The organism is Arthrobacter sp. SLBN-112, from assembly GCF_006715225.1.
Classification (GTDB): domain Bacteria; phylum Actinomycetota; class Actinomycetes; order Actinomycetales; family Micrococcaceae; genus Arthrobacter.
On the sequence record NZ_VFMU01000001.1, the window covers coordinates 3609059 to 3722480 of the forward strand.

General features: G+C 66.5%; 106 protein-coding genes, 5 tRNA genes, 1 other RNA gene, 1 pseudogene and 1 riboswitch (2 of these 114 cut by a window edge). Of the genes and pseudogenes, 37 read left to right on the forward strand and 76 right to left on the reverse strand.

Annotated features, from left to right (window positions below; genetic code table 11):
- Both FBY33_RS16580 and FBY33_RS16585 read right to left on the reverse strand, forming a co-directional pair.
- Positions 1-8, reverse strand: the 5' portion of a protein-coding gene (locus tag FBY33_RS16580; RefSeq protein WP_056336236.1) for a ribose-5-phosphate isomerase. The gene continues 487 nt to the left of window position 1, outside the view; only the first 8 of its 495 coding nucleotides appear in the window; it begins with the start codon at positions 6-8; its stop codon lies off the left edge, out of view.
- Between the two features lie 87 nt (positions 9-95).
- Positions 96-1115 (reverse strand): hypothetical protein, encoded by a 1020-nt coding sequence (locus tag FBY33_RS16585; protein WP_142031489.1) that lies wholly within the window; start codon positions 1113-1115, stop codon positions 96-98.
- A 172-nt stretch (positions 1116-1287) separates the two neighbouring features.
- On the opposite strand from FBY33_RS16585, the gene pepN reads away from it, so the two are divergent.
- Both pepN and FBY33_RS16595 read left to right on the forward strand, forming a co-directional pair.
- The gene (gene pepN, locus FBY33_RS16590; RefSeq protein ID WP_142031490.1) at positions 1288-3861 is read left to right on the forward strand and encodes an aminopeptidase N; all 2574 of its coding nucleotides are present in this window, start codon (positions 1288-1290) and stop codon (positions 3859-3861) included.
- A complete protein-coding gene (locus FBY33_RS16595; protein ID WP_142031491.1) occupies positions 3858-4331 on the forward strand; it encodes an OsmC family protein in 474 nt (157 codons plus the stop codon). The genes pepN and FBY33_RS16595 overlap by 4 nt, the downstream gene beginning before the upstream one ends.
- Here the strand turns inward: FBY33_RS16595 and FBY33_RS16600 are convergent.
- Positions 4328-5326, reverse strand: coding sequence for an NAD-dependent epimerase/dehydratase family protein (locus FBY33_RS16600; RefSeq protein ID WP_142031492.1), 999 nt, complete (start codon positions 5324-5326; stop codon positions 4328-4330). The genes FBY33_RS16595 and FBY33_RS16600 overlap by 4 nt on opposite strands.
- Before the next feature lie 67 nt (positions 5327-5393).
- Here FBY33_RS16600 and FBY33_RS16605 point away from each other — a divergent pair, with 67 nt between their 5' ends.
- Positions 5394-6077 carry a mechanosensitive ion channel family protein gene (locus FBY33_RS16605; protein WP_142031493.1) on the forward strand — a complete coding sequence of 228 codons (684 nt, stop codon included), beginning with the start codon at positions 5394-5396 and terminating at the stop codon, positions 6075-6077.
- Between the two features lies 1 nt (position 6078).
- Positions 6079-6537, forward strand: a complete 459-nt coding sequence (locus FBY33_RS16610; protein ID WP_142031494.1) for a globin — start codon at positions 6079-6081, stop codon at positions 6535-6537.
- A 43-nt stretch (positions 6538-6580) separates the two neighbouring features.
- On the opposite strand, the gene FBY33_RS16615 is transcribed toward FBY33_RS16610, so the two are convergent.
- On the reverse strand, positions 6581-7240 hold the full coding sequence (locus FBY33_RS16615; protein ID WP_142031495.1) for a hypothetical protein: 660 nt from the start codon (positions 7238-7240) through the stop codon (positions 6581-6583).
- Positions 7241-7303: 63 nt separating this feature from the next.
- Between FBY33_RS16615 and FBY33_RS16620 the strand changes: the two genes are divergently transcribed.
- On the forward strand, positions 7304-8224 hold the full coding sequence (locus FBY33_RS16620) for an acyl-CoA thioesterase (RefSeq protein WP_142031496.1): 921 nt from the start codon (positions 7304-7306) through the stop codon (positions 8222-8224).
- 136 nt (positions 8225-8360) lie between these two features.
- Here FBY33_RS16620 and ettA read toward each other — a convergent pair whose 3' ends face one another.
- From ettA to FBY33_RS16635, 3 genes are all read right to left on the reverse strand, one after another.
- A complete protein-coding gene (ettA, locus tag FBY33_RS16625; protein ID WP_056336225.1) occupies positions 8361-10043 on the reverse strand; it encodes an energy-dependent translational throttle protein EttA in 1683 nt (560 codons plus the stop codon).
- A 61-nt stretch (positions 10044-10104) separates the two neighbouring features.
- The gene (locus FBY33_RS16630) at positions 10105-10671 is read right to left on the reverse strand and encodes a DUF6993 domain-containing protein (protein ID WP_142031497.1); all 567 of its coding nucleotides are present in this window, start codon (positions 10669-10671) and stop codon (positions 10105-10107) included.
- Between the two features lie 190 nt (positions 10672-10861).
- Positions 10862-11413: a single-stranded DNA-binding protein gene (locus FBY33_RS16635; RefSeq protein WP_142031498.1), complete on the reverse strand. Its 552-nt coding sequence runs from the start codon at positions 11411-11413 to the stop codon at positions 10862-10864.
- A 206-nt stretch (positions 11414-11619) separates the two neighbouring features.
- Between FBY33_RS16635 and FBY33_RS16640 the strand changes: the two genes are divergently transcribed.
- Positions 11620-11692: transfer RNA gene (locus FBY33_RS16640), tRNA-Arg, on the forward strand.
- Between the two features lie 51 nt (positions 11693-11743).
- Here the strand turns inward: FBY33_RS16640 and FBY33_RS16645 are convergent.
- Positions 11744-12970, reverse strand: a complete 1227-nt coding sequence (locus FBY33_RS16645) for an ROK family protein (RefSeq protein WP_142032979.1) — start codon at positions 12968-12970, stop codon at positions 11744-11746.
- 147 nt (positions 12971-13117) lie between these two features.
- Here FBY33_RS16645 and xylA point away from each other — a divergent pair, with 147 nt between their 5' ends.
- Both xylA and xylB read left to right on the forward strand, forming a co-directional pair.
- Positions 13118-14305 carry a xylose isomerase gene (xylA, locus tag FBY33_RS16650; protein WP_142031499.1) on the forward strand — a complete coding sequence of 396 codons (1188 nt, stop codon included), beginning with the start codon at positions 13118-13120 and terminating at the stop codon, positions 14303-14305.
- A gap of 3 nt (positions 14306-14308) precedes the next feature.
- A complete protein-coding gene (xylB, locus tag FBY33_RS16655; protein ID WP_142031500.1) occupies positions 14309-15742 on the forward strand; it encodes a xylulokinase in 1434 nt (477 codons plus the stop codon).
- Positions 15743-15857: 115 nt separating this feature from the next.
- On the opposite strand, the gene FBY33_RS16660 is transcribed toward xylB, so the two are convergent.
- The 3 genes from FBY33_RS16660 to FBY33_RS16670 are packed head-to-tail and all read right to left on the reverse strand — an operon-like array spanning position 15858 to position 19077.
- Positions 15858-16697, reverse strand: coding sequence for a sugar phosphate isomerase/epimerase family protein (locus FBY33_RS16660; protein WP_142031501.1), 840 nt, complete (start codon positions 16695-16697; stop codon positions 15858-15860).
- A complete protein-coding gene (locus FBY33_RS16665; protein ID WP_142031502.1) occupies positions 16694-17908 on the reverse strand; it encodes a dihydrodipicolinate synthase family protein in 1215 nt (404 codons plus the stop codon). The genes FBY33_RS16660 and FBY33_RS16665 overlap by 4 nt, the downstream gene beginning before the upstream one ends.
- On the reverse strand, positions 17908-19077 hold the full coding sequence (locus FBY33_RS16670) for a Gfo/Idh/MocA family protein (RefSeq protein WP_142031503.1): 1170 nt from the start codon (positions 19075-19077) through the stop codon (positions 17908-17910). Before FBY33_RS16670 ends, FBY33_RS16665 begins: the two co-directional genes overlap by 1 nt.
- Positions 19078-19244: 167 nt before the next feature.
- Between FBY33_RS16670 and FBY33_RS16675 the strand changes: the two genes are divergently transcribed.
- Both FBY33_RS16675 and FBY33_RS16680 read left to right on the forward strand, forming a co-directional pair.
- The gene (locus FBY33_RS16675; RefSeq protein WP_142031504.1) at positions 19245-20324 is read left to right on the forward strand and encodes a LacI family DNA-binding transcriptional regulator; all 1080 of its coding nucleotides are present in this window, start codon (positions 19245-19247) and stop codon (positions 20322-20324) included.
- Positions 20324-21082 carry an alpha/beta hydrolase gene (locus tag FBY33_RS16680; protein WP_142031505.1) on the forward strand — a complete coding sequence of 253 codons (759 nt, stop codon included), beginning with the start codon at positions 20324-20326 and terminating at the stop codon, positions 21080-21082. The genes FBY33_RS16675 and FBY33_RS16680 overlap by 1 nt, the downstream gene beginning before the upstream one ends.
- Positions 21083-21102: 20 nt before the next feature.
- Here FBY33_RS16680 and FBY33_RS16685 read toward each other — a convergent pair whose 3' ends face one another.
- Complete coding sequence (locus tag FBY33_RS16685) at positions 21103-22017, reverse strand: aldose 1-epimerase family protein (protein ID WP_142031506.1); 915 nt, start codon at positions 22015-22017, stop codon at positions 21103-21105.
- Between the two features lie 80 nt (positions 22018-22097).
- Here FBY33_RS16685 and FBY33_RS16690 point away from each other — a divergent pair, with 80 nt between their 5' ends.
- Entirely contained in the window at positions 22098-22805 is a 708-nt protein-coding gene (locus FBY33_RS16690) for a DNA alkylation repair protein (protein WP_142031507.1), read from the forward strand.
- A 31-nt stretch (positions 22806-22836) separates the two neighbouring features.
- On the opposite strand, the gene mptB is transcribed toward FBY33_RS16690, so the two are convergent.
- Positions 22837-24393: a polyprenol phosphomannose-dependent alpha 1,6 mannosyltransferase MptB gene (gene mptB / locus FBY33_RS16695; RefSeq protein ID WP_200831408.1), complete on the reverse strand. Its 1557-nt coding sequence runs from the start codon at positions 24391-24393 to the stop codon at positions 22837-22839.
- Positions 24394-24549: 156 nt separating this feature from the next.
- Between mptB and orn the strand changes: the two genes are divergently transcribed.
- The 3 genes from orn to def all read left to right on the forward strand — a co-directional run bounded on the left by orn (position 24550) and on the right by def (position 26089).
- On the forward strand, positions 24550-25179 hold the full coding sequence (gene orn, locus FBY33_RS16700; RefSeq protein ID WP_142031508.1) for an oligoribonuclease: 630 nt from the start codon (positions 24550-24552) through the stop codon (positions 25177-25179).
- A gap of 130 nt (positions 25180-25309) precedes the next feature.
- Positions 25310-25382 (forward strand) — tRNA-His (locus FBY33_RS16705).
- 134 nt (positions 25383-25516) lie between these two features.
- Positions 25517-26089 (forward strand): peptide deformylase, encoded by a 573-nt coding sequence (gene def / locus FBY33_RS16710; RefSeq protein ID WP_142031509.1) that lies wholly within the window; start codon positions 25517-25519, stop codon positions 26087-26089.
- Positions 26090-26128: 39 nt separating this feature from the next.
- Here the strand turns inward: def and FBY33_RS16715 are convergent, their stop codons facing one another.
- The 5 genes from FBY33_RS16715 to rnpB form a co-directional block, all read right to left on the reverse strand.
- On the reverse strand, positions 26129-26926 hold the full coding sequence (locus tag FBY33_RS16715; RefSeq protein WP_142031510.1) for an HNH endonuclease family protein: 798 nt from the start codon (positions 26924-26926) through the stop codon (positions 26129-26131).
- A 127-nt stretch (positions 26927-27053) separates the two neighbouring features.
- Positions 27054-27263 (reverse strand): hypothetical protein, encoded by a 210-nt coding sequence (locus FBY33_RS16720; RefSeq protein ID WP_142031511.1) that lies wholly within the window; start codon positions 27261-27263, stop codon positions 27054-27056.
- Between the two features lie 75 nt (positions 27264-27338).
- Positions 27339-28817, reverse strand: coding sequence for a glyceraldehyde-3-phosphate dehydrogenase (locus FBY33_RS16725; protein ID WP_142031512.1), 1479 nt, complete (start codon positions 28815-28817; stop codon positions 27339-27341).
- A 270-nt stretch (positions 28818-29087) separates the two neighbouring features.
- Positions 29088-29558, reverse strand: coding sequence for a TspO/MBR family protein (locus FBY33_RS16730; protein WP_200831409.1), 471 nt, complete (start codon positions 29556-29558; stop codon positions 29088-29090).
- Positions 29559-29665: 107 nt separating this feature from the next.
- Positions 29666-30052: RNase P RNA component class A (gene rnpB / locus FBY33_RS16735), an RNA gene on the reverse strand.
- Between the two features lie 57 nt (positions 30053-30109).
- Between rnpB and FBY33_RS16740 the strand changes: the two genes are divergently transcribed.
- Complete coding sequence (locus FBY33_RS16740; protein WP_142031514.1) at positions 30110-30874, forward strand: YaaA family protein; 765 nt, start codon at positions 30110-30112, stop codon at positions 30872-30874.
- Positions 30875-30954: 80 nt separating this feature from the next.
- Here FBY33_RS16740 and FBY33_RS16745 read toward each other — a convergent pair whose 3' ends face one another.
- Positions 30955-31692 carry a zinc ribbon domain-containing protein gene (locus FBY33_RS16745; RefSeq protein WP_142031515.1) on the reverse strand — a complete coding sequence of 246 codons (738 nt, stop codon included), beginning with the start codon at positions 31690-31692 and terminating at the stop codon, positions 30955-30957.
- 108 nt (positions 31693-31800) lie between these two features.
- Positions 31801-32724: a Nif3-like dinuclear metal center hexameric protein gene (locus FBY33_RS16750; RefSeq protein ID WP_200831410.1), complete on the reverse strand. Its 924-nt coding sequence runs from the start codon at positions 32722-32724 to the stop codon at positions 31801-31803.
- Positions 32725-32823: 99 nt separating this feature from the next.
- On the opposite strand from FBY33_RS16750, the gene msrA reads away from it, so the two are divergent.
- The 3 genes from msrA to epsC all read left to right on the forward strand — a co-directional run bounded on the left by msrA (position 32824) and on the right by epsC (position 34973).
- Positions 32824-33348 (forward strand): peptide-methionine (S)-S-oxide reductase MsrA, encoded by a 525-nt coding sequence (msrA, locus tag FBY33_RS16755; RefSeq protein WP_142031516.1) that lies wholly within the window; start codon positions 32824-32826, stop codon positions 33346-33348.
- A 65-nt stretch (positions 33349-33413) separates the two neighbouring features.
- Positions 33414-34349: a cysteine synthase A gene (gene cysK, locus FBY33_RS16760; RefSeq protein WP_056336829.1), complete on the forward strand. Its 936-nt coding sequence runs from the start codon at positions 33414-33416 to the stop codon at positions 34347-34349.
- Between the two features lie 39 nt (positions 34350-34388).
- Entirely contained in the window at positions 34389-34973 is a 585-nt protein-coding gene (gene epsC, locus FBY33_RS16765; protein ID WP_142031517.1) for a serine O-acetyltransferase EpsC, read from the forward strand.
- 106 nt (positions 34974-35079) lie between these two features.
- Here epsC and gndA read toward each other — a convergent pair whose 3' ends face one another.
- Positions 35080-36516, reverse strand: a complete 1437-nt coding sequence (gene gndA, locus FBY33_RS16770; protein WP_142031518.1) for an NADP-dependent phosphogluconate dehydrogenase — start codon at positions 36514-36516, stop codon at positions 35080-35082.
- A 231-nt stretch (positions 36517-36747) separates the two neighbouring features.
- Between gndA and FBY33_RS16775 the strand changes: the two genes are divergently transcribed.
- Positions 36748-37473, forward strand: coding sequence for a FadR/GntR family transcriptional regulator (locus tag FBY33_RS16775; RefSeq protein WP_142031519.1), 726 nt, complete (start codon positions 36748-36750; stop codon positions 37471-37473).
- Here FBY33_RS16775 and FBY33_RS16780 read toward each other — a convergent pair.
- The 8 genes and pseudogenes from FBY33_RS16780 to FBY33_RS16815 form a co-directional block, all read right to left on the reverse strand.
- A pseudogene (locus FBY33_RS16780) lies at positions 37474-38548 on the reverse strand (L-idonate 5-dehydrogenase). It abuts the gene before it with no gap.
- Complete coding sequence (locus FBY33_RS16785; protein ID WP_142031520.1) at positions 38548-39318, reverse strand: SDR family oxidoreductase; 771 nt, start codon at positions 39316-39318, stop codon at positions 38548-38550. The pseudogene FBY33_RS16780 and the gene FBY33_RS16785 overlap by 1 nt, the downstream one beginning before the upstream one ends.
- Positions 39315-40244 (reverse strand): NAD(P)-dependent oxidoreductase, encoded by a 930-nt coding sequence (locus tag FBY33_RS16790; RefSeq protein WP_142031521.1) that lies wholly within the window; start codon positions 40242-40244, stop codon positions 39315-39317. The genes FBY33_RS16785 and FBY33_RS16790 overlap by 4 nt, the downstream gene beginning before the upstream one ends.
- Positions 40245-40581: 337 nt before the next feature.
- Complete coding sequence (locus FBY33_RS16795) at positions 40582-40872, reverse strand: hypothetical protein (RefSeq protein WP_200831411.1); 291 nt, start codon at positions 40870-40872, stop codon at positions 40582-40584.
- A 99-nt stretch (positions 40873-40971) separates the two neighbouring features.
- Positions 40972-41047, reverse strand: a tRNA-Val gene (locus FBY33_RS16800).
- 104 nt (positions 41048-41151) lie between these two features.
- A complete protein-coding gene (locus tag FBY33_RS16805; protein WP_142031522.1) occupies positions 41152-42072 on the reverse strand; it encodes an NAD-dependent protein deacetylase in 921 nt (306 codons plus the stop codon).
- A gap of 13 nt (positions 42073-42085) precedes the next feature.
- Positions 42086-42580, reverse strand: coding sequence for a peroxiredoxin (locus FBY33_RS16810; protein WP_142031523.1), 495 nt, complete (start codon positions 42578-42580; stop codon positions 42086-42088).
- Positions 42577-42996 carry a DUF3052 domain-containing protein gene (locus FBY33_RS16815; protein WP_142031524.1) on the reverse strand — a complete coding sequence of 140 codons (420 nt, stop codon included), beginning with the start codon at positions 42994-42996 and terminating at the stop codon, positions 42577-42579. Before FBY33_RS16815 ends, FBY33_RS16810 begins: the two co-directional genes overlap by 4 nt.
- Positions 42997-43423: 427 nt before the next feature.
- On the opposite strand from FBY33_RS16815, the gene aceE reads away from it, so the two are divergent.
- The 6 genes from aceE (at position 43424) to fabF (ending at position 51415) form a co-directional block, all read left to right on the forward strand.
- Complete coding sequence (gene aceE, locus FBY33_RS16820; RefSeq protein ID WP_142031525.1) at positions 43424-46165, forward strand: pyruvate dehydrogenase (acetyl-transferring), homodimeric type; 2742 nt, start codon at positions 43424-43426, stop codon at positions 46163-46165.
- 193 nt (positions 46166-46358) lie between these two features.
- Positions 46359-47603, forward strand: a complete 1245-nt coding sequence (locus FBY33_RS16825) for a PucR family transcriptional regulator (RefSeq protein WP_142031526.1) — start codon at positions 46359-46361, stop codon at positions 47601-47603.
- Between the two features lie 88 nt (positions 47604-47691).
- Entirely contained in the window at positions 47692-48621 is a 930-nt protein-coding gene (locus tag FBY33_RS16830) for an ACP S-malonyltransferase (protein ID WP_200831412.1), read from the forward strand.
- A complete protein-coding gene (locus FBY33_RS16835; protein ID WP_142031528.1) occupies positions 48618-49679 on the forward strand; it encodes a beta-ketoacyl-ACP synthase III in 1062 nt (353 codons plus the stop codon). The genes FBY33_RS16830 and FBY33_RS16835 overlap by 4 nt, the downstream gene beginning before the upstream one ends.
- Positions 49680-49756: 77 nt before the next feature.
- Positions 49757-50002 carry an acyl carrier protein gene (locus FBY33_RS16840; protein ID WP_056335424.1) on the forward strand — a complete coding sequence of 82 codons (246 nt, stop codon included), beginning with the start codon at positions 49757-49759 and terminating at the stop codon, positions 50000-50002.
- Positions 50003-50179: 177 nt separating this feature from the next.
- Positions 50180-51415: a beta-ketoacyl-ACP synthase II gene (gene fabF / locus FBY33_RS16845; protein WP_142031529.1), complete on the forward strand. Its 1236-nt coding sequence runs from the start codon at positions 50180-50182 to the stop codon at positions 51413-51415.
- Positions 51416-51530: 115 nt separating this feature from the next.
- On the opposite strand, the gene FBY33_RS16850 is transcribed toward fabF, so the two are convergent.
- From FBY33_RS16850 to FBY33_RS16930, 17 genes are all read right to left on the reverse strand, one after another.
- Complete coding sequence (locus FBY33_RS16850; RefSeq protein WP_056335420.1) at positions 51531-52034, reverse strand: DUF3145 domain-containing protein; 504 nt, start codon at positions 52032-52034, stop codon at positions 51531-51533.
- A 239-nt stretch (positions 52035-52273) separates the two neighbouring features.
- The gene (locus FBY33_RS16855; RefSeq protein ID WP_142031530.1) at positions 52274-53200 is read right to left on the reverse strand and encodes a tyrosine recombinase XerC; all 927 of its coding nucleotides are present in this window, start codon (positions 53198-53200) and stop codon (positions 52274-52276) included.
- A gap of 46 nt (positions 53201-53246) precedes the next feature.
- Positions 53247-54443 (reverse strand): DNA-processing protein DprA, encoded by a 1197-nt coding sequence (gene dprA, locus FBY33_RS16860; RefSeq protein WP_142032990.1) that lies wholly within the window; start codon positions 54441-54443, stop codon positions 53247-53249.
- Between the two features lie 92 nt (positions 54444-54535).
- Positions 54536-56080, reverse strand: coding sequence for a YifB family Mg chelatase-like AAA ATPase (locus FBY33_RS16865; RefSeq protein WP_142032988.1), 1545 nt, complete (start codon positions 56078-56080; stop codon positions 54536-54538).
- Entirely contained in the window at positions 56080-56436 is a 357-nt protein-coding gene (locus FBY33_RS16870; protein ID WP_056335408.1) for a YraN family protein, read from the reverse strand. The genes FBY33_RS16865 and FBY33_RS16870 overlap by 1 nt, the downstream gene beginning before the upstream one ends.
- 109 nt (positions 56437-56545) lie before the next feature.
- Complete coding sequence (locus FBY33_RS16875; RefSeq protein ID WP_056335405.1) at positions 56546-56872, reverse strand: DUF2469 domain-containing protein; 327 nt, start codon at positions 56870-56872, stop codon at positions 56546-56548.
- A gap of 49 nt (positions 56873-56921) precedes the next feature.
- Positions 56922-57677 carry a ribonuclease HII gene (locus FBY33_RS16880; protein ID WP_142032992.1) on the reverse strand — a complete coding sequence of 252 codons (756 nt, stop codon included), beginning with the start codon at positions 57675-57677 and terminating at the stop codon, positions 56922-56924.
- A 50-nt stretch (positions 57678-57727) separates the two neighbouring features.
- On the reverse strand, positions 57728-58552 hold the full coding sequence (gene lepB, locus FBY33_RS16885) for a signal peptidase I (protein WP_142031531.1): 825 nt from the start codon (positions 58550-58552) through the stop codon (positions 57728-57730).
- Positions 58553-59230 (reverse strand): signal peptidase I, encoded by a 678-nt coding sequence (gene lepB / locus FBY33_RS16890; RefSeq protein WP_142031532.1) that lies wholly within the window; start codon positions 59228-59230, stop codon positions 58553-58555.
- A gap of 84 nt (positions 59231-59314) precedes the next feature.
- Positions 59315-59674 carry a 50S ribosomal protein L19 gene (rplS, locus tag FBY33_RS16895; RefSeq protein ID WP_018768283.1) on the reverse strand — a complete coding sequence of 120 codons (360 nt, stop codon included), beginning with the start codon at positions 59672-59674 and terminating at the stop codon, positions 59315-59317.
- A gap of 236 nt (positions 59675-59910) precedes the next feature.
- On the reverse strand, positions 59911-60723 hold the full coding sequence (gene trmD / locus FBY33_RS16900; protein WP_142031533.1) for a tRNA (guanosine(37)-N1)-methyltransferase TrmD: 813 nt from the start codon (positions 60721-60723) through the stop codon (positions 59911-59913).
- Positions 60724-61269 carry a ribosome maturation factor RimM gene (gene rimM / locus FBY33_RS16905; RefSeq protein ID WP_142031534.1) on the reverse strand — a complete coding sequence of 182 codons (546 nt, stop codon included), beginning with the start codon at positions 61267-61269 and terminating at the stop codon, positions 60724-60726.
- A gap of 102 nt (positions 61270-61371) precedes the next feature.
- Entirely contained in the window at positions 61372-61614 is a 243-nt protein-coding gene (locus FBY33_RS16910) for an RNA-binding protein (protein WP_018759999.1), read from the reverse strand.
- A gap of 1 nt (position 61615) precedes the next feature.
- Positions 61616-62038: a 30S ribosomal protein S16 gene (rpsP, locus tag FBY33_RS16915; RefSeq protein ID WP_142031535.1), complete on the reverse strand. Its 423-nt coding sequence runs from the start codon at positions 62036-62038 to the stop codon at positions 61616-61618.
- A 235-nt stretch (positions 62039-62273) separates the two neighbouring features.
- The gene (locus tag FBY33_RS16920) at positions 62274-62729 is read right to left on the reverse strand and encodes a hypothetical protein (protein WP_142031536.1); all 456 of its coding nucleotides are present in this window, start codon (positions 62727-62729) and stop codon (positions 62274-62276) included.
- A gap of 115 nt (positions 62730-62844) precedes the next feature.
- Positions 62845-63720, reverse strand: coding sequence for a VOC family protein (locus FBY33_RS16925; protein WP_142031537.1), 876 nt, complete (start codon positions 63718-63720; stop codon positions 62845-62847).
- A 98-nt stretch (positions 63721-63818) separates the two neighbouring features.
- Positions 63819-64901, reverse strand: a complete 1083-nt coding sequence (locus FBY33_RS16930) for an amidohydrolase family protein (protein WP_142031538.1) — start codon at positions 64899-64901, stop codon at positions 63819-63821.
- A 79-nt stretch (positions 64902-64980) separates the two neighbouring features.
- Positions 64981-65088: riboswitch (TPP riboswitch) on the forward strand.
- Here FBY33_RS16930 and thiC point away from each other — a divergent pair.
- Complete coding sequence (gene thiC / locus FBY33_RS16935; protein WP_442858336.1) at positions 65084-66910, forward strand: phosphomethylpyrimidine synthase ThiC; 1827 nt, start codon at positions 65084-65086, stop codon at positions 66908-66910. It overlaps the preceding riboswitch by 5 nt.
- On the opposite strand, the gene FBY33_RS16940 is transcribed toward thiC, so the two are convergent.
- Positions 66907-67641 carry an alpha/beta fold hydrolase gene (locus FBY33_RS16940; protein WP_142031539.1) on the reverse strand — a complete coding sequence of 245 codons (735 nt, stop codon included), beginning with the start codon at positions 67639-67641 and terminating at the stop codon, positions 66907-66909. The genes thiC and FBY33_RS16940 overlap by 4 nt on opposite strands.
- Positions 67642-67743: 102 nt before the next feature.
- A complete protein-coding gene (gene ffh / locus FBY33_RS16945) occupies positions 67744-69327 on the reverse strand; it encodes a signal recognition particle protein (RefSeq protein WP_056335376.1) in 1584 nt (527 codons plus the stop codon).
- A gap of 84 nt (positions 69328-69411) precedes the next feature.
- Here ffh and FBY33_RS16950 point away from each other — a divergent pair, with 84 nt between their 5' ends.
- Entirely contained in the window at positions 69412-70815 is a 1404-nt protein-coding gene (locus tag FBY33_RS16950) for a glucose-6-phosphate dehydrogenase (protein ID WP_142031540.1), read from the forward strand.
- Between the two features lie 107 nt (positions 70816-70922).
- Here the strand turns inward: FBY33_RS16950 and FBY33_RS16955 are convergent, their stop codons facing one another.
- Complete coding sequence (locus tag FBY33_RS16955; RefSeq protein WP_056335370.1) at positions 70923-71261, reverse strand: P-II family nitrogen regulator; 339 nt, start codon at positions 71259-71261, stop codon at positions 70923-70925.
- Positions 71258-72619, reverse strand: coding sequence for an ammonium transporter (locus FBY33_RS16960; protein WP_142031541.1), 1362 nt, complete (start codon positions 72617-72619; stop codon positions 71258-71260). Before FBY33_RS16960 ends, FBY33_RS16955 begins: the two co-directional genes overlap by 4 nt.
- 226 nt (positions 72620-72845) lie before the next feature.
- On the opposite strand from FBY33_RS16960, the gene FBY33_RS16965 reads away from it, so the two are divergent.
- A complete protein-coding gene (locus FBY33_RS16965; protein WP_142031542.1) occupies positions 72846-74087 on the forward strand; it encodes an MFS transporter in 1242 nt (413 codons plus the stop codon).
- A 36-nt stretch (positions 74088-74123) separates the two neighbouring features.
- On the opposite strand, the gene ftsY is transcribed toward FBY33_RS16965, so the two are convergent.
- Both ftsY and smc read right to left on the reverse strand, forming a co-directional pair.
- Positions 74124-75329, reverse strand: a complete 1206-nt coding sequence (ftsY, locus tag FBY33_RS16970) for a signal recognition particle-docking protein FtsY (RefSeq protein ID WP_142031543.1) — start codon at positions 75327-75329, stop codon at positions 74124-74126.
- 99 nt (positions 75330-75428) lie between these two features.
- Positions 75429-79016, reverse strand: a complete 3588-nt coding sequence (gene smc / locus FBY33_RS16975; protein ID WP_142031544.1) for a chromosome segregation protein SMC — start codon at positions 79014-79016, stop codon at positions 75429-75431.
- 228 nt (positions 79017-79244) lie between these two features.
- Between smc and FBY33_RS16980 the strand changes: the two genes are divergently transcribed.
- From FBY33_RS16980 to FBY33_RS16990, 3 genes are read left to right on the forward strand one after another with little or no spacing between them, the layout of a single operon-like run.
- Positions 79245-80267: a 3-oxoacyl-ACP synthase III gene (locus tag FBY33_RS16980; protein WP_200831413.1), complete on the forward strand. Its 1023-nt coding sequence runs from the start codon at positions 79245-79247 to the stop codon at positions 80265-80267.
- Positions 80261-82945 carry an alpha/beta fold hydrolase gene (locus FBY33_RS16985; RefSeq protein WP_142031546.1) on the forward strand — a complete coding sequence of 895 codons (2685 nt, stop codon included), beginning with the start codon at positions 80261-80263 and terminating at the stop codon, positions 82943-82945. Before FBY33_RS16980 ends, FBY33_RS16985 begins: the two co-directional genes overlap by 7 nt.
- Positions 82942-83913 carry an NAD-dependent epimerase/dehydratase family protein gene (locus tag FBY33_RS16990; protein WP_142031547.1) on the forward strand — a complete coding sequence of 324 codons (972 nt, stop codon included), beginning with the start codon at positions 82942-82944 and terminating at the stop codon, positions 83911-83913. Before FBY33_RS16985 ends, FBY33_RS16990 begins: the two co-directional genes overlap by 4 nt.
- 17 nt (positions 83914-83930) lie before the next feature.
- Here the strand turns inward: FBY33_RS16990 and mutM are convergent, their stop codons facing one another.
- From mutM to coaD, 5 genes are all read right to left on the reverse strand, one after another.
- Complete coding sequence (gene mutM, locus FBY33_RS16995; RefSeq protein ID WP_142031548.1) at positions 83931-84899, reverse strand: bifunctional DNA-formamidopyrimidine glycosylase/DNA-(apurinic or apyrimidinic site) lyase; 969 nt, start codon at positions 84897-84899, stop codon at positions 83931-83933.
- Positions 84900-84905: 6 nt separating this feature from the next.
- Complete coding sequence (gene rnc, locus FBY33_RS17000; protein WP_142031549.1) at positions 84906-85634, reverse strand: ribonuclease III; 729 nt, start codon at positions 85632-85634, stop codon at positions 84906-84908.
- A gap of 20 nt (positions 85635-85654) precedes the next feature.
- On the reverse strand, positions 85655-85858 hold the full coding sequence (rpmF, locus tag FBY33_RS17005) for a 50S ribosomal protein L32 (RefSeq protein WP_009356569.1): 204 nt from the start codon (positions 85856-85858) through the stop codon (positions 85655-85657).
- Between the two features lie 36 nt (positions 85859-85894).
- On the reverse strand, positions 85895-86419 hold the full coding sequence (locus FBY33_RS17010; protein ID WP_082566791.1) for a YceD family protein: 525 nt from the start codon (positions 86417-86419) through the stop codon (positions 85895-85897).
- 122 nt (positions 86420-86541) lie between these two features.
- Positions 86542-87042: a pantetheine-phosphate adenylyltransferase gene (gene coaD, locus FBY33_RS17015; protein WP_142031550.1), complete on the reverse strand. Its 501-nt coding sequence runs from the start codon at positions 87040-87042 to the stop codon at positions 86542-86544.
- 43 nt (positions 87043-87085) lie between these two features.
- On the opposite strand from coaD, the gene FBY33_RS17020 reads away from it, so the two are divergent.
- A complete protein-coding gene (locus tag FBY33_RS17020; protein ID WP_200831414.1) occupies positions 87086-88315 on the forward strand; it encodes an aminotransferase class I/II-fold pyridoxal phosphate-dependent enzyme in 1230 nt (409 codons plus the stop codon).
- The gene (locus FBY33_RS17025) at positions 88315-89103 is read left to right on the forward strand and encodes a spermidine synthase (RefSeq protein ID WP_200831415.1); all 789 of its coding nucleotides are present in this window, start codon (positions 88315-88317) and stop codon (positions 89101-89103) included. The genes FBY33_RS17020 and FBY33_RS17025 overlap by 1 nt, the downstream gene beginning before the upstream one ends.
- On the opposite strand, the gene rsmD is transcribed toward FBY33_RS17025, so the two are convergent.
- From rsmD to FBY33_RS17050, 5 genes are all read right to left on the reverse strand, one after another.
- Positions 89100-89744, reverse strand: coding sequence for a 16S rRNA (guanine(966)-N(2))-methyltransferase RsmD (gene rsmD / locus FBY33_RS17030; protein ID WP_142031552.1), 645 nt, complete (start codon positions 89742-89744; stop codon positions 89100-89102). The two genes, FBY33_RS17025 and rsmD, sit on opposite strands and share 4 nt — an antisense overlap.
- Before the next feature lie 57 nt (positions 89745-89801).
- Positions 89802-92072, reverse strand: coding sequence for an ATP-dependent DNA helicase RecG (locus FBY33_RS17035; RefSeq protein ID WP_142031553.1), 2271 nt, complete (start codon positions 92070-92072; stop codon positions 89802-89804).
- Positions 92062-93048: a DAK2 domain-containing protein gene (locus tag FBY33_RS17040; RefSeq protein WP_142033000.1), complete on the reverse strand. Its 987-nt coding sequence runs from the start codon at positions 93046-93048 to the stop codon at positions 92062-92064. The genes FBY33_RS17035 and FBY33_RS17040 overlap by 11 nt, the downstream gene beginning before the upstream one ends.
- Before the next feature lie 22 nt (positions 93049-93070).
- Complete coding sequence (gene thiL, locus FBY33_RS17045; protein ID WP_142032998.1) at positions 93071-94021, reverse strand: thiamine-phosphate kinase; 951 nt, start codon at positions 94019-94021, stop codon at positions 93071-93073.
- A gap of 165 nt (positions 94022-94186) precedes the next feature.
- Entirely contained in the window at positions 94187-95539 is a 1353-nt protein-coding gene (locus FBY33_RS17050; RefSeq protein WP_142031554.1) for a hypothetical protein, read from the reverse strand.
- Positions 95540-95731: 192 nt separating this feature from the next.
- Between FBY33_RS17050 and FBY33_RS17055 the strand changes: the two genes are divergently transcribed.
- Entirely contained in the window at positions 95732-96202 is a 471-nt protein-coding gene (locus FBY33_RS17055) for a DUF3515 domain-containing protein (RefSeq protein WP_235010602.1), read from the forward strand.
- A gap of 242 nt (positions 96203-96444) precedes the next feature.
- Here the strand turns inward: FBY33_RS17055 and FBY33_RS17060 are convergent, their stop codons facing one another.
- The 6 genes from FBY33_RS17060 to leuC all read right to left on the reverse strand — a co-directional run bounded on the left by FBY33_RS17060 (position 96445) and on the right by leuC (position 102971).
- Entirely contained in the window at positions 96445-97593 is a 1149-nt protein-coding gene (locus tag FBY33_RS17060; protein WP_142031556.1) for a D-alanine--D-alanine ligase family protein, read from the reverse strand.
- A gap of 2 nt (positions 97594-97595) precedes the next feature.
- Positions 97596-98645 carry an NAD(P)H-dependent glycerol-3-phosphate dehydrogenase gene (locus FBY33_RS17065; RefSeq protein WP_142031557.1) on the reverse strand — a complete coding sequence of 350 codons (1050 nt, stop codon included), beginning with the start codon at positions 98643-98645 and terminating at the stop codon, positions 97596-97598.
- Positions 98642-99412, reverse strand: a complete 771-nt coding sequence (locus FBY33_RS17070; protein ID WP_142031558.1) for a lysophospholipid acyltransferase family protein — start codon at positions 99410-99412, stop codon at positions 98642-98644. The genes FBY33_RS17065 and FBY33_RS17070 overlap by 4 nt, the downstream gene beginning before the upstream one ends.
- 9 nt (positions 99413-99421) lie before the next feature.
- On the reverse strand, positions 99422-100747 hold the full coding sequence (gene murA / locus FBY33_RS17075; protein WP_142031559.1) for a UDP-N-acetylglucosamine 1-carboxyvinyltransferase: 1326 nt from the start codon (positions 100745-100747) through the stop codon (positions 99422-99424).
- Positions 100748-100904: 157 nt separating this feature from the next.
- Positions 100905-101507 carry a 3-isopropylmalate dehydratase small subunit gene (leuD, locus tag FBY33_RS17080; protein ID WP_142031560.1) on the reverse strand — a complete coding sequence of 201 codons (603 nt, stop codon included), beginning with the start codon at positions 101505-101507 and terminating at the stop codon, positions 100905-100907.
- Positions 101508-101516: 9 nt separating this feature from the next.
- Positions 101517-102971, reverse strand: coding sequence for a 3-isopropylmalate dehydratase large subunit (gene leuC, locus FBY33_RS17085; RefSeq protein ID WP_142031561.1), 1455 nt, complete (start codon positions 102969-102971; stop codon positions 101517-101519).
- A gap of 113 nt (positions 102972-103084) precedes the next feature.
- On the opposite strand from leuC, the gene FBY33_RS17090 reads away from it, so the two are divergent.
- Both FBY33_RS17090 and FBY33_RS17095 read left to right on the forward strand, forming a co-directional pair.
- Positions 103085-103804: an IclR family transcriptional regulator gene (locus tag FBY33_RS17090; protein WP_009356552.1), complete on the forward strand. Its 720-nt coding sequence runs from the start codon at positions 103085-103087 to the stop codon at positions 103802-103804.
- A gap of 61 nt (positions 103805-103865) precedes the next feature.
- Positions 103866-104411 (forward strand): DUF1697 domain-containing protein, encoded by a 546-nt coding sequence (locus FBY33_RS17095; protein ID WP_142031562.1) that lies wholly within the window; start codon positions 103866-103868, stop codon positions 104409-104411.
- A 25-nt stretch (positions 104412-104436) separates the two neighbouring features.
- Here FBY33_RS17095 and FBY33_RS17100 read toward each other — a convergent pair whose 3' ends face one another.
- The 4 genes from FBY33_RS17100 to FBY33_RS17115 all read right to left on the reverse strand — a co-directional run bounded on the left by FBY33_RS17100 (position 104437) and on the right by FBY33_RS17115 (position 108282).
- Positions 104437-106053, reverse strand: coding sequence for a GTPase (locus tag FBY33_RS17100; RefSeq protein ID WP_142031563.1), 1617 nt, complete (start codon positions 106051-106053; stop codon positions 104437-104439).
- On the reverse strand, positions 106050-107816 hold the full coding sequence (locus FBY33_RS17105; protein WP_442858337.1) for a dynamin family protein: 1767 nt from the start codon (positions 107814-107816) through the stop codon (positions 106050-106052). Before FBY33_RS17105 ends, FBY33_RS17100 begins: the two co-directional genes overlap by 4 nt.
- A 190-nt stretch (positions 107817-108006) precedes the next feature.
- Positions 108007-108082: transfer RNA gene (locus tag FBY33_RS17110), tRNA-Glu, on the reverse strand.
- A 128-nt stretch (positions 108083-108210) separates the two neighbouring features.
- A tRNA-Gln gene (locus FBY33_RS17115) sits at positions 108211-108282 on the reverse strand.
- Between the two features lie 300 nt (positions 108283-108582).
- Here FBY33_RS17115 and FBY33_RS17120 point away from each other — a divergent pair.
- On the forward strand, positions 108583-110199 hold the full coding sequence (locus FBY33_RS17120; RefSeq protein ID WP_235010603.1) for a hypothetical protein: 1617 nt from the start codon (positions 108583-108585) through the stop codon (positions 110197-110199).
- A gap of 80 nt (positions 110200-110279) precedes the next feature.
- Here FBY33_RS17120 and FBY33_RS17125 read toward each other — a convergent pair whose 3' ends face one another.
- The 4 genes in view from FBY33_RS17125 to FBY33_RS17140 are tightly spaced (at most 56 nt apart) and all read right to left on the reverse strand, a layout consistent with a single transcriptional unit that may run on beyond the window.
- Positions 110280-111020: an HAD family hydrolase gene (locus FBY33_RS17125; RefSeq protein ID WP_142031565.1), complete on the reverse strand. Its 741-nt coding sequence runs from the start codon at positions 111018-111020 to the stop codon at positions 110280-110282.
- The gene (gltX, locus tag FBY33_RS17130; protein WP_142031566.1) at positions 111020-112534 is read right to left on the reverse strand and encodes a glutamate--tRNA ligase; all 1515 of its coding nucleotides are present in this window, start codon (positions 112532-112534) and stop codon (positions 111020-111022) included. Before gltX ends, FBY33_RS17125 begins: the two co-directional genes overlap by 1 nt.
- 56 nt (positions 112535-112590) lie before the next feature.
- Entirely contained in the window at positions 112591-113367 is a 777-nt protein-coding gene (locus FBY33_RS17135; protein ID WP_142031567.1) for a fumarylacetoacetate hydrolase family protein, read from the reverse strand.
- Positions 113368-113372: 5 nt separating this feature from the next.
- Positions 113373-113422, reverse strand: partial view of an MBL fold metallo-hydrolase gene (locus FBY33_RS17140; protein ID WP_235010604.1) — the 3' portion only. Its footprint extends 778 nt past the window's final position; the window shows 50 of its 828 coding nt (coding positions 779-828); the start codon falls outside the window, past its right edge; it ends in the stop codon at positions 113373-113375.

The following is a 113422-nucleotide window of genomic DNA, read 5'->3' on the forward strand; positions in this document are numbered from 1 at the left end:
GAAGTCACGTGCAAAGTCCGTTCGGTTGTGGGAGCTGGCGGCCCGCCGTGTGGAGGCCGGAACGACACCGATAAGGATACTAGGAGCGGCCCCGGTCAGGACTCCGGACGCCCTGCGGCGGGTGGAGTGTTCCCGCCGCCGCGGGCCCTGGCGGCTACCCGGGTGAGGACTTCGGCCAGCCGTGCGGCGGAGTCCTGGCTGCCGCCGCTGACGGCCAGGCGCTGGCCGTCAGTCTTGCTCACGACGACGGCGGGGCCGCTGCTGACCAGCATGGCGGCGGTCCCGCGGTGGTGGCGGTAGCCCCACCCGCCATAGTCAGCGGCCCGCACTTCCGCGGCGCTGGCATCCGAAATGGCGCCGGCGGGCACATCCATGACGGGGACTACCCCCGCCAGCAGGACCTTCAGCCCGCGCCGGTCGGCCCGGATCCGGGCGAAGAGGAACGCGGCCCCGACGAGGGCCAGGACCACCAGCAGGATTCCCAGCCACGGCACCGCCAAAGCGATGAGGGCCGCCGGGAAGAGAGAGGCGATGGCGATCATGACAAAGACCGAACTCCTGGCGTGGACCCAGAGCCGGATACTGTCCCTGGCAAGGTCGGGGTCCAGTTCCCTGGTGATGGCGGCCTGCAGCGCCCGGTCGTCGTCCGGCGACCATTGCCGGTCGGCTTTGTAGACCATGGCCATGGCGACGCCCAGCGACACGGCCGCGCCGCTGCCGAGGGCGAGGACGGTCATGTCCACCCGCGACTGCCGGGCATCGGCCAGCCCGGTCTGCCCGATGAGGCCCGCCGCAAGGGCAGAGGTAATGAACAGGCTCAGGAACAGCCCGGCCCCCATCATGATCCTGCGCATCATCACCGGCCTGCCCAGCGGGACGGCCTGCAGCAGGACCAACCAGCCTGCGACGACAATCAGTGCGGCGCCGACCCCCACGTAGGCGCCGAAGGGCGCGAAGTTGGCACCGCCGTCGTCCGTCCACCGGATGGCGAGCGGCTCCGGAAGCTCCGGGCGCAGCAACGACGCGCAGTAGACGAAGGCGGCGGCCAGGACGAGGGGGAACCCGACGGCGAAGCGCAGGGCCTTCGTATCCACCGAATCCAGCAGCTTTCCCATGTATTTAACGCTACCCCTGCGGCCGCCCGGCCAACCGCCCTAAGGGCAACGGAGGCGGCTGTGAGCTGCGCAACTTGCCAAGGATCCCAAGGATGGAAGAATGCATCACAGTGCCGGAACCGGGACCACCGGCCGGCAGCCGAACTTTTCTGGAGGCCCTCCTTTGCCAGGTATGAACCTGACGCGCGCCGAAGCCCGTGAGCGCGCCGAACTGATCACCGTCGAGTCCTACGATGTCAGCCTGGACCTGACCCGCGGCGGAGAGGTCTTTGGCAGTACCACCACTGTGAGATTCACGGCATCGCCGGGTGCAGCCAGCTTCATCGATGCAGTGACCCGGGCCGTGCACAGCGTCACCCTGAACGGCCGCAGCCTTGACCCCGCCACAGTGTCCGATGGCGTCCGGATCCAGCTTTCCGGCCTGGCGGAGCACAACGAGCTGACCGTGGTGGCCGACATGCCCTACATGAACACCGGCGAAGGCCTGCACCGGTTCGTGGACCCGGTGGACAACGAGGTCTACCTGTACACCCAGTTCGAAGTTCCCGACTCGCGCCGGATGTTCGCCGTCTTCGAGCAGCCGGACCTGAAGGCAACGTTCGCCTTCACCGTCACGGCGCCCTCCCACTGGGACGTTGTCTCCAACTCCCGCACCCCCGAACCCGTGCAGGCCGCTCCCGCGGAGGACGGGACGGCCCGGTCCGTGTGGACGTTCGCGCCGACGCCCCGCCTGTCCTCCTACGTCACGGCCCTGGTCGCCGGTCCGTACCAGTCCGTCCGCAGCGAGGTCACCAGCTCGGACGGCCGCATCATCCCGCTCGGCGTCTTCGCGCGGAAGTCCCTGATGCAGTACCTGGATGCGGAGAACATCTTCGAACTCACGCGGCAGGGCTTCGGGTTCTTCGAGGAACAGTTCGGCTGCCCCTACCCCTTCGAAAAGTACGACCAGCTGTTCGTGCCGGAATTCAATGCCGGCGCGATGGAGAACGCCGGGGCGGTGACCATCCTGGAAGGCTACGTTTTCCGCAGCAAGGTCACCGGCGCCCAGATCGAGCGCCGCGCCATCACCGTGCTCCACGAACTGGCACACATGTGGTTCGGCGACCTGGTGACCATGCGGTGGTGGAACGACCTGTGGCTCAACGAGTCCTTCGCCGAGTACATGTCCCACCTGGCAGCGGTGGAAGCCACCTCCTTCACCAGCGCCTGGACCACCTTTGCCTCCGTGGAGAAGTCCTGGGCCTACCGCCAGGACCAGCTGCCCACCACGCACCCGATCTTCGCCGAGATCAACGACCTGCAGGACGTTGAGGTTAACTTCGACGGCATCACCTACGCCAAGGGCGCCTCGGTGCTCCGGCAGCTGGTGGCCTGGGTTGGCCCCGAACAGTTCATGGCCGGCGTCCGCGAATACTTCGCCAAACACTCCTGGCAGAACACAGAACTCCGCGACCTGCTGGTGGAGCTGGAGAAAGCCAGCGGCCGGGACCTGGAGGACTGGGGCCGGCAGTGGCTGGAAACGGCGGGCGTGAACACGCTGAGCCCGGAGCTGGACGTGGAGCCCGACGGCAAGCTGCGGTCCTTCGCGATCCTGCAGTCCGCGGTGCCCGAGTGGCCCACCATCCGCCCGCACCGCCTGGCCGTGGGCTTCTACAACCTGGACAGCGGCGGCAAGCTCACCCGGGTGCACCGCGAGGAGTTGGATGTCGACGGCGAACGCACCGAAGTGCCGGCGCTTGCCGGCCGAGTCCAGCCGGACCTCATCCTCATCAATGACGACGACCTGGCGTACGCCAAGGTGCGCCTTGATGCGAAGTCCCTGGCCACCGCCACCGCCCACCTGAAAGATTTCGGCGACAGCCTGCCCCGGACCCTGGTGTGGAACTCCGCATGGGACGCCGCCCGTGACGGCGAGACTGCTGCACGGAAGTACGTGGAGCTGATCCTGTCCAACGTCGCCGCGGAAACGGACTCCTCGGTGATCCTGGTCCAGCTGCGCCAGCTGGCCACCACCCTCAACTTCTATGTGGCCGAAGAACACCGCGAAGCCACTGCGGTTGCCGCCGTGGACCGGCTGTGGGACCTGGCTTCGGAGGTTCCCGGCGGGTCCGACGCCCAGCTGCAGTTCATCAAGTCCTTCGCGCTGCTGGCGCGCAGCGCGTCCCAGCTGGACCAGGTGGCCGGCCTCCTGGACGGGTCGGTAGTCCTGGACGGGCTGGCCGTGGACCAGGACCTGCGGTGGGAACTCGTGGCGTCCCTGGTGGCCGGCGGCCGGATGGGACAGGAAGGCATCGACGCCGAACTGGCACGGGACAACACCTCCAGCGGACAGAATGCGGCGGCGCTGGCCAAGGCGGCCATCCCCACCCCGGAGGCGAAGGCCGCGGCCTGGGAGTCCATCGTGGTCAAGGGAGAGCTGTCCAACGCGCTGCAGGGATCGGCGGTAACGGGCTTCATGCGCGTGCTGGACCGCACGCTGCTGGAACCGTACTCGGAAAAGTACTTCGCGGCCGTGCCGGCCATCGTGGCAACCCGGACCCACGCACTCGCCCAGCAGATCGTCGTCGGCCTCTATCCGGCGCTGCTGACCACGCAGGCCACCATCGACCGGACGGACGGATTCCTGGCGTCGCTGCCGGCGGAAAGCGCCGCGCTGCGGCGGATGATGCTGGAGAACCGCGACGGCGTTGCGCGCGCCCTGCGTGCCCGGGCCGCCGATGTTATCCAGGACGGCAGTCCCCAGTGAGCCTTGATGAGCACCGGTATGCGCTGACAGTCCAGTGGACAGGCAACCGGGGTGACGGCACCTCGTCCTATCGGGCCTATTCCCGGGACCACGACGTGCTCATTCCGGGCCTGCCGGTCCTTAAGGGCTCGGCGGACCCGACATTCCACGGGGACCGGGAACGCTACAACCCCGAGCAGCTCCTGCTGGCTGCGCTGGCGCAGTGCCACATGCTGTCCTATCTGCATGTGGCCGTGAAGCACGGCGTGGTAGTCACCGATTACCGGGACGAGGCAACCGGGCTGATGCGGCTGAACCGGGACGGCAGCGGCCAGTTCGAGCGGGTGGTGCTGCATCCGCACGTGACGGTGGCCGATCCCGGGCAGGCCGGCCTGGCGGCGTCCCTGCACCACGAGGCGAACCAAGTCTGCTTCATCGCGCGCAGCGTGAATTTCCCGGTGGAGCACCAACCGGTGACGGTGGCGGCTTAGGCTCCGCCTCCGTTGTGGAGCATCTCCACGAGGCGCCGTTCGGTGGCAGGTGACAGGCCGGCTTTCCGGGGCCGGTCCAGCCCGCGGATGCGTTCATCACCCAACGTGTCCGCCAGGGTTTCCTGCCAGGGCCGCAGCACCATTCCTGCGGCCCTGGCCGCCCGGTTGCTGCGGGCCATGAAGCCATCGTGGCCCGGCGGGAGCCAGAGCGGAAGGGACTCCGGACCGGACCAGTAGTTGACGCCGTGTTCCGCCAACCACTCTTCACCGGCGGTGATGATGGTGCTGTTGGCGCCGGACGCTGCCCGGCAGGCGCTGATGAGTTCGGCAAAGGACACCTGGTCCCCCATGGCGTTCAGTGGACCGGTTATCCCTTCCTCTGCCGCGAGCAGGATCCAGGCCGCCAGGTCACGGACGTCGATCACCTGCGTGGGGTGGTGGCCGATGTCCGGGACCAGTACCGCCTTGGAGTTGCGGGCAAAGCGGGCGGGCCAGTAGCCGTAGCGGTCGGTGGGGTCGCCGGGGCCGCTGATCAGGCCCGCCCTGCACAGGTGGGCCCTGCCGTTTGTTGCATCCAAGGTGGCTTCTTCGATGGCCACCTTGGACTCGCCGTAGTTTTCCGGAGTGGACCGCTGCGCTGGGGCCAGCGCAGGCAGCAGCTCCGCGCCTTCCGCGGCTCCGGGGACGGAATGGTCAGCGTACGCCGAGCAACTGGAGACGAAGGTCCAGTGCGCTGCTTTCTCCGCAAGGCCGGCCAGTGCCTGCCGGGCAGGCTCGGGATCCCGGGCAACCTCGATCACGGCGTCCCATTCGCCGGCAACTTCCGGGTAGGCCGCCGGGCCCCTTGAGCGGTCGGCGCTGACCCAGTGGGCGCCCTGCGGCGGTTCGCCCGATGTTCCCCGTGCCAGGCACGTCACGTCATGCCCTGCCGCAACCGCTTGGCTGGCGATTTCCCTGGAGAGGAAGACGGTTCCGCCGAGGATCAGAATGCGCATTGCCCCACGCTACGGGGGCTAGGGTTGAAAGAGAACAGAGCAATACCGCTAGGAGCTATTTCCACCCATGGTCAGCATGTTGTCCATCCTTCCCCCTGCCAACACCCAGCCGGACGGCATCAGCGTCCCGGGCATCGTGATCAGCCTCGGCATCGGCGTCGCCGTCTGGCTGGTAGCCACCTTCATCATCTCCCGCATCACCAGGCGCATCGCTGCCGGAAGCAATTTCTTCAAAAAGCCCATGTTTAAATGGGTGGCGCCGGCCATCCGCGCCCTGGACCATGAGCGGCGGGTGCAGCGCGCCGAAACCATCGGTTCGCTGCTGAACAGCGTGGTGGGCGTGCTGGTGGTGATCATCACCGGAATGTACGTGCTGCAGAACCTGGACATCGACATCACTCCGCTGCTGACCAGCGTGGGCATCCTGGGTGTTGCCATTGGCTTCGGCGCCCAGCAGCTGATCCGCGACTTCCTGGCCGGCATTTTCATTACCATAGAAGACCAGTACGGGATCGGCGACATCATCGAAACCAGCGAGGTGGTGGGCGTGGTGGAGTCCATGGGTTTGCGGATCACCCGCGTCCGCTCCGACGACGGCGCCATCTGGTACCTGCGCAACGGCGAGATCCTCCGGGTGGGCAACCGCTCGCAGGGACGGTACGTTCCGCTGCACGAGTCCGACGACGGGACCACCGACCAGGGCTCGGCCCATGTTGATACCAAGAAGACAGACCAGAAAGCCGGGGAATAGCATGTCGCTTCCCATCGAACCGCGCCCGGGGCAGCGGCCCCAGTTGATTCAGAACGACCCCTTCAGCAAGCCAGGCTACACCGACAGCTTCTATGACGCGGTGGGCGGCCACGAGACGTTCGTGAAGCTCATCGATGTCTTTTACGACGGCGTGGCCACGGATCCGCTGCTCCGGCGGATGTATCCGGAGGAGGACCTGGCCCCGGCAAAGCGCCGCTTCCTGATGTTCCTGGAGCAGTATTGGGGCGGGCCCACAACCTATGGCGAGGAGCGCGGACACCCGCGCCTGCGCATGCGGCATATGCCGTTCAAGGTGACGCCCGAGGCCAAGGACCGCTGGCTGTTCCACATGCGCACGGCCGTGGACGCCCTGGAGCTGCCACCGCTGTACGAGGGCACGTTGTGGGAGTACATGGAGCGGGCGGCGCTGTCCATGGTAAACAGCGCTTCAGAGGACTGATTGCCGGGCGGCCGGGACCTGGAATGGTTCCGGCCGCTTTCAGCTACAGCAGGCCGCTGCCGGTCCGTGCCAGGACGTGCCCGCGTGGACCGGTAAGCCGGAACCAGCGGCCGGCGCGGTACAGCTTCTGGTCGCCGTCGGCCAGGAAGCCCAGTGCGAAAGCTGCGAAGGCCGCTCCCGCGGGCAGGCCGGTGCCGTCCAGTTCCCGGCCCCAAACAGCCGCCCGGGCGTTGTTCACGATAAGGGCGCCCGGTTTATCCGGCACAATCCCTGCCACCTCCGCGATGCCCGCCTCCGCCGCCACCCTTAAGCCGGCATCACTGACAGCCCCCAGCAACTCCCATCCGCCCCGTGGGGCGCCCACTCCCGTCCATGATTCGGTGACGGTGGTTGGCGGAACCGGCAATTCGACGTCGTTCTCCCCCGCACGTGCCAGCCGGTCCAGGACGGCGGACAGGGCAACGGTGACATCCGTTGCGGATGGTTCCGCAAGCGCCATGGTGCGCAGGCCCAGGATGGTGGGGGTCGATTCGCCGAGGAGCCTGGGCCGGAGGACACACACGTAGGCGGCCAGCACGGAACCGGCTGCCTGCAGGCGGATGGCGCCGTCGTCGATGGCCTTGGCCCTGGTGGCGAACGTCCTCAGGTCGGCAAGATCCCGGGGATCGGCGAAACGGAAGGACGAGGTGAGAAGTTCAGACACACCTAAACACTACCGGCTGCGCTCCGGTTGAGTGGCTCCCCGGGCGCCGTCTAGAGTCGGACCATGACTGAAGCCGAAGCCGGACTCCTGGCCCCGCCAAGCGGAGACCCCACCTCATCGCTGATCGAACTGCTGGACCTTGGTGAGCTTGAGGGCGCCCGGACGGACGAGGACATTTTCCTGGGCCCCTCACAGCGGCAGCCGCACCACAGGGTGTTTGGCGGACAGGTGCTGGCGCAGTCACTCGTCGCATCCATCCGGACAGTGGATCGTGAACGATTCGTCCACTCCATGCACGGCTACTTCCTGCGGCCCGGCGACGCCAACAAGCCCATTACCTTCGGTGTGCAGCGGCTGCGCGACGGCCGGTCGTTTTCCGCCCGGCGCGTCCACGCTTACCAGGACGGGGTACCCATCCTGTCCATGATTGCCTCTTTCCAGGGCGAGGACGAAGGGATTGAGCATTCGCTGGCAATGCCGGAAGGAATCCCGGACCCGGAATCATTGCCCAGCACCGCGGACCTGCTGGGCAGGTTCGACCATCCCGTGGCGCGGCATTGGGCTTATGAACGGCCCTTCGACATCCGCCATGTCGATCCGCCGCTGTACGTTTCGGCCGAGGGGCCGCGGGAGGCCCGCAACGCCGTCTGGATGAAGACGTTCGGCCCGATGCCGGACAACACCAACCTGCACCGTGCCGCCCTGGCCTACGCCAGCGACTACACGCTGCTCGAATCCATCCTTCGGCGGCATGGGCTGAGCTGGATCACCCCCGGCATGAACGTTGCCAGCCTGGACCACGCGATGTGGTGGCACCGCCCGGCGCGCGTGGATGAATGGCTGCTCTACGTCCAGGAGTCCCCCAGCGCGCAAGGCGCACGCGGCCTGGCCACCGGCAGGATCTTCAGCCGGGACGGCCAGCATGTGGCCACCGTGGCGCAGGAGGGAATGGTGCGCGTTCCCGCCGATCCGGCGGACACGTAGCACCAGCGCCCGGCACTGGCCCAAGCCCTGGCGCCGGCGGGCATCCTTGCATGGGAAAGGCCGGCACCTGATCAGTTCACAGATCAGATGCCGGCCTTCCTTTTTTGCTTTACGGCCGCTGCCGGTCGCCCGGCGGCTAGTCGCGGGTCAGGCGGCGGTGGGTGACGCGGTGCGGCTTGGCAGCGTCGGGACCCAGGCGCTCCACTTTGTTCTCCTCGTAGGATTCGAAGTTGCCCTCGAACCAGTACCACTTGGAGGGGTTCTCCTCGTCACCTTCGTAGGCCAGGATGTGGGTGGCCACCCGGTCCAGGAACCACCTGTCGTGCGAGACCACCACGGCGCAGCCGGGGAACTCGAGCAGCGCGTTTTCCAGGCTGCTGAGGGTTTCGACATCGAGGTCGTTGGTGGGCTCATCGAGGAGCAGCAGGTTTCCGCCCTGCTTCAGCGTCAGGGCCAGGTTCAGGCGGTTCCGCTCACCACCGGACAGGACACCCGCCTTCTTCTGCTGGTCAGGGCCCTTGAAGCCGAAGGCGGCCACGTAGGCGCGGGACGGCATCTCGACGTTGCCCACCTGGATGAAGTCCAGTCCGTCGGAGACAACCTCCCACAGGGTCTTGTTGGGGTCGATGCCGCCGCGGCTCTGGTCGGCGTAGGAGATCTTGACGGAGTCGCCGATCTTGAGATCGCCGCCGTCCAGGGGTTCCAGGCCCACGATCGTCTTGAACAGCGTGGTCTTGCCCACGCCGTTGGGGCCAATGACGCCCACGATGCCGTTGCGGGGCAGGGTGAAGGACAGCCCGTCGATCAGGGTCCTGTCCTCGAAGCCCTTCTGGAGGTTCTTCGCCTCCAGCACCAGGCCACCCAGGCGGGGTCCCGGCGGGATCTGGATTTCCTCGAAGTCAAGCTTGCGGGTACGGTCCGCTTCGGCGGCCATTTCCTCGTAGCGGGCCAGACGGGCCTTGGACTTGGTCTGGCGGCCCTTGGCGTTGGACCGGACCCACTCAAGTTCCTCGGCGAGGCGCTTGGCCTGCTTGGCATCCTTTTTGCCCTGGATCTCCAGGCGGGCGCGCTTCTTCTCCAGGTAGGTGGAGTAGTTGCCTTCGTACGGGTAGAGGTGCCCGCGGTCCACTTCGGCGATCCATTCCGCCACGTGGTCCAGGAAGTACCGGTCGTGGGTGACGGCGAGGACGGCGCCGGGGTAGCTGGAAAGGTGCTGTTCCAGCCACAGCACGCTCTCGGCGTCCAGGTGGTTGGTGGGTTCGTCGAGGAGCAGCAGGTCGGGCTTCTGCAGGAGGAGCTTGCAGAGCGCCACGCGGCGGCGCTCACCGCCGGACAGGTTGGTGACATCGGCGTCGGCCGGCGGGCAACGGAGGGCGTCCATGGCCTGCTCCAGCTGGGAATCAAGATCCCAGGCGTCGGCGGCGTCGATGGCCTCCTGCAGCTTGCCCATCTCCTCGAGGAGGGTGTCATAGTCAGCATCGGGGCTGGCCATTTCCTCGGAGATCTCGTTGAAGCGCTGGATCTTGCCGTAAATCTCGCCCACGCCTTCCTGGACGTTGCCCAGGACGGTCTTTTCCTCGTTCAGGGGCGGTTCCTGGAGCAGGATGCCCACGCTGTAGCCGGGGCTGAGCCGGGCCTCACCGTTGGAGGGCTGGTCCAGCCCGGCCATGATCTTGAGGATGGTGGACTTACCGGCACCGTTCGGGCCCACAACACCAATCTTGGCGCCCGGGAAGAAGGACATGCTTACGTCATCAAGGATGAGTTTTTCGCCAACGGCCTTGCGGGCCTTGGTCATTGTGTAGATAAATTCCGCCATGGTCTCAAATCTAGTGGGTTGGCGGGCAGATCTCACATTTGCAGCAGACCGGTCGGCTGGATCAGGAACCCACGAAGCACTTGCCGCTGGCCAGTACCGGAAGGACTGTAACGGTCACGGTGCCTTCACGCACCTGCCCAATGACGCAGTCCTTGCCCTCCAGCACGGCCGCTTCGATGGCGTCCGCCTCCAGTCCGGTGGGAGTCCGGCTTTGCGAGACCTGGAGCGCCGCCGGTGCGATGCCCGCTCCGGTCAGGGCGTCGCTGACCTGAGCAGAGGCCGGTTTCGGCGTTCCCGTGGCCAGTTTAGTCAGGGTATCCGTCACGGTCCGTTCCACCGTGTCGGTTGCGGCAGCTGCGGCCGCTGACGCACCCCCGGATGTGTTGGCCAGCGCTTCACTGCTGGCGCCGGCGCCTTGCACCGCAGGGTTCGTGGCCTGCGCGGTCGGCCCCTTCGCATCCGTTCCGGCGGCCGTGGCCGGAGATGATGTCCCGCCGCTGCTGTCCTCGTTTGCCGGTCCGTTCGCGGAGGGACCGGCAACACAGCCTGACAGGAGACTGGCCAGGACGGCGCATGCGAGTGCTGCACCGGCGCGGTTGTTCTGCCGGCGGAAAGGGGTGGGACGCATGGTGTCATTGTGCCATGGTGCCGGCACGGACCGGCTGGGCGGCTGACACCTGCTGGAGCCGCCGAAACCGAAGGGCGCCGATGGCCATACGCACGCCAGGCATTGGGCGGGCGGGCGGAAGACGGCCGGGGGTGCCGCCGTTCCGCCCGCCCGGGACTGGATGGGAACGCTGATACCTGATGCTTCTTTCCTAGACCTCGGCGAGTTCCCCCGTTTCAAGGTCAAGGGAGGCCAGGCCGCCGTCGTTGTCCTCGATGACAACAGCCGCATGGCCTTGGTCTTCGGGGGTTTCGTCTTCGCGGTCTTCCGGTTCGTCCAGGTCCTGGTCGATTCCGGGAGCGTCGTCCGGGGCCGGTGGCTGCTCCACAAGGGAGAGCGCCGGCCTGGAAGCGGTCCGGATGAAGTTTGCCGATCCAAAGGTGAGGTCGTGCCCTACGGCATCGGCGTCGATGATGGTGGAGTGGTACACCCGCCCGTCCTTTTCCCACGTGCGGATCTTCAGCTTGCCCACCACGATGACCGGCTGGCCCTTCCTGATGCTGCAGCCCAGGGTTCCGGCAAGCTGACGGTAGCCCTGCACGGTGAACCAGTTGGTGTGCCCGTCACCCCAGGTCCTGGATTCCCGGTCAAAACGGCGTGTGGTGGAGCCGATGCGGAAGGAGGCTGTTGCCACTCCCCCCGGCGTGGTGGAACTGGTTATCTCCGTGGCCACGAAGCCCCGGATGGTGATCGATTCGCTCATGTCTACGTCCTGTCTGGATGGTGGCGCCTGTAGCAGGCAAGACCAGCATCGCGCCGGACAACAGCCGGCAGGAGGTGCGGGTTGTCCTATGTGGACAACGTCTATGTGGACAGCAAATGTGGAGGAGGAGTGGCCGCTTGATGACACGGCCGGCAGCCGGGCAATGTAAACTTTTTGAGGCGCCGGCCTGATGGCCGGAAGCCAACGCCTCAGTAGCTCAGGGGATAGAGCAGCGGCCTTCTAATCCGCCGGTCGGGGGTTCGATTCCCTCCTGGGGCACCGCAGTGCGCAGCGCCCCGGTCTTTGGACCGGGGCGCTGCGCATTGGCTGCTACGCGTGCAGCCGGTGGGGTGCTTCCACCAGGGACCGGATCACGCTGCCGGCTGCCCCAAGCAGGGCACCCGACTCGCCCACCAGGGACACCGCCACCTGGCTGGACACATATTTGCCCGGCGCATACTTCTCCAGGCCCGCCAGCAGCGGGCCGCGCAGCCACGGCTCGAGGACAGCGAAGTGGCCGCCAAGGACCACGGATTCTATGTTGACCACACGCGCGGCCGAGGCAAGTGCTATCCCCAGGCAGCGGCCAGCCCCTTCGACGGCGGATACCGCCCGGGGCTCCCCGGCCTGCAGCGCATGCATGAGGGCGGACATATGGACCGACCGTGAACCCCCATCCGGGGCCAGTCCCGCTGCGGCGAAGATGGCGTCCTGGCCGGCAACCGTTTCCAGGCAGCCGGTTCCCCCACACGAACAATGCCCTCCGTCAGGGTCCACCACAATATGCCCAACCTCTCCGGCGTGGCCGTGCGGCCCAGTAAACAGCTCGGATCCGATGACAATCCCGCCGCCGACGCCCACCTCGCCGGAGACGAAGAGGAAGTCAGACGCGCCGTCCGGCCGGTGCCGCAGTTCGGCTAGGGCTGCAGCATTGGCCTCGTTGAACAGTTCCACGCCCAGGGGAGCTTCGGGCAGCAGTGCATCAAGGTCGAGGTCCACGTTGACCCAACCCAGGTTGGGGGCGGTGAGCACCCGCGCCAGGGCAGGGTCAACCAGCCCGGGCACAGCCAGGCCGCCGCCCAGGACCTCGACGCCCTGCTCCCCCGCCGCACTCCGGACCCGGGCCGCCAGGGCTGCGAGCGCGCCCAGCACAGGCCCGTCCGGGCTGTTGCGGTTGTCGCGTTCCTGCTCCTCCCGGACCAGGACGGACCCGGCGAGGTTCACCACGGCTGCGGAGATGTAGTCCACGTTGATTTCCATCCCCATGACGGCCCGGCTGGGGCTGAGTTCCAGCCCCACACCCGGCCGGCCGCGCCCCTGCGGGTTGAGACCTATCTCCCGAATGATCCCTGTGTCCAGGAGGTCCAGCACCAGGCTGGACACCGATGCCTTGGTCAGGCCGGTGGCACCGGCCACCTGGGCACGGCTGGGGTGGGTGCCGGGCGGGAACTCAGCGATCGCGCCCAGGACCAGCGCCAGGTTGCTGCGCCGGACATCGCCCACGCTTCCGGGGGCTGAGCCTCCCGGCCCCGCCACTGCAGGCGCCGCCATCACCATCACAAACCTCCACAGGTAAGGCTTCTCGCACATTTTCCGGCTGATACCAGCCTGGACTCTTGACCCCAGCCTACGTCCGCTCATATAGTTCAGGCAATGAACTAAAGCTTCGCAACCCCGCGGAGCGCACGATCGCAAGGACGCATCATGACTCTCTCGCCCACCCCCGCCGACAAGTTCACTTTTGGTCTCTGGACCGTCGGCTGGACCGGTGCCGATCCCTTCGGCGTCGCCACCCGCTCTCCCCTTGATCCCGTGGAAGCCGTCCACCGCCTGGCGGAGCTCGGCGCCTACGGCATCACCTTCCACGACAACGACCTGGTCCCGTTCGAGGCCTCCGCTTCGGAGCGGGACCTCATCCTCAAGAACTTCCGCGCAGCCCTGGCAGAAACCGGGCTGAAAGTTCCCATGGTGACCACCAACCTCTTCAGCCACCCGGTCTTCAAGGACGGCGGCTTCACCTCCAATGACCGGTCGATCCGCCGCTTCGCCCTGTCCAAGGTCCTGCGCAACATTGACCTGGCCGCCGAACTCGGCGCCGAAACCTTTGTGATGTGGGGCGGCCGGGAAGGCAGCGAATACGACGGCTCCAAGGACCTCGCCGCCGCCCTGGACCGCATGAAGGAAGGCGTTGACACCGCCGCCGGCTACATCAAGGACAAGGGCTACAACCTGCGCATTGCGCTTGAGCCCAAGCCGAACGAACCCCGCGGCGACATCTTCCTGCCCACCGTGGGCCACGGCCTGGCCTTCATTGCCCAGCTGGAGCACGGCGACATTGTGGGCCTGAACCCCGAAACCGGGCACGAGCAGATGGCCGGGCTGAACTTCACCCACGGCATCGCCCAGGCCCTGTGGGCCGGCAAGCTCTTCCACATTGACCTCAACGGCCAGCGCGGCATCAAGTACGATCAGGACCTCGTCTTCGGCCACGGTGACCTGACCAGCGCCTTCTTCACCGTCGACCTCCTGGAAAACGGCTTCCCCGGCGGTGGCCCCAAGTATGACGGCCCCCGGCACTTCGACTACAAGCCCTCGCGCACCGACGGCTACGACGGCGTCTGGGAATCCGCGAAGTCCAATATGGCCATGTACCTGCTGCTGAAGGAACGGGCGCTGGCCTTCCGCGCCGACCCCCAGGTGCAGGAAGCCCTCAAGGTCTCCGGCGTCTTCGAGCTCGGCGAACCCACCCTCAGCGCCGGTGAAACCACCGCCGACCTGCTGGCGGACGCCGCAGCATTCGAAGATTTCGACGCCGACAAGGCCGCTGAACGCTCCTTCGCGTTCGTCCGCCTCAACCAGCTCGCCATCGAACACCTCCTGGGCGCCCGCTAGGCCATGGTGCTCGTCGCAGGCATCGACAGCTCCACCCAATCCTGCAAGGTGGTGGTCCGCGATGCGGACACCGGAGCACTGGTCCGCCAGGGCCGTGCCACGCACCCTGCCGGGAGCGAGGTTCATCCGGACCATTGGTGGACCGCCCTCCAAAAGGCGGTGGCCGACGCCGGCGGGCTGGATGACGTCAGCGCTGTCTCGGTGGGCGGCCAGCAGCATGGCATGGTCTGCCTGGACAGCGACGGTGCCGTGATCCGCCCGGCGCTGCTGTGGAACGACACCCGCAGCGCCGGGGCGGCCGTGGAGCTCATCAGGAGTGCCGGCGGCGGTGACCCCGCCGCCGGAGCGGAGTATTGGGCGCGTGCCACCGGGACTGTTCCCGTTGCCTCACTGACCGTGACCAAGCTGCGCTGGCTGGCAGCGAACGAACCTGAGAATGCGGCGAAGGTGGCCGCTGTCTGCCTTCCACATGACTGGCTGACCTGGCGGCTTGCGGGCTTCGGCCCGGGCAGTGGGGCCGAAGGACTGGCAGCCCTTGCCACGGACCGCTCTGACGCCTCAGGCACGGGGTACTACTCGACGGCGGAGGGCAGGTACCTTCCGGACGTCCTGTCCGCGGCGCTCGGCCATGTTCCGGCCGTCCCCAAGGTACTTGGCCCGCTGGCGGCGGCCGGACGCACTCCGGAGGGCAGCCTTCTGGCTGCCGGTGCCGGGGACAACGCGGCCGCCGCGCTCGGAGCCGGTGCGGGTTTGGGCGACGTCGTGATGTCCCTGGGCACATCCGGTACTGTTTTTGCAGTTTCGGAGACGCCGGCGGCAGATGCGTCCGGACTCGTGGCGGGGTTTGCCGACGCTGCCGGGCATTACCTGCCGCTGGTCTGCACCTTGAACGCCACCCGTGTTTTCGATGCCACGGCTGCCCTGCTGGGCGTGGACCTGCCGGAGTTCAACAGGCTGGCCCTGTCAGCAGGTCCCGGCGCCGGAGGGCTCACCCTGGTCCCCTACCTTGACGGGGAGAGGACGCCCAACCTGCCCGATGCGACCGGTTCCCTGCATGGCATTACCCGGGCCAACTACACCCCCGCCAACCTGGCGCGCGCCGCCGTCGAAGGCGTGGTCTGTTCCCTGGCCGACGGCCTGGCCGCGCTGCAGGCCCAGGGTGTGGCTGTCCGCAGGATCCTCCTGGTGGGCGGAGGCGCCCAGTCGGCCGCCGTACAGGAAGTCGCAGCGGGCCTGCTGGGAACACGCATCACCGTGCCACAACCTGGGGAGTACGTTGCCGACGGTGCGGCGCGCCAGGCAGCGGCGGCACTCACCGGACGCTTCCCCGCCTGGGCGGCTGACGCCGTCGACCTTCCGCAGGGGACGGACGACGGCGGCGTGCTGGCCAGGTACCGGAGGTTCGCCTCGCTGTACACCCGGGACAGCAATAAGTAGCAGAGAAGGAAAAGGACCCGGACCGGCGGTGGTGCATCCACCTCGGGTCCGGGTCCTTCCATGTGGGGCGCAGGCTCCTGCCGTGACGTAGCAGGAGCCCGCGGTCTGGATCAGGTCAGGCGTACGGGAGGACAAGCTCCGCGTAGCGCTCCTTCACTGTGGCCAGGACGGTGTTGCCGTCCGTGTCCCAGATCTCCTGATTGAAAATTTCCACTTCGATGTCGCCGGTGTAGCCGGCGTCGCGCACCCAGGTGCCGATCGTCGCGAAGTCCACCACGCCGTCGCCCATGTAGCCGCGGGACAGCAAGGGATCGGCCGCGATCGGCATGTTGAAGTCGCACACCTGGTAGGAGGCGATGCGGTTTTCCCTGCCGGCGCGTTCGATCTGCGCCTTCAGTGCGGGGTCCCACCAGACATGGAAGGTATCGACGGCGACCCCCACCGTTGAAGCGTCGAAGGGCGCTGCGAGGTCCAGGGCCTGGCCCAGGGTGGAAATGAGCGCCCGGTCCGCGGCGTACATCGGGTGCAGCGGTTCCAGCACCAGGCGGACGCCGTGGTCCCGCGCGAAGGGCACCAGATCGGCGAGCCGGTCCGCCACGCGCCGGCGTGCCGCCACCACGTCCTTCTCCCCCGGCGCCAGGCCGCCGACCACCAGGAACAGTTCCGTGGTGTCCAGTGCCACCGCCTCGAGGATGGCGGCGCGGTTGTCAGCGAGGGCCGCGGCCTGGCCTTCGGCGTCCGCCGCGGTGAGGAATCCGCCGCGGCACAGGGACGAAACCCGGAGCCCGGCGTCCTTGATCAGGCGGGCGGCCTTGTCCAGGCCGGCTTCCTCCACCCGGTCCCGCCAGGGGCCGATGGCAGGGATTCCGGCGTTGACGCAGCCCTCCACCACCTGGGCAAGCGTCCACTTCTTGGTGGTGGCGCTGTTGATGGAAAGGCGGGAGAAGTCGCTCATACTCCCACCCCGTTGATGCGCAGGTAGTCGGACATCCGGAATGCAGCCAGTGCGGGGTCCTTCAGCAGGCCGGCCTGATCGGCCAGTTCGAAGGTCCTGGCCAGGTGGCAGACCGAGCGGCCGGAGTGCAGGCCGCCCACCATCTGGAAGCCGGGCTGCTTGCCGTTGAGCCACGACATGAACGCAATGCCGGTCTTGTAGTAGAAGGTGGGGGCGCTGAAGATGTGCTTGCCCAGTTCCCGGGTGGAGTCCAGGATTTCCCGTGCCTTCGCGGGGTTGCCGGCGTCGTAGTTCTGCAGGGCCACCGAGGCGGCCGGGTAGATCGCCGCGAAGATGCCCAGCAGGGCGTCTGAGTGATGGCTGCCGTCACCGTCGATCAGCTCCGGGTAGTTGAAGTCGTCGCCGGTGTAGAGGCGGACGCCCTCGGGCAGTGCTGCGCGAAGGGCAACCTCGTGGCTTGCATCCAGCAGCGAGACCTTGACGCCGTCCACCTTGTCCGCGTTGTCCCTGATGAGGCCCAGGAAGGTTTCGGTGGCGGCCGGAACATCATCGGAGCCCCAGTAGCCGGCCAGCGCTGGATCGAACATGGTGCCCAGCCAGTGCAGGATGACCGGCTGGTCCACTTCCTGCAGCAGGGTGGAATAGACCCTCAGGTAGTCCTCGGGGCCGGCGGCAACCCTGGCCAGGGCGCGGGAGGCCATCAGGATGACTTTGGGGCCCGCCTCGCTGATCACGGCGATCTGCTCGCGGTAGGCCTCGAGCACCGCCTTGATGCCCGCTTCGCCGGAGGGCAGTGCGTCGATGTCCAGCTGGTCGGTGCCGGCGCCGCAGGAGACCAGGTCCCGGACGGATTTGCCGGCGGTGGCCGGGTTGTTGGCGGAAACCACCGACGCGGCCTCCACTCCCGTGCGCTTGATCAGCTGCTGCGTTGCGGCCCAGTCCAGGCCCATTCCGCGCTGGGCGGTGTCCATGGCGTCGGCTACGCCCAGCCCGTAGGACCACAGTTCGTGGCGGTACGCCATGGTGGCGTCCCAGTCCAGGCGGGCAGGGGCACCGGGCGTGTTGTCGGCCAGGACCTCGGGGATGACGTGGGCGGCTGCGTAGGCGCGCCGTGCGGTCAGGGGCGCCGTGGGCCGGGTCCAGGTGGTGCCGCCCCGCAGGCGGTATTCCCTGGTGCCGCCGTCTTCGGAGGGAAGGATAAGGGACGTCATTAGAGGGTGATCTCCGGGATATCGATGGTGCGGCGTTCGTCATTGGACTGCAGGCCCAGTTCGGCCAGCTGGACGCCCCGGGCTGCGGAGAGCAGGCCGAAGCGGTGCTCGCGGCCGGCCACAACATCGCGGAGGAACTCCTCCCACTGCAGCTTGAAGCCGTTGTCCAGCTCAGCGTTGGCCGGCACTTCCTGCCACTGGTCACGGAAGGACTCCGTGACGGGCAGGTCCGGGTTCCAGACGGGCTTGGGGGTGTGGGCGCGCTGCTGGGCCACGCACTTGTTCAGGCCGGCGACGGCGGAACCGAGCGTGCCGTCCACCTGGAACTCCACCAGTTCGTCGCGGTACACACGCACTGCCCAGGAGGAGTTGATCTGGCCGATGACTTCGTCCCCGGCCGGAGTCTCGAGTTCAAAGATGCCGTAGGAAGCGTCATCGGCGGTGGCCTTGTATTCCTTGCCCGCCTCGTCCCAGCGGGCGGGGATGTGGGTGGCAGTCTTGGCGTTGACGCTCTTGACCTTGCCGATGATGCCCTCGAGGACGTAGTTCCAGTGGCAGAACATGTCAGTGGTCATTCCGCCGCCGTCTTCCTTGCGGTAGTTCCAGGACGGACGCTGGGCCGCCTGGATGTCGCCTTCGAAGACCCAGTAGCCGAACTCGCCGCGGATGGAGAGGATGCGGCCGAAGAAGCCCTCGTCCACCAGGCGGCGGAGCTTGACCAGGCCGGGGAGGTACAGCTTGTCGTGGACTACGCCTGCCGTGACGCCGGCTTCCTTGCCGATCCGGGCCAGCTCAATGGCTTCCTCGAGGGTTTCGGCCGTGGGCTTTTCGGTGAAAATGTGCTTGCCGGCCAGCATGGCCTTCTTCAGGGTGGCGGCACGGAGGCTGGTCATGGAGGCGTCGAAGACGACGTCGACAGTGGGGTCGCTGATCACGGCGTCCAGGTCGGTGGTCCATTCGGAGACCTTGTGCTTTTCCGCCAGTTCGCGGATCTTGGCCTCGTTGCGGCCCACCAGGATGGGTTCAACCTGGACCCGGGTGCCGTCCTCGAGGGTGAAGCCGCCGGCGTCGCGGATGGGAAGGATGGAGCGCCGCAAGTGCTGGCGGTAGCCCATCCGGCCGGTAATGCCGTTCATGGCGATGCGGATTGTTTTGGTTTCGAAGCCCATGTGTCCTCCACGGTGAGTGAGCAATGTACTCAAGCTGATTGGGAAAGCGCGTTCCCACTACTTCAATAATGCACGGCGCGCTTTCAGTTGGCAAGCGCTTTCCGGAAGTAGTTTGAACTGCCATAATGTGCTTAGCCTTTGAGCCCGTTCGACGACCAGGAGATGCAGTGGCTGCAAGTACCCTTACCGAGGTGGCGCGCCTGGCCGGCGTCTCGCCCGCCACCGCTTCCCGTGTGCTGAACGGTTCGGCCCGTAAACCGGGCAAGGACATTGCCGAACGCGTGCGGCAGGCAGCGGATTCGCTGGGCTACATCCCCAACGCGCAGGCGCAGGGCCTGGCGAAGTCCAGTTCCGGCCTGATCGGGCTGATCGTCCATGACATCGCCGACCCCTATTTCGCGGCCATTGCCAGGGGCGTGCAGGAAGCCGCCCGGGAACAACGCAAAATGGTGCTGCTCGCCACCACCGGCGGCGGCCCGGCCGAAGAGAAGGAAGCGGTGGCCGCCTTCGCGGCGCGCCGCGCAGATTCCATTGTGATCGCCGGCTCACGTTCCTGCCGTGACGAGGACCGGGACGACAACGCAGAACTGGCCGCCGAACTGGACCGGTACTGCCGCAACGGGGGCCAGGTTGCCGTAGTGGGACATCCCGTTGTGGGCGCAACCGCAACGGAGGGATACCACGTCGTCAAAGTCCCCAACCAGGAGCTTGCCCGGCAGCTTGCCACCGGGCTTGCGGAGGGCTGGGACGGTGGCTTCGTCATCGTGGGCGGCCCCGAGGGACTCCTGACATCGGATGACCGGGTCCGCGGCTTCCAGGAAGGACTGGAGCGCGCCGGACGGCGGCTGGCAGAGGTGCTCCGGACAGGGTTCAACCGGTCCGGTGGGTATGACGCCGGACTTCAACTGGCCGCCAGGATCAAGGCGGCCCGGTCCGGGGACACGCCGGCACCGAGGCTGTGCATCTTCGCCGTCAACGACGTGATGGCCATTGGTGCCGCGGCGGCGCTGCGGTCCGAGGGGCTGCGGATTCCGCGCGACGCCGCCATCGCCGGCTTCGACGATATTGAAACCCTCCGCGACTTCCGGCCGGCGCTTTCCACAGTCCGGCTGCCCCTGGAGGACATCGGGCGCATTGCCACCCGGTCCACCGGCCCCGGGAGCCATGCCGAAGAGCCGGAAGGCCCGGCTGCGAATGGCATCACCGGCGAGGTCACCCTGCGGCGCAGCACGGAAACGGCAGCCTGATGGCACCACGAAGGCTGACAGCGGTTCCGGCGTGCCCGGAAGCCGATGGCGCACGTCCCGCCATCCTGGTGCTGCCGGGCGGGGGCTATGCCCGCCAGGCCGACCACGAAGCGGAGCCGGTGGCACAGTGGCTTGCCTCGCTGGGGATCCACGCCTTTGTGCTCCGTTACCGGGTGGCCCCGGACCGGCACCCCGCTCCACTGGAGGACGCCAAGGAAGCCATGCTGCATATCCGGACCGGGCAGCACGGGCTGGCCGTGGATGCGGACCGCGTTGGCGTCCTGGGGTTCTCCGCCGGCGGGCACCTGGCCGCCACCCTCAGCACGGCGGCTGCGACGGGAAACCGGGACCTCGACGTTCCCGCAGCCGTGCCGGACATTTCGGTGCTTTGCTACCCCGTCGCGTCGCTGACGCATGAAACGCATGACGGATCGGTGGCGAACCTTCTCGGCGACGCGCCGCCGTCGGCCCTCCTCACGGCACTCTCCGCGGAGTTGAACGTCACGCCCGGCACGCCGCCGGCGTTCCTCTGGCACACGGCCGACGACGAGGCAGTCCCGGTCAGCAACAGCCTTAACTACGCCAGGGCGTTGATTGCCGCGGGAGTTCCTGCGGAACTGCACGTCTTCCCGGAAGGAAGGCATGGGCTGGGACTGGCTGCCGGGGAACCGGGGCCGGCCCAGTGGACGTCACTGTGCGCAGCGTGGCTGGAGCGTGCCGGGTGGGCCAACTCCCCCACTGGAGCGCAAGGCAACTGAAGCGGGCCCGGCCGGCCGGGTTAGCCGGCCTTTGAGGGCAGCGCCCGGATGGTCCAGCCCGCCGAATGTGATGCGCCGGGCTGCAGGCGAACCAGGTCCGTACCTGAATGCAATGCATCCGGCGGGCAGGTCATGGGCTCGACAGCCAGGCCCAGACGGTCCGGACCCACCGGCTTGTCCCCGGTGTGCACCTGGACCCAGGGCCACTCCGCCCCCCATTCCAGTTCCACTCCCGTTCCCGATGGATCCAGCACCCGGACCCGCGCCAGGCCGCGGCCGTCCCGGGAGATGTCCGTAAACGCGTGGTCGATCTTCACTTCTCCCAGCCGCCGGGGCGAGCGGAAGTCGAACGCTCCCCCGTCCACCTGCCGCATGCCCACGGGAAGCAGCCTGTCCGGCGTGACCTCAAGATAGGCATCGGCTGGAAGTTCCAGGGACCAGTGATCCAGCGGGGACGGACCAGCCACCAGGTAGGGGTGGGGGCACACCCCGTACGGCGCGGCGGCGGAACCGGTGTTGACGGCCCGGACCATGCCGCGGAGCCCGTCATCGGAAAGCGAGTAGGTGACAGTGAGTTCCAGTTCGCCCGGATAATCCGGTCCGGCGGGAATGCGGCAGCCCAGGACTGCCCGGTCCGATGCCGCCTCCAGCACCTCCCACGGCTGATGGATGGCCAGGCCGTGCAGGGCGGCGCCACGTTCGGGTTCGTTGACTGTGGCGGCGTAGGGCTTGCCGGCGTAGGTGTAGGCGCCGTCGGCCAGCCTATTGGGCCAGGGTGCGCAGATGACGCCCCGGTAATCGGGAATGGCGCCTTCGGGTCCAAAGCCCACCACCAGGTCCCGGTTTCCGTAGCGCAGTTCGCGCAGCGCCCCTGCGCGCCGGGTGACGACGGCGGAATAGGGTCCGTGGGCCAGGTGGACGTCGGTGCCGGGCATGGATTCCCCCAGGTTCGGTGTGTGTTAGCGCTCACTAGCGTACCCCACGCTCACCTGGTGTGCATGGCTAGAGTTTCCCCATGGAAACGGCTGCAGATCAGGACCTCATCGCGGCCGTTAGGGGTGCGCTGCGGGAAGTCGCCAACCCGGAACGTGCCGCCGGCGCCCAGGCCTATATGAAGTCCGCGATTCCCTCCCTGGGCGTCCGGGTTCCTGACGTGCGGCGCATTGCGGTGCGGGCTGCGGCAGACTTCCCGCCGGGGTCGGCCGGCCAGCTGCGCGCCACCGTGCTGGAGCTGTGGCGCACCTCAACGTTCCGCGAGGAGCGGTATGCGGCCATAGACCTGACGGGAATCCGACTGGTGGCCAAGGATCTGGACATGCTGCCCGTCTACGGGGAAATCATCCGCACCGGCGCCTGGTGGGACTTTGTGGACGGTGTCTCCGGACGGATCTGCGCCCTGCTGCAGGCGCATCCGGTGGCGATGCCGGCCACACTTAGGGAGTGGAGCCAAGATCCTGACCTTTGGCTCCGCAGGGCCGCCATCACCTCGCAGCTGTGTGCGAAAGGCGCCACCGACACCACACTGCTTGCCGCCGTGATCGAGCCGAACCTGGCGGACCGGGAGTTCTTCATCCGGAAGGCCATCGGCTGGGCCTTGCGTGAATACGCCAAGACGGATCCCGGGTGGGTGGAAGCCTTCGTCGTCCGGCACGGGGACGTCATGAGCCCGTTGTCCCGCAGGGAGGCCTTGCGCAGGATCGCCTCCCCGCCGGCGACGCAGTAGGCCCGCCGGCCGGCCGCTGTGCCGGCCAGACCTAGATCACGGGGCGTTCGACGACGGGCTCGTGCGTCTTGCGGAACAGCGTACGGGTTCCGGGGTCCCAGAAGATCAGGTACAGGGCGAACAGGAGGGCCGTCAGCGCCGCGGCGATCCGGGCCAAGGCAAGGGCGAAGCCCAGATCCTGGGTCTGCAGGTAGGGGAAGACATCCAGCTGGTCCGAGATGGCGTAGATCATGAAGAAGGACACCACGAAGTACAGTGCCTTCACCTGCCAGTCGTTGCGGATGCCGGTCACGGCGAAGAGCGGTATGAGCCAGACGACATACCAGGCCTGGATGATGGGGGCCAGCAGCACCACGGCAGCCAGGGCGAGCGTAAGACGGCGCATCAGCCGGTCATAGTCCCCCTTGAAGATCTGCCAGGCGACGATGCCCACGGCAAGCAGCTTCCCGGCGTCGAACACCCAGCCTGCGGGCACGGACCCGTCCAGTCCGAACGCGTTGGCCAGGGAGCCCACCACCATGCCGAGCAGTCCCACCGGGGCATACCAGATGGAGATGCTGCCTGGCGCGGACAGCCCGTTGATCCAGCCGAAACCGAACCCGTTGACCATGCTCATCGCGGTCAGGAGCGCCAGGCTGATGCCGGCCGTCAGGGCCCAGAATGCACCCTTCCGCAGCCAACCTGCGTTCCTCCCTGCCCACAGGAGGCCGATGAACGGCAGGAAGACGATGGTGATGGGCTTGACGGCGATGGACAGGGTCACCAGCACGATGCCCCGGACCTCCCGCCGGGTGGCGGAGTAATAGAGTCCCGCCAGGGCCAGCCCGATCATCAGGGAGTCGTTATGGACGCTGGCGATGAAATTCGTCAGGAACAGCGGGTTCGCCACGGTCAGCCAGAGGGCCCTGTGCGGGTTGACCCCATGCAGCTCGGCAAGCCGGGGCACGTAAATGACACACAACACCACACCGGCCAGTGCCACCAGCCGGAACAGCATGACGCAGGCCTCCGGCTGGACATTGGTGGCCCACACCACGAACTGCTCGATCCACAGGAACAGCTGCCCATAGGGAACCGGGGCTTCGGTCCACATTTTGTCTGCGCCGAGCTGGAAGTAATTGGACAGGGCGGAGATGCCGTTCTCGTAGGGATTGAAACCCTCCACCATCAGGCGGCCCTGCCCGATGTAGGCGTAAACGTCCCGGCTGAAGAGCGGCACGCTGAACATCATGGGGAGCCCCCACGCCACCAATGCAGCCAGGGTGGCACGCCGGGCCTGCGGCCCCCATACGCGTACTTTCTGGCCGAGCCGCAGCCAGGCGCGCACCAGCAGCATGCCCCCAACCGCCACCAGGACAATGGACAAGGCCACGCCTGGGGCCTCGGTGCGCATCCAGATGAACAGGGGCATCCGCCGCAGTTCCGAGACAGGGGCCAGCCAGCCCACGCCGAAGGATCCAACGGCCATGAACACGGAGCCCAGGAAACCGGCAAGGATGGATGAGCGTGGATTGTCCACCTCGGCCCTGCCTGCTCCGGCAATGCCGGCCGCCGCCATCTCCCCCGTTGCGGGCACAGGCGCCGTCATCTCAGGATCGTCCAATCTTCTTTGCGTTTCCCGCGGTTTTGCCCGCGAACCGGGCGGGGCCGACGGAAGGTGGTTCAGGGCGGAGGGGCGACCCGCCGCGTACCCGAAATCCTAGCATCGGCAGGGCGCCCGGAGGTGGAACGGTAGGCTGGTCGGGTGCCTATATCTAACGAACGAATCGTCTGGATCGACTGCGAAATGACCGGCCTGGACATCAAGAACGATGCCCTCATAGAGGTGGCAGCCCTGGTCACCGATTCGGAACTGAACATCCTGGGCGACGGCGTTGATGTGGTCATCAAACCCGACGACGCCGCGGTGGCCCAGATGTCCGACTTCGTCCGGGACATGCACACCAAGTCCGGGCTGCTGGCGGAGCTTCCGCACGGCAGGACCATGGCGGAGGCGGAGGCCGCGGTGATGGAGTACATCTCCGCCTGGGTTCCGGACCCGCGCAAAGCACCGCTTGGCGGCAACTCGGTGGGGACGGACCGGGTGTTCCTCTCGCGCGACATGCCTGCCGTGGTGGAACACCTCCACTACCGGGTCATCGACGTCAGCACCATCAAGGAGTTGTCGCGCCGCTGGTACGCGCGCGCCTACTTCCAGTCGCCGGCCAAGAAGGGTGGCCACCGCGCCCTCGGGGACATCAAGGATTCCATCGACGAATTGCGGTACTACCGTGAAGCCGTGTTCGTGCCCGCACCCGGACCCGACAGTGCCACGGCCCAGAAGATCGCCGGGGGGATTACCGCCGGCGGGTCCACTGAAGAGCCGGGTAAGTGATCTGCGCCATGTTCCAATGAAATTTTGCTTCAAATCGCCGAAAGTGGTCAAAGCACCCCTTCCGAGCAGGTAAGCTATTTGAGTTGCGTTTCCAGGGAGCCGGTAAAGCGGATTTCCCTTGAGGCACATGGTGGGCGTAGCTCAGTTGGCAGAGCGCCTGGTTGTGGTCCAGGAGGTCGCGGGTTCAACCCCCGTCGCTCACCCTCACGGGGCGGCTTATGCAGCCGTCAACAAAGGAGGCCGCACCGGATATCCGGTGCGGCCTCCTTTGTTGTGCCCCACCGGGGGTACGCGCAGGAAAGCCGGGGACACCGCGAAAGTTCGAAGGACAACTGATATGACCGTTCTGCCAATCACCATCTGGGGCGAGCCTGTCCTGCACCGGCGCGCGGCCGAGGTGGAGGTTTTCGACGACGAACTGCGCACCCTTATTGCCGACATGTTCGAAACCAACGAGGCTGCCCATGGCGTGGGCCTCGCCGCCCCGCAGATCGGCGTGGGCAAGAGAATCTTCGTGTACAAGTACGCCAACGACGACGGCGCTCCCCCGAGCGGCGTGCTGGTGAATCCTGTCCTGACCCTGTCCAAGGTTTCCGGCGCCGCTCCCGACCCCGACGAGGAGGAAGAGGGTTGCCTGTCCTTCCCCGGTGAGCAGTATCCGCTCAAGCGGGCCGGGTGGGCACGGGTCGAAGGGTTTGACGGCTTTGGAAACCCGGTGAAGTTCGAGGCAACAGGCTGGTTCGCCAGGGTGATCCAGCACGAATACGACCACCTGGACGGCAAACTCTATGTCAACCGGCTGATCGGCCGCTATTCCCGCAAGGCCATGAGGCAGGCCAAAAAGAACGGCTGGGGCACGCCGGGACTGACGTGGATGCCGGGAGTGGACCCGGACCCGTTCGGCCACTGACACATTCTCCGTCATTGACCCCGGTCCGGGCCGCGACCGTCAGCGGGCGGTGATGGTTTCCTGCCCGGGGCAGGAGCCGAGCACCTTCTTCATGGCGTCCTTCTCTGCTGCCGTCACCCATAGCCCGTAGGCGGCCTTTACGGAGATCTGCCGGGCCACGTAATGGCAGCGCAGGGCGGAGTTCTTCGGCAGCCAGGTGGCGGCGTCACCCGCACTCTTCTGCTGGTTGGCCGCGCCGTCCGCGGCAATGAGGTTCAGTGGATCGTTGGCCAGGCTCTGGCGCTCCTTCGGACCCAGGCCCTGTGCTCCCTTTTGCCAGGCATCACCCAGTGCCACCACATGGTCGATCTGGACAGCACGGCTGCTCTCGGAACCGCGGCGGAAGTCGACGTCCTTGCCGGTATAGGGCTCCCGGAAGTGACCCGCGGTCACCTTGCAGGTGGAGCCTTCGGAGAACACCACGTCGGCGAGGTCCCTGCGAAGGATGTCGTTGCGGGTATCGCAGCCGTTCCTGTCAACGTCCAGCCAGGCCTGGCCAAAGGCCTCCCGGCTGTAATCGGTGTTCGGTGCGCGGCCCTTCACGGCCAGGCCGTCGAGGGCGGCGAGGGCCGTACCCGCCGGCACGGGGTTGGGTTCCTGGACCGGTTTCATCCAGGCGGCGTTGAAGACGGGCGCCTCCGTCGGTCCCTCCGGCGCCGGCCCGCCGGCCGCGAACTGTCCCGCGGTAAAGAACCAGGACAAGGCGGCGACGACGCATACAGCCGCCGTCACGAGCAGCGCCCACGCCTGGCGGGAACGGCGGCGGGCGCGTCGGTAGGCGGACCAGCTGACGGTCATGGCGTTGACGCCGGCAGGGGAAATTCAGGCACCCCAAGAGCCTAGGACAAAGGGCTTGCCCGTCCTCTGATATCCACACTGTTGAGGACGAGTGATGTCTCACACGTCCATGGCCACCGCCGTCGGGTTACTGCTCCCTGGTGACCCTTCGAAGGTCTTCCTCGGCAATGGCAAGCAGTCCCTCGAGCTGGCGCACGCGGTCCTCGCTGACATCCCCGGCCTTATGGGCGGCGCGGGCACGTTCGAGCAGCCGGACTGCTTCCTTATGGTTTGCCTTGGCCACGTCCAGGGCATGTTCGAGGGTGGTCTCGTGCTGAAGTGTCGATTCGTTGTCCATGCCACCAGTGTGGTCCCGTTTCCCGGCTGATTCCAGAGAACCAGCCGGGAATTCCCGGGACGGCTGCGGAATTGGTCAGACGGCGATGGCGGCCAGGGCGGCGGCGCTTTCCTTGGCGGGGAACGACGGCGGGTTCACGCCGGCCATTTCCTCCATGACGCGCACCACCTGGCAGCTGTAACCGAATTCGTTGTCGTACCAGACGTAGAGGACCAGGTTCTTGTCGGTGGAGACCGTGGCGAGTCCGTCGACGATACCTGCGCGGCGGGAGCCGACGAAGTCGGTGGACACAACCTCGGGTGAGTCGATGTAGTCGATCTGCTTGCGGAGGTCAGAGTGCAGCGACATCTCGCGAAGGTAGTTGTTGACCTCGTCCTTGGTGGTGCCGTTTTCCAGGCTGAGGTTCAGGATGGCCAGGGAAACATCCGGGGTGGGGACGCGGATGGAGCTGCCGGTCAGCTTGCCCAGCAGTTCGGGCAGGGCCTTGGCCACTGCCTTGGCAGCACCGGTTTCGGTAATGACCATGTTCAGGGCTGCGGAGCGGCCGCGGCGGTCACCCTTGTGGAAGTTGTCGATCAGGTTCTGGTCGTTGGTGAAGGAGTGAACGGTTTCCACGTGCCCGTGCACCACGCCGAACTTGTCGTTGATGGCCTTCAGCACCGGGGTGATGGCGTTGGTGGTGCAGGATGCGGCGGAGACGATCCGGTCTGAATCGTTGATGTCGCGGTGGTTGATGCCGTGGACGATGTTCTTGAGTTCGCCCTTGCCCGGTGCGGTCAGGAGGACGCGTGCCACGCCCTTGCTCTGCAGGTGCTGGGAAAGCCCCTCGGCGTCGCGCCAGCGGCCGGTGTTGTCCACCACCAGGGCGTTGTTGATGCCGTAGGCGGTGTAGTCGATCGTGGCGGGGTCGTTCGAGTAGATCACCTGGATCTGCACGCCGTTGGCGGTGATGGTGTTGGCGTCCTCGTCAATCCGGATGGTGCCCTCGAAGGATCCGTGGACCGAGTCGCGCCGCAGCAGGCTGGCCCGCTTGGAGAGGTCGTTGTCGGAGCCGCGGCGCACAACGATGGCGCGCAGGCGCAGTCCGTGGCCGCCACCGGCCTTTTCGATGAGGATGCGTGCCAGGAGCCGGCCGATACGGCCAAAGCCATAGAGCACGACATCGGTGCTGGTGCGGTCATCGCCGCCCCGCTTGCCCACGATCTCGGCGAGCTCAGCGCGGAGGAATTCTTCAAGGCTGGCGCCGTTGCCTTCTTCCTTGAATTTCTGGTTCAGGCGGGCGATGTCGATCGCGGCAGCGCCCAGCTCGAGGTTGGCCAGCGTGTTCAGCAGGGGCGCAGTGTCCTCCAGGAGCAGTTCGTCCTTGCTCATCCGACGCGCAAAGCGGTGTGCCTTGAGGATGTTCATGGTGGACTTGTTGATCAGGCTCCGGCCATGGATGCTGGTCACCACGTTGTTTTCGCGGTACAGCCTGCCGATCACCGGGATCATGGCCTCGGCGAGGGCCTCCCGGCCCATCCACGTATCAAGACAAGAATCAGACGTCTGGCTCACAGAAATACCTTCCTCGGTTCAGCCGTGTACGTCCTCGTACACGGATGTAGGCCACCTGATGATGTCCAGGGGCACCCGCGCCTGCAGGGATGGCCCCCAGGCGCCTGGATCGCGTGCAAAGAAAAACCGCCGGCTGCGGACGCAACTTTCGGCGGTAGAACTCCTGCGTCCGTGAACCATTCTAATTTGGCCCGCTGCAGGGAACACGCTTGCGCTGCGTGAAATCACTCACATGGCCGTGGACCTGCACTGCCCTGGCGCCGCCGGGCTTTAGTTGTGGACGGCTGAATAGAGGTTAAGGCTGGCGGAAAAGACAATCCAGGAAAAGTACGGCAGCATCAGGAAACCGGCGAGGGCGTCCACCGGCCCGAACCGCAGGACCAGGAAGGCCAGGGTTGCGGCGAGTGCGCAGATCACCAGGAAGGCGGCCCAGAGGGCGGCAGCACCGAGCATGGGGTACAGGGCGAAAAAGGCCGCCGGCCACGCCGCGTTGAGGAGGAGCTGGAGAGCGTAGCCTGCACGGGTGCCCCCGGTCAGGCCGCCCTTGCGCCAGACCAGCCATGCGGCTGCCGCTACTCCGGTGTACAGCACCATCCAGGTGGTCCGGAACATCCACGCCGGCGGCATCCACGGTGCTTTCGCCGAACCGGCATACCAGCCGTTGGAATTGAGGATGATCGGAACCGACGCGAGAAACCAGGCAGTGCCGGACAGTACAAGGAACCCACCAAGTGCAATCATCTGGGAACGGACGCCGGGGACGCCCGCCCGGGTCGCACGACGGGGATCAGGAATTACGGGCACGGTCCAGCATCCCCAACACGACGCCCGGGGTCAAACCCGGTTTGCGGATGGGACAGCCGGTACGCCGGGTTCTGTTCTCCCCTCCCGTTACCGGAAAGGGAGCGACGGCCATCCATCTACGAGTACCGTTGCCGGCACCCTCCAGCGGCCTACCCGGACACTCGGGCGGGCAGCCCTCGAACGTGTCCTGTCTGGCCTTGCTCCGGGTGGGGTTTACCTAGCCTTCCCGGTCACCCGGGAAGCTGGTGGTCTCTTACACCACCGTTTCACCCTTACCTGCCCTGCCGGCCAAAGCCGGACATGCAGGCGGTCTGTTTTCTGTGGCACTGGCCTGCGGGTTACCCCGAGTGGGCGTTACCCACCACCCTGCCCTGCGGAGCCCGGACGTTCCTCGAGTCACTTGCGTGGCGCGCGGCCGTCTGGCTGTCCCATCCACGACCAGTCTACCGGCGCCCGCAGGCCGCTTTTGTCGCCGGTAGGATCGGACGGTGCTGATTCTGCTTCCCCCTTCCGAAGGCAAGACACCCGCGCTACGTGGGCCCGCCGTCGACTGGTCCACCTTGGGCTTCCCGGAACTGAACCCATACCGTGCGAAGGTCCTGGAGGCGTTAGGAACGGCCAGCGCCCACCAGGACGCCCTGGCCCTGCTGGGGGTGGGGGCTTCGCTGCGCGAAGATGTTGAACGCAATACCCGCCTCCATGCCGAACCGGCCGCGCCTGCACACAGCATCTACTCGGGTGTCCTTTACGACGCGCTGGGCTACCGGAGCCTGACACCGGCCCAGCGGCGCAAGGCGGACGCGTCCGTCCTGGTGATTTCCGCGCTGTGGGGAGCCCTTCGCTTCGGCGACAGTGTCCCCGCCTACCGGCTTTCCATGGGCACGGCCCTGCCCGACGTCGGCCGGCTGGCTCCATTCTGGAAGGCGCGGCTTGGGCAGACACTGGCCAGCCTGGCCCAGGGGCACCTGCTGGTGGACTGCCGGTCCAGCACCTACGCGGCCGCCTGGGCACCGCCGCCGGAACAGACCGTGACCGTGAACGTGTTCACCGAAGCCGGTGGAGTCCGCAAGGTGGTGAGCCACTTCGCCAAGCACACCCGGGGCGAACTGGCGCGGCACCTGCTGTCGCGGCGCGGCAAAGCCCCGGCGGCGCCGTCGGACCTTTTGAAGGCTGCCCGGGAGAAATGGGACGCCGAGCTGGTGCCGGGCACAGCCCGCAAGCCGCACGCCCTGAACATCATCCTGCCGGGCTGATTCCCGCGCTCAGGCCCAACTGGGTCGCAGCAAATGCTGTTATGAGCGCCCATAACGACATCTGCTGTTACCTAGTTGGGTCAGGACCATTCATCGGAACGGACCAGGATGGCGCCTGAGTCCGGGCAGAACACGATGTCATCCGCGGCCGAGGCCTTGATCTCCGCGAGATCGCCGGGACTGAGCTTCATGCCGGAGGCTTCGGAGGTGCCGTGGAAGAGCCGTGCCGCACCCACTCCGCGCTTTGCGAGGGTCTTTTCGTAGACTGCCAGCATCCCCGCCTCCAGGCCTGCGGCGAAGTCGGCACGCTGGGCGCGAAGGCCTGCAGCTTCGGTTTCGACCTCGGCGAGGGCAGCGTCAAGCTCTGCCCTGATGGTGGCGAAGGAGCCCTGGATGTCGTCGACAATCTGCTGCTGGGCTGCCTGCCGTTCCCGCAGGCTGTCGAGCCGCTCCATCACCTCGAGTTCGATGTCCTCCAGGTCCGAGCGCCGTTTGTTGAGCGAAACGATGTCCTTCTGGAGGGCCACCAGGTCCTTGGACAGGCCCGTGCCGCTGTTGAGCCTGGCTTCGTCTCGTTCGATCCGTGAGGCAACCTGTTCCACGTCCGCCTCGGCGCGCTTCAGCTCAGTCTCGGCGTCGTGCACAGCCACCTTTGCCGCGCCCAGTTCACCGTTGGCAACGGACAGGGCAGCTTCAAGGTCCTTGATGCGGGGATCATTTTCCAGCGTGCGGCGGCGGTTGGCGAGGCCCTTCAGCCGGGCATCCAGCCCCTGCAGTTCGAGCAACTTCAACTGTTCCGCCGGTGCTGCCTTGGCCACTGTTACCTCCGCTAGATCCCTTCCGGCCGCAGCCGGGCACCGAACCGGCGCTTCCTAGACTCTAGCGCGTGGCCTGCTCCCCCGCCGTGCCGCATCCCCACCGTCCGATTAGCCGGGGGTCAGGATGAAGTCCCACGGATCGCTGTTGGTGGTGCTGACCTGGATCTCCACTTCATGGCCCTGGTCGGCCAGGACGTTGCCCAGGGCTGCAGCGGCCGCCGGGAGCCACAGCCATTCACTGGCAAAGTGCGAAACATCCACCAAATAGGGCCGTCCGTTGAGGGCGGCCTCCCGCGCCTCCGATGCCGGGTGGTGGCGGAGGTCCGCGGTGACATAGACGTCGGCGTTGCTCGCCCGCACCTCGTTGAAGAGGGAATCGCCGGCACCGCCGCATACTGCGATGCGCCGCACCAGGCCGTCCTTGTCGCCGGAGACCCGCACTCCCCCGGCAACGGACGGAAGGATTCCGAAGACCCGGGCAGCGAAGTCACCCAGGCTCATGGCGTCCGCGAGGTCGCCCACCCGGCCGATGCCTTCCTCCGGCAGTCCGTTGGCCGCTACCGTGAGCGGCGCGACGTCCTGGAGGCCCAGGGCGTCGGCCAGGACATCGGAAACGCCCCCGACGGCGGAGTCCCCGTTTGTGTGCACCGTCAGCAGTGCCGTCCCCGACTCGATGAGCCGGTGGACCGCGCGGCCCTTCGCCGAGGTGGCGGCGACCGACGTGACGCCCTTCAGCAGCAGGGGGTGATGGGTGATGAGCAGCTCGGCTCCCCACTCCACGGCTTCGTCGATGACCTCCAGTGTGGGGTCCACGGCAAACATCACCTTTGTCACCGGGGCGGACGGATGGCCTGCCACCAGCCCCACCTCGTCCCAGTTTTCCGCCAGCGACTCCGGCCACAGTTCCTCCACCGCCAAAAGCAGTTCGGCCAAGGTGGGGGCGTCCGCGGAACCGGCCGGAGCCGGCGTGCCCAGGGAGGCTTGGCCGTCGTGATCTGCCTGGCCGGTAACGTCGGTGTCCACTGGTTCCATAGTCTTAGTTTTACCCCATCGGCTTCCGGCCACCGCAGTTTGCGGCGTTGTGCCGGGCCGGCCGGGAATGATCCGGGACCGTCAACCATTGAAGAGGTCATGAAAACTTTTGTTCTTGGCGGAGGCTGCTTCTGGTGCCTTGACGCCGTCTACCAGAAGACCAGGGGCGTCACGGCGGTGGTGTCCGGCTATACCGGCGGGCACGATCCCCACCCGGACTACTACTCGGTCTGCAGTGGAACCACCGGTCATGCCGAGGTGGTTGCGGTGACCTTCGACGAGGAGGTCATCCCCGCGGAAGTCATCCTGGACATGTTCTTCGCCCTGCATGATCCCACCACGCTGAACCGGCAGGGATACGACGTGGGTACCCAGTACCGCTCCTCGATGTTCTACGAGACCACGGAGGAGAAGATCCTGTTTGAGGAAGCCATCGAACGGAACCAGGCTCTGTGGCCGCACCCGATCGTCACGGAGGTCAGCCGCCTGCCGCGGTTTTACGTGGCCGAGGAATTCCACCAGAACTACTACGCCAAGCACCCGGAGCAGGGGTACTGCCAGGTGATCATCAACCCCAAGCTGGCCAAGGCCCGGAAATATTACTCTGCGTGGCTTAACGCTTAGCCTGTCGTTACACGGCCTCGTTAGGCTGACCTCAGTATCCACCCCTTAGAGATAGGCGTATGTACATGGCACGGATCTATGACGATGTGACGCAACTGGTGGGCGGGACCCCGCTGGTCCGGCTGAACCGGCTCAGCGAGGGGCTGGACGCCACCGTTGCCGTGAAGCTGGAGTTCTACAACCCGGCCAACAGCGTCAAGGACCGCATCGGTGTTGCCATCATCGACGCCGCGGAGAAGTCAGGTGCCCTCAAGCCCGGCGGCACCATCGTCGAAGGCACTTCCGGCAACACGGGCATCGCCCTGGCCATGGTGGGTGCCGCTCGCGGGTACAAGGTCATCCTCACCATGCCCGAGACCATGTCCACCGAGCGCCGGGTCATGCTGCGCGCCTTCGGTGCCGAGATCGTCCTCACCCCGGGCTCCGAGGGCATGCGCGGTGCCGTGGAAAAGGCCCAGGAGATCGTGGCCAACACGGAGAACTCCATCTGGGCCCAGCAGTTCGCCAACGAAGCCAACCCGGAGATCCACCGCAGGACCACCGCGGAGGAAGTCTGGGAAGACACCGACGGCGCCGTGGACATCTTCGTTGCAGGCATCGGCACCGGCGGAACCATCACCGGCGTCGGACAGGTGCTGAAGGAACGCAAGCCCGGCGTGCAGATTGTGGCCGTGGAGCCCAAGGACTCCCCCATCCTGAACGGCGGCGCCCCCGGCCCGCACAAGATCCAGGGACTGGGCGCCAACTTCATCCCGGAACTGCTGGACACCAACGTTTACGACGAGGTCATCGACGCCACCCTTGAGGACTCGGTCCGCGTGGCCCGCGAGCTCGGCATCAAGGAAGGCATCCTGGGCGGCATCTCCTCCGGAGCAATCGTCTGGGCCGCGCTGGAACTGGCCAAGCGCCCGGAAAACGCCGGGAAGCTGATCGTGGCGGTCGTGTGCGACTTCGGTGAGCGTTACATCTCCACCGTGCTCTATGACGACATCCGCGGCTGATCAGACCGCCGTCCGCCCGTTTCCTGTAGAAAGAACTTTGTGGGCTTTTTCGCAAGACTGAAAGAAGACCTCGACGCCGCCCGGTCCCACGACCCGGCGGCTCGAGGTTCTTTTGAGAACTTTTTCGCCTATTCCGGCCTTCACGCCATCTGGATCCACCGGCTGACGCACCGCATGTGGCAAAACCCGTCACTGCGGTTTCCGGCGCGCCTGTTGTCCCAGCTGGGCCGCTCCTGGACCGGCATTGAGATCCATCCCGGTGCCACCATCGGCCGGAGGTTCTTCATCGACCATGGCATGGGGGTGGTGATCGGTGAGACAGCCGAGATCGGCGAGGATGTGATGATCTACCACGGCGTGACCCTTGGCGGGCGTTCATTGGCCAGGATCAAGCGCCACCCCACCATCGGGGACCGGGTCACCATCGGCGCGGGCGCGAAGATCCTGGGGCCCATCACCATCGGCCGGGACAGTGCCGTGGGCGCCAACGCCGTCGTGGTCAAGGACGCGCCGCCGGAATCGATCCTTACCGGTGTTCCTGCCAAATGGAGGCACCGGGACGCGCAGCGGGAAACCAAACCCGCCGTGGACCCGGCCGAGTACGAGATCGAATACCATCTCTAACTGGGCTGAACAGGCCTGAGGCCGTCCAGCAGGCATGACAGCAAAAGGCGGGCAGTTTCCCGGGTAACCGGGGAAACTGCCCGCCTTTGTTGCGTGGCGGCAGGTGCTAGTGCGTGTCCACCGCTTCAATTTCGGACTTGTCCTCGCCCCAGAGGGTGTGGAAGGTTCCCTCGGTGTCGATGCGGCCGTAAGTGTGGGCACCGAACAGGTCGCGCTGTCCCTGGATCAGGGCGGCCGCCACGCGCTTGCGGCGCAGGCCGTCGTAGTACGCCAGCGATGAGGAGAACACCGGCACCGGGATGCCGAGCTGGACCGCGGTGGCAACAACGCGGCGCCATGCCGGCAAGGCGTCGGCGATGGCCTTGGTGAACGCCGGGGCGAACAGCAGGTTTGCCGGCTTCCCGTCCGCGGCGTACGCCTTGGTGATGTCCTTGAGGAGCTCGGCACGGATGATGCAGCCGGCGCGCCACAGGGAGGCGATCTCGTCCAGCTTCAGCTCCCAGCCGTATTCCCTGGCTGCCGAGGTCAGCATGTCCAGGCCCTGGGCGTAGGAGACCAGCTTGGAGGCGTAGAGCGCCTGGCGCACATCCTCAACGAAGGTTTCGGGGATCTCGACGTCGGCCTCGTTGCCTGCCAGCAGTTCCTGGCCCAGCTTGCGCTGCTCAGCCTGGGAAGAGAGGGCCCGGGCGAAGACGGATTCGGCGATGCCGGAGACCGGCGAGCCCAGTTCCAGGGCCGAGATGACGGTCCAGCGGCCCGTGCCCTTCTGGCCGGCGGCGTCGACGACGACGTCGACGAACGGCTTGCCGGTCCTGGCGTCCACATGGCCCAGGACCTCGGCGGAGATCTCGATCAGGAAGGAGGACAGCTCGCCCTGGTTCCAGTCGGAGAAGATTTTTGCCTGCTCCGCGGGCTCGATGCCGGCGCCGGAGCGGAGCAGGTCGAAAGCCTCGCCAATGACCTGCATGTCGGCGTATTCGATGCCGTTGTGGACCATCTTGACGAAGTGGCCCGCGCCGTCGGTGCCGATCCAGGCACAGCAGGGCTCGCCGTCGACCTTTGCGGAGATCTTTTCCAGCAGCGGGCCGAGGGCCTTATAGGACTCCTTGGAGCCGCCGGGCATGATGGAGGGACCGTTCAGTGCACCCTCTTCGCCGCCGGACACGCCGACGCCCACGAAGTGCAGGTCCTTTTTGGCCAGCGCGGCTTCGCGGCGGCGGGTGTCCTCGTAGTGGGAGTTGCCGGCATCGATGATGATGTCGCCCGGCTCCAGCAGCGGCTCGAGCTGCTCGATCACCGAATCCACGGGCTTGCCGGCCTTGACCATGATGAGCACCCGGCGGGGCTTCTCCAGGGAGTCCACCAGTTCCTGGAGGGTTTCGGTCCGGATGAAGTCTCCTTCGGAGCCGTGCTTCTCCAGCAGCGCGTGCGTCTTCTCCACCGACCTGTTGTGCAGGGCAACGGTGAACCCGTTGCGGGCAAGGTTGCGGGCAAGGTTGGCGCCCATGACGGCGAGGCCGGTGACACCGATGTGTGCAGACATCAATAACTCCAATTCTTTGTTAGCCCCGGGGGCCGGCTTCCACAGGCGGGAAGACGCCGGGACGTATCAGGGGGTCGGAATAAAGCATATATATTCTCGCGGTGACGCGAAAGTAACGGCGGCGTAATGGAATCTATTGTGTCGGTGCCATTTTAGGACTGGGCCCTCCGATAGCCCGCCGGCAGCGGTACAGGCGAAACCAGGCGTGTGCCAGCAACTAGGCTTAGCAGCATGACCAGCAGCCTCCACCACCGTGCCATCGATAACCTTGGCACCCGCATTATCTCGGGGGATCTCCCTGCCGGCCACATCATGCTCGCCGAGCAGCTGGAGGATGAACTGAAGGTTTCCCGCTCCGTGATCCGGGAAGCCGTGCGGGTCCTGCAGTCACTTGGCCTGGTGGAAACCACCAAGCGGGTGGGCATCCGGGTGTTGCCGGCAAGCCGCTGGAATCCTTTCGATCCGCAGGTCATCCGGTGGCGGCTTGCAAGCGGCGCCCGCGGAGCCCAGCTGCGTTCCCTCGCCGAACTGCGCGCTGCGGTGGAACCCGCAGCCGCCGAACTGGCCGCCCAGAATGCCCCGGCCGCGCTGCGGATGGAGCTCGTGGACGTTGCGCGTGCCATGCGCGAGGCCGGCAACAACGGTGAGGTTGCGCGCTTCCTGGAACTGGACATCCGGTTCCACTCCCTGCTGCTTTCCGGTTCCGGCAACGAGATGTTCGCCAACCTCATGGGACAGGTGGCCGAGACCCTGACGGGTCGCACCGTCCATGGTCTGATGCCGGACCACCCGCACCAGGCCGCCCTCCAGTGGCACGAGGACGTGGCGCAGGCGATTGCCAGCGGCGATGCCGCGTCGGCACGTGAGGCCTCAGACCGGATCATGCGGCGGACCATGTCGCAGATGGCCGACACCTGGACGGAGCAGCCCCGGGTCTTTATCCCTGTTCGACAGTGATCAGCTGCCGCCGAAGCTGAGGAGGACTTTGCCGGATTCGGCGGAGTTCCGGGCCATGGCAAAGGCTTCCAGCGCGTCCCCGACCCGGGTATTCGTGGGTGATGACGGGGTCGAGGTGGAGCGAGCCGTCGGCGAGGGCGGCGATGACATCATCGATTTCGTCGTTGAACCGGAACGAACCCTTGAGCTCGAGTTCGCGGGTGATGGCCAGGGAGATCAGTACCGGCTGGGGCCCGGTGGGCAGCAGCCCCACCATCACCACGGCGCCGCCGCGGGCCGCGCCTTGGATGGCCGAGGCCAGGCCGTGGTGGTTGCCGGAGGATTCAATCACGACGTCGGCCTCCACCGCGGCGATCGCCTCCGCGTCGCCGGCGGTGATCACCTGGTCCGCTCCCACGGCTTGGGCAATCTCCAGCGGCTTGGTATGCATGTCGACGGCGGTGATGCGGCTGGCGCCGGCCCGTTTCAGGACCGCGACGGCCAGGGCGCCGATCGGGCCGCTCCCAATCACCAGGGCCGACTTTCCGGCTACGTCCCCGGCCCGGGCCACCGCGTGCCAGGCCACGGAGGCGGGCTCGATCAGCGCCGCGGTGCGCAGGTCGATGCCGTCCGGCAGGAGCCGGAGCATCCGGGTGGGCAGGTTCACGTACCGGCTGAACGCACCGTCCTTGTGCGGGAACCTTGCAGCGCTGCCCAGGTAGGTGCAGCCCGGCGACAGGTTGGGCCGGTCCAACGGGTACCGGGCAGCGCCCGGACCCGGGGTGGCCGGGTGGACTGCCACCGGAATACCCGCTCCGGGGCCGGTACCGTCAGCAGCGGCACGGACCACAGTCCCGGAAATCTCGTGGCCCAGCACCAACGGTGCCTTCAGGATGGACTCCCCTGCCGCGCCGTGCAGCCAGTAATGCAGATCCGAACCGCAGATCCCGCCATAGTGCACCTCGATCACGGCCTCATCAGCGGCCGGAGCGGTCAGGGTCAATTCATCGATCCGCAGATCGCCCTTGGCGTGGGCCACCACCGCCGGCCCGGAGACGGGAAGGGCCGGATTGGGCAGTGCTGTCTCTAGTGTCATCAGACCACCACCGTCATTCCGCCGTCGATAAAGATCGTCTGCCCGTTCACGAAGTCCGACCCGGACGAGGCAAGCCACACCGCCGGCCCGGCAAGGTCCTGCACGGTCCCCCACCGGTTCGCCGGGGTGCGGCCCAGGATCCAGGAGTTGAACTGCTCGTCGTCCACCAGGTTCTGCGTCATCTCGGTATGGATGTAGCCCGGCGCGATCCCGTTGATCTGCAAACCGGAGCCCGCCCACTCCGCGGTCATGGCCCGGGTAAGGTTCCGCAGCCCGCCCTTCGCCGCAACATAAGGTGCGATCGTGGGCCGGGCCAGGTCTGTCTGCACCGAGCATATGTTGATGATCTTCCCGTGCCCGCGCGGAATCATGAACCGGGCCGCCTCCCGGCCCACCAGGAAAGCACTGGTCAGGTCCGTGGAAATCACCCGCTCCCAATCCTTCACGTCCAACTCCAACATGGGCACCCGGTGCTGGATCCCGGCATTGTTCACCAGAATCTCCAACGGACCCACATGCTCCTCCACCCACGCCACACCATGGGCAGCCGCGGCATCGTCAGTGACATCAAAGGCAACGCTGTGCACCTGCCCGGGTGCGAGGTCCGCAGCCATCACCGAGGCGGCAGCCTTGAGCCGCTCCTCATTGACGCCGTTCAGCACAACTGTTGCGCCGGCGTCGGCCAAGGCCCTGGCCAACGCGTTACCAATCCCCCGGCTTGAACCCGTGACAAGGGCAACCTTTCCGGTTAGGTCAAACATCGAACTCATGGTGCAACGGTTCCTTCCGCCGCTTGCGCAGCTCCGTGACTGAGGTTGGAAATTGCCTGGCGGACCACCGCGAGGTCCTGGTCGCCGAGGCCCTGGCGCTTAAGCTCCGCGTAGAGTTCGACGCCGGCGGCCGCCATGGGGGTCACCGCGCCCACCGCCCCTGCAGCGGCCAGCACAAAGGAAAGATCCTTGTGCATGAATTTTGCCGGTCCGGTGGGGGCGTAGTCCTTGGCAGCGAGGCGCGGGCCGACGATGTCAAGGACCCTGCTGGCAGCAAGGCCCCCGGCCAGGACTTCGAAAAGTGCCGCCGGGTCCAGCCCGGAACGTTCGGCAAGTTCGGCAGCTTCGGCAAGCGCCGCCGTCGTGGTACCCACCACCAACTGGTTGCAGGCCTTGGCAAGCGACCCTGCGCCGAGGGGGCCAAGGTGACGCACCGTGGTGCCCATGGACCTCAGCAGGGGCTCCACACGGTGGAACGCCTCTTCGTCATCGGCGCCAGCCATGATCGCCAGCGTGCCGTCCGCGGCGCCCTTGGTGCCTCCACTGACGGGCGCATCCACCACCTGCGCGTTGCCGGCGCTGATCTCCCGGACGCGGCGGCCGAACTCCTGAACGCCGGTGGGCGAGACGCTGCTCATGACCAGCAGGACAGTATGCGGTGCCGGCGGATTCTGTTCCCAGCTCTCCAGGAGGCCGCGTGCCGCTTCCTCTATGTAAGACAGGTCGGGCAGCATGAAAACGATGGTGGGAAGGTCGCGCATGTCTGCGATCCGCGCCACGGCAACACCGCCGAGGTTCTGCAGCCGGCTGAGCGCGTCCGGGGACCGGTTCCAGCCGCTGATCTGCCATCCCGCGCTGATGGCATTGATCGCCATAAGGTTGCCCATCAGCCCCAAACCAACGAAGCCTGCCCGTTTGTCCTCCATGCCCAGCCCTCACCTCATCGTGCCCGAAACGGTTTGTTCAATATACTAGTAGAAATTCAGCATGGTGGACGGTACTCTCTCATTCCCGGCGCCTTGCCATTCACTTATTGCCGGCAGCTCCTGCAGCTGCCCGCTGGCCGCTCGCGCTCAGCGTTTACGACGGACTGCGGCGGTCCGATTCAGTCGCATGACTTTTTGTTTCCGGCAGTTCACGGTATATTCATCCCAGGCCCTCCACCGCGGCATCCCCCAATAGTCGCGGTGGAGGGTTTTCCACTGCCGGAAAACAGCAGGCTCCAAAGCAGGATGCCCGGGAAAGCAGCCCATCTGCGGTTGGTCAGGCCGCACCCGCCGCCGTTTCCCTGAGCCGCCAGCCCCCGCCCAGTCCATCGCGCTGGAGGTACAGGGTGGTCAAAGCTGAATTGCTGTTTCTACCAAGCCTCACCTGCAGCTGCAGGACCTCGACATCCACACCGCTGTTGCCCTTCGGCATCCGGCGGCTGGTTTCCCACCAGTTGATGCGCTCGAACCATCTGACCGGCTCGGCACCCACTGACCATTCCCTGCCCCCGCTCAACACCGCCGTCGGCATGCCGTTGCTGTCTGTGTGCACAATGACGTGTTCCATGCCTGAAAGCTATGGCAGGGGTCCGACAATGGGGCAGGAGGTGCCCAACAAAAAACCCCGCCGTCCATGCCGGAAAGGCTGGGACAGCGGGGTGTGTTTTGGTGGGTCCTACCGGGATCGAACCGATGACATCCACGGTGTAAACGTGGCGCTCTACCAGCTGAGCTAAAGACCCAAAACGCGCGGTTTCCGGCGGTAACGCCGCAACCAACGAACATAAACTCTACCCGACAGTGGCCCTGAAACGCGAATCCGCGCCCCGAACCGGTTCGGGCGGCACTACAGGGAGGGAAGTTCAGCGGCCAGGTACCCCAGCGCCTGGCTGACGCCGGTTTCGAGCTTGATGGTCGCCTTGTCATCACCCCGCGTGGTGCCGCGGTTGATGATCACTACCGGCTTGGACTCCTTGGCGGCGTGCCGCACGAACCGAAGGCCGCTCATGACCGTCAGGGATGAGCCGGCCACTACCAGCGCAGCCGCCCGGTCCACCATGGCGTAGGAACGTTCCACCCGGTCCTTGGGCACGTTTTCCCCGAAGTACACAAAGTCCGGCTTCAGGGTCCCGCCGCAGGCAGGACAAACCGGCACCACGAAGCTGCCGATAAGGGCCTGGTCCTCCACGGTAGCGTCAGCGTCCGGGGCCATTTCCACCAGCCCGGAGGCCGCTGCCCGTTCCAGGAATCCGGGGTTGAGTTCCTCAAAGACACCGGCCAGGAGGCGCCGGGTGTAGGTGCGCCCGCAGTCCAGGCATATCACCTGGTCATACCGGCCGTGGAGGTCCACGACGTTGGAGCTGCCCGCGTCCTGGTGCAGGCGGTCAACGTTCTGGGTGATCAGGCCTGTCAGGTAACCGCGGCGTTCCAGCTCCGCCGCCGAATAGTGCCCCTGGTTCGGGTCCGCGTGCCGCATATGGGACCACCCAATATGGTTCCTGGCCCAGTACCGCCGCCTGTTTCCCGCGTCCCGGACAAACTCCTGGTAGGTCATGGGCCGCCGGGGCGGCGAGTCCGGGCCACGGTAATCCGGGATGCCGGAGTCGGTGCTCAGCCCGGCACCTGTCAGCAGCGCGAAGGGGGCGCCGGCAAGAAGCTCGCGGATCCTGGCGAGAACTTCCAGGTCATCGCCTGAGGGCGGAACAGGGGCTACCGGCGGCATGCTTGCAAAGCCGGTAAGGCCCGTCCCCCGCCGCTGCTCCGCCATCTGCCCAGCCCTGTCAGTCCTGCTTCAAACCCGCCAGGGCAGCGCGGTATTCGCCAAAGTCCCGGGCTTGGCCGCGGGGATTCACAACGCTGTAGCGGATCCTGCCGTCAGTGTCGATGATGAAGGTGGCCCGCTTGGCCATGCCGCTGTCGGCGTCAAACACACCGTAGGCGCTGGCCACGGCTCCGTGCGGCCAGAAGTCGGCAAGGAGGTCGAAAGTATAGCCTTCCTGTGCCGCATAGGCACGGACGCTGAACTTGCTGTCCACCGACACCGCCAGGACCACTGCGTTCGAATCCTCGAATGTGGCCAGGTTGTCCCGTATCTCGCACAACTCGCCGGTACAGATCCCGGAGAACGCAAACGGATAGAAGACCAGCGCAACGTTTTGGCCCCGGAAGGATGACAGCTTCACCGGCTCGCCGTACTGGTTGGCAAGCTCAAAGTCAGGGGCTGGTGCCCCCAGCGCAGGAACAACTGCAGAGGCGGCCTCAACCGCTGCCGTCATTTGTTCTTCCTGCTGACCAGGCGGGTTGCACTCCAGTCCTTTGACACTCCCGCTGATGTGGTGACGTGCAGGCCGGCGGTAGGTGCGGCTTCCTGGATGTCCGCGGGCGAAACGTATCCGTCCCTGCCCGACTTGGGGGTAAGGACCCAGACAACGCCGGTTTCGCTAAGGGTAGTGAGGGAATCCATCAGGCTGTCCACCAAGTCTCCGTCGCCGTCGCGCCACCAGAGGATGACGGCGTCCGCTACCTCATGATCGTCCTCGTCCAGCAACTCGGAACCGGTGAGGTCCTCAATATCGTCACGCAAGTCGAAATCGACATCACCGTCGTAACCGAACTCCTGAATCAGATCCCCGTTTTTGAAACCCAATTTTTCCGCCACATTTACCGAAGTGGCGGCGTCGGCCTCGCTCACGTGTTCCTCCAATACCTCATATATGCGGTGCGCATAGTGATTTCCATTACCCCCAAGCCAACACCCTTTGTGCCTGCGCTTCAAGCTGCCGCCCCCGGGACTGCGCATATTCTGCGTCACATCCGGCTGCGGCATCCCGGTGGAAGGGGCTTTTTGCCACCCAACCAGTATGACGAACGAAATACAACTGCAGCACCTGGCCCGCAGCTACGCATCGTGCAGCGGTCAGGGCTAGAGTGGCTGATGACAACTATGGCTGCGGGACGACAACCTTGTGACTCCGTGCAGACATAGGAGCGCTAGGAAGCTGCCCGGCACACATGCCCGGGCTGTTGTAACCGATACGTCGCACACGGCGTATGTACGCCGGGCAGTCACCCTGCCTGGCCTGAGTGCGCCGATTCATGCGCGCAAAGAGAGGTTGGACGTGGCTGCAGGAGAAGATACCTCCCATATCCTCAGCGGGTTGACTAACCAGCTGCCTGATCGTGATCCGGAAGAGACTGCCGAGTGGGTTGAGTCCCTGGATGCGTTGATCAGGGAACAGGGCACCGAGCGTGCCCAATACATCATGCGGAGCCTGCTGCAGCGCGCGGGCGCGCAGAGCGTCGGGGTGCCGATGGTGACCACCACTGATTACGTGAACACGATCCCGGTGGACCAGGAAGCCCAGTTCCCGGGCAACGAGGAGTACGAGCGCCGGTACCGTGCGTACATGCGGTGGAACGCCGCGGTCATGGTCCACCGGGCGCAGCGGCCCGATATCGGGGTCGGCGGGCACATCTCCACCTACGCCGGGGCCGCGACCCTGTACGAGGTTGGGTTCAACCACTTCTTCCGCGGCAAGGACCACCCCGGCGGCGGGGACCAGGTCTTCTTCCAGGGCCACGCCTCCCCCGGCATGTACGCCCGGGCGTTCATGGAAGGACGCCTGTCCGAGGAGGACCTGGACGGGTTCCGGCAGGAAAAGTCCCGTGAAGGCCATGCCCTGTCCTCCTACCCGCACCCGCGCCTGATGCCGCACTTCTGGGAATTCCCCACCGTGTCCATGGGCATCGGCCCGATGAACGCGATCTACCAGGCCCAGAACAACCGGTACCTGCACAACCGCGGCCTGAAAGACACGTCCGACCAGCAGGTCTGGGCGTTCCTGGGCGACGGCGAAATGGACGAGCCCGAGTCCCGCGGCCTGCTCCAGCTCGCCGCGAACGAGAACCTGGACAACCTGAACTTCGTGATCAACTGCAACCTCCAGCGCCTGGACGGCCCGGTACGGGGCAACGGCAAGATCATGCAGGAACTCGAAGCGTTCTTCCGCGGCGCGGGCTGGAACGTGATCAAGGTCGTCTGGGGCCGGGAGTGGGATGACCTGCTCACCCGCGACACCGACGGGTCCCTGGTGAAGATCATGAACGAGACCGTCGACGGGGACTACCAGACCTACAAAGCCGAATCCGGCGGGTTCGTCCGCGAACACTTCTTCGGCAAGACCCCGCAGACCAAAGACCTCGTCGCGGACCTCACCGATGACCAGATCTGGAACCTCAAACGCGGCGGCCACGACTACCGCAAGGTCTACGCCGCCTACAAGGCCGCCACCGAATTCAAGGGCAAACCCACCGTCATCCTCGCCCACACCGTCAAGGGCTACGGGCTGGGCCCGCACTTCGAGGGCCGCAACGCGACCCACCAGATGAAGAAACTGACCCAGGATGACCTGAAGAAGTTCCGCGACCACCTCCGGATCCCCGTCACCGACGAACAGATCGAAAACGACGCGTACCGGCCGCCGTACTACCACCCCGGTAACGACGCCCCGGAAATCAAGTACATGATGGAACGCCGTGCCGCCCTCGGCGGGTCCGTCCCGGAGCGCCGGAACACCCACGCCGAAATCGCGTTGCCGGACGCGAAGTCCTACGAGGTGGCCAAGCGCGGATCCGGCAAGCAGCAGGCCGCCACCACCATGGCCTTCGTCCGGCTCCTCAAGGACCTGATGCGGGATAAGAACTTCGGCAAGCACATCGCCCCGATCATCCCCGACGAAGCCCGTACCTTCGGCATGGATGCGTTCTTCCCCACCGCGAAGATCTACAACCCCAAGGGCCAGAACTACCTCTCCGTGGACCGCGACCTGGTCCTGGCCTACAAGGAATCCCCCGCCGGGCAACTGATCCACCCCGGCATCAACGAAGCCGGCGCCGTGGCAGCCTTCACCGCCGCCGGGACCTCCTACGCCACCCACGGCGTGCCCCTGGTCCCGGTCTACGTGTTCTACTCCATGTTCGGCTTCCAGCGCACCGGCGACGCCTTCTGGGCAGCAGCGGACCAAATGACCCGCGGCTTCATCATCGGCGCCACCGCAGGACGGACCACCCTCACCGGCGAAGGCCTCCAGCACGCCGACGGCCACTCCCCCCTGCTGGCCTCCACCAACCCCGCCGTCATCACCTACGACCCCGCCTACGGCTACGAAATCGGGCACATCATGCGCTCCGGCCTCGAACGCATGTACGGGCCGGACTCGGACGAGAAGAACGTCATGTACTACCTCACCGTGTACAACGAACCCATCGTCCAACCCGCAGAACCGGAAAACCTCGACGTCGAAGGCGTCATCAAGGGCATCTACCTCCTCGCCCCGGCAAAGATCGACGGTCCCCGCACCCAGATCCTCGCCTCCGGCGTCTCCGTGCCCTGGGCCATCGACGCCCAACGCATCCTCGCCGATGACTGGAACGTCTCCGCCGACATCTGGTCCGTCACCTCCTGGAACGAACTGCGCCGCGACGGACTCGCCGCCGAAGAAGAAGCCTTCCTCAACCCCGGCCAACCCGCCCGCACCCCCTTCGTCACCCAACAACTCGAAGGCGCCACCGGCCCCATCGTCGCCGTATCCGACTACATGAAAGCCGTGCCCGACCAGATCCGCCAATTCGTCCCCAACGAATTCGCCACCCTCGGCGCCGACGGCTTCGGCTTCTCCGACACCCGCGCAGCAGCCCGCCGCTACTTCAAAAACGACACCCACTCCATCGTGGTGCGCGCCCTTGAAATGCTGGCGCGCCGCGGCGAGGTGGACGTCGATGCCCCGGTCAAGGCGATCGAGAAGTACAAGCTGCTCAACGTCAACGCCGGCACCACCGGCAATGCCGGAGGCGAAGCCTAGGCCTTCCGGCTGTACAGCGGATCCACCCAGCAGCATCACACGACGGCGGCCTCCACACATCTGGTGGGGGCCGCCGTCGTCCTGTCCGGGACGGGTGGCACCGGAGGGGCAGAACCGGTTGTGATCCGCGACAAGGCGGATTGTAGCCTTCGCACAAATGGAGCTTGCTCGGCCGTGGCCGTATGCTCAAAGAATGCCAGCACCAGCCAGCCCGTCTGCCAAGCGGAAACCGACCCCGCCGAAGGTCACGCCGGAGAAGTCCGAAACCCTCAAGCAGCTCCGCGCAAACGTCGGCCAGCTCTCCACCAGCACCATGCGCAAGCTGGAGCAGTCGCTGCCCTGGTACAGCCGGCTCAGCGCTGATGAGCGGTCGGCGCTGGGCATGGTGGCGCAGAACGGCATCGCCGCCTTCGTGACCTGGTATGAGCGGCCGAGCTCGCCGTCGTGGATCCTCACGGATGTATTTGGGACGGCGCCAACGGAGCTGACCCGTTCGATCAGCCTTCAGAAGGCGTTGCAGCTGATCAGGATCGTGGTGGAGGTGGTGGAAGACCAGGTACCGGTCATCGCGCCCGAAGCCGACCAACCATCCCTGCGCGAGGCCGTCCTGCGGTACTCGCGGGAAGTCGCCTTTGCCGCCGCGGACGTGTATGCACGCGCTGCTGAATCCCGCGGTTCCTGGGATACTCGCCTGGAGGCATTGATTGTTGACGCGATCCTGCGGGGCGAAAACACGGACGCCTTGCGCTCACGCATCGCAGCGCTTGGCTGGAAAGCACAGGAGCGGTTCACCGTGATGGTGGGGAATTCGCCGTCCGAACCCAGTGCCAGCTATGTCAGCGAACTGAGGCGGATGGCCGGGCGCTACGCGGAGGATGCACTGGTGGGGATCCAGGGCGACCGCCTGATCCTCATCCTTGGCGGCGTGCAGGACCGCGAAACGGCGTATGTGAAGCTGAGCGACATGTTCGCCCCCGGCCCCGTGGTGTATGGGGCCGAAGCCAGTTCGCTGCTGGAGGCCAGCAGTTCTGCGCAGTCAGCCTTTGCCGGACTGACGGCAGCCCGTGCCTGGCCCTCCGCCCCCCGGCCCGTCGCCGCCGACGACCTGCTGCCGGAGCGGGTTATTTCCGGTGATGACGCGGCGCGCCGCTCGCTCGTGAAGAACATTTACCGGCCGCTCCTGGCCGCATCCAACGGCCTGGTGGAAACGCTTGGAACCTATTTGGAACTGGGGCATTCGCTTGAGGCCACGGCGCGGGAACTCTTCGTCCACGCCAACACCGTGCGGTACCGGTTGAAGCGGGTCTGCGACGTCACAGGCTGGGACCCGCTGCTGCCGAGGGAGGCATTCGTGCTTCAGGCCGCGCTGGTGGTGGGCCGCCTCTCGGCCCCGCCGAAGGCCGCCACGGAGCGGCAGGCGTCCCGTAACCAGTCCTGAGGCATTGTAGACTTCCTACAACCTGACCCCGTGAGCTTGGTGCGGTGAAACACCGCTGGATCACACAGTAATTTGGAAAGCTGGTTACGTGCTTGCAATAGTCTGCCCTGGACAGGGCTCACAGACCCCGGGTTTTCTGGCCCCCTGGCTGGAACTTCCCTCGGTGGCAGGCCAGCTGGCCTCCCTGAGTGACATCGCAGGCATCGACCTGATAGCCCATGGGACCACCTCCGATGAGGAAACCATCAAGGACACTGCCGTGGCGCAGCCCCTGATCGTTGCCGCGGGCCTGGTCACCGCCGCTTCCCTCTTCGACGTCGAGCTCAACTCCCTGCCCGTGATCCTCGCGGGCCACTCCGTGGGTGAGATTACTGCGTCCGCCCTTGCCGGAGTGCTGACGGAGCAGGAAGCCATGACCTTCGTCCGCGAACGTGCCAACAGCATGGCTGCCGCGGCTGCCGTCACCCCCACCGGCATGAGCGCCGTCGTGGGCGGCGACCCCGCCGAGGTGCTGGCTGCCATCGAGGCCGCCGGCGCCGCTCCTGCCAATGTCAATGGTGCCGGGCAGACAGTCGCGGCCGGAACCTTTGACCAGTTGAAGGCCCTGGCCGACAACCCGCCCGCCAAGGCCCGCGTCATCCCGCTCAAGGTGGCTGGCGCCTTCCACACCCGCCACATGTCGCCCGCGGCCAGTGCGCTGGAGAAATTGAAGCCGCAGCTGAACCCGGTGGCGCCCAAGGTGCCCCTGCTGTCGAACTTCGACGGCGGTGAAGTCACCGACGGCGATGCCGCCGTCGAAAGCCTGATTGCCCAGGTGTCCCGGCCGGTCCGGTGGGACCTCTGCATGGAAACCATGGTCAGCCGCGGTGTTACCGGCGTGATTGAACTCGCCCCCGCCGGCACGCTGGCCGGGCTGGCAAAGCGCGGCATGCCCGGCGTCAAGACCGTCGCGGTCAAGACCCCCGATGATCTCTCCGCCGCACTGGCACTTTTTGCAGAACTGGAGGGCAACGCATGAGCGTTCCCACGCTGAAACAGACTCCGATCCAGGAGCACAGCCGCATCCTGGGACTGGGCGCCTACCGGCCCGACGTCATCGTCACCAATGAGGATGTCTGCCAGTGGATCGATTCCTCGGACGAGTGGATCCGCCAGCGCACCGGCATCGTCACCCGCCACCGTGCAGCCGCCGACGTCAGCGTTATCGACATGGCGGAGGGCGCTGCCCGGGAAGCCATGGCGAAGGCCGGTATTGAGGCCTCAGAGCTCGGCGCGGTCATTGTCTCCACCGTGACCCACCCGTACGCCACCCCTTCCGCCGCTGCCAGCCTGGCCGACCGGATCGGCGCCACGCCCGCTCCTGCCTTTGATATTTCCGCCGCCTGCGCCGGTTACTGCTACGGAATTGCACAGGGCGACGCCCTGGTCCGTTCCGGCACCGCAAAGTATGTCCTGGTGGTTGGTGCCGAAAAGCTGTCCGATGTCATCGACAACCGGGAGCGCACCATCTCCTTCCTGCTCGGTGACGGTGCCGGCGCCGTCGTTATCGGCCCCTCCGACACTCCCGGCATCGCCCCGTCTGTATGGGGCTCCGACGGCAGCAAGTGGGACGCCATCGGCATGACCCGCTCCCTGCTTGACGTCCGGGATCTCGGCCTCGCCGCCCGGCAGTCCGACTCCACCGGCGACCTAGCCCTCCTGGAAGAGGCCCAGGAGCTGTATCCCACCTTGCGGCAGGACGGCCAGACGGTGTTCCGCTGGGCCGTGTGGGAAATGGCCAAGGTGGCCCAGCAGGCACTCGATGCTGCCGGTATTGAGGCTGAAGACCTGGTTGCCTTCATCCCCCACCAGGCCAACATGCGCATCATCGACGAGATGGTGAAGAAGCTGAAGCTGCCCGAGACGGTTACAGTGGCACGGGACATTGCCGAGGCCGGCAACACCTCCGCTGCTTCCATCCCGCTGGCAACGCACCGGCTCCTGCAGGAGAACCCGGAACTGAGCGGCGGGTTGGCCCTGCAGATCGGTTTCGGTGCCGGGCTGGTCTTCGGCGCACAGGTAATTGTCCTTCCCTAGATACGCCCAAGGGTCGCAACCGCGGCCCTGCCCGTTTCCGGCAGCCCCTGCCGGCAATACAAGAAAAGGAGCCACCAATGGCTAGCAACGAAGAGATCCTGGCCGGCTTGGCTGAAATCGTCAACGAGGAAACCGGTCTGGCCCCGGAGGCCGTCGAGCTGGACAAGTCCTTCACTGAGGACCTGGACATCGACTCCATCTCCATGATGACCATCGTGGTCAACGCCGAGGAAAAGTTCGGCGTCCGCATCCCGGACGAAGAGGTCAAGAACCTCAAGACCGTTGGCGACGCTGTCAGCTTCATCTCCGGAGCACAGGCCTAGCCATAGGCTTTTCGCCGTCTTACGGCTTGGCGGGGCTGCCGGTCCGGACTGACCGGACCGGCAGCCCGCCGCATTTATCCGGCACAGCACACCCAACCGGGACTGGCCGATCAAAAAACTGTGCGGGACCCTGCGGCAGCCGCAGGCGGATACCCCCACCGACGAAAGAGTGATCCCATGACACGCAAAGTAGTCATTACCGGTCTGGGTGCCACCACGCCCATCGGCGGCGACGTGCCCACAATGTGGAGCAACGCCCTCAAAGGGGTCTCCGGTGCCCGCACCCTGGAGGACGACTGGGTAGCCAAGTACGAACTCCCCGTCCACTTCGCCGCCCGGTGCAGCACACCGGCCCTTGAGGTCCTCAGCCGTGTCGAGGCCAAGCGGATGGATCCCTCCACCCAGTTTGGCGTCATAGCTGCCCGTGAAGCATGGGCTGACTCCGGCATCACCGAATTCGACCAGGACCGGCTGGCTGTTGCCTTTGCCACCGGCATTGGTGGCGTCTGGACGCTGCTGGACGCCTGGGACACCCTGAAGGAAAAGGGCCCCCGCCGGGTCCTCCCCATGACCGTGCCGATGCTCATGCCCAATGGCGTTGCCGCGGCCGTCAGCCTGGACCTCGGCGCCCGCGCAGGCGCCCATACCCCGGTTTCCGCCTGCGCGTCCGGCACGGAGGCCATGCACCTCGGCCTGGAGCTCATCCGCTCAGGCAAGGCCGACGTAGTCATGTGCGGCGGCGCCGAAGCTGCCATCCACCCCATGCCGCTGGCAGCCTTTGCCTCGATGCAGGCACTGTCCCGCCGGAACGACGATCCCGAGCGCGCCTCCCGCCCCTATGACACCGCCCGCGACGGCTTCGTCATGGGTGAAGGCGCCGGGGCCCTGGTCCTCGAGGCGGAGGAACACGCCCTGGCCCGCGGAGCCCGGATCTATGCCGAACTCGCCGGTACGTCCGTCACTGCTGACGCTTACCACATCACCGCCCCGGACCCCGAGGGGCTTGGCGCCACCCGCGCCCTGAAGGCGGCCATGTTCGACGGCCGGATCCAGGCAGAGGACGTAGTTCACGTCAACGCGCACGCCACCTCCACCCCCGTGGGCGACAAACCCGAATACACGGCCCTGCGTGCCGCCCTGGGCGCGCACGTGGACAACGTGGCAGTCTCCGCCACCAAGTCGCAGATGGGCCACCTCCTGGGCGCTTCCGGCGCGGTTGAGGCCGTCCTGACCGTGCTCGCCGTCCACGATCGCAAGGCACCGGTCACCATCAACCTTGAGAACCAGGACCCGGAGATCCCGCTCGACGTGGTCACCTCCGCCCGCGACCTCCCTGCCGGGAGCATCGTGGCACTGAGCAACTCGTTCGGTTTCGGCGGCCACAACGCCGTCGTGGCCATCCGCAGCGTCTAGGCCCTGCCCGGGGTCACCACCCGGAATGGCAAAGGAGGCCCCGCCACTTGGCGGGGCCTCCTTTTGCGCTATGGAGGTGTTGTGGTTTCGTCCCGCTGGGAACGGACGACGGCGGTCAGCCCACCTGGTGGAGCCAGCGGACGGGAGCGCCTTCAGCAGCGTGACGGAACGGTTCAAGTTCCTCGTCCCAGGCCTCACCGAGGGCGAGGGACAGCTCGTGGTAGACAGCGGCAGGGTCACCGGCACCGGATTCGTACGCGTACCGGATGCGGTCCTCGGACACCATGATGTTGCCGTGGACATCCGTGACGGCATGGAAAATTCCCAGTTCGGGGGTGTGGGACCAGCGGCCGCCATCCACGCCCTGGCTGGGCTCCTCCGTCACCTCATACCGGAGATGCGCCCACCCACGAAGGCAGGACGCCAGTTTTGCTCCCGTGCCGGGGGTTCCGGTCCAGGACAACTCGGCCCGGAACATTCCGGGCGCAGCAGGCTGCGGGGTCCACTCAAGGTCCGTCCGCTTGTCCACCACGGCGCCGATTGCCCACTCAACGTGGGGGCACAGCGCCGTAGGGGCCGAGTGAACGAACAGCACACCGCGGGTCATTGCAACAGACATTCCATCCTCCATAGCTCTAGGTACGTCTTCCCCAACGACCTCTGCCTGGATGGAACTGCCGTGCGTGCACTGCGGCGATGGTTCCCTGCCTGTATTCAGATGTATCAGATTAAGCTGTGTCCGGGCTCGCCGCGCGGTTCGAGGCTTTGTGAGCTTCAAGCCGCACTTGAAAGTTGCCGGACGTGACTCTTATTGTGCCGTACCCCATGGAATTACGCCAGTGCGATTAGCCGGGCGGATCAGGCCCGGGGATGGGCCTGCTGATAACTCTTCCGGAGCCGGTCAACCGAGACGTGGGTGTAGATCTGGGTGGTGGCCAGGCTGCTGTGACCCAGGATCTCCTGTACTGCGCGGAGGTCCGCGCCGCCGTCGAGCAGGTGCGTGGCGGCCGAATGCCGGAGGGCGTGGGGCCCGGACGCGGAAGTATCACCCAGTGCCTCGAACAGCGCGTTGACCAAGCCGCGGACCTGGCGCTGGTCGACGCGTCCTCCGCGTGCGCCGAGGAACAGCGCGGGCCCGCTGTTGTCCTTCGCCAGCACCGGGCGCCCCCGCCGGAGCCAGTCATCGACGGCCACCGCGGCAGGTACTCCGAACGGAACAGTGCGTTCCTTGTTGCCCTTGCCGATGACCCGCAGTGTCCGCCGGTCCGGGTCCAGGTCGTCGACGTCCAGTCCGGCGAGTTCGCCTACCCGGATGCCAGTGGCGTAGAGGAGTTCCACCATGGCACGGTTCCGTACAGCGAGCGGTTCGCCCTCCCCGGCCGCCTTCTCCAGGCCCTCCATGATGCGTGTGAGCTGGGATACCTGCAGGACCCCAGGCAGGGACTCTTCGCGTTTGGGTGCCTTCAGCCGCAGGGCCGGGTCCGCGTCGATGAGTTCCTCACGGAGGGCCCAGGCGGTGAAGGCCCGCGCCGTGGCAGACCGGCGCGCAAGCGTTGCCCGCGAGGCACCTGCAGAACTTTGGCTGCCAAGCCACCGCCGAAATGTTCCGAGTTCGAGGTCCTCCAGTCCTGCGGCGCCTTCCGAGGCGGCATGGGCAAGGAGGCTGCGCACGTCGCCCAGGTACGCGCGCCTTGTGTGGGCGGACACCGCACGCTCCCCCGACAGATAACCGGCGAACGCCTCCAGTGGCTTGAGCAGTTCGTCGGGCAGTTCTTCATTGTCCACTCCTCTACTTTCCCAGTTGCCCGGCCGGTACCGCAGGTGGACACGGTCATGGCTTGCCGCGTTTCCAGCCGCCCCGCTCCGACACTGCAAGCCCCAACAGCCCGAGCCTCCCAAGTCCTGCACGTACCGAGGCCTGGCCAAGACCCGCCACGGCTGAGAGCTTTTCCACGGAAGTGGTGGAGCGAAGCGGCAGCGCGTCCAGCAGGATCAGGTCCTCCAGGGTCAATCCGTCCTGGACTGCCGCCTCTGCCGTGCGTTGAGCGGGCAGCTCCATTCCGCTGGGTGATGCGAGCTCGGCCACTTCGGCGGCATCGGTGACGCAGACGGCTCCCCCGTCCCGGAGGAGCCGGTGGCAGCCGGCGGAATTGGCGCTGTGGACGGATCCGGGAACGGCGCCCACGGCACGGCCCAGGGTTTCGGCATGATGGGCCGTGTTAAGTGCACCGGAGCGCCAGCGTGCCTCCACTACCACCGTCACCCCTGCCAGGGCAGCAATCAGGCGGTTCCGCTGGAGGAAGCGGTAGCGGGTAGGGGCCGATCCCGGCGGTACCTCGGCCAGCACCGCGCCCTGGTTTGCCACGGCGCGCAGCAGGTCGTCGTTACCGGATGGATAGAACCTGTCCACTCCCCCGGCCATGACGGCGATGGTGGGGACAGCTGAGGACCCGCCGGCAAGCGCTGCCCTGTGCGCATGCGCATCGATCCCGTAGGCTCCGCCGGAGACCACCGTGAAGCCCCGCTGCGCCAGCGAGTAAGCGATGTCGCCGGTCACCGCGGCCCCGTAGCTGGTGCTGTCCCGGGATCCTACAAGGGCGACGCATTTCTCCGCGCCCGGCAGCGGTTGTTCCTGGCCGCGCCACCAAAGGCAGATAGGCTCCTGGATTCCCAGGTCCGCCAACTGGGCGGGCCACAGCTCATCGCCGGGAATGATGACGCGTCCGCCCAGACGTGCCATGGTGGCAAGGTCGCGTTCGGGCGCCAGGTCAGGCAGGCGCGGCTGCCAGCGCTTCAACGCGGCAGCAAGCCCGGCCCAGCTGGTGGCCGCACCGCTGTCAGCCAGCAGCGACGTCATCCCGCGCTCCAGGTCGGGCCCGGGCGCCACCTGGCCGGTGGCGATGCGCAGGGCCTCCGTTGCTCCTGCAAGCTGGACGAGCGCCAGTCCTGCGGTGTCCTGGGGCTCCATGAGCCGTGAAAGGGCGGCGCGGGCCAGCCGCTCCGCATCGGTGCCCGTTGCCTTCGTCATGCCCTGCCCTGTCGCCACAACCTGTTCCTTCGCTACAACCAGTTCCGTATCCACGCCCAGTTCCTTCACATCGCTCCGCCCAGCGTGGTGTCTCATGCCGCGGCCGCCGCAGCCTGGCGCAGGCCCAGAGCCTGTCCGATGTCATTTGGGTCCGGTGTTTCCCGGTGCCCCAAGTCCGCCAGGGTCCAGGCGAGCCGAAGGACGCGGTCATACCCTCTCGCGGTCAGCACGCCCCGCTCCAGCGACTGGTCGAGGATCCGGGTGGCAGCCGGTGGAAGCCGCAACTCACCGCGCAGGATGCGCCCAGGCACTTGCGAATTGGTCTCCAGGCCGAAGCGCTGCAACCGTTCCGCCTGCCGCGCACGCGCCTCCAGGACCCGCCGTGCCACTGACGCGGTGTCCTCTTCCGCGCCCGCCTGACCGAACTCGGCCAGGGACACCCGCTCCACCTGCAGCTGGATATCCACCCGGTCCAGGAGGGGTCCGGACATTCTGGCGAGATACCGGCGTCGCATCATGGGAGTGCAGGTGCAGTCCAGCCCCTTGCCCGATGCCTTGCCGCAGGGGCAGGGGTTGGCCGCGAGTACCAGTTGAAAGCGGGCCGGATAGGCCGCTGTTCCGGCTGACCGGTGGATGACCAGCTCCCCGCTCTCCAGCGGCTGCCGGAGCGCGTCGAGGACACGGCGTTCGTATTCGGGCGCCTCGTCAAGGAACAGCACGCCCCGGTGGGCACGTGATACTGCGCCAGGCCGGGGCAGCCCCGTCCCGCCGCCGATAATGGCTGCCGCGGTGGCTGAGTGGTGCGGGTTCTCGAACGGCGGCCGGCGCAGGAGCTGCACTGAGGACGCGGGCAGGCCGCACAGCGAGTGGATGGCCGTGACTTCCATGGACTCGTGGTCCCCAAGGTCCGGCAGGAGGCCGGGGAGCCGCTCCGCGAGCATGGTCTTGCCGGCCCCCGGCGGACCGGTAAGGAGCAGATGATGGGCGCCGGCCACAGCCACTTCCAACGCCCTGCGCGCTTCGCCCTGCCCCGAGACATCTGCCATGTCCGGGCACGGGCCGGGCAGGGCCTGGCCGTCACCGGTATCATCGCCTTCCTCGGGTTCAAAGTCCAGGGTGAGCTCCTGCGGATCGGCCCCAAAGTCCAGGGCGAGCCGGGCCAGCGTACGGTACCCGCGCACCTCGGCGCCCGGGACCAGGGCGGCCTCGGCGAGGTTGGCCTGCGCCACCACAATCTCCGGATAGTCGGCCTGGACCGCCGCCATGACCGCCGGAAGGATGCCCCGCACCGGCCGTAGCCTCCCGTCGAGCCCCAATTCAGCGATAAAGACTGTGCGCCCGGTGGGCTTGATGTCGTTCGCTGCCCGGAGCACGGCCATGGTGACGGCGAGATCGAAGCCCGAGCCGCGCTTGGGCAGCGAGGCAGGAATGAGGTTCGCGGTAATCTTCCTGCGGCTGAGCGGAATCCCGGAGTTCTTCGCGGCTGACCGGATGCGTTCCCTGGCCTCATTCAGGGAGGCGTCCGGCAACCCAAGAATGACGAAGGCCGGGAGAGTCTGGCCGATGTCCGCCTCGACTTCCACCATGTAGCCGTTGAGCCCCACGAGGGCGATGGAGTAGGTCCGACCGAGTGCCATCACCCCACCCCCTTGAGGTGTTCGACCACGGGTTCCCCGCCGCCGTCGTCCACGACAGCGACAACGTCAACGCGACGCAGCGGCATCCGCAGCTCGCGGTCCCGGCACCAGGCAGCACCGAGGCGGTGCAGCCGGGCCAGCTTTTCCGGGCCCACGGCTTCAAAGGGGTGGCCGTAGTCCAGCGATCGGCGGGTTTTGACTTCGGCGATGACCAGGGCGTCACCGTCGAGGGCAACGATGTCGATCTCGCCCTCTGCGCACCTCCAGTTGCGCTCCACCACCAGCATGCCCAGTGCCTCAAGATAGCCCACGGCAAGGTCTTCGCCCCGCCGGCCCAACAGGTCTTTCGATTTCATTTCTACCTCCGCCACCAGCCTGGCGGCGGATGGCTGCGGACGACAGGAGGCCCCTGCCGTATGTGGACAGGGGCCGGTGTGGAGGGGAAGTCAGGGTCCCCGAAAGATCCTAGTTACCCAGGTCGACGTCCTTGGGCAGGGCCAGTTCCTCGTTGCGGGGCAGTTCCTCCACATTCACGTCCTTGAAGGTCAGGACCCTGACGCTTTTGACGAACCGTGCCGAGCGGTAGACATCCCATACCCAGGCGTCCTGGAGGGTCAGGTCGAAATAGACCTCGCCATCGGCGCTGCGGGCCTGGAGGTCCACATGGTTGGCAAGGTAAAAGCGCCGTTCGGTCTCGACAACGTAGCTGAAGAGGCCGACGACGTCGCGGTATTCACGGTAGAGCTGAAGCTCCATGTCGGTTTCATAGTTCTCAAGATCCTCAGCACTCATGCTTCCATCTTGCACCATGTCCGGCACGGCTGACGCCGGGCGGCGGGAGTCAGTCTTCGCAGGGCTCTTCCCCGTCGGGCACCTCGACGCCTTGCAGTTCCCCGCCGAGCAGCCGCCAGCTGACCCGGTGGTAAGGCGTGGGGCCCGCGGCACGGAGGACGTTCCGGTGGGCTGCCGTGGCGTATCCCTTGTTGATGTCCCAGCCGTAATCGGGAAACTCGCTGTGCAGCTCCCTCATCATCCGGTCCCGTTCCACCTTGGCAATGACGCTCGCGGCCGCGACGCTGAGGCACTGCATGTCCGCCTTGACCTTGGTGTGGACGGGCGCGTCACAGGAGGCCTCGAGAACGGGCTGGTCGAACAGGGACAGCTGCTCCGCGGGGGAAAGCCAGTTGTGGCTTCCATCCAGTAGCACAGCGTCCGGAATGATGCCGGCAGCGAGGATGCTGCCCCAGGCGCGGGTTCCCGCGAGCCGCAGGGCAGCGATAATGCCGAGCGAATCAATCTCGCCGGCGGAGGCGTGCCCCACAGCTGAAGCGACGCTCCACCGCCGCACCAGGGGGTCCAGCCGTTCCCGTTCCGCCGGGCTGAGGAGTTTGCTGTCCCGCACGCCCGCAAGCGGCTTTTGGCGTTCCAGGTCAACGACCGCGATACCCACGCTGACGGGACCGGCGAGGGCGCCGCGGCCAACCTCGTCCACCCCGGCCAGCAGCCGTATCCCCTGGGTCTTGAAGGTCCGTTCGTGCCGCAGGGTGGGAGCCTTGCTGCCACGTGCTGCCGGCTTTGAGCCGGAGCCCACCTTCACTGCAGGGGAAGCCTTCACTGCTGCCGGCGCCTGTACTGCGGAAGGCACGGTCAGTGGGTCCCCGGGACGCTGCGGAACACATCCGGGTAGTTGTCCAGGGTCTTGATCCTGTTAAGCGGCCAGGCGATGACCGCGGCCTTGCCTTCCAGGTCCTTGAGGTCGATGAATCCCCCGTCCGTCTCCATGTGGGCACGGGAATCGGCAGAATGGTTCCGGTTGTCACCCATCACCCACACCTTGCCTTCCGGTACGGTGACGTCAAAGTTGCGGATCTGCGGGACTTCGGCGGGATTGATGTACTTCTCGTCGACGGCGGTCCCGTTAATGGTCAGTTTACCGCCGGCGTCACAGCAGACCACATGGTCGCCAGGGAGGCCGATGACACGCTTGACCAGGTGCTGCTCCGAATTGTCCGGCAGGAGGCCAACAAAGGTCAGGCCGTCCTGAACCCAGGTGAACGCGCCCTGCTCCTTGGCGGGGGCCGGCGGCAGCCAGCCCTTGGTATCGCGGAACACCACAACGTCCCCGCGGCTGAGAGCAAAGGGCTCCGGAACAAGGAGGTTGACGAAGATCCGGTCATCCACGTCCAAGGTGTTCACCATGGACTCCGAGGGGATGAAGAACGCCCGGAACAGGAAAGTCTTGATGAGGAAGGACAGCACCACGGCAATGACCACTACTGTGGCGATTTCCCTCAGCCACCCGAGCAGGGGATTACCGCTGGACTTGCCGGCCGCCTTCGACGACGCCCTGTCCCGCCGGTGGACGTGGGCGGATTCCGGGGACCCGCCGGGCACCGAGGAAGCTGGAACGGCGGGCGTCTCTGATGCGCCGTCGTGGCGCGGTTCAGGTCTCCGCGCGTGGTTCTCGGGCATTTACCGTCCGTTCTGTGTTGTTGGCCCCGATGCCGGCGGCCGTGCTACTGGAGCAAATCTATCAAGCGGCCAAAGGATCTGGACCGGCCGGCCAATCACCCGGTCCAGCGGAACCACCCCGCCGCCCGGAGCGCCCAGCAGGCTCCGGGAATCCGCGGACACGGAGCGGTGGTCCCCCATGAGCCACAGCCTCCCCTCCGGAACCAGGGTGCTGAACTTCTGCGTGCTGGGTGCGTCCCCAGGGAAGATGTAGGGCTCATCCAAGGGTTGGCCGTTGACGGTGACCTTGCCGGCGGCGTCGCAGCAGACCACAATGTCGCCGGGAAGGCCGATGACCCGCTTGACGTAAGTGGTGTCGCTGCCGGTCAGGCCAAGCCACTGCATCGCTGCGGCTGCTGCATCCACCAGCGGACCCTTGCCGCTGTTCAACGGCGCAAAGCTGCCGCGTCCGTCAAAGACGACAACGTCCCCGTGCCGGATTGGTTCGGACTGGAAGTCCGTGCGTGACACCAGGATCCGGTCCCCGCCTTCGAGCAGCGGCTCCATGGACTCGGACGGAATGAAGTAGACGTCCAGCCACAAGGACCGGGCCACCCCGCTGATGGCCACGGCCAGGACCACTGCCAGTAAAACAAAACGCCAGCCCGTTTTGCGGGGCTGGCGTTTTGTCTGGTGCATGGTCCGTATCCTGGCGCTGGGGCATTGCTCCGGCGCGTGCCGGCTACGGCCGTGCTCCGGCCTGGCAGTAAGTCCGGGCAGAACTTACTTGGCGGAGCTGAAGTCGCGCTTTTCCTTGATCTTGGCAGCCTTGCCGCGCAGTGCACGCATGTAGTACAGCTTGGCGCGGCGGACGTCACCCTTGGTGACAACCTCGATCTTTTCGATGATCGGAGAGTGCACCGGGAAGGTACGCTCCACGCCAACACCGAAGGAGACCTTGCGGACGGTGAAGGTTTCGCGCACGCCGTCGCCCTGGCGGCCCAGGACGAAGCCCTGGAAGACCTGGACACGGGTGTTCTTGCCTTCGATGATGTTCACGTGCACCTTGAGCGTGTCGCCGGCGCGGAATTCGGGAACATCGTTACGCAGCGAGGCTGCATCGACGGAGTCGAGAATATGCATGATTGCACTCCTGGTGAACGCCACAGGTCATTCACTTTGGGTCACGGCAGGCAAGTCCGGCCGCCGCAAGGCGTGCCGGGTCTCCCCGCCGAAAGTAAAATGGTCCGGCCGCTTCAAGGGTTGATGGGGCCGGTTGTCCGGCTGTTGGCCGCGCTACCCCCTGTGGCAGGTGCGGACCCAGCAGACACAAGGGTTAATTTTGCCACAGTGGCAGGGTTACGCCAATTCGTCGGGTACTAATCCTGCTGCCCGGCTGCCGGCTCCGGACGGCGGGCCAGCCTGCCGTCCACGATGTCGTACCCCAGGTTGTGCAATTCCGTGCGGTCTGCACGCGGGAGGCTGCCGGCGTCGAACCCTTCCAGGAGGTCCGGCCGCCGCTCTGCTGTCCGGCGGTACTGCTCGTGGCGCCGCCACTGGGCAATCCTGCCGTGGTTGCCGCTAAGGAGCACCGGCGGCACCTCCCGGTCGCGCCAAACGGAGGGCTTGGTGTAGACGGGATACTCCAGGAGCCCGTCGGAGTGGGATTCCTCCACCAGGGACTCCGGGTTCCCCACCACGCCGGGCAACAGGCGGCCAATGGCTTCCACCATGGCCAGGACGGCCACTTCGCCGCCGTTCAGCACATAGTCGCCCAGGCTGACCGGCCGGACCGTGAAGTGCTCCTGCGCCCATTCGATGACCCGTTCATCGATGCCTTCATACCGCCCGCATGCAAACGCCAGGTGCTGCTCCTCGGCCAGTTCATAGGCGAGGGCCTGCGTGAACCGTTCGCCCGCCGGCGATGGAACGATCAGGACCGGCCTGCTTTCCGGATCCGGACGCCCCACTGCCACTGCCGAGAGGGCCTGCGCCCAGGGCTCAGGCTTCATGACCATGCCGGCGCCGCCCCCGTACGGGGTGTCATCGACGGACCGGTGCTTGTCCGTGGTGAAACTGCGGAGGTCATGGACGTGCAGGTCCAGGATTCCGTCCTGGCGGGCTTTGCCGATCAGCGAGAGTTCGAGCGGGGCGAGGTACTCAGGAAAGATGCTGACGACGTCGATCCGCATCTAGTCCGTGCCTTCCGGTTCAGGGGCGGAAGCTTCGTCGGAGTTGAGTTCGAAGAGGCCGTCCGGCGGGGTGAGGAGGATGAAACCTCCCTCGATATTCACCTCGGGCACAATCTGCTCCACGAACGGGATCAGGATTTCCTTCCCGTCCGGGGTGGTGACCATGAGCAGGTCCTGCACGGGCATCGTATTCAGTGCCGTCACCTTGCCCACCACCTGCGCCCCTACACGGGCCTCGAGGCCGACGAGCTCATGCTCGTACCATCCCTCGTCGTCGTCCACGTCCAATTCTTCGGTATCGATGAACAGCTTGGCGCCGCGGAGGGTTTCGGCCTGGTTGCGGTCCGCCACCTCCTCGAAGCCGAGCAGCAGGATGTCCTTGTTCCACCGCGCACTGGACACGGTCAAGGGACCGGAAGCGGCAGGTTCAACGACGAATTCCGTTCCCGGGACGAACCGGTCCTCCGGAGCGTCGGTCAGCACCTGGACGGTGACTTCCCCGCGAATGCCGTGCGGCTTGCCAATCCGTGCCACCTGAAGCTGCATCTGTTCCCTCTGTTCCCGGTTGTGGTGGTTCTCGTGAAAAGCACTCCGGCCCCTCCACCTGATGGTGAAGGGGCCGGAGCAAAGCTGGATGTTGCCGAGCGCTCAGCGGCGGCGGTCGGTATCGACGACGTCGACCCTCACCGGTTCGCCGCCGGCCAGTGCTGCCACCACGGTGCGCAATGCGCGGGCCGTGCGGCCCTGGCGGCCGATCACCCGTCCCAGGTCGTCCTGATGAACGCGGACCTCGAGGGTGTCCCCGCGGCGGTTGTTCTTGGAGCTGACCTTGACGTCATCCGGGGAATCGACGATTCCGCGGACCAGGTGTTCCAGCGCTTCTGCCAGCAATTTACTCAGCCTCGGTGGTCTCAGCTTCGGCGTCGGCCGGGGCCTCGGCAGCGTCAGGCTTGGAGGCCTTCTTGGTGATGGCTTCCGGGATGATGACCGAGCCCTTCTCCGGGGCAACGAAGGCTTCCTTCTCGACCTTGGTCTTGAGGGTGCCTTCCTGGCCCGGCAGGCCCTTGAACTTCTGCCAGTCACCGGTGATCTTCAGGATCGCGGCAACCTGCTCGGACGGCTGGGCGCCGACGGAGAGCCAGTACTGCGCACGCTCGGAGTTGACCTCGATGTACGAGGGCTCTTCGGTGGGGTGGTACTTGCCGATTTCCTCGATGGCACGGCCGTCACGCTTGGTGCGTGAGTCCGCGACGACGATGCGGTAGTACGGGGCGCGCATCTTGCCGAAGCGCTTAAGGCGAATCTTTACGGCCACTTTTGTGGTCACTCCTGTTTCAGAAAAAGGGGTGAACCCGGCTTTCTGCACCCGTGGGGCGGGCCATACTTGCGGGTTCGAAGGACAGGATCCGGACGCGGAGAGAGGGGCCACGCAGATCGAGTACCTGTTTATTGTGCCAGATGAGCGCTGTTATTTCGACTTGGCCCGCCACGCCGGCCGCCGCAGCCAGCCCGTGGCGCACTGAAGGGTACCCAAGCCGGCATCACCCGGGTCAGGCGGACCAGACGTACAGGCCAGTCCGCTCGGAATCGTCGAGTGAAGCCGCCAGTTCGGCCACCTGCTGCACATAGGTCCTGGCCTGCGAGGCGCCGAACGGCATATCCTCCTGCCCGGCCCACTGTTCGGCTACGTCGTCAAGGACATTGCCTTCGCCTTCGGTCTCATAGGAGAGCAGGTCGGCCAGGGCGCGAACCATGGCCGGCGGAACGGCAAGGAGGGAATCGCTGGCGACGTCCACCATGGTGAGTTCATAGTCGGCACCGCCGGCGTGGACCGCAGTCCCGGCAAGATCACCCAGCTGTTCAACTTCGAAGTCACTGATGCCCTGGATCCGCACTGCCTGGCCCGCAGGCCCGCTGTCCGCCGAGGAGCCACTTCCTTCGTCGAGGATGCCGGCGCGTTTCAGCGCGGTGTCATGGGTGGCGACAAAGATCTCGGTGAAGCCCATGGCGGGTGCCCTTCTTCCGTTGGCGGAACTGCGTGCCGGCTGCCTGCAGCCCGGCCGTACGGAATCAGCCTAGTAGTTGCGGGCCCGCCCGTGCACGCCGGAGCCGGAGGACCGGTCAGCGGACGGCCACCCGGAGCCGGTTGCGCCACGGGTCCTCGAACCGGAGCTCCGCACCGGTGTGGTGGGCGGGCACCCCGGCGACTTTGAGGCGGTCAGCCAGCGCCCCGACGTCGTCACCGGAGGGAACCTCGATGAGCACCTCCCCCAGCCCAAGGGTGTCTTTTCGGGGGCCGGCGCCGCGGCTGTTCCAGACGTTCATGGCCATGTGGTGGTGGTAACGGCCCGCGGAAACGAACAGTGCCTGCCCATGCCAGCCTGCCGTCTTCTCGAAGCCAAGGGTGCCCACGTAGAAATCCCTGGCAGTCTGGACGTCGCCCACCTGAAGATGGACGTGCCCCACACCGGCGGACGTCTGCCGCTGGCCCTCGAGGGACTTCTCGGTGAGGTGCTGCTCCAGGTAGCGCTGTGGCGGAAGCGCGAGGCTGTCCATCACCACATCCGTCCCGTTCCAGGACCAGTTGCTGCGCGGCCGGTCCCAGTACAGCTCGATGCCGTTGCCCTCGGGATCGGTGAAGTAGAAGGCCTCACTGACCAGGTGGTCGGCGCTGCCGGTGAAGGAGCGGGGCTCGTACTGGGCGGCCGTGGCGATGGTGGCGGCGAGGGAAGCCTGGTCCTCGAACAACAGGGCGGTGTGGAACAGGCCAGCTTCCCCCCTGCCGGGAAGGTGCAGCCCTGGCGCCGGCGCCAGGTGGACCAGCGGCCTGCCGAGCCTGCCAAGGTAGAGGCCGCCGTCCTGCTCAGCCACCGCCTCCAGGCCCAGGGCGCGCTGGTAGTAGTCGGTCATGACCAACATGTCGCCGACCTTGAGCATTACCGTGCCCATGGCGAGGTCGGCGGGAAGAAGATCCTGGCTGCTGGCTGCTTCGGTCATGTGAAGGCTCCTTGTATTGGAGGCCGTCCCGTTGGCGGCCTGTCACACATTAAAATTACTTGAAGCTTCAATTTATTCCAAGTGCCGGACTCGTCAGCTCAGCGGATGATGCGGCCGCCCAGCACTACATGTTCCAGGGCCGTGATGGTTCCCGGGACGGCGCGCGGGTCTTCCCGGCATACCACGACGTCGGCCCGCGCACCTTCCGCCAGGTTGTCCGCTCCCAGCCAGGTGCGGGCTGCCCAGCAGGCAGCGTCCAGGGCCGCTTCCATGGGCAGGCCTGCGCTGTGCAGGGCGAGGATCTCATCGGCGATCCTGCCGTGGCGGATCACGCTGCCGGCATCCGTCCCGGCAAAGATGCGCACTCCGGCGGCATGGGCTTCGGCCACCCGTTCCAGCCTGCGTTCCCAGAGGGCGCGCATGTGGGCCGCATAGCGCGGGAACTTGGCATCCGCCTGGGCAGCGATATCGGGGAAGGTGGCGATGTTGATGAGGGTGGGCACGATCGGCACATCCTGCTCCACGAACCGGGGCAGGTGCCTGGGCAGCAGCCCGGTGGCGTGCTCGATGCAGTCGATGCCGGCGTCCAGCATCTGGTCCAGCGTGTCCTCGGCGAAGCAATGCGCCGTGACCCGGGCACCTTCGTCATGGGCGGCCTGAACGGCATCATGCACGACGGCGGCCGGAAAGGACGGCGCGAGGTCACCGGCGCTGCGGTCGATCCAGTCCCCCACCAGTTTGACCCAGCCGTCGCCGTCGCGCGCCTGTTTCCGCACGGCCTCCACAAGGCCTTCGGGCTCAACCTCCTCGGCAAAGCCGCGCAGGTAGCGGCGCGTGCGGGCCAGGTGGCGCCCGGCTCGGATCAGCAGCGGGAAGTCCCGGCCGCCCTGCATCCAGCGGGTATCGGCAGGTGAGCCGGCGTCGCGGACCAGGAGGGTTCCGGCGTTGAGGTCGGCCAGCGCCTGGTCCCGGGCCACTGCAGGTTCCACCGGGCCGGCGGGACCCAGTCCAATGTGGCAGTGGGCGTCAGCGAACCCCGGCAGCACCCAGCCGTCGAGCACCCGCCCCGGAACGGCACCAGGCCGGTTGAAGGTGAGCTTGCCGTCCACCGACCAGAGTCCATGGCGGACCCGGTCCGGTGCGGTGAGGACGGGTCCGCGAAAGTAAATGATGTCTGCCATCGGGCTTCCTTTCGATGCCCGGTCAGGCTAGCACCCGCGAATGTGACAAGGCTCTTCGGGGCCCCTGTGGTAGCTTCTTTCCTGACCACACGGGTGCCCTTGCAGGGGCTGAGATCGGGCTGACGCAGCCTGCGACCGTTGAACCTGTCCGGGTAATGCCGGCGAAGGAAGTGAGTATTCCCTTGAGTACACAAAACACCCAGTTGAACCCTGCCCACCTGCCGTCCACCGGGAAGTCAGGAGCAGAATCCGGGCCACAGGTGACGCAGTCCTTGGCGTCGCATTCACTGGCGTTCATCGATGACGCCGCGTCCGGAATCCGCGTACCGGTCACGGAAATTGCCCTGGAGCCGTCCCCCAACGGGCAGCCGAACCCACCTTTCCGGACCTACCGGACCGCCGGGCCGGGAAGCGACCCCGTCCGCGGCCTGCAGCCCTTCCGCTCGGAGTGGATCGCGGCGCGCGGGGACACCGAGGCCTACCGCGGCAGGGAACGCAACCTGCTCGACGACGGCCGGTCGGCCGTCCGCCGGGGTGCTGCCTCGGCTGAGTGGAAGGGCGCCCAGCCAGTGCCCCGCCGCGCCGTCGACGGCCGGACGGTGACCCAGATGCACTATGCCCGGCAGGGAATCATCACCCAGGAGATGCGTTTCGTGGCGCTGCGCGAGAACTGCGACGTGGAGTTGGTCCGGAGCGAACTGGCTGCCGGCCGCGCCATCATCCCGAGCAACATCAACCATCCGGAGTCCGAACCGATGATCATCGGCAAGGCCTTCCTGGTGAAGATCAACGCCAACATCGGCAACTCGGCCGTGACAAGCTCCATCGCCGAAGAGGTGGACAAGCTGCAGTGGGCAACGCAGTGGGGCGCGGACACCGTGATGGACCTCTCCACCGGAGACGATATCCACACCACCCGGGAGTGGATCATCCGCAACTCCCCGGTCCCCATCGGCACCGTGCCCATCTACCAGGCCCTGGAAAAAGTCAACGGCGAGGCCAATGCCCTCACATGGGAAATCTTCCGCGACACCGTGATTGAACAGTGTGAGCAGGGCGTGGACTACATGACCATCCACGCCGGGGTTCTGCTTCGCTATGTGCCGCTGACGGCCGACAGGGTGACGGGCATTGTCTCGCGCGGCGGCTCCATCATGGCCGGCTGGTGCCTGGCCCACCACCAGGAGAACTTCCTGTACACGCACTTCGATGAGCTGTGCAAAATTTTCGCGAAGTACGACGTTTCCTTCTCGCTCGGTGACGGCCTCCGTCCCGGCTCGACGGCGGACGCCAACGACGCCGCCCAGTTCGCGGAGCTGGACACGCTTGCCGAGCTCACCCAGCGTGCGTGGGAGTACGACGTGCAGGTGATGGTGGAGGGACCGGGCCACGTTCCCTTCCACCTGGTCCGGGAAAACGTCGAGCGGCAGCAGGAACTCTGCAAGGGGGCGCCGTTCTACACCCTGGGTCCGCTGGTGACGGACGTGGCCCCCGGCTATGACCACATCACCTCCGCAATCGGTGCCACCGAAATTGCCCGGTACGGCACTGCCATGCTGTGCTACGTCACGCCCAAGGAGCACCTGGGCCTGCCCAACAAGGACGACGTCAAGACCGGAGTGATCACCTACAAGATCGCCGCCCATGCCGCGGACTTGGCCAAGGGCCACCCGGGGGCGCACGAACGGGACGACGCATTGTCCAAAGCGCGGTTCGAGTTCCGCTGGCGGGACCAGTTCGCGCTGTCCCTGGACCCGGTGACGGCGGAGGCATTCCACGACGAGACCCTGCCGGCAGAGCCTGCCAAGACGGCGCACTTCTGTTCCATGTGCGGGCCCAAGTTTTGCTCGATGCGGATCAGCCAGGACATCCGGGACGAGTTCGGCTCCGCGGAGGCGCAGGCTGCCCGGGCCAATGTGGCATCGGGCATGCGGGAGAAAAGCGAAGAGTTCCTGGCGGCCGGCGGCAAGGTCTACCTGCCGGAACTCCGGGTTCCTGCTGACAGCTAGGAGGCCCGGGCGGGCTGGCTCCGGCTGACCTGGCGGATGAACTGCCGGACGGCCCGGTCCCCGTCCGGGGAGTCATGGGGCCGGTGCCCTCCCGCGGCAACGCGGTGCAGGGCACCGGTCTCCCGCAGGTAGCCGGCAATCTCCTCGTAGAGCGGTTCCCACCCGCCGGTCAGGACCAGCGTGGGCACACCGGGAACGATGTGCAGCGGCGCCTCCCACGAGGGGGCCTGGAGCCGCAACCTGCGGGCGGACCTCTTTTCCTCCGTGGTGGCGGGCTGCTGGAGGTCGGTGGCAAAGACCCGCCGGACGAATTCGCGCTGGAAGTCTTCGTCGCCGAGCTGGTGGCGGACATCGAAGAGGGGCTGCATCAGGCTGATGTGTGCCGCCGTGGCCGGAAGCTCTGCCGTCAGGGAGAGGCAGGCCGGCTCCACGAGCGTCAGCGAAAAGACCAGGTCCGGACGTTCAACCGCGGCCATCATGGCCGCGATGGCCCCCTGGGCGTGCGCCACCACATGGCCGCCGGCGGCACCGCGGCCATCGTCGGCCAGGGACCGCAGGATGATGGCGGTGTCCTCGGCGAAAGAGGACTCAAGTGGCTCCGCGACGGCATCAAAGCCGTGCCGGCGGAGGAACAATGCGTCATAGGACAGTGCCATGCCGTGCTGGCGCGGCCACGCAGCGGCGCCAAAAGTCCCGGCGCCGTGCACGAACACTACCCTCTGCTTGAACATGTCCCAACCCTATTCCACGGCGCTGACATCCCAGGTAAGTAGCGCCAGGTGTCGTTTTGAACGATCAAAACGACACCTGGCGCTACTTAATTGGGGTTGCTGCTACTTGCCCAGGAACTTGTCGAATCCCTTGGGGAGGTTCAGCTGGGACGGATCGAAGTCGCCGCCCTGCTGGCCGAAGGCGGCGCCGGTGGGCAGTGCCTTCGCAGCGTTGGCACGTCGGGCTTCCGCTTCCTTGCGCTCCTGGGCAGCCTTGGCCGGGTTGCCGGACTTTGCCTTCTTCTTGGGCGCGTTCTTGGCGTTCTTCCGTGCACCGCCGCCGGCACCGGGCAGCCCCGGCATCCCGGGCATTCCCGGCATGCCGCCCTGGGCCATTTTCTTCATCATCTTCTGGGCCTGGGCGAAGCGCTCCAGCAGGCCGTTGACCTCGGAGACGTGGACGCCGGAGCCACGGGCGATGCGGGCCCTCCGTGAGCCGTTGATGATCTTGGGCGCAAGCCGCTCGTGCGGCGTCATGGAGCGGACGATTGCCTCGACGCGGTCGATCTCGCGCTCGTCGAACTGCTCCAGCTGCTGCCGGATGTTCTGCGCACCCGGCATCATCATGAGCATCTTCTTCATGGAGCCCATGTTGCGGATCTGCTGCATCTGGGCCAGGAAGTCTTCGAGGGTGAAGTCTTCCTGGTCGGCGAACTTCTTCGCCATCCGGGCGGCTTCATCCTTGTCCCAGGCCTTTTCGGCCTGTTCGATGAGCGTGAGGATGTCGCCCATGTCCAGGATGCGGGAAGCCATGCGGTCCGGGTGGAAGAGTTCGAAATCATCCAAACCTTCGCCGGTGGAGGCGAACATGACCGGCTTGCCGGTGACCGACGCGACCGAAAGCGCGGCACCGCCGCGGGCGTCGCCGTCGAGCTTGGACAGCACGATGCCGGTGAAGTTCACGCCTTCGTCGAAGGCAAGCGCCGTGTTCACGGCGTCCTGGCCGATCATGGAGTCGATCACGAAGAGGACTTCGTTGGGCACGATGGCCCGGCGGATCTGGCGCGCCTGTTCCATCATGTCGGCGTCCACGCCCAGGCGGCCGGCAGTGTCGACGATGACGACATCGTGCAGCTTCTGGCGGGCTTCCTCGACGCCGGCGCGGGCGACCGCGACGGGATCGCCTGCGGGCTGGTCCAGCTCGGTGGAGGTGGCTCCGGGGTGCGGGGCGAAGACAGGCACGTTGGCGCGCTGGCCCACCACCTGGAGCTGGGTGACGGCGTTGGGGCGCTGCAGGTCACAGGCCACCAGCATGGGGCTGTGGCCCTGGGCCTTCAACCACTTGGACAGCTTGCCGGCCAGGGTGGTCTTGCCGGCACCCTGGAGACCGGCGAGCATGATGACGGTGGGGCCGTTCTTGGCCAGCCGGATCCGCCGGGTTTCGCCGCCGAGGATCTCCTGGAGTTCCTCGTTAACGATCTTGACGATCTGCTGGCTGGGATTCAGTGCAGCCGAGACCTCGGCACCCAGGGCGCGTTCACGGACCCGGCCAGTGAACTCACGCACCACGGGAACGGCAACATCGGCATCCAGAAGGGCGCGGCGGATCTCCCGGACGGTGGCATCGACGTCGGCCTCGGTGAGCCTGCCTTTACCGCGGAGATTCTTGAAGGTTGCTGTCAACCGGTCAGAGAGTGAATTGAACACGCGACGTGCACTTCTTTCAGTGGATGATCGGGACTCGACTATCTAGGGTATCAAGTCAGGCACGGTAGGTGGCATGCTGGCAAAATGACGAGCCAAACAACAGTGAAGACCCTGCTCATCCTCGGTGCCTCGGGCGACCTCACCGGCCGGCTCCTGCTGCCGGGCCTGGCGCGGCTGGTCAGTGCAGGGCGCGCGGAGGGCCTCACCCTGGTGGGTGCCGGCTCGGATCCGTGGACGCCGGAACAATGGCGGGAGCGGGTCCAGTCATCGTTCGCCTCGGCAGCCGGCGCAGCGGACAGGTCGGGGAAGGACGCCCTCGAGCTGCTGCAAAAGGAGACCGTGTACCACCAGGTGGACGTCACGGCCAAGGGTGCCCTGGCAGCCCTGCTCAAGGGACTGGAAGGCCCGGTGGCCGTCTACTTTGCGTTGCCGCCCAGAGTCAGCCAGGCGGCCTGCGAGACGCTCCAGCCGGAAGAGGTCCCGGAAGGCACGCGCCTGGTGATGGAGAAGCCCTTCGGCTCCAGCGAGGAATCCGCACGGTCCCTCAACCGGACTTTGGCCCGGCTTGTCCCCGAGGACCACATCCACCGGGTGGACCACTTCCTGGGCAAGGCCACCGTCCTGAACATCCTGGGCCTGCGGTTCGCCAACAACTTCCTGGAGCCCGTGTGGAACCGGCAGCACGTGGAGAAGGTGGAGATCTTCTTTGACGAGGACCTGGCCCTGGAAGGCCGCGCGCGCTACTACGACGGCGCCGGGGCCCTCCGCGACATGATCCAGAGCCATCTCCTGCAGGTCATGGCGATCATGGCCATCGAACCCCCTGCCACCATCGGCGAGCGCGACCTTCGCGATGCCGTCTCCACCGTCCTGCGGGCCAGCAGCGTCAAAGCCCCCTTCACCGAATCAACGCGCAGGGCGCGCTATACGGCCGGTTCCCTGGCCGGCAAGGACGTCCCCGACTACGCCAGGGAGGAAGGCGTGGATCCCGGACGGGAAACGGAAACGCTTGCCGAGATCCAGGTGGGCATCGACAACTGGCGCTGGCAGGGCGTGCCCTTCATCCTCCGCTCGGGCAAGGCCCTGGGTGACAAACGCAAGGAAGCGGTGGTCACCTTCCTGCCGGTGCCCCACCTGCCCCAGGGCTTCACCGGGGTGGACTCCCCCAACCAGCTGCGGATCGGATTCGGCCCCGACACGCTGGAGTTCGACGTCGACGTCAACGGCCCCGGAAACATCTTCAGCCTGGGCCGTGTGGCCCTGGAAGCAGAACTGAGTGCCTCCGACCTGCTGCCCTACGGCGAAGTGCTGGAGGGGGTGCTGACCGGCGACCCGTTGCTGTCCGTCCGCAGTGACACCGCGGAGGACTGCTGGCGGATCGTTGAACCGGTGCTCAAGGCGTGGGAGCGGGGGGATGTCCCGCTTGAAGAGTACGACGCCGGTTCGGCCGGCCCGGCATCATGGCCCACCAACCGGCGCAAGGGCTGAACAGTTACCGGCCCGGGCGGCGAGGGCACCATTAAGAACAAGCAGGACGGGCAGGAACCTTTCGGTTCCCGCCCGTCCTGCTTTGCCGTTCTGTATATGGGTCCTGGCTAGATGGCGGCTACTCCGCGCTCCCCGGTCCGGACCCTTACTGCTTCATGGACGTCCATGGTCCAGACCTTGCCGTCCCCGGCCCTGCCGGTATTGGAACTGGCAATGATCACGTCCAGGATGTCGTCGGCCTGCTCGTCCGTGGCCAGGACTTCCACCCGGATCTTAGGCAGGAGGTCCACGTTGTATTCGGCCCCGCGGTAGACCTCGGTGTAGCCGCGCTGCCGGCCGTATCCGCTGGCCGCGCTGACGGTGAGGCCCTGGACGCCGTAGGCTTCCAGTCCTTCCCTGACGGTTTCGAGCTTTTCCGGCCTGATGATTGCAGTAATCAGTCTCATGCCCCCACGCTTTCCTTACCTGTTGCTGACTGTGACTTCTGTGCACCCGGCGCCGCCTGGACCGGCTCGTGCGGCTCGCCCTGGCCCTTGCCCGTGATCATGTCGTGCAGCGGCTGGAAGCTTCCGCCGTGGCCGCTCAGGCCGAACTCGTAGGCAGTCTCGGCGTGCAGGCTGAGGTCCACACCCACCGTTTCCTGTTCCTGCGAAACCCGGAAACCCATGGTCTTGTGGATGGCCAGCGCAATGATGGCCGTCAGGACCGTGGAGTACGCGATGGCGATGCCGGCTGCCGCGAGCTGCGCCCAGAGCTGGGTCAGTCCGCCGCCGTAGAAGAGTCCGCCGCCGGCACCGTCCGTGGGCAGTGCGATGAAGCCCAGGGCCACGGTGCCGATGATGCCCGAAACCAGGTGGACGCCGACGACGTCCAGCGAGTCATCAAAGCCCCAGCGGAACTTCAGGCCGACTGCCAGGGCGGAGGCTACACCGGCCACCACACCGAGGCCGAGGGCTCCAACCGGGCTGACGTTGGCGCAGGCGGGGGTGATGGCCACGAGGCCCGCAACAACACCGGAGGCTGCGCCCAGGGAGGTGGGGTGACCGTCGCGGATGCGTTCGGTGACCAGCCAGCCGAGCATGGCCGCGGCCGGGGCTGCGAGGGTGTTGATCCAGATCAGGCCGCCCTGTTCAGCGGTGGTGGCAGCACCGCCGTTGAAACCGAACCAGCCGAACCAGAGGATGGCCGCGCCGAGCATGACGAACGGGATGTTGTGCGGGCGGTGGTTCGGGTCCTTGCCGAAGCCCTTGCGGTTGCCAATGATCAGGACGAGGACGAGCGCTGCCACACCTGCGTTGATGTGGACCACGGTACCGCCGGCGAAGTCGATGGCGGGGCCGAGGGCCTTGCCGATGGCTCCTTCGGGGCCGAAGAGACCGCCGCCCCACACCATGTAGGCCAGCGGGCAGTACACTAGGGTGACCCACACGGGGACGAAGACGGACCAGGCGCCGAACTTTGCGCGGTCGGCGATGGCGCCGCTGATCAAGGCCACCGTAATGATGGCGAAGGTGGCGGCGTAGCCCACCTTGATCAAACCGTCAGGGGTGGTGATGCCCTCAAGGCCGAACGTGGCGAACGGGTTGCCCACGATTTCCAGGAATCCTTCACCGGAGCTCATGGAGGCGCCCCACAGCACCCAGACAACGCCCACCATGCCGATGGAGATGAAACTCATCATCATCATGTTCAGGGCTGCCTTGGCGCGGGTCATGCCGCCGTAGAAAAATGCCAGACCGGGTGTCATGAACAGCACAAGGGCTGCCGCCACCATGACCCAAACGTGACCTGCGGTAAGTTCCATGGTGCACGTCCTCTCTCATCGAATCTTGCGGAGTACTCCGCCTGCCAACGCCTTTTTGCGTCCTGTAAAGAGTCTGTGGGCGGCGTGTTTCGCCCGCGGAGGATTTAGATTGCCGGCCTGTTACAACAACCTCTAGGAAGTAAATGGTGCATATCCGCCTTGTTACGGTTATGTTTCCGCACCCGCGCAGCCACCCGGCTCCCTTTCCTGCAAGGACTCCTGCACCATGACGGCAACACCCCGCGAAAGCGGCGCCACCTCGAGGTTTCTGGCCTGGCTAAGGCCGCAGCGGGAGAAGCTTCCCCGCGACATCAAGGTGATGCTGGCCGCCGCGTTCCTCATTGCGCTTGGATTCGGGCTCGTTGCGCCTGTATTGCCCCAGTTCGCAACAACCTTCGGGGTGGGGAACACCGAGGCCGCGGTCATCGTGGCAATTTTTGCCTTCATGCGCCTGGCGTTTGCGCCCGCCGGCGGCGCCCTGATCGGCAAGCGCGGAGAGCGTCCGGTCTATGTGGCTGGGCTGTTGATCGTCGCATTGTCCACGGCGGCGTGCGCGTTCGCGCAGGACTACTGGCAGCTGCTGCTGTTCCGCGGCCTCGGCGGAGCCGGGTCCGTGATGTTCACGGTGGCGTCGATGGCCCTGGTGGTCCGGCTGGCGCCGCCCAAGAGCAGGGGGAGGGTGTCAGGAGCCTATGCGTCCGCTTTCCTGATCGGAAATGTGTGCGGGCCGATTGTGGGCGGGCTGCTGGCGGGGCTGGGCCTGCGGGTCCCGTTCCTTGCCTACGCGGCAGCCCTGCTGGTTGCCGCGTTCGTGGTGCAGACCCAGCTCAGCCATCAACGCCGGGACGGCGGCGAGGCCCAGCACCGTCCACCGGACATGCGCTTTGGCGAAGCCCTGGCAGCCGGAACCTACCGGTCGGCCCTCCTGTCCAGCTTTGCCAACGGCTGGGCCACGTTTGGCGTCCGGATGGCAACGGTGCCGCTGTTCGCCGCGGCCGCCTTCGGGGCAGGCCCACAGGCGGCCGGACTGGCGCTGGCCGTGTTTGCTGCCGGGAATGCAGCCGCACTCACCTTTTCGGGGCGGCTGGCGGACTCGCTGGGACGCAAGCCCATGATGATCTCCGGTCTGCTGGTGGCAGCCGTCTCAACTGCGGCGATCGGCTTTACTTCCGACCTGCCCTGGTTTCTTGCGGCATCGACGCTTGCCGGCGTCGGGTCCGGCCTTTTCGGTCCGGCCCAGCAGGCCGCTGTGGCGGACGTCGTTGGCAACACACGTTCCGGCGGCAAGGTGCTGGCCGTCTACCAGATGACGTCCGACGTCGGAGCGATCGTTGGCCCGGTGGCGGCCGGGCTGCTCGCGGACCGGCTGGGCTTCGGCTGGGCTTTCGGCGTGACCGGCGGCGTCATGCTCCTGGCCGCGGCCGGCTGGCTGCCCACGCGGGAATCCTTGCGGACGGCCGCTGCCTAGCCTTCCCCGCGGGCTTCCGGCTCCCCGGCCGCCCTGCTAATTCAGCAGGGCGTCGACAAAGCCTTCGGTGTCGAACGGGGCCAGGTCGTCCGCGCCTTCGCCCAGACCGATGAGTTTGACGGGCACCCCGAGGGTCTTCTGGATGGCGACGACGATGCCGCCTTTGGCGGTTCCGTCCAGCTTGGTCAGCACGATGCCGGTGATGTTGACCACCTCTGAGAAGACCCTTGCCTGGTTCAGTCCGTTCTGGCCGGTGGTGGCATCCAGCACCAGCAGGACCTCGTCCACCTCGGCCAGCTTCTCCACCACGCGCTTGACCTTGCCCAGTTCGTCCATCAGGCCCACCTTGTTCTGCAGGCGCCCGGCGGTGTCGATCATGACAACGTCCACTTCCTGCTCGATGCCCGCCTTCACTGCCTCGTAGGCAACGGAGGCGGGGTCGGCGCCGTCGATGTCCGACTTCACGGTGGGAACGCCGACGCGCTGCCCCCACGTGGCCAGCTGTTCGGCGGCGGCGGCGCGGAACGTGTCAGCGGCGCCCAGCAGGACGTCCTTGTCCTCGGCCACCAGCACGCGGGCCAGCTTGCCCACAGTGGTGGTCTTGCCCACGCCGTTCACGCCCACCACCATCATCACGGCAGGCTTGTCCGCATGCCGCTGGACATTCAGGCTGCGGTCCATGGAGGGGTCCACGAGCTTGATCAGTTCTTCCCGGAGCATGGCCTTAACGTGTTCGGGGGTCCGGGCGCCCAGCACCTTGACCCGTTCCCGCAGGGCATCCACCAGTTGCATGGTGGGTTCGGTTCCGAGATCCGCGAGCAGGAGTGTTTCCTCCACCTCGTCCCAGACGTTCTCGTCGATCCGGTCGCTGGAGAGCAGCGCCAGCAGGCCCTTGCCCATGATGTTGTTGGAGCGGACCAGCCGCTCACGGAGCCGGATGAGGCGTCCCGCGACGGGCAGCGGGGTTTCGACCGGGATGGTTTCCAGCCCGGCAGCGTCATCCGGAACCGTGGTGGTGTCCAGCCCGTCGAGGTCCACGCCTGCCGGAGTTCCGCGTTCTATGGTGCCGGTTCTGTCCGCCACCGCGGTGCTGCCGCCGGAACGGATCTCCGGGTCGTTGGCGTCGCGGGTGCCGGGGTACCGGGTGATGTTCCTCCGCGTCTTGAGCAGGACCGGAATCAGCCCGCCGATGACCACCAGCGCAGCAAGAATGGACAGGACAATGGGAAGGATGTCATTCACTCCCCTAGCTTCTCACAAACAGCCCCGCCGGTTCCGGCGCCCACTGCGCCCCTGACCTGCCCCTATGCGGGCCCGCGGGCTGCTGCGCCACCGCCGCTGCTACACCTCAGCGCCCAGGCGCTGGCTGATCACGGTGGAGACGCCATCGCCCCTCATGGTCACGCCGTACAGGGCGTCCGCCACCTCCATGGTCCGTTTCTGGTGGGTGATCACGATGAGCTGGCTGGACTCCCGAAGTTCCTCGAAGATGGTGATCAGCCGGCCGAGATTGGTGTCGTCCAGTGCCGCCTCCACCTCGTCCATGACGTAGAACGGCGAGGGCCGCGCCTTGAAGATGGCCACCAGCAGCGCCACTGCGGTCAGGGACCGCTCGCCGCCGGACAGCAGTGACAGCCGTTTGATCTTCTTGCCGGCAGGACGGGCCTCCACTTCGATGCCTGTGGTGAGCATGTCCTCCGGGTCGGTGAGGACCAGCCGGCCTTCGCCGCCGGGAAAGAGCCGCTCGAAAACGCGCACGAACTGGGCCTGGGTGTCCTCGAACGCCTCGGCGAAGACGCGCTGGACCCGGTCATCCACTTCCTTGATGATGTCCAGCAGGTCCCGGCGGCTGGCCTTCAGGTCCTCAAGCTGGGTGCTGAGGAACTGGTGCCGCTCCTCCAGCGCCGCGAATTCCTCCAGCGCCAGGGGGTTCACCTTGCCCAGGCTGGCCAGGTCCCGTTCGGCCTTGCGCAGCCGCTTCTCCTGCTCCTGCCGGACGTAGGGCTTCCCTTCCAGGATCTCTTCCCCGCCGGCATCAACGGGAGCGCGAAGTGCCGCCCACTTGTCACCGGTCTCCTCCGCGGGCACGGGTACCGGGACCTGCGGCCCGAACTCTGCCACCAGGGCTTCGGGGGTGATGCCCAGTTCGTCCACGGACCGGGTTTCCACCGCCTCGATCCTGGCACGCTGCCGGGCCCGCGCCAGCTCGTCCCGGTGCACGTTGTCGGTGAGGTCAGCCAGTTCGCGTGCCAGGGCATCATTCGCTTCCCGGATGTCCCGCAGCCCACGGTCACGCTGTTCGCGGTTTTCCTCGGCCAGGTCCCGTTCGTGCCGGGCGAGGTCCACGGAGACGTCCACGTACCGCAGCGACATTTTCACGGCTGCGGATACCGCGGCGGCACGCCTGGCCTGGATGCGGCGGCGCAAGGCGCGCTGGGCCGCTTCCTCCCGGGCGCGGCGTTCGGTGGCGGCGGCCCTCTCAAGGGATGCCACCCTGTTGCGGGTGGCGGCCACCTGCTCTTCGGCACTGCGCAGGGACAACCGCGCCTCCACTTCCGCTGCGCGGGCGGCGGATGCGGCACGGGCCAGCGCGTCCCGCCGTTCGGTGGAGGGCTCCTCTTCAACGGGAGCTTCCTGGGCAGCAGCCAGCCGGGTGGTGATGGCAGCGAGCGCTTCCTCCTCCGCGGCAACGTTCTCCTCCGCACGTGCCAGGGAGGCTGCCAGGCGCTCACTCTCGCCGACTGCGCTGCGCAGTACAGAGTTGAGGTGGCCCAGGCGTTCAGCGACGGCAGCGAGGCGGGCATCGGATTCGTGCAGCCTGTCCAGGGCAGCGTCTGCCGCCTCCTGGGCTTCGGCGCGCCGGGCCTCGGCGGCGGCCAGGGCGAACCTGTTCCGCTCCAGGTCCGCCGTGACCGCCGAGAGGCCCCGGTCGGCGTCGTCCACTGCCGCCTGCACCTCAAGGAGGGACGGTGCCTTGGCTGAACCGCCGGCAGCGGATACAGCGGTGAACACGTCCCCTTCGCGGGTGACGGCCGTGAGCCCGGGCTGCGAGGCCACGAGCGCGGCCGCGGCGTCGATGCCGGTGACGACGGCGGTCCCGGACAGCAGGTGCCGGACCAGCGGGACGTGACTGGCAGGTCCGTCCACCAGGTCGGCAGCCCATTGCGCTCCGCCGGGCAGCGGCACGTCCTGCCCGTCCTCCCGGTGGACCGCCGCGGCCGATGCCAAAAACAGCGATGCCCGCCCGGCGTCGTCGTCCTTGAGCATCTGCAGGACTGCGGCCGCCGTATCCTCGTCCTGGACCAGGACAGCCTCGGATGCTTCCCCCAGCGCGGCGGCGACCGCCGCCTCATAACCGCCCTGCACCGTGATCCCGGCTGCCAGGGTGCCCAGCACTCCCGGCAGCCCGGACTCCAGCACATGCCGGGCCCCATCCTTGCGGTCCAGTCCGAGCTTGAGAGCCTCGAGCCGGGCGGCGAGGGCGTCCCGCTTGCGGACTCCCTCATTGACCGCGGCCTTGAGGCCGGCGATCTGCTGAAGGACGGTGTCCAGTGCTTCGCTGGCAGCCTCATAGTCGGCGTCCAGGGACTCCTCCCCTTCTTCCACGCCGGCCACCTGGTTTTCCAGTGCGGTGAACTCGGCCTGGGCACGGGCACGCCGTTCCGTGCCGGCGGCAAGGGACTCCCGCAGCCGGCCCAGCTCCGCCTGCGCGGACTCCACCCGGGACCTGGCGGCGGCTACTTGTCCGGCCAGGCGGGCCAGGCCCTCCCGCCGGTCCGCTGCCGCCCGGAGCTGCGCCGTGAGCCGGCGGTCCTCTGCCTGGGCAGCCTGCTCTGCTTCCGCCTTGGCGGCGCTGGCGGTGTCCAGTGCGGCCCCTCTGGCCTGGATGTCCTGTTCGAGCTCAGCCAGCTCCTGCCGCACCCTGGCTGCCTGGCGCTCAAGCTGTTCGGGATCCCGCCCGGAAGGCGCCACGGTGTCTTCGGAACCCAGCAAGCGGCTGCGTTCGGTGGCCAGCGAACCGAGCGACCGAAGGCGTTCGCGTGCAGTGGAGAGCCGGTACCACGTGTCACGGGCGGCGTTGAGGCGGGGCGTGGCTTCGGCTGCCAGCTGCTCCAGCCTTGCCTGCTGCCTGCGCCCGGCTTCGAGTTCCTCCTCGACGGCGGTCCGCCGGGCTTTGAGCGCGGCCTCGTCCGCCACGTCCTGCTCCAGCGCCTGCTGCAGCTGGACGAGGTCATCGGCGAGCAGCCGGGCCCGGGCATCCCTGACGTCGAACTGGACGCGCTGGGCACGGCGGGCCACTTCCGCCTGTTTTCCAAGGGGCGTCAACTGGCGGCGGATTTCCCCGGTGAGGTCCGTAAGTCGCTGGAGGTTGGCCTGCATGGCCTCCAGCTTCCGGACCGTCCGTTCCTTGCGCCGGCGGTGCTTGAGGATCCCCGCCGCCTCTTCAATGAAGCCGCGCCGGTCCTCCGGGGTGGCATGCAGTACGCGGTCCAGTTGGCCCTGGCCCACGATGACATGCATTTCCCGGCCCAGCCCGGAGTCGGAAAGGAGTTCCTGGATGTCAAGCAGCCGGCAGCCGGCACCGTTGATGGCATATTCGGAGCCGCCCGTCCGGAACAGCGTCCGCGAAATGGTCACTTCGCTGTATTCGATGGGGAGCGCGCCGTCGGTGTTGTCGATGGTCAGCGAAACGTGGGCGCGTCCCAGGGGCGGGCGCCCGGACGTCCCGGCAAAAATGACATCCTCCATCTTGCCGCCGCGGAGGGTTTTGGCCCCCTGCTCGCCCATCACCCAGGCCAAAGCGTCCACCACGTTGGACTTGCCGGATCCGTTGGGACCCACCACGGCGGTGACGCCGGGTTCGAAGTCGAAGGTGGTGGCAGAGGCAAAGGACTTGAACCCCCGGACGGTGAGGCTTTTGAGGTGCAAGGCTTTTCTGGTCTCCTGGAGCGGGTGGGGCACTTTGCTGGATCCGGCTCACTACAATCTACTGCGCAGGACCGACATTTCCCCGCACCAGCACCCGGAAGCCGGGGCCGGCACACGGCCGGATATGCCAGTTCCGGCCGGGCAAAGGCATAGTTAAGCTCTTGAGCCTGCGTTTATGTGGGTACAGTCACCGCATGAATGCGCCACGGAAACGAAGAGGGGCTTGAATTGGCAGGTAATGCAACCTTCCGCCACAGCAACACCGCGCTGCTCTCGGTGAGCAGCGTCGAGGCTCCGAGGATTGTCAGCTCCACGGACTTTGACCGCCACTTGGCGTCCACGCTGAAGCGGCTGAAGTTTCCGCCCCGCCTGCTTGAGCGCGTTGCGGGCATCACACACCGCCGCTGGTGGGCCCCCGGAACGTCGTTCGACGATGCCGCCGTGGAAGCCGGCGCCAAGGCACTGGCCGAGGCCGGCATCGAGGCCTGTGACGTCGGACTGCTGATCAACACCTCGGTGACGCGGCGCAACCTCGAACCGTCCGTGGCGGTGAAGATCCACCACGGCCTCGGCCTGCCGTCGTCGGCCATGAACTTCGACCTTGCCAATGCCTGCCTGGGGTTCGTGAATGCCCTGACCCTGGCCGCGAACATGATCGACTCGGGACAGATCCGCTACGCCGTTATCGTCAATGGCGAGGACGCCCAGCTGACGCAGGAAGCCACCCTTGCCCGGCTGCAGCGGCCGGAGACCACCCGCGACGACTTCAACCGTGAGTTCGCCACGCTGACGCTGGGATCCGGGGCTGCCGCGGCCGTCCTGGGCCCGGCTGATGAGCACCCCGGAGCGCACCGGGTGGTGGGCGGCGTGATGCGCGCCGGCACCGAGCACCACGAATTGTGCGTGGGCGGCATCGACGGCATGCACACCGACACGAAAGGACTGCTCGACGGCGGCCTTCAGCTGGTGGTCGACGCGTGGCATGAAGCGCAGCCCGAGTGGGACTGGGCTGCCATGGACCGCTACGTCACCCACCAGGTCAGCAACGCCTACACCCAGGCCATCATTGACGCCATCGACCTCGACCCCGACAAGGTGCCCATCACGTTCCCGCACTGGGGCAATGTTGGGCCTGCGTCGCTGCCCATGACGCTGGCGGCCGAGGCCCAGTCCCTGGGAACCGGGGACCGCGTCCTGTGCATGGGGGTGGGTTCCGGCCTGAACACCGCGATGCTGGAAATCGTTTGGTGATCGAGGCATGGCCGGGCGTGGACGCCCGATGGTCGCGTGAAATTGAGGTTCCCTCCACAGCCGGCGTGGACGCGCCAGGTGAGGTGCGCCGCTGGCACCTGCTGGATAACGGGGCAGAACTCACCCGCCGCGGCCTGGCTCCCGCCGGAACCCTCCTGTGCGTGCACGGCAACCCCACCTGGTCCTACCTGTGGCGGAGCCTGCTGGCCGCCGGATCCAACCCCGCTCATCCGTGGCGGGTTGTGGCGGTGGACCAGCTGGACATGGGCTTCTCCGAGCGTACGGGCACCTTCCGCCGGCTGGCGGACAGGATCCAGGACCTGGGCGACCTGACGGACGCGCTGGCCCTGGACGGCCCGGTGGTAACGGTGGGCCACGACTGGGGCGGGGTGGTCAGCCTGGGCTGGGCCCTGGCCCATCAAAACCAACTGGCAGGCGTGGTGCTGACCAACACGGCCGTGCACCAGCCGGCAGGTTCGCCCATTCCCCCGGCGTTGCGCCTGGCCCTGCACCCGGCGGTGCACACCTGGGGAACCACCACCTCCGACGCTTTCCTGCGGGTGACGCATTCGTTGGCGCATCCGCCGTTGCCGGCGGATGTCCGGAACGCATACAGGGCCCCCTACCGCGGAGCCGAACAGCAGCGTGCGGGGGTGGGCAACTTTGTTGCCGACATTCCCGTTGACGCTTCGCATGCCAGCTTCCCTGCCCTCCGCGGTGTCGCCGAAGGCATCCGCAGCCTTGATGTCCCCGCCCTGATGCTGTGGGGCCCGCGGGACCCGATCTTCTCCGACCGCTACCTGAAGGACCTCATCAGACGCCTCCCGCACGCAGATGTGCACCGTTATGAGGGCGCGGGACACCTGCTCGTGGAAGACCGGGACATCGCACCGGCCGTTTTCGACTGGCTTGCCGGGCGCGCTACGGGCTCCGGGGACGCCTCTTCAGCGGTCCGCCGCGGCGTGTCGCAGGCACCGGCCGGCGAGGGTTTCCGGCCTCTATGGGCGCTCCTCACGGAACTGGCGGCCGGTCCTTCCCAAGGTGAACCGGCCGTCGTCGAAATGAAAGCCGACGGCACCGTTGCCCACTCCCTTACATGGCAGCAGCTGGACAATGCTGTGGACCGCCTCGCCGCCGGCCTGGACCGGGCAGGCGTCAGGCCCGGCAGCCGGGTGAGCCTGATGGTCCCGCCCGGGGTCGACCTGACCGTAGCCCTGTATGCCTGCCTGCGGCTGGGAGCCGTGGTGGTGGTGGCTGATGCCGGCCTGGGCACCAGGGGGCTGAGCCGGGCCGTCAAGGGAGCCACCCCCGACTTCCTGATCGGTATCGATAAGGCGCTGGCCGCTGCCCGCGTGCTGGGATGGCCGGCCAGGCGAATCAGCGTCAACGACCTGCCGGCTGCACTCCGCCGGATCCTTGGAGTGGAGACCTCCCTCGCCGCCCTGGCAAGGGAGGGGTCCAGGCCTACCGCTTGGCCTAACGACGGCGGCGCATCGCACCCGGACCCGGACTCCCCCGCCGCCGTGCTCTTCACCTCCGGTTCCACCGGTCCTGCCAAAGGCGTGGTGTACACGCACCGGCAGCTCGCGGCGATGCGGGACACCGTGGCCGAAACCTTCGGGATCCATCCGGGCCAGCGGCTCGTGGCAGGCTTTGCACCCTTCGCCTTGCTGGGTCCGGCGCTGGGAACCGCGTCCGTGACGCCGGCTATGGACGTCACTGCTCCACGCACCCTGACGGCGCGTGCCCTCGCGGACGCCGCGGCGGCCATCGATGCCACGGTGGTGTTCGCGTCCCCGGCTGCCCTGCGCAATGTCGCCGCCACCAGCGGCGGACTGACCGCTGAAGGCACTGCCGCCCTGAAACGCGTCGAATTGCTGCTATCCGCCGGCGCCCCCGTCCCGGAACCGCTCCTTGCCGAGGTGCAGCGGCTGCTGCCGGGCGCCTCCCTGCACACCCCCTACGGAATGACTGAGGCGCTGCCCGTCACGGACATCAGCCTGGAACAGATCCGGGCCGCCAGCGCCGACGCCGAATCCGGAGCAAAACCCGGGACCGGTAACGGCGTCTGCGTGGGCCGGCCCGTCCACGGTGCCCGGGTAGCCATCATCCCGCTGGCAGCGGACGGCACCGCACCCGGTTCCCTGCCTGTGACGGAGGTCGGGATCACGGGAGAAATCCTGGTCAGTGCCCGGCATGTCAAGGAAGCGTATGACCGGCTCTGGCTGACCGAAGAAGCCAGTGCCGCTGAGTCCGGCTGGCACCGCACCGGCGATGTAGGGCACTTCGACGCCGACGGCCGGCTGTGGGTGGAAGGCCGCCTTGCGCACGTCATCACGGCGCCTGGTGCGGTGGTGACCCCTGTTGGCGCGGAACAGGCCATTGAACGCCTGGCCGGTATCCGCATGGCCGCAATTGTTGGCGTGGGACCGGCGGGGACGCAGGCTGTCACCGCCGTCGTGGAGACCGTCCCGCCTGTCCGGAAAGCCGGGCCCGCCGGCGTGGACCTGGCCGGCAAGGTCCGGGAAGCTGCCCGCACGGCAGGCGTTTCCGTGGCCGCTGTCCTGGTTGTCCCCGCACAGCCCACCGACATCAGGCACAACGCGAAGATTGACCGGACGCGGCTGTCCCGATGGGCTTCCTCCGTCCTGGCCGGCGGCCGGCCGGGGACCCCATGAAGGTCCTGGTCACCGGTGCCAGCGGGCTGCTGGGCCGGGAAGTCGCGGGGCAACTGGTGCGCAGAGGCTATGACGTCACCACCTTCCAGCGGCGCCCGTCAGGGGTCGACGGCGCCGCGGACCATTGCGGCTCCCTCACCGAGGATTCGGCCGTCAGGGGCGCCGTCCAGGGTGCCGAAGCAGTCATCCACCTGGCAGCCAAGGTCTCCTTCACGGGCCCTCCCGCGGAGTTTGGCGAGGTAAACGTCCAGGGCACCCGTCGCCTGCTCCTGGCCGCCCGCGCGGCCGGGGTCCGGGACCTGGTCTTCGTGTCCTCGCCGTCAGTGGCCAACTCCGGCACCGCCATCGCAGGCCTGGGTGCGGAACCGGCGGACCCGGAACATGCCCATGGCGACTACTCCCGCACCAAGGCCCGGGCCGAACTGCTGGCCCTCGCCGCAGACACCCCGGACTTCCGTGTTGCCGCGGTGCGGCCGCATGTGGTCTGGGGGCCCGGGGACACCCAGCTGGTGGAACGGGTGCTGGCGCGGGCGGCCCGGCACCGGCTGCCGCTGCTGGACGCGGGCGCCGCCCTGATCGACACCACCTACGTGGACAACGCGGCGGCAGCGATCGTTGCCGCGCTGGACCGGATCAGCCACATCCATGGCAGGGCGCTGGTTGTCACCAACGGGGAGCCACGGCCGGTGGGCGAACTCATTGCCGGCATCTGTGCCGCGGGCGGTGTGCCGGCTCCGTCATGGTCCGTGCCGGGGCGGCTTGCCCGCATTGCCGGTTCCGCGGTGGAAAGGGTGTGGCTGGGGCTTGGAAAGCAGGACGAACCACCCATGACAAAGTTCCTTGCTGAACAGCTGTCCACTGCCCACTGGTTCGACCAGCGCGAAACCCGGAAGCTCCTCGACTGGACTCCGGCTGTATCGATCGACGAAGGCCTGGCACGGCTGGCCGCGCACTACGCCGGCTGCTGAGGCTGGTCAGTCCGGCGTTACCAGCGGCCGTTGCGGGGCCGCGGCTGGCACACCGGGCAGGTGTGGGACGAGCGGTTCATGAACTGCTCGCGGCGGATGATCGCCTGGATTCCTGCTGCCGCGCATCTCTTGCACGGCTCACCCTGCCGGCCGTAGGCGTTGAGGGACCGGTCGAAGTAGCCTGAGGCGCCGTTGACATTGACGTACAGGGAATCGAAGCTGGTTCCTCCTGCTGCCAGGGCATCGAGCATTACCTCCCGGGCGCTGTCGAGGACCCGCTGGGCCTCGCTCCGGCGAAGGGTGTCCGTGGGCCTGGCGTAATGCAGCCTGGCACGCCACAGGGCTTCATCGGCGTAGATGTTTCCGATTCCAGAGACCAGGCCCTGGTCCAGCAGTGCCCGCTTCAGGCCGGTCCTGCGCTTCCGAAGCCGCTGGTAGAACAGGTCGAAGGAGAAGGAAGGATCCAGCGGGTCGCGGGCAATGTGCGCCGCCTCCGACGCGATCAGGGGAAGGGGGGATTCCGCAAGGCCGCCCGGACCGCCGTCGTCCGTGGGTACCAGGGCGGTGACAAAGAGGCCGCCGAAGATCCGCTGGTCCACGAAGCGCAGCTGGTCCGGCATCCCCTCCCGGGGACTCAGCCGGAACCGGACTTTAAGGTGCTTTTCATCCGGAACGCCGGGGCCCTGCATCAGCAACTGCCCGCTCATGCCCAGATGCGCCATGAGTGCCACGCCCGGCAGGCGGGGTTCTTCAGGGTTGTCCGGAAGCGGGGCGGTGGAGTCCAGCAGCGGCATCCAGAGGAACTTGCCGCGGCGCACGACGTCGGACACCGTAGCGCCTTCGAGGTTGCCGATGAAGTCCCCGGCTCCGAGGGCGTGGCGCCGGATGGAGCGTCGGTCAATGACGTCCACGGCGCTGATGGTCCTGCCGCGGACCCAGTTCACCAGGCCGCGGCGCACCACTTCCACCTCGGGCAGTTCAGGCACGGAACGCTACTTGGCTGCTACGGAGCCTGCGGAGGTGCCGGGTGCCGTCTGGGCGGCGGCCCCGGAGAGTACCCGCCAGGCGTCAGCCGCCGCTTCCTGTTCGGCTTCCTTCTTGGAATGGCCGGAGCCCTTGCCATAGGCCGTGCCGCCGATGTTCAGCACCGCCGTGAAGGTGCGGGCATGGTCCGGGCCGGAGCCGTCCACTGCATAGTGGATGCTGCCCAGCTGCCGGCTGGCGGCGAGCTCCTGGATGCTGGTCTTCCAGTCGGTGCCGGCGCCCAGGACCGCGGCGTCCTTCAGCAAGGGACCGACCAGCCGCATGACCAGCTGGCGCGCAGTCTCGATGTCGTTGGAAACGTAGGTGGCCCCGATCAGGGCCTCCATGGTGTCCGCAAGGATGGAGGCCTTGTTCTTGCCGTGGGTGAGCTTTTCGCCCTGCCCCAGGTAGATGTACTCCCCAATGCCAAGGCTGCGGCCAATGCCGGCCAGGGCCCGGGTGCTGACGACGGCGGAGCGGCGCTTGGCGAGTTCACCTTCGGGCAGCTCCGGGTTGTCCCGGTAGAGGGCATCGGTGACGGAGAATCCCAGAATGGAGTCGCCCAGGAACTCGAGCCGCTCGTTGGTGGGTATGCCGCCGTTCTCGTACGCGTATGAACGGTGGGTGAGCGCAAGACGAAGCGTCCCGGCGTCAATAGTGACACCGAGACGCTTCAGAAGCTCTTCAGTTGAAGACATCAGTCAGCCTGTTGGGCCGATTAGACGTCAGCGACCTTGCGGCCCTTGTACTCAAGGAACAGCGCGGTGCCAGCAGAGTCGGTAACGACCTTTGCCTGGTGCGGCAGGCTGTAGGTGACCTGGCCGTTCTCAACGGTCTTCACCAGGTGGGGGGCGGTCGCCTTCCACTGCGAGCGGCGGGCGCGGGTATTCGAGCGAGACATTTTCCGCTTGGGAACAGCCACGGCTAACTCATTTCTCTCTAGACAAACACGTACAAATCAATTTTGCCGGTCAGGCTTAGCCATATCAGCTAGGGCAGCCCAGCGAGGATCCAGGACCTCGTGGTGGTGCCCCGGCTCGTCTTCCAGGCGAACTCCGCATTCGGAGCAAAGGCCCTGGCAGTCTTCCCGGCACACCGGCTGGAACGGCAGATTGGTGACAACCGCGTCCCGCAACACCGGTTCAAGATCGATTACATCGTGCTCGACTCGACGTTGCTCTTCATCTTCTTCTCCGTCCGAAAGCTGGACGCCCTCGTAGAAGAAAAGTTCTTGCACATTGACCTCAAGGTCATACGCAAGGGGATCCAGGCATCGGCCGCACTCACCTGTAACTTCGGCAAGCACGGTTCCTGACACCAGAATTCCTTCGTGTACGGCCTCAAGCCTCAGATCCAGCTCGACATCCGAGCCTTCCTGAACACCAATGAGCGCCACACCAAGATCACCCGGTGCGGGTACATGTTCCTTCAGTGTCCGCATGCTTCCCGGACTGCGTCCGAGGTCCTTGACGTCGAACGCCAGGGGCGAACCAGCATCTCTGTTAATGAGAACTCCTGTTGAACATATGACCGACGTACCATCTTAGCCTGAAGAGCCGCAGCGACTCAAACCGGCAGGAGGAAGCGCCGAAGTACCGATCCAGCCTACCGCTTTAGCTGCTGATCCGGCGAAGGCTCGCCGGAAACCAGCCGGCGGTGCACCGACCTGGGCACATAGTCCGACACGCTGCCGCCCAGGACCGACACTTCCTTGATCAGGGTCGAGGACAGATGGACGTAGCTGGCCTCGGCCGGGAGGAAGACGGTTTCCACCCCGCTCAGCTGCCGGTTCATGGTGGCCATGGGAAGCTCGTAGTCAAAGTCCGACGAGGACCTGAGTCCCTTGACAATGGCCGACACGCCCCGCTGGCGGCAGTACTCCGCCAGGAGCCCCTCGCCCACCGGTTCCACCACGATTCCCTTGAGCAGCGCCAGGGTTTCGCGCGCCATTTCCAGCCGTTCCTCCAGGCTGAACATGTACTTCTTGGCGTAGTTGGTGGAGATGGCCACGATGACCTCGTCAAAGAGCCCGGCAGCCCGTGCGATGACTTCGAGATGGCCGTTGTGGATGGGGTCGAAGGATCCGGGGCACACAGCGCGTCTCATGCTCCGAACCTACCCCATGAAAAGGCCGGGATACCATGACTGGATGCATCCACCACGGGAACTTTCCACACCCCTGGCACCTGCGCCCTGGCAGCGCACAGCGCTCGGAGCCAACCTCCTGGCCCCCGACGGCGGACTGGGTGTCACCATCTTCGAAGAGATGACCACCCTGGCCGTCCAGACCGGGGCGATCAATCTGGGGCAGGGCTTTCCTGATGAGGACGGGCCGGCCGAAATCCGGGAGGCGGCCCGGGCAGCCATTGCGGCGGGCGCCAACCAGTACGCACCCGGCAAGGGCCTGCCCGAGCTCCGTGCGGCGGTGGCCGCGCACCAGGAACGCTTCTACGGGCTCAGGCCGGACCCGGCAACCGAGGTCATCATCACCACGGGGGCCACGGAAGGCATCGCCGCGTCACTGCTGGCCTTCGCCGGACCGGGCGATGAGGTCCTGACGTTCGAGCCTTTCTACGACTCCTACGGCGCAGTCATTGGACTTTCCGGCGCCTCCCACGTGACTGTGCCGCTGGCTGCCCCGGACTTCATGCCGGACCTGGCATCATTGGATGCGGCCTTCACTGAGCGGACCCGGGTGGTACTGCTGAATAATCCGCACAACCCCACCGGTGCTGTCTTTCCACCGGCCGTCCTGCAGCGCGTGGTGGAGCTTGCGGCAAAGCACGACAGCATCATCATCACGGATGAGGTGTACGAGCACCTCACCTTCGGCGTGGCCCATACCCCTGTAGCCACCCTTCCGGGCGCCGCTGCCCGCACCATCACCATTTCCTCTGCGGGAAAGACGTTCTCCCTGACCGGCTGGAAGATCGGCTGGTTGAGCGGACCGGAAGATCTGGTCTCCGCCGTCCGCACGGTAAAGCAGTTCCTGACCTACAGCTCAGGCACGCCCTTCCAGGGAGCGATCGCCGCCGGCCTGGCCCTGCCCGACGATTTTTACGCCGGCATCGCCGCCGCCCTTGAGAAGAAACGGGACATCCTCAGCGCCGGACTCCGGGCGGCGGGCTTTGATGTCTTCACACCGCGGGGAACCTACTTCGTCAACGTGGACACGGCTCCGCTGGGCATAACGGACGCCGTGGACCTGGCCCGCCGCCTGCCGGCACTGGTGGGTGTCGCGGCCATTCCGGTTCCGGTCTTCTGCCATCCGGAAGGTGCGGAGCGGATGCGCAGCCTGCTCCGGTTTGCCTTTTGCAAGAAGACCGAGGTCCTGGAGGAGGCCGCCGCACGGCTGGCCACCCTGGGCAGCAGGCTCTGATGTCCGGCGGCAGCGGCGGGACTGCCAGCCGCTGCCTGCGGGCCACTGGCCAGCACGCCACCATCGAAACCGATGCATTCACTGATGGCGGCTATGTCCTCAGCATCGGCGGAGCCGAACAGTCCCACGTCAACCTTGACCGGCCGGAGGACATCTTTTACGAGTACCTCCGCAGGATTGGACACCTGGTGGATCTGGCGGCCCCTTCCGGCGGGCCGATCAGTGCCCTCCACCTCGGAGCCGGGGCCCTGACGCTTGCGCGGTACATCCAGGCCACCCGCCCCGGCTCGGTACAGTACGCGGTTGAGCTGGAACGCGAGCTGCTGGACTTTGTCCTTCGGCACCTTCCCCTGCCCGAGGGGACCGACCTGACCACCATCATCGGCGATGCCCGTGAAGCGCTTGGTGCCCTCGATCCCGGCCTAAGATTCGACGTCGTAATCCTGGACATCTTTTCCGGCCCGCAAGCCCCGGCCCACATCGCCACCAGCGGCTTCTACCGTGAGGCCAGGGAACGTTTGCGCCCGGACGGCCTGCTGATCGTCAATGTGGGCGACGAGGCGGCCCTCACGCTGGTCAGGAGCCAGGTGGCGGCGATGCGGGATGTGATGGCGGATGTGGGCGCCGTTGCGGAAGCCGGCATGTTCGAGGGCAGGTACCCGGGCAACATCATCCTGGCAGGGACGCAGGGTCCATGGCCGGAAGCCTGGACAGCTGAATTGACCGCGCGTGGCCCCCACCCCGCACGTGTCCTGGCGGGAGTCGACCTGGACCCCTTCTCGGGCTAGTCCCCAGGGGTGCCAGGCCCGGCAGCTTCAGGCCCGGCAGCGTCCGCCAGGTCGTCCGCAGCGATGGCATCGGGCACGAACGGTTCGGCGTACCACAACCGGGTTTCCCCGTATTTCTTCTCTGCGAACCTCGTCATCCCATCCGGCCATTGCGGCTCCGGGGAGCGCGACGAGCGTTCCACCACCACGACGGCACCGGGGACCAGGTGCGCGGCAAGCTTCTGCAGCACCGCTGCGAGCGCGGCATCCTCCAATGGGTACGGCGGATCCAGGAACACCAGGTCCCAGGCAGCTGATTCCGCGACGCGGTCCAGGAAAGGCTCCACCTTGGAACGGTGCACGGTAACGGTTTTGCGGCCCAGAACCCCGTTGATGAGGTCCGCGTTGCGCTGGCACACAGCACTGGCCTTGGCATCCGACTCAACCAGGTCCACCGTCTTGGCTCCCCTGCTGGCGCTTTCCACCCCCAGCGAACCCGAGCCCGCATAAAGATCCAGCACCCGCGCGCCGGCAATGACTTCAAAGGCGTCGAGGCGGGAAAACAGCGCTTCCTTCACCCGGTCCGTGGTTGGCCTGGTTAAAGACCCTGGAACGGCCGCCAGTGGCGTGCCGCCGGCAGCCCCGGCAATAATCCTGGTCACCGCGCCCACCGCGATCCGCCGGCGCCCGGTGCACCTATGCGCGCCGCGCTTCTGTTGCTAACCGCGTTCAAGGAACGCCTCCTTCTCAGGGTTGAGGTACTTCTCGATGGCATCGGCCAGTTCCGGGCAGCCGGACAGCAAGGGGTCGCCGGCAACGATTGCCTGTGCGTCTTCCCTGGCCCGGGCAATCACGTCTTCGTGTTCGAGGACCCGCAGCAGTTTCAACGTGGACCGTCCGCCGGATTGGGAAGCGCCCAGGATATCGCCCTCGCGCCGCAGCTTGAGGTCCTCCTGGGAGAGGACAAAACCGTCGGTGGTGGCGGCCACGGCATCCAGCCGCCGCCGGCTTGGGTGGCCGGCTTCCAGGGCGGTGACCAGCAGGCAGGTTCCCGGCAGGCCGCCGCGGCCCACGCGGCCGCGGAGCTGGTGCAGCTGGGAAATACCGAACCTGTCGGCGTCGAGGATGACCATCAGGGTGGCGTTATGGACGTCCACCCCCACCTCGATCACCGTGGTGGAGACGAGCAGCTTGATCCGGTTGGCGGTGAACCCGGCCATGGTCTCCGTCTTCAGCTCCGGGTCCTGGCGCCCATGCAGGGGAGCCAGCGGAACCCCTGCCAGCGAGGGTTCGGAGAGCAGATGGTCCACGACGGCGGTGACCGACGCGAGCTCCCGCGCCTCCTCCCCTTCCACGCCGGAAGGTGCCGCCTCCCCCGGGCTGAAGTCGCCGTCGTCGTCTGTTCCGATCTTGGGGCAGACCACGTACACCTGGTGGCCGGCGTCGATCTCTTCCCTGGCACGCGCCCAGATCCGGGCCGCCCAGGCGGGATTTTCCGCAAGGCCCACGAGGTGGGTCGTGATCGGGGCTCGTCCCTTCGGCAGTTCATCGAGGGTGGAGGTCTCGAGGTCGCCGAACACCGTCATCGCCACGGTGCGGGGAATGGGCGTGGCGGTCATGACCAGGAGGTGCGGCGGCTTCCGTGCCTTGGCCCGCAGGGCGTCGCGCTGTTCCACGCCGAAGCGGTGCTGTTCGTCCACCACGATCAGGCCGAGGTCGTAGAAGGAAACGTTGTCGCTGAGCAGGGCATGGGTGCCGATGATGATTCCCGCCGTCCCCGAGGCCGCGTCAAGCATTGCCTGTTTCCGTGCCGCCGTGGACATGGATCCGGTCAGGAGCGTGACCTGCACGGACGGCCCGTCTCCCCCGGCCAGCCCGCCCAGCAGTCCGTCGCTCGAGAGCACGCCCAGGGTGCGGCGGATGGAGTCGTAGTGCTGGGCGGCGAGCACTTCGGTGGGCGCCAGGAGGGCAGCCTGCCCTCCGGCGTCGATGACCTGCAGCATGGCCCGCAGCGCCACCACGGTCTTCCCGGAGCCCACTTCGCCCTGCAGCAGCCGGTTCATGGGGGCAGCTTGCGCCAGTTCCGCCGCTAGGGTGTTGCCGACGGCGGCCTGGCCGGCCGTGAGCGTGAAGGGCAGGTTTTGGTCGAAGGCAGCCAGGATACCGTCGCCGACAGGGCGCCGGGCGGTGGCTTCCTCGGCGGCGAGCTGGGCGCGCCGCCTGGCCAGGGCGGATTGCAGCACCAGGGCTTCCTGGTACCGGAACCGGTCCCGTGCGCGTTTCCAGTCGGCGGCTGTTTCGGGCGCATGGATGAGCCTGTAGGCATCAGCCATGGGCAGGAACGCTTCCCTCGCGGCGACTGCGGGCGGAACCGGGTCCGGCAGCGAGCCCAGGTCCGCGGTCTCGAGCAGGGTGTTGATCACCTTCTGGATCCGCCAGCTGGGAAGCTTTGCTGTGGCCGGATAGACCGGGATGGGCATCGCGGCGAGTTTCTCCGGATCACCGCTGCCCTGGACGAAGGGGTCATCGTCCAGGAGCTGGAAGTCCGGGTTGGTGAGGCCCAGTTGGCCCTTGAAGCTGGTGACCTTTCCGGAGAACAGGGCCCGCCGTCCCTGCAGGAGTTCAGCTTTTGCCTTGTAGCCGTTGAAGAAGCTGATTTTGAGGGTTCCTGGCACTTTGCCGCGGTAGTCCGTGCCCCCCACCAGCCGGAGCCCCTGCTGCCCGTCGTCGTCGGAAACGATGACGTCGGTGATCGTCCCCCGCCGTGCCTGCATGTGCCGGGTGCTGCTGGACAGCACCCGCGCAATGAGGGTGACCTCCTCATTGAGTGGGAGCCCGCCGATGGGCGTCAGCTCACCCCGCATAAGGTAACGCCGGGGGAAGTAGTTCAGGAGGCCCTCGACAGTGGTGATGCCGAGGTGTTTCTCGATGACGGCGGCGGAACGCTTTCCAATCCGGCGCTCCAGGGCCAGGTCCAGCTCAGCGCTCATGCCCGCCGGTGTTCACCTTTTCCACATCCGGGTCCCGCGGAAGCGCCAGCTCGCTGATGCTGATCTGGGACGGCTCACCCAGGGACCGGATGATCTCCACGGCCGGGTCGGGGTCCGGAACATGCACGTGCACGCGCCACCGGTAGTTGCCTTCCGGATCCGCACCGCCGCCCACCTGGCTCATGATGACGGACTCACCGATCTCGTCCAGCCGCAGCCGGAGCGTGGCGGCGTTCAGGGGCGAAAGGCTGATGGTGCACATGACTTCCACGCCGTCATCGTCCGGCATGGAGGTGTGGATGTGGGGGTCGGAGACGTCGTAGCCGTGCAGGCCGTCGAGGAGTTCGCTCTGCAGTTCTTCGCCCAGGACGGCGGAGCGGAGGCAGTCGAGGATCAGCAGCATCCCCACGCCGCCTGCATCGACCACGTGGGCGGACTGAAGGGCATCAAGCTGTTCCTCGGTGTGGATCACGGCGGCCAGCGCGCCCTCCACTGCGGCGTCCAAGGCGAGGCCCAGCGCATGGTTGCTGTCATCGCCGTCCTGGGCGGCGTCGACGGCGGCTGCCGCACGGGCCGCCGCCTCCATGACCGACAGCATGGTGCCCGGAACCGGGTCACTCAGTGCGGACCATGCGCGGATCTGGGCGCGGTTCAGTGCAGCCGACAGGAGCGTGGACGTCAACCGGGTATGGCCGGCCAAAGGCTCTGCCGCGGCACAAAGAAACACGGAAAAGAGAGTTCCGGAGTTTCCCCTTGCTTCCTCCATGGCGGCCTGCCCGGCGGTGGCGAGGACTTCCCCGACATCGACCGGGGCCGGCTGCCCGTCTGCAGGAACCAGGGAACGGGCGGCAGCACGGACGGTGAGGTAAAGATTGGTGCCGGTATCGCCATCAGCCACCGGGAAGATGTTGATGGCGTTGAGCCGGTCGCTGTGGTTTCCCAGGGCAGTTTCAGCCTTGCCCAGCCACCTCTTCATCGCCAGCGCGTTGGCGGCAACCTTAGTGTGCAAAGTGATCCCATCCCCCGTTGTCCGCGGCCCGGCCCGCTGTCAGGACGCCCGGGCCTTCATCGGTACCGAGTGCATGTATCGAGCCTATCGCAGTGAATCCGGGTGGCAGCTGAACACCGGCCGGGAATGTGGCCAGCAGCCCGTGGTCCTCTCCCCCGCCGAGCACCCAGGCGGCGCCGTCGACGCCCAGCCGGGCCGCGGCCGGGGCCAGGAGATCCGCCAGTTGGGTCATCCTCTTCTGGTCGAGGGCAACCGCGACATTGCTGGCGGCGGCCAGCCGCTTGCCGTCCCGCTGGAGTCCGTCCGAAATGTCCAGCATTGCCGTGGCACCTGCCGCCCGCGCCGCCGGCCCGGCCTGCAGCGGCGGACGCGGCCGGCACTGCAGGTCCACAAAGGCGCGCTCCGCCGGGGTGAGGGTATCCACGGCGATGTCCGATTCGAGCAGGGCCAGGCCCGCCGCGGCGTGCCCCATTGTTCCCGCCAGCGCCAAAGTATCCCCCGGGCGGGCGCCGGACCGGAGGACGGGACGCCCGCCGTCGAGCGTTCCCAGCACCGCCACGGTCACCGAAATTTCCCGGCCCCGGCCCAGGTCTCCCCCGGCCACCGAACATTGGGTGGCCCCAAGTTCGCGGATTCCGGCTGTCAGTCCGTCCGCCAGGTCCTCCACCCAGCTAACGGGCGTGTCAACGGGAAGGGTGAGGCTGACCACCATGGAGGTTGCGTGTGCGCCCATGGCGTTGATGTCGCTGAGGTTCTGTGCAGCTGCCTTCCACCCGACATCGAATCCGGTGGTGTGGTAGCCGTTGGGCCACAGGAGGCGGAAATCCTGGTCCTGGACCTGGGTATCGATGCTGATGACGGTCCTGCCGTCCGGGGCCGCGATCACGGCGGCGTCATCGCCGGGCCCCAGCAGCGTGCTCGAGGTGTGGCCGTCCGCCATCTGAAGGCGCGGAAAGATCCGGTCCAGCAGCTCGGCTTCAGAGAGGGCGCCAACTGCGAGAGACTGTGGGGGCACGCTAAATCCTGACACTTTTAACGCTAAAACTCAGATTCGACAGCACCGCCCGGCGAGCCCAAGCGTCCCGTCCTGCAAAAACCCGTGGTATCAGCGGCTGTGCCCCAGAATGACCGGACAGGGCAAGGCTGCATACCAAGTCGCGGGCGCAAGGGCTATCGAGACCTCGTTCAGCCGAACGTCCGCAGCGCACTGTTCGCGGGCCACAGCCACGCCGTCCGCCCACACTGGCCCGGACTGTCGCGTTGGCATCGCCGGAAAATAATTGATCGACAAGAAAATAAGCAGCAGCACGGGCGGCCACAGAGACTCCTTAGGCGGCTTGGTTTTAGCGCGCTCCCTGGCGACAGCCCAAGCAGCGGGAATCAAGATCAACAGGAACATGGATGGAGCGGCAGCGTAACGAAATAAAGCGAAGCGGTTCAGCCAGTCGTCTTTTGTGAAGCTGGCAAAATCCAGTTCCGGAGAGATGTTCAGCACCACTGCCGCACTCCAAGCGAGAACAGCCGCACCCAGGGAATAGGCAGCGACAAACTTCCATTTTACGTTGCCCATAATGAGAATGTAGAGCACCAGGCACGTGACAGCTAAAGCGGGAATAACAATCGGATAAGCCCCGAAATTTACTATGTAAAGGGCCAGGGTCTTGGGGTTGGTCTCCCATAGCGAGGAAATAACCTGCAATCCAAACCCATAGAAAACCGACAAGGGGTCAATACCGTCAACTTGCGGAACAGCGGTGTAACGCGGCTTGGTCGCTGTCGCCAGAAGCTGGCAAAACAACCCGGCGATGAGCCCCAGGGCGCCGGCATAGTTCTTGCGCCGGAAGATTGCCCACAATGCCAGGGGAAGGAATATCCCCGAAATGATTTCGGTGGTCGCCGCAGCAAAGGCGACCAGAGCGATAAGGGCACGCGTGTGCCAGCGGGACGGCTCATAGATAAGCAGCCACGGAACCAGCCACAAGATGTACCAGTGGAGGTTCGCGGCATTACCGGACACTTCCAAGGGGCCGACCGGCAGGAATACCGGAATCAGGGCCAGCATCAACCGTGCGGCGCGGCTTTCGAAGAGGGCAGCCGACAGGCGAAAAACCGCAACGGAAATACCGGCGACGACAACGCAAGTCAAGAATGACATCAGGATGGCATATGACTCCAGCGGCGCAATGACGTAGGAAATGGCGGATATAAAGCGCGGAATTGTGTGCAAATACCCGGCATAAGGCTCGCCGATGCTGCGCCAGGGACCAATAGTCGCGGTTTCCCTAAGGAAGATATGACCGTCCTCAGCCCAAATGGTTGCACGGGTTACTTCGGGTAAGCGGAGCCAAGCTGCGTAGCTCAGGACAGTTACCACGGCGACCAGTCCGACGACGTTCAATATCTGCTGTTTCGGGAGGCGCAACCCCACAGGTGCAGCCCGGGCGGAATCAGCATTCATAGTTTTACTCATCGGGACACCAGCATATAGTCCCCTGGCGCCGGCGCCCGACAGGAGACCGGCGATGCCCGGACCCGGAGTTTGTTGTGGAGAATGGCAGGAGCGGATTGGACACCGCGGGCAGAGCGGTGCTGCCACCGACGCTAGGCTTAACGGATGCGCTATCCTCCCCCCTTTCATCCGCCTGTTCGCATGTTCGGAACACTCCTGGCCGCCGTCCTCGGGGGAGCCGTGTTGACCGCCTGCTCTCCGGCCGTGGACGTCACCGCGGCCAAGGACGCCGCCAATCCCCTGTGCGCGCCGATGATGGTGGCACTGCCGGACGTCATCGGGGATTCGAAACTGCGTAAGACCAACAGCCAGGCCACGGCCGCCTGGGGCGACCCATCGCTGGTCATCCTCCGCTGCGGCGTCAACGTGCCGGGGCCCACGACAGACCGCTGCGTCACCGTCAACGGCGTCGACTGGGTCATCAAGGAAGGCGACCCCGTGTGGACGTTGACCACCTACGGGCGGGAACCCGCCACGGAAATCCTGATGGACCCGGACAAGATCAGCTCCGCCACAGTACTCGCGGACCTGTCAGCAGCGGCGGAAAAGGTACCGTCGGCACGGAACTGCGTGGGCCAGGAAGACCTGCAGAACCTGCCCAAGAGTCAGTAGGCCAGTGGCCCACGCCGGCAGGGTCCCCTGGCCGAAGCGAAGCGAGGTTAGGGAGCCGGCGGGTGGGCCCACGCCGGCAGGGTCCCCTGGACGAAGCGAAGCGAGGTTAGGGAGCCGGCGGGTGGGCCCACGCCGGCAGGGTCCCCTGGACGAAGCGAAGCGAGGTTAGGGAGCCGGCGGGTGGGCCCACGCCGGCAGGGTCCCCTGGACGAAGCGAAGCAAGGTTAGGGAGCCGGCGGGGACTAGCGGAGGCCGGTCCTGCGGTTCAGTGCCAGGTGGATGAGCTCATCGATCAGGTCGGCATAGCCCAGTCCGGATGCTGCCCACATTTGCGGGTACATGCTCTTGGGTGTGAAGCCGGGCATGGTGTTGATCTCGTTGATGATCAGTTCGCCCTCGGGCGTGTAGAAGAAGTCCACGCGGCTCAGGCCCTCGGCACCCACCGCGTCGAAGGCGGCGGCAGCGAGTTCACGGACCCGGGCGATGGCTTCTGCAGGGATGTCTGCCGGGCAGCTCAGGGAGGCGGCATCATCCTCGACATACTTGGCGTTGAAGTCGTAGAACTCGTGGGTTCCTCCGGCCACGGAGATTTCGCCCGGCATTGAAGTCCGCGGCGCATCGGTGCCCCTGCCTTCCAGGACTGCGCATTCGATTTCGCGGCCCACAATTCCGGCTTCGATCACCAGCTTCAGGTCATGCCGGCGCGCTTCTTCGATGGCGGCGTCCAGGTCCTCCAGGGAGTCAACCTTGGAGATGCCCATCGACGAGCCTGCACGGGCCGGCTTGACGAAGACGGGGAACCCCAGGCGGTCCACTTGCTTCCGGACAGCTTCGGGGTCCCTGCGCCACTGCCTGTCGGTGACGGCCACGTAGGGTCCCACGCGGAGCCCTGCGGCCTCGAAGACCACCTTCATGTAGTGCTTGTCCATGCCGACGGCGGATGCAAGCACTCCGGCGCCAACGTAGCGGGTGTCGGAAAGCTCAAGGAGGCCCTGGATGGTGCCGTCCTCACCGAAGGGTCCGTGCAGCAGCGGAAAGACGACGTCGACGGCGCCCAGTTCCTGGGGAACTTCATTGGGCGCCGCCACGATCAGCTGCTGCTCACCGCCGATCTCGGCCAGGGTGACTGTCTGCGGCGAGGGCACGACTTCAGGGAGCGATGATGCCGCGAGGGACCACTGTGCGGTGTCGGCCGGGGCGAGAACCCACTGGCCGGTCTTGGCGATCCCGATGGGGATCACCTCGTACTTGTCCTTGTTGATCGCGCCCAGCACGCCTGCTGCGGTGACGCAGCTGACGGCGTGCTCGCTGGAGCGGCCGCCGAAAAGCACTGCTACCCGCGGTTTCCTGGCGTTGGCCGTTTCAGCTGTGGTGGGTGTGTCGTGGGACATGGTCAGTAATCGCCTTCAGGTTTCAATTCCCGGGACAGCAGAACAGGCCCCAGTTGGTCAACGGACAGCTTGCCTGCCAGTACCGCGACGACGGCGGCAGTGATGGGCATTTCGACGCCGAGCTTGCCGGCGAGTTCATGGACGGCCTGGCCGGATTTGATGCCTTCGGCGGTCTGGGTCATCTTTCGGCCCACCTCCTCCAGGGTCAGGCCCTGGCCCAGCAGCCTCCCGGCGGTGTGGTTCCGGGACAGCGCGGACGAGCAGGTTGCCACGAGGTCGCCCAGCCCGGCGAGGCCGGCCATGGTCTTGGCTTCGCCGCCCAGTGCCAGGGCGAGGCGGGACGTTTCGGCGAGTCCGCGGGTAATCACCGATGCCTTGGTGTTGTCCCCCATCTGCTTGCCCTCACAGATGCCCACTGCCAGCGCGATCACGTTCTTGACGATGCCGCCGATTTCGACGCCGACCACATCGGACGTGGTGTAGGGCCGGAAGTAGGGAGCGGTGCAGGTCCTTGCGAGCCAGCCGGCAGTGGCGGAGTCCGTACACGCCACCACCGATGCCGTGGGTTCCTGCCGTGCGATTTCCATGGCGAGGTTGGGTCCGGAGACAACCGCAATGCGTTCCAGCGGCAGGTCCAGCTCCTGCCCAATGACCTCGCTCATCCGGGCATCCGTGCCCAGTTCCAGGCCCTTCATCAGGGAGACCACAACAGCTCCGGGTGCAATCATGTCCTTCCATTCCCGCAGCTGCGGGCGGAGGGACTGGGCCGGAACAGCCACAACCACGAGCTCGGCGCCTGCCAGGACCGCGCGGACGTCCGTGGAAGCAGTGATGCTTTCCGGCAGGACAATGTCCTTGAGGTAGTCGCTGTTGCGGTGGCTGCTGTTGATCTCCTCCACCACTTCAGCGCGCCTGCCCCACAGCCTGATGGCACGCGGCGCGCCGGTGGCAAGGGCAGCGTCGGCCAGGACCTTCGCAAAGGTCGTCCCCCACGATCCCGCTCCCAGGACGGCAACGGTACGGGCCGCCCCCGGCCTCGCGTCAGCGGTCACGGAGCTTCCGTTCCGGATCCCGGCTGCTGTCCGCGTTCAACGAACCGTCCATGCTTGGTTTGGTTATGCGCTGCAGGGTCCCAGCGTTGGGCGGGAGGCTGCTCACCGCGAAGGCCGGCAAGGAGACCGGTGATGGCGTCCATGATCACATTCGTCGCTTCGGCCAGCGTCGCCCGGTCCAGCGGCCGCCCGGCGAAGGCGCTGAGGTCCACCGGATCCCCCACGAGCACGCGCGAGGTCTTCCGGGGAAACACGTGGAACCGTTTGGCGTAACGAGGGAAGACCTCGTGCGCTCCCCAATGGGCCATCGGGACCACCGGGATACCACTCTCCAGCGCCATCCGGGCCGCGCCGGTGTGGCCCTTCATGGGCCACAGGTCCGGGTCCCGTGTCAGCGTTCCCTCAGGATAAATGATGATGGCGCCGCCTTCGTCCACGACTTCCTTGGCGACCTGCAGTGAACGGTTGGCGCCCGCCGTCGAACGTTCCACCGGAATCTGCTTGGTGTTGCGCAGCACCGAGCGAAGGACCGGGACCTTGAACAGGCTGCCCTTGGCCAGAAACCGCGGCATGCGCTGCTGGTTGTAGAGCATGTGCCCGATCACCAGCGGGTCGATCTCGGTGCAGTGGTTCGGCGCAGCGATAAAGCCGCCGGCCGGCAGCTTCTCCAGGCCTTCCCACTTCTTGTTCATCAGCAGATTCATCACCGGCCGGACGATCCCGGCGACGATGGCAAAAGTAACCCTGCTCTTGGCCGATTCCTTCACGGTCCCGCGCTACTTCGCAGTGGTGATGTCGAAATCGGCACCCAGGCCGGCGAGCTTTTCCGTGAACCGTTCGTAGCCCCGGTTGATGATGTCGATGCCGGTGACGCGCGAGGTTCCGGTGGCGGCCAGGGCGGCAATCAGGTGGCTGAATCCGCCGCGGAGGTCCGGAACGTCGATGTCGGTTCCCTTGAGCTGGGTGGGACCGGAAATCACGGCTGAGTGCAGGAAGTTGCGCTGGCCGAAGCGGCAGGGCACGCTGCCCAGGCACTCGCGGTGCACCTGGATGCTGGCGCCCATGCGGATGAGCGCGTCGGTGAAGCCGAAACGGTTTTCGTATACGGTCTCGTGGACGATGGATACGCCCTCGGCCTGGGTCAGCGCCACAACGAGTGGCTGCTGCCAGTCAGTCATGAAGCCGGGGTGGACATCGGTCTCCAGGACCAGGGGGTTCAGCTTTCCGCCCTTGTGGTAGAACCGGATGCCGTCCTCGCCGATGTCCATTCCACCGCCCACCTTGCGGTAGGTGTTCAGGAACGTCATCATGTCCCGCTGGGAGGCGCCTTCAACGAAGATGTCGCCGCGGGTCACCAGTGCGGCCGAAGCCCAGGACGCCGATTCGTTGCGGTCCGACAGCGCACGGTGGTTGTAGCCGCCGAGGTCGCGGACGCCCTCGATGCGGATGGTGCGGTCGGTCTGCACGCTGATGATGGCGCCCATCTTCTGCAGCACGGCGATGAGGTCGATGATTTCCGGTTCGGTGGCGGCACCCGAAAGCTCGGTGATGCCTTCGGCGCGGGTGGCGCTCAGCAGGACCTGCTCGGTGGCACCCACGGACGGGTACGGCAGCGAGATCTTGGCCCCGTGCAGGCCCTTGGGGGCCGAGATGTGGATCCCGCCGGGGCGCTTCTCCACGACGGCGCCGAACTGGCGCAGGACATCCAGGTGGTAGTCGATGGGACGGTCGCCGATCTTGCAGCCGCCCAGGTCCGGGATGAAGGCTTCACCGATCGCGTGGATCAAGGGCCCGCACAGCAGGATGGGAATCCGGGAGTCACCGGCATGGGCATCGATCGCGGTGCTCGGCGCCGTCTTTGCGGCCTTGGGATCGAGGGTGAGGTCACCGTTGACCGGGTCTTTCTCCACGGTCACGCCATGCAGCTGCAGCAGGGAGGTGACTACCTCCACGTCCTTGATTTCCGGCACGTTCCGCAACACCGAGGGTTCGTTGCCCAGCAACGCCGCCACCATGGCCTTGGGGACAAGATTCTTTGCCCCACGGACGCTGACGCGGCCTGTAAGCGGGACACCGCCGCGGATTGTCAGAACACTACTCATATACCGGTTTCCTCACGATCACTAGCCCCCAAAACCTTGCAAAGGCTCCAACCAAGCATAGGAGGTCGCGTTACCGAACCGAAATAAGGGGGCACCGGCGGCGGGGCGTGGCGGGAGCTGCGCGGGCCCGCCACGCCGCCGGGGCGGTGACGCAGGGTCAGGAAAGCTTTGCCGGCAGGGTCTTCGGCTTGAAGGCCGGCCGGGTGGCTTCGTAGGTGGTGATGTCGGCTTCGTGCTGGAGGGTCAGCCCGATGTCGTCCAGGCCTTCCAGGAGCCGCCACCGCGTGTAGTCGTCGATCTCGAACGGCGCGACGATGTTGCCACAGACCACGGTCTTGGACTCGAGATCCACCGTGACCTGGGTTCCCGGCGCGTTCTCAAGTTCCTTCCAGATGAGCTCAATGTCGTCCTGGGCCACCTGGGCGGCCAGGAGCCCCTGCTTGCCCGAGTTGCCGCGGAAGATGTCGGCGAAGCGGGAGGACAGCACAGCCTTGAAGCCGTAGTCCTTCAGGGCCCACACTGCGTGTTCCCGGGAGGAGCCGGTACCGAAATCGGGGCCGGCAACCAGGACCGACCCGGCGTTGAAGGGCTCCTGGTTGAGGATGAAGGAGGGGTCCTTGCGCCAGGCGGAGAACAGCGCGTCCTCGAAGCCGGTCCGGGTAATGCGCTTCAGGTAAACCGCGGGGATGATCTGGTCGGTGTCGACGTTGCTCTGGCGCAGCGGGACGCCGATGCCGGTGTGCTTGGTGAACTTTTCCATAGTGCTGTCCTAGGCTGCGTCGATGCGGATGGCGGCGGGTTCGGGAGCGGGGTCAAGGTCCGACGGCGAGCTGAGCGTGCCGCGCACTGCCGTGGCTGCTGCCACCACTGGTGAGACCAGGTGGGTGCGCCCGCCCTTGCCTTGGCGTCCTTCGAAGTTGCGGTTGGAGGTGGAAGCACAACGCTCCCCTACCTCCAGCTGGTCCGGGTTCATGCCCAGGCACATCGAGCAGCCCGCGAAACGCCATTCGGCCCCGAAGTCCTTGAAGACCTTGTCCAGGCCCTCGGCCTCGGCTTCCAGGCGGACGCGTGCGGAGCCCGGCACCACCAGCATCCGGATGTTGGGGTCCTTTTGGCGTCCGCGAATGATGTCCGCAGCGGCCCTCAGGTCTTCCATCCTGGAGTTGGTGCAGGAACCCAGGAAGACCGTGTCCACCCGGATGTCCTTCATGGGCGTGCCGGCTTCGAGTCCCATGTACTGCAGGGCGCGTTCCGCAGCTGCCTTGGCGTTCTCGTCGCCGAAGTCCTCGGGCGACGGAACGGTCTCGGACAGGGACACGCCCTGGCCGGGGTTGGTGCCCCAGGTGACAAATGGCTCCAGCGTGTTGGCGTCCAGGTCAACCTGGACGTCGAAGGTGGCGTCGTCGTCGGTACGCAGGGTGTTCCAGTACTCGACGGCGGCATCCCACTCCGCACCCTGGGGGGCATGCGGGCGACCCTTCATGAATTCGTAGGTGGTCTCGTCCGGGGCCACCATTCCGGCGCGGGCGCCGGCCTCGATGGACATGTTGCAGATGGTCATCCGGGCGTCCATGGACAGGGCACGGATGGCCGAGCCGCGGTACTCCAGGACGTAGCCCTGGCCGCCGCCGGTGCCGATCTTGGCAATCACGGCGAGGATGATGTCCTTGGCGGTCACGCCGGGGCGCAGTGTTCCCTCGACGTTGATGGCCATGGTCTTGAACGGCTTCAGCGACAGGGTCTGGGTGGCCATGACGTGCTCCACCTCAGAGGTTCCGATGCCCATGGCCAGGGCACCGAAGGCGCCATGGGTGGAGGTGTGCGAGTCGCCGCAGACCACCGTCATGCCGGGCTGGGTGAGGCCCAGCTGCGGGCCCACCACGTGGACGATGCCCTGTTCCGCATCGCCCAGGCTGTGCAGCCGGACGCCGAACTCCGCGCAGTTGTTGCGCAGGGTCTGGATCTGGGTGCGGCTGGTCAGGTCGGCGATTGGCTTGTCGATGTCCAGCGTGGGGGTGTTGTGGTCCTCGGTGGCAATGGTCAGGTCGGGCCGGCGCAGCTTGCGGCCGGCCAGTCGCAGGCCTTCGAAGGCCTGCGGTGAGGTGACCTCATGAACCAGGTGAAGGTCGATGTACAGAAGGTCTGGCTGGGCGTTGGCACCATCGCCGTCACCTTTGCGCACCACATGTGCGTCCCAGACTTTCTCGGCCAATGTCTTTGCCATGGCCATCTCCCTTCACTGCTGTTTGGCTGATTAGTCCAACTGAATCAGGACGGCTCCGCACTGCGCCAGCCGAAAGATTTGCATCTCAGATATTGAGACGGCAATATCATTACATGGACAATTCTAGTGGAGTCGGTGTCATTGATAAAGCGGCCCAGGTGCTTGATGCCCTGGAGGCCGGCCCCACCACGCTGGCGCAGCTGGTGGCCGCTACCGGCCTGGCCCGGCCCACTGTCCACCGCCTCGCCTTGGCCCTGGTCCACCACCGGCTGGTCAGCCGCGACATCCAGGGCCGGTTCGTGCTGGGCAGCAGGCTTGTTGAACTCGCCTCCGCCGCCGGCGAGGACCGCCTGATCGCCTCCGCGGGCCCTGTGCTGATGCAGCTGCGTGACGCCACCGGCGAAAGTGCCCAGATCTTCCGCAGGCAGGGTGACTGGCGCGTCTGTGTCGCATCCGCCGAGCGCCCCATCGGCCTGCGCGACACCATTCCCGTCGGCACCCAATTGTCCATGAAGGCCGGCTCCGCCGCGCAGGTCCTGCTCGCCTGGGAGGACCACGACCGGCTCCTTGAGGGCCTGCAGTCCGCCCGTTTCACGCCCACCGTCCTGGCAGGAGTACGACGCCGGGGCTGGGGACAGAGCCTGGGCGAGCGCGAGCCGGGGGTCGCCTCCGTTTCGGCACCGGTGCGGGGACCGTCCGGCAGGGTGATCGCCGCCGTCTCCATTTCCGGCCCCATCGAGCGGCTGACCCGCCAGCCGGGGCGCCTGCACGCGGAAGTGGTCTGCAATGCCGGGCGCATCCTCACCGAGGCCCTGCGCAAGAACAACGACTAGGGCAGGAACACCGGCCAGGCCGTTCCGGTCCCAACGGGCCCTCGGCCGTTAGGCTGTGCCCATGGGAAGCTATGCGGTGTTCCTCCGCGGCATCAACGTTGGCGGAATCAATATCAAAATGGCGGACCTGCGGGACGCCCTGAAGACCTGCGGCTTCACGGACACAAAGACCCTGCTGGCCAGTGGGAACGTGGTGCTCAGCAGCAACTTGGATGCCGCAGCCGTTAAACAGGAGTGCGAAAAGTGCCTCCGTGCCGCCTTCGGCTATGAAGCGTGGGTTGTGGTTTTGGAGGCTGCGCGGGTGGCCCAGCTTGTGAATGACTGCCCCTATCCGGAAGACGACAGGTCCACCCACACCTACATCACCTTATCCTCGGACACGTCGGTCCTCGATGAACTGGAGGCCGCTGGGTCGGCCCTTGAGAGCCAGGAGCAGCGGCGGCTGGGGCCGGAGGCGCTGGCCTGGCTGGCCCCCGCGGGCGGAACCCTGGACAGCCCTTTCAGCAAGATCAGCGCGAAAACCAAGTTCAAGGCTGCAACCACCACCCGCAACCTGCGCACCCTGATCAAGGTCAGCGATGCCGCAGCCGCCCTCGCCGCCGGCTAGGTAAACGCGAGAGCAGGCAACAGACCTACGACCGCCCTGCTTTCTGCAGCGCCTTGTTGAAGGCTGCCAGCCTGGCAATCTCCTCCTCCACGTGCGCCACCACCAGCTCCTCCGCCGCGGCTGCGACGGCACTGTTGAGCCGGCGTCGTGCCCTTGCTGACCGCGCCCGGGCAGCTCCGGCCGCGATGAAACGGCCGGTGATGGCCAGGAAGATCCCCAGCACCAGGCCGAAGACGATCATCAGGGTGGGTACCGGCCAGCCTTCCACGCGTGGCACCTCCGGCACCGGCAGCTGCAGGTAGGCCAGTCCGGCCAGGACACCAAGCCAGCCCAGGCCGCCCAGCACCGTCAGCAGCGCCAGCCACTGCACCACGTTGAACGCACCCCACCACCACGCCTTGCGGTTGGCCCCGAGATCTGTTCCCGCGATGGCCTGGTCCAGCGCATCGGGCAGCCGTTCCCGGCCGGCCCTGGCAGCTCCCCGGATCGCTGCCCGCCAGGGGCCCGGCGCTCCCTCGCTGGCTGTATCCGCAAAGTCCCTGACGGCAGCATCCGTCCGGGCCCGCTCCGGTGCGCCCGCGGGCGGCAGCGAGGTCCTGTTCAGGCCGGCAGGGAAATCCCTGCGGAGATTGAGCCGGCGCAGAGGGTCTGCACGGAACCTGGAAAGCCAGCGGGTCACCGGCCAGCCGGTGCGCCGGACTGACTCCAGCCGGTAGGACTGCCCCACGGCCCGCACCACGGCAGGCACGTTCGCTGCCACGGCCAGCTCCTCGGCGAGCCGGGCCCTGGCAGCGTTCCGGACGCCTGCCGCCTCACCGTCGCCGGCCGCGCCCCGCAGGTCCTCCGCAGCCTTGGTGATGTCCGCCTCCAGCCGCCGGGACTGGGCCTGCCGCTGGACAGCCACCTTGCGGATCGCCGCACGCACTTCCCCAATCCCGGCCCCCGTCACTGCCGATGACGAGAGGACGCGGACCTGCCCCAGTCCTTCACCTGCAAGGATTGCGTGCAGCGAGTCGAGCACCGGCCGGACGTCACGTTCGGGCAGCCGGTCCACCTGGTTCAGCACCACAAGGGTCACCGCCCCGTGCGAGGCATGCGGCGCCAGGAACCCGTTGTGGACGGCGGCATCGGCATATTTTTGCGGGTCCAGAACCCAGACGAGCACGTCCACCATGCCCACCATCCGCTGCACGATCTCACGGTTGGCGGCGTGGGTGGAGTCGAAGTCCGGAAGATCGAGCAGGATCAGCCCCGTCTGTTCATCGGCGAAACCGTCCACCGGTGCGGCGTGATGCCGGTTTCCCACCTCCAGCCAGTCGAGGAGGGCTTCACTGCCTGCCGCTCCCCAAACACCCGCCAGAGGTTCCGATGTCGTCGGACGCCGGGCGGCCGCCGTCGCAATCTCCGCGCCACTGACCGCGTTGAAGAGCGAGGACTTGCCGCTGCCGGTCGCCCCGAAAAACCCCACCACGGTGTGGTCGCCGGACAATGAACGGCGGGAACTTGCGCGTTCCAGGACCTCGGATGCTTCCTGCAGTGCCTGGTCCGGCAGGACCCCCTCCCCCAGCTCCCGGGCGTCCTGGAGCGCCTGGAGCCGGGCATCAAGCCGCGAGGAATCCCGCGCCCCGCTGTGGCGGCTCATGCGGCCTCCGCCAGCCGGGCGAGCTCCCCGGCCTGGGCAGCAAGATGTTGCGCCAGGGCGGGATTCCCCTCGGGCAGCCGCTGCAGGAATCGCCGTTGTTCATCCGCCAGCAGGTTCCGGCAGCGCACAGCCAGGTCCTCGCGGGCTTTATCGGCCATGCGTCGCACGGCGTCCTCGCCGAAGACCGCTTCCAGCAGCCGCTGGCCCACGACGGCGGTACCGCCCGCCACGCCGATCTCCAGTCCGGTCAGGCCGGCGGTCGTGGAGAACACCACGATCATCAGCGCCGCCCCGAGGCCGTTGATGCCAAACGACAGCCACCGTGCCTGGGTCCGCTTTCCCTGGCCTTCGGTCCGGATGAGCTCCATGAGGGCTTCCTGCCATGCCCTGATTTCCGCTGCGGCCCGTTCGGGGAACCCGGGCGCTGTCCCGGAGAGGTCGTCCGGACCCAGCAGCTGCCGGCCGGCAGGGTTTGACCGCCACCGCTGGTCGGTGTCCTCCGCCGCATTGGCCGCCTCGTCCACGATGACTGCCTGGAGGCCGGTTTCGATGGCGGCTTCAACGCGGACGGCAGGTGCCGATTCACCGCGGAAGAAGGCTCCCAGCCGGTCCCGGAACCGGCCCACATTCTGCTCAACTGCGCGGAAGAATTCGCCGGTGCCCACGAAATCCTGCCACCGGGCCAGCACTTCGCCCCGCAGGAGTGCTCCGTCGCGGGTGGCGTCAAGGATCCGGGTGGCCGCATCTTCATACGCTGCCACGGCGTCGGCCTCGAGCCGTATGGCGGCCAGCTCCTGCGCCCGGACGGCGCCGGCGATGTCCGGAATCCTGAGGGCCAGGGCGCGGACGGTCCCGTTCAGAGTACGGCGTGCCACCTCGGCCCGGCCGGCAGCATCGGCGGCCAGGGAACCGAGCCAGTCCCGGAGCTCGGCGACAGCCCGGGCCGGGAGCATGCCGTGCGGGTCCAGGACGGTCTCGGCGATGATGAACAGCCGGCTTCCGGCGAGGCCCTCCCGGTCGAGCAGGCCCCGGAGGTCCTGGCTCACCTCCTCCTCGGCGCCAGGGGGAACCCGGTCCAGCACCACCGCCACCGTGATGTCACGCGCGGCGGCGTCCAGGAGCAGCTTCCAGGGAACGGCATCCGCATACCGGTTGGCTGTGGTGACGAACACCCAGAGGTCCGCGGCGGCCAGCAGCTGCCCGGCGAGCAGGCGGTTCTGGTCTGAAATGGAGTCGACGTCAGGAGCGTCGAGGAGGGCTATTCCGGCCGGAACCGCCGGATCGGCCAGCAACACCAGCGAGGAGGCCTCCCGTGGCTCCGGCATGGCGCCGGCTGCCACGGGGCTGCCGGCGAGGGTGCCGCGGATCCGGGTCAGTCCAGGCAGGACCCGCTGGCCGTCGAACCACGTTCCCTCTGTGGGGTTGTGCAGCAGGATGGGCTGGCGGGTGGTGGGGCGGATGGCACCGGCACGCGTGACCGGGTGTCCCACGAGAGCGTTCACCAGGGTGGATTTGCCGGCGCCCGTGGAGCCTCCGACGACGGCGAGCAAGGGTGCGTCCAGGCTGCGGTACCGCGGGAGGATGTAGTCGTCCAACTGCCCCCTGGCGGCTGACGTGTCGCGGCGTGCCTGGTCTGCCCCCGGCAGGGCCAGCGGCAGCGCAACGTCGTCCAGGCTGCTGCGGATTTCTTCCAGCAGGGTTACCGCCGCCATCGCGTGCGGCACCGGCGGGGCGGGGCGGCCGTGCTCGTCTTGGGAGGTCACAGCAACATCATGCCAGTTCAAGGTTGCCCCGGGACTGCCACGGCGCGTCGGCCCAGCAGGACCCTCCCCCGCTGAAGGACAACTCCCCGCGGAACGATAAGGGGTTTTGTCCGTTCGACGGGGAAGGTCCAGGACCCTCCGGCTGCAAAAAACAAAAATGGCCCCGGGCTGTTGCCCGGGACCATTTTGATGGTGACCCCAGCGGGATTCGAACCCGCGTTACCGCCGTGAGAGGGCGGCGTACTAGGCCGCTATACGATGGGGCCGCGTACTTCCTGTCAGCGTCTCCGCTGCTCAAGCTCAGTGAGTATTTCACACACTTTGCCGTGGTTTCAAATCGGTGAACCGACCTGAAACCGCCTGTTTTGCGGCTCTAAAAGCCTTCAATCCAGAGCTGGGATACCAGGACTCGAACCTAGAATGACGGTACCAGAAACCGTAGTGTTGCCAATTACACCATATCCCAATGGCACTTTCGGGCCGGTTTTCAGGGGCTTTTCCCTGCTCCGTGCGCCTCAGCACGAGAAATTACTTTACCCGAGACTTTCGGCTCGCACAAATCGGGGTCAACGCGAGCGCTCCGGGCACCTTGGACTTCCTCCTCCAAACCCTTGCCCACACTTCCCTTGTCTGGTTACTCTCAAGTAAGTTACCCATCAGTAACAACCTCCCCTTCCGTTCCTCCGGACACCCACGAGGATTTGCCGAAGGCCAGACAACCACGGTTTACGCCACCGGGCAGCGTCGCCCGGCGGACAGTTAGGAAGTGTCAGCGTTGACGACCCGTACAGAAACCATCGCAACAGCCAAGCCCAAACCCCGGTCCCAGTCCCACTCCCAGTCCATTGCCATCGTGGCTCTGTCCCTGCTGCTGATTCTGTTCCTGGCCTTTTACACCTACCTCACGGGCCAGATCTCCCATGGCGCCGCCCAGCTGATGGACGGCGCGGAGCAAGCCGCGGCAGGGGCCAACCAGCTCAAAGACGGCTCGGGCCAGCTGGCTGCAGGAGCCGGCGCCGCGAACCAAGGCGCATCGCAGGTGAAGGAGGGGTCGATCAAGGTCAAGGACGGCAGCAGCGAATTGAATGCCGGGGCCGCTGCCCTGCAGTCGGGAGCCGGCAGGATCTTCTCGGGGGTCCGTGACCAGTTGGCGCCCGGCGTGGACAAGCTGCATGCCGGCACCACCAAGCTGCAGAATGACGTCCTGAACAAACTCGTCCCGGGCGTCTATCAAGTGGACGACGGCGCACGGAAGCTTCAGTCCGGCGCGGTGGCCCTTTCCGCGGCCCTGACCCCAACGGCTTCCGGGAACGCACCGAACAACCTTGCTGACGGCGCGGGCCAGCTGGCTGCAGGCACGGGTCAACTCGCTGGGGGTGCCGGGCAACTGGATGCAGGCGCCACTACCCTCAGCAACGGGACTGCAGCGTTGAAGGATGGCACCAGACAGCTTGCAGCCGGAGCAGGCCAGCTGAAGGGTTACCCGGGTGCGGGGAACGATCCCGCACGAGGTGACGGGCTCGCCGCGCTCAGCCAGGGACTGGACCAGCTCGAAGCGGCCGCGAACGGGCCCCAGAGCCTGGTGCCGCTTGCGGTGATCAGGGACCAGATCGCCAAATTGGCCGACGGCGGCCGGAGGGCCTATGCCGGCGCTGTCCAGCTTGACGCCGGTGCGGCAAAAGTGAACGACGGGGCCGTGGCCCTGAACGACGGTGCAGGGCAACTGAAGGCCGGGACCGCCAAGCTGAACACGGGAGCCGGCGAATTGAACAGCGGCGCCGGGCGGTTGACGGCAGGATTCGCCACGTTGGCGGAAAAGCTCAATGCGACGGATCCGCAGAACCCGGGTGTGGTGCTGGGTACTTCCATGCTGGCCGAGGGCACCGCGAAGATCCGGGTGGGAATGGACGGCGTGCCGGGCGACCCCGAGCGTCCCGGCCTGATTTACGCCGCCAACAACCTCCAGGACGGCACCACCAGGCTCAGCGCGGGAATCAACGGCAACGGAGATCCGGAAAACCCTGGCCTGCTGGCGGGCACGGAAGCCCTCTCCGACGGCACCGTCAGGCTCAGCAGTGGGACGGGGCAGCTGGAAACGGGCTCCGCCCGGCTCGCCGAAGGAACCGGCCAACTGGCTGATGGCAACGGCAAGCTTGACGACGGCTCGGGCAAAATCGCGGAGGGCGCGGGCAAGCTGGCGGACGGCAACGCAAGAATAGCTGCCGGCACCCAGGAGCTCCATACGAAGGTGGCGGCCGTGTCGCCGTCGTCGTGGCTGGACAACCCGGCGATCGCGCTGCTGCTGATCGCAATCCTGGTGGCCGGCGCGGTCGCGGCTTACCTGCTGCTGCGCCGGCGCGCCGTGGGGATGCGGGCCGCCTGACAGCAAAAAAGCAAAGCCGCCGGCACCGCAGCCTGCAACACAGGCGGCGGTCCCGGCGGTTATTGGAACAGTTGGTCCCGTTATTGCAGCAGTTCCTCCAGGGAAGCCACCATGCTGCCCTGGAAGCCCTCCACAACCTCACCCATGCGGTTGAGCCAAACGCCCACCAGCCCCGCCGCCGTCGAGCCCTCCGCATCCAGCAGCCGGTTATCACCCACGTAGAGCGTTTCACCGGGGGACGTGCCAAGGAGCCGGACGCCCTCGAGGTACATGGCCGGATCGGGCTTGGCCACGCCAAGGGTGTCGGTGCCCACCAGGTGCGTGACGCGCTCCAGCCCGGCGCCGTCGAGCTTGGCGCGCTGGTAGTCGTGGACGTTGTTGCTGACGGCCCCGTACGGCACGCCGGCATTGTCCAGGACGTCCAGGAGGGGCAGCACATCGGGGAACGGCTTCACGTACGCGGGCTGCTTTTCCGAGTAGGCCGTCAGCCACCGGTGCGATTCCTCGCCCTCGTCCAGTTCAACCCCGAAGTGCCCCAGCGCGGCCCGGCCACGGAGCAGGCGTTGTTCGTTGAACGTCAGCTCGCCGGCCAGGTAGCGGTCGTAGAAGTGGGTGGTTTCGTGGGTGAAGATGCGCCCGAACCGCTCCCAGCCGGCCTGGTCCAGGCCGGGCAGGAGGTGTTCGCTGACCTCGCGCAGCGCGGTGGTCATTGAATACTCGAGGTCCACCAGGGTGTCGTCAATGTCGAACAGGACGCCGCGGACACTTCCAAATGGTGTCTTGAGGATGCCGGCGCGCGCCGCTTCGCTGGGCGCTGTCATCAGCCGCGGAAGGCGCGGAGCCGGCGCAGGGACGACTCCTTGCCCAGGATCACCATGGATTCAAACAGCGGCGGCGAAACACGGCGGCCGGAGACAGCCGTGCGCACGGGGCCGAAGGCCAGCCGCGGTTTGATGCCCATGTCCTCAACCAGGGCCTGCTTGAGTGCAGCCTGGATGTTTTCCGGCGTCCACTCGGCCACCGGTTCCAGGGCGGCGATGGCGGCATCAAGGACCTCGGGAAGGTTGGCGGGCAGGCCCTTGCGTGCGTCGTCGGCAACGTCGATGGCGTCATCGGCCTTGAACAGGAACGCCAGCATGTCCGGGGCTTCGCCCAGGAGCGTGATGCGCTCCTGGATCAGGGGCGCGGCCTCGGTGAGGATCTCTTCCTCCCGGTCGGTCAGGATCTCCCCCACCAAGCCCGCTTCGCGCAGGTAGTGCGCCACGCGGTCGCGGAACACCTTGGGCTCGAGCATCCGGACGTGCGTGCCGTTGATGGCCTCGGCCTTCTTCAGGTCGAAGCGGGCGGGGTTGCCCAGGACGTCGTGGATGTCGAAGTGCTCCACGAGCTGCTCCACGGTAAAGATGTCCTCGTCCGCGCTGAGGGACCAGCCCAGCAGGGACAGGTAGTTCAGCAGCCCCTCCGGGATGAAGCCCCGCTCACGGTGCAGGAACAGGCTGGACTCGGGGTCGCGCTTGGAAAGCTTCTTGTTGCCCTGGCCCATGACGTAGGGCAGGTGGCCGAACTCCGGCATGTACTCGGCGACGCCGATGGCGTACAGCGCCCGGTACAGCGCGATCTGGCGCGGCGTGGAGCTGAGGAGGTCCTCACCGCGCAGCACGTGGGTGATGCCCATCAGCGCGTCGTCCACCGGGTTGACCAGCGTGTACAGGGGAGCGCCGTTGGCCCGCACCACAGCGAAGTCAGGGACGGAACCGGCCTTGAACGTGATGTCGCCGCGGACCAGGTCGGTAAACGTGATGTCCTCGTCCGGCATCCGGAGGCGGAGGACAGCCTGCCGGCCCTCGGCCCGGTACTGTGCCAGTTGCTCCTCCGTCAGGTGCCGGTCAAAGCCGTCGTAGCCAAGCTTCGGGTCCCGGCCGGCCGCACGGTGCCGTGCCTCGATCTCCTCCGGGGTGGAGAAGGACTCGTAGATGAACCCGCCGTCATGCAGCCGCTTGATGACGTCCTGGTAGATGTCGCCGCGCTGGGACTGCCGGTATGGCTCGTGCGGGCCGCCCACTTCCACGCCTTCGTCCCAGTCGATGCCCAGCCACTTCAGCGCGTCCAGCAACTGGTGGTAGCTTTCCTCACTGTCCCGCGCCGCATCCGTGTCCTCGATGCGGAAGACCAGCGTGCCCTTGGTGTGGCGCGCGTAAGCCCAGTTGAACAAGGCCGTCCGGATCAGTCCAACGTGCGGGGTGCCCGTGGGCGAGGGGCAGAAACGGACCCGGACGGGCGTCTCGGCGGTAACGGGGGGGATGGCTGCGGCAGGTGACGAAGAAGCGATAGTCATAGTGGCTTCAACTTTACCCGCCTGGCCGGGCCCAGCCCTCCGCCGGACGGACAGGCTTAACGGCGGACGATGGGGTTGGAAAGCCGGCCGATGCCCTCGATTTCCACCTCGAAGCGGTCGCCCTCCTTGACCAGGCCCACCCCGGCCGGCGTGCCGGTCATGATCACATCGCCGGGCAGCAGGGTAAACGCCTGCGACACCACCGAGACCAGTTCGCGCACGCCGCGGATCATCTGGCTGGTGCTGCCGTCCTGGCGCACCTCACCGTTGAGCCTGCCCTGGATCTGCAGGTCTTCGGTGTCCAGGTCGGTCTCGATCCAGGGCCCCAGCGGGGCGGAGGTGTCGAAGCCCTTGGCACGGGTCCACTGCAGGTCCGATTTCTGGACATCGCGGGCAGTGAGGTCGTTGCCGCAGGTGTAACCAAAGATGACGTCGTCCACGCGGTCTTCCGGCACGTCCTTGCAGATCCGGCCGATCACCACGCAGAGTTCAGCTTCGAAGGAAACCTCCTCGGAGAATTCCGGCAGCACGACGGGGTCGTTGGGGCCCACGACGGCGGTGTTGGGCTTCAGGAACAGCAGCGGCTGGGCGGGTACTTCGTTGCCGAGCTCATGGGCGTGCTCCACAAAGTTCCGGCCGACGCCGATCACCTTGCTCCGCGGGATGATGGGGGCCAGCAGCCGGACGTCCTCCAGCTTGTGGCGCACGGAGGTGCGCTCCACCCCGTTGAAGAAGGGGTCGCCATGGATGACAGTGATTTCCTCACTGCCCGGTTCACCTTCCACAACGCCGTACAGGGGATCAGAGTCAACGACAAACCTGGCAATACGCATGGCTCCTACCCTACCGTTTCGCCGGGGCCGGGCCTGTCCGCGGTGCCGCCCCCGC

Bases quoted from the DNA above. Each gene is read 5' to 3' on its own strand.
- FBY33_RS17020 (WP_200831414.1), top strand. From the start codon at position 87,086: ATGCATCCACCACGGGAACTTTCCACACCCCTGGCACCTGCGCCCTGG.
- pepN (WP_142031490.1), top strand. From the start codon at position 1,288: ATGAACCTGACGCGCGCCGAAGCCCGTGAGCGCGCCGAACTGATCACC.
- FBY33_RS16605 (WP_142031493.1), top strand. From the start codon at position 5,394: ATGGTCAGCATGTTGTCCATCCTTCCCCCTGCCAACACCCAGCCGGAC.
- FBY33_RS16690 (WP_142031507.1), top strand. From the start codon at position 22,098: ATGGAAACGGCTGCAGATCAGGACCTCATCGCGGCCGTTAGGGGTGCG.
- gndA (WP_142031518.1), bottom strand. From the start codon at position 36,516: ATGTCTGCACACATCGGTGTCACCGGCCTCGCCGTCATGGGCGCCAAC.
- FBY33_RS16600 (WP_142031492.1), bottom strand. From the start codon at position 5,326: ATGCGCATTCTGATCCTCGGCGGAACCGTCTTCCTCTCCAGGGAAATC.
- FBY33_RS16870 (WP_056335408.1), bottom strand. From the start codon at position 56,436: ATGAAATCGAAAGACCTGTTGGGCCGGCGGGGCGAAGACCTTGCCGTG.
- mptB (WP_200831408.1), bottom strand. From the start codon at position 24,393: ATGACGGCGCCTGTGCCCGCAACGGGGGAGATGGCGGCGGCCGGCATT.
- FBY33_RS16835 (WP_142031528.1), top strand. From the start codon at position 48,618: ATGAGCGTTCCCACGCTGAAACAGACTCCGATCCAGGAGCACAGCCGC.
- FBY33_RS16715 (WP_142031510.1), bottom strand. From the start codon at position 26,926: ATGACCGTCAGCTGGTCCGCCTACCGACGCGCCCGCCGCCGTTCCCGC.
- FBY33_RS16940 (WP_142031539.1), bottom strand. From the start codon at position 67,641: ATGTTCAAGCAGAGGGTAGTGTTCGTGCACGGCGCCGGGACTTTTGGC.
- FBY33_RS17025 (WP_200831415.1), top strand. From the start codon at position 88,315: ATGTCCGGCGGCAGCGGCGGGACTGCCAGCCGCTGCCTGCGGGCCACT.
- FBY33_RS16840 (WP_056335424.1), top strand. From the start codon at position 49,757: ATGGCTAGCAACGAAGAGATCCTGGCCGGCTTGGCTGAAATCGTCAAC.
- rimM (WP_142031534.1), bottom strand. From the start codon at position 61,269: ATGCAGCTTCAGGTGGCACGGATTGGCAAGCCGCACGGCATTCGCGGG.
- ettA (WP_056336225.1), bottom strand. From the start codon at position 10,043: ATGGCGGAATTTATCTACACAATGACCAAGGCCCGCAAGGCCGTTGGC.
- FBY33_RS16850 (WP_056335420.1), bottom strand. From the start codon at position 52,034: ATGTCTGTTGCAATGACCCGCGGTGTGCTGTTCGTTCACTCGGCCCCT.
- FBY33_RS16875 (WP_056335405.1), bottom strand. From the start codon at position 56,872: ATGAGTGCTGAGGATCTTGAGAACTATGAAACCGACATGGAGCTTCAG.
- FBY33_RS16990 (WP_142031547.1), top strand. From the start codon at position 82,942: ATGAAGGTCCTGGTCACCGGTGCCAGCGGGCTGCTGGGCCGGGAAGTC.
- FBY33_RS16960 (WP_142031541.1), bottom strand. From the start codon at position 72,619: ATGGAACTTACCGCAGGTCACGTTTGGGTCATGGTGGCGGCAGCCCTT.
- FBY33_RS16685 (WP_142031506.1), bottom strand. From the start codon at position 22,017: ATGCCCGGCACCGACGTCCACCTGGCCCACGGACCCTATTCCGCCGTC.
- FBY33_RS16805 (WP_142031522.1), bottom strand. From the start codon at position 42,072: ATGGCGGAGCAGCGGCGGGGGACGGGCCTTACCGGCTTTGCAAGCATG.
- FBY33_RS16665 (WP_142031502.1), bottom strand. From the start codon at position 17,908: ATGACGTCCCTTATCCTTCCCTCCGAAGACGGCGGCACCAGGGAATAC.
- FBY33_RS16720 (WP_142031511.1), bottom strand. From the start codon at position 27,263: ATGGACAACGAATCGACACTTCAGCACGAGACCACCCTCGAACATGCC.
- FBY33_RS17095 (WP_142031562.1), top strand. From the start codon at position 103,866: ATGGGAAGCTATGCGGTGTTCCTCCGCGGCATCAACGTTGGCGGAATC.
- FBY33_RS16785 (WP_142031520.1), bottom strand. From the start codon at position 39,318: ATGAGTTCGATGTTTGACCTAACCGGAAAGGTTGCCCTTGTCACGGGT.
- FBY33_RS16965 (WP_142031542.1), top strand. From the start codon at position 72,846: ATGACGGCAACACCCCGCGAAAGCGGCGCCACCTCGAGGTTTCTGGCC.
- lepB (WP_142031531.1), bottom strand. From the start codon at position 58,552: ATGCCCGAGAACCACGCGCGGAGACCTGAACCGCGCCACGACGGCGCA.
- msrA (WP_142031516.1), top strand. From the start codon at position 32,824: ATGAAAACTTTTGTTCTTGGCGGAGGCTGCTTCTGGTGCCTTGACGCC.
- FBY33_RS16790 (WP_142031521.1), bottom strand. From the start codon at position 40,244: ATGGAGGACAAACGGGCAGGCTTCGTTGGTTTGGGGCTGATGGGCAAC.
- xylA (WP_142031499.1), top strand. From the start codon at position 13,118: ATGACTCTCTCGCCCACCCCCGCCGACAAGTTCACTTTTGGTCTCTGG.
- FBY33_RS17040 (WP_142033000.1), bottom strand. From the start codon at position 93,048: ATGAAGAGGTGGCTGGGCAAGGCTGAAACTGCCCTGGGAAACCACAGC.
- def (WP_142031509.1), top strand. From the start codon at position 25,517: ATGACCGTTCTGCCAATCACCATCTGGGGCGAGCCTGTCCTGCACCGG.
- FBY33_RS16825 (WP_142031526.1), top strand. From the start codon at position 46,359: ATGCCAGCACCAGCCAGCCCGTCTGCCAAGCGGAAACCGACCCCGCCG.
- FBY33_RS17125 (WP_142031565.1), bottom strand. From the start codon at position 111,020: ATGACAGCGCCCAGCGAAGCGGCGCGCGCCGGCATCCTCAAGACACCA.
- leuD (WP_142031560.1), bottom strand. From the start codon at position 101,507: ATGGAAAAGTTCACCAAGCACACCGGCATCGGCGTCCCGCTGCGCCAG.
- cysK (WP_056336829.1), top strand. From the start codon at position 33,414: ATGGCACGGATCTATGACGATGTGACGCAACTGGTGGGCGGGACCCCG.
- FBY33_RS16865 (WP_142032988.1), bottom strand. From the start codon at position 56,080: ATGGCACTCGGTCGGACCTACTCCATCGCCCTCGTGGGGCTCAACGGC.
- FBY33_RS16620 (WP_142031496.1), top strand. From the start codon at position 7,304: ATGACTGAAGCCGAAGCCGGACTCCTGGCCCCGCCAAGCGGAGACCCC.
- rplS (WP_018768283.1), bottom strand. From the start codon at position 59,674: ATGCATATTCTCGACTCCGTCGATGCAGCCTCGCTGCGTAACGATGTT.
- FBY33_RS17060 (WP_142031556.1), bottom strand. From the start codon at position 97,593: ATGTCCCACGACACACCCACCACAGCTGAAACGGCCAACGCCAGGAAA.
- FBY33_RS17055 (WP_235010602.1), top strand. From the start codon at position 95,732: ATGTTCGGAACACTCCTGGCCGCCGTCCTCGGGGGAGCCGTGTTGACC.
- FBY33_RS17135 (WP_142031567.1), bottom strand. From the start codon at position 113,367: ATGCGTATTGCCAGGTTTGTCGTTGACTCTGATCCCCTGTACGGCGTT.
- gltX (WP_142031566.1), bottom strand. From the start codon at position 112,534: ATGACTATCGCTTCTTCGTCACCTGCCGCAGCCATCCCCCCCGTTACC.
- FBY33_RS16635 (WP_142031498.1), bottom strand. From the start codon at position 11,413: ATGAGCGAATCGATCACCATCCGGGGCTTCGTGGCCACGGAGATAACC.
- FBY33_RS16955 (WP_056335370.1), bottom strand. From the start codon at position 71,261: ATGAGACTGATTACTGCAATCATCAGGCCGGAAAAGCTCGAAACCGTC.
- thiL (WP_142032998.1), bottom strand. From the start codon at position 94,021: ATGGCGGACGGCCACACCTCGAGCACGCTGCTGGGGCCCGGCGATGAC.
- dprA (WP_142032990.1), bottom strand. From the start codon at position 54,443: ATGACGAAGGCAACGGGCACCGATGCGGAGCGGCTGGCCCGCGCCGCC.
- FBY33_RS16810 (WP_142031523.1), bottom strand. From the start codon at position 42,580: ATGACGGCAGCGGTTGAGGCCGCCTCTGCAGTTGTTCCTGCGCTGGGG.
- FBY33_RS16950 (WP_142031540.1), top strand. From the start codon at position 69,412: ATGACGAGCCAAACAACAGTGAAGACCCTGCTCATCCTCGGTGCCTCG.
- leuC (WP_142031561.1), bottom strand. From the start codon at position 102,971: ATGGCAAAGACATTGGCCGAGAAAGTCTGGGACGCACATGTGGTGCGC.
- FBY33_RS16730 (WP_200831409.1), bottom strand. From the start codon at position 29,558: ATGATTGCACTTGGTGGGTTCCTTGTACTGTCCGGCACTGCCTGGTTT.
- coaD (WP_142031550.1), bottom strand. From the start codon at position 87,042: ATGAGACGCGCTGTGTGCCCCGGATCCTTCGACCCCATCCACAACGGC.
- FBY33_RS16920 (WP_142031536.1), bottom strand. From the start codon at position 62,729: ATGGGCTTCACCGAGATCTTTGTCGCCACCCATGACACCGCGCTGAAA.
- FBY33_RS16925 (WP_142031537.1), bottom strand. From the start codon at position 63,720: ATGACCGAAGCAGCCAGCAGCCAGGATCTTCTTCCCGCCGACCTCGCC.
- xylB (WP_142031500.1), top strand. From the start codon at position 14,309: ATGGTGCTCGTCGCAGGCATCGACAGCTCCACCCAATCCTGCAAGGTG.
- FBY33_RS16645 (WP_142032979.1), bottom strand. From the start codon at position 12,970: ATGGTGATGGCGGCGCCTGCAGTGGCGGGGCCGGGAGGCTCAGCCCCC.
- FBY33_RS16610 (WP_142031494.1), top strand. From the start codon at position 6,079: ATGTCGCTTCCCATCGAACCGCGCCCGGGGCAGCGGCCCCAGTTGATT.
- trmD (WP_142031533.1), bottom strand. From the start codon at position 60,723: ATGCGGATCGACGTCGTCAGCATCTTTCCTGAGTACCTCGCCCCGCTC.
- FBY33_RS17050 (WP_142031554.1), bottom strand. From the start codon at position 95,539: ATGAATGCTGATTCCGCCCGGGCTGCACCTGTGGGGTTGCGCCTCCCG.
- FBY33_RS17100 (WP_142031563.1), bottom strand. From the start codon at position 106,053: ATGAGCCGCCACAGCGGGGCGCGGGATTCCTCGCGGCTTGATGCCCGG.
- FBY33_RS16680 (WP_142031505.1), top strand. From the start codon at position 20,324: ATGGCACCACGAAGGCTGACAGCGGTTCCGGCGTGCCCGGAAGCCGAT.
- fabF (WP_142031529.1), top strand. From the start codon at position 50,180: ATGACACGCAAAGTAGTCATTACCGGTCTGGGTGCCACCACGCCCATC.
- FBY33_RS16930 (WP_142031538.1), bottom strand. From the start codon at position 64,901: ATGGCAGACATCATTTACTTTCGCGGACCCGTCCTCACCGCACCGGAC.
- FBY33_RS16660 (WP_142031501.1), bottom strand. From the start codon at position 16,697: ATGAGCGACTTCTCCCGCCTTTCCATCAACAGCGCCACCACCAAGAAG.
- FBY33_RS16630 (WP_142031497.1), bottom strand. From the start codon at position 10,671: ATGCGTCCCACCCCTTTCCGCCGGCAGAACAACCGCGCCGGTGCAGCA.
- FBY33_RS16670 (WP_142031503.1), bottom strand. From the start codon at position 19,077: ATGGGCTTCGAAACCAAAACAATCCGCATCGCCATGAACGGCATTACC.
- murA (WP_142031559.1), bottom strand. From the start codon at position 100,747: ATGAGTAGTGTTCTGACAATCCGCGGCGGTGTCCCGCTTACAGGCCGC.
- FBY33_RS16585 (WP_142031489.1), bottom strand. From the start codon at position 1,115: ATGGGAAAGCTGCTGGATTCGGTGGATACGAAGGCCCTGCGCTTCGCC.
- rnc (WP_142031549.1), bottom strand. From the start codon at position 85,634: ATGTCTTCAACTGAAGAGCTTCTGAAGCGTCTCGGTGTCACTATTGAC.
- lepB (WP_142031532.1), bottom strand. From the start codon at position 59,230: ATGCACCAGACAAAACGCCAGCCCCGCAAAACGGGCTGGCGTTTTGTT.
- FBY33_RS16775 (WP_142031519.1), top strand. From the start codon at position 36,748: ATGACCAGCAGCCTCCACCACCGTGCCATCGATAACCTTGGCACCCGC.
- FBY33_RS17035 (WP_142031553.1), bottom strand. From the start codon at position 92,072: ATGAGCGCTGAGCTGGACCTGGCCCTGGAGCGCCGGATTGGAAAGCGT.
- FBY33_RS16795 (WP_200831411.1), bottom strand. From the start codon at position 40,872: ATGGAACACGTCATTGTGCACACAGACAGCAACGGCATGCCGACGGCG.
- FBY33_RS17090 (WP_009356552.1), top strand. From the start codon at position 103,085: ATGGACAATTCTAGTGGAGTCGGTGTCATTGATAAAGCGGCCCAGGTG.
- FBY33_RS16750 (WP_200831410.1), bottom strand. From the start codon at position 32,724: ATGGAACCAGTGGACACCGACGTTACCGGCCAGGCAGATCACGACGGC.